The following is a 111,654-nucleotide window of genomic DNA, read 5'->3' on the forward strand; positions in this document are numbered from 1 at the left end:
ACGGCTGGGACGGACCGTCGCGGTCAAGCTGCTCCGTCCCGACCTCGCCGAGGACCCCGTCTCCAAGGCCCGCTTCACGCGTGAGGCGCAGTCGGTGGCCGGGCTCAACCACCACGCGGTGGTCGCCGTGTACGACTCCGGCGAGGACGTCGTCGGCCACGGCGTCGTCCCGTACATCGTGATGGAGATCGTCGAGGGCCGCACGATCCGCGACCTGCTGCTCAACGCCGAGGCCCCCGGCCCGGAGCAGGCCCTGATCATCGTCTCCGGTGTGCTGGAGGCGCTCGCCTACTCCCACCAGCACGGCATCGTGCACCGTGACATCAAGCCGGCCAACGTGATCATCACGGACACGGGCGCGGTCAAGGTCATGGACTTCGGCATCGCGCGCGCCCTGCACGGCGCGCAGTCGACGATGACCCAGACCGGCATGGTCATGGGAACCCCGCAGTACCTCTCCCCGGAGCAGGCGCTCGGCAAGGCCGTCGACCACCGCAGCGACCTGTACGCCACCGGCTGCCTGCTCTACGAACTGCTCGCGCTGCGGCCCCCGTTCACCGGTGAGACGCCGCTGTCGGTGGTCTACCAGCACGTGCAGGACATCCCGGTGCCCCCGTCCGAGGTGGCGCAGGCGGTTCCGCCGGAGCTCGACGGGCTCGTCATGCGCTCGCTCGCGAAGGATCCGGACGACCGGTTCCAGACCGCCGAGGAGATGCGCGGCCTCGTCCAGTACGCACTGCAGATGCTGTACGACCAGGGCGGCCACACCGGCACCTGGAACACCGGTCCCGTGGCCGTGCACGAGGGCCGGAACACCCCGGCCGCCGGTTTCGCCGGGACGGCCGCGCTGCCGCACCCGGGCGACATGGGCACCACCCAGATCCCGGCGCCGCTCCTTCCCCAGTCCGGCGGCGGGGACGACGGCGGCTTCGAGGGACACGGCAACCAGGGCAGCGGCCGCGGCAAGCTGTGGATCCTCGCGGTGCTCGCCGTGATCGCCGTCGCGGCGGGTGTCGCGCTCGCCCTGAACAACACCGGTGGCCAGGGCGGCGGGGGAACGGGCACGACGCACTCGCCGACCAGCACGCACTCCAGCAAGGACAAGCAGTCCGAGGAGACTCCCAGCGACGAGGCGACGGACGAACAGACGGACGACACGGGCACCGGCGCGGGCACCGGCCCGGACTACACCCAGTCCTTCACGCCGTCCGCGACCGGCACGGGCGAGCCGTCGAGCGAGGCGTCCGAGCCGGACGACGGGCCCGCCACGACACCGACCTCGAAGGCGCCGGCCTCGCCGGAGGATCCGTCGGACCCGGGTGCCGAGTCCCCTCCGGTGAGTAACCCGGAGACCGGGGGCGCGGACCCCGGGAACGGTCCCTGACGAAAGACGCCCTCCACGCGCGCGTGCGGCCCCGACCGGCCCACGCGCGCGTCGTCGTTTCACGGCAGCCGGCGACCCGCCGACCCCGACCCGTCGTAGCCGTCGGACCCGTCGGACCCGTCCGAGTCGCCGGGCCGTCGCGGGCCGCCGTCACCCCGCGAACGCCTCGCACACCACGTCGTACTCGCGGGTCCACCACACCACCAGCGCCGAGGCCGCCGGGAACTGGGGATCGGCCCGGGTGTCGCCGCGCTCGTAGTGCCAGCGCAGCATCCAGAAGTCGTTGAGGCGCTCCCACCACACCCGGTGCACGGCGGCCGCCAGTTCCGACGGGGTGGCGCCCGCCGCACGCCGGTACGCGCGCGCGTAGGCCCGCACCTTCGCCAGGTCCAGGGTGCCGACGGGCCGTACGAAGAAGATCACGGCGGCGCGGACCGCCTCCTCGGCGCGGGGCTGGACGCCGAGGCGGTCCCAGTCGACGATCGCGGCCGGTTCGCTGTCGCGGTACAGCAGGTTGAAGGGGTGGAAGTCGCCGTGCACCCACCCCACCGAGGCACCGCGAGGCGGTCGCCGGCCCGTGTGCCGCTCCAGCAGGGCGCGCCGCTCCAGCAGCCGGTGCCGGGCCAGCTCGTCGAAGCTGTCCGGCGGCCGGTGGCGGCGGACCCGGACCAGCAGGTCGTCGATGAGCGCGAAGGTGTCGGCGGGATCGGCACTCTCGGGCCGGTGCGCGGTGGCGCGGCTCGCGGCGGGCCCGCCGCCACGCGCGCGTGCCGGGGGCGCGCCGACCGCGCGCACAGGTGGGCGCGGCACCCGCATGATCTGTTCCAGGCTCGCGTGGACGACCCCGAGCAGCGCGCCCAGCCGTCCGCACTGTGCGGGCGTGAGCTGCCCGCCGTGCCGGTGCCGGCCGTCGATCCAGGGGTGCAGCGCGTAGGCGTGGCCCCCGATCACGGCCACGGTGCGCCCGTCGCGGCAGGGCAGCGGCGGGGCGACGGGGACACCGAGGTCGGCCAGCCGCCGGGTGGCCCGGTGCTGGCGGGCGATGGCGGCCGGGTCGGCTGTCTCGGGGTCGAAGTGGTGCTTCAGGAAGTACTCGCCCCGGGTGGTGGAGAGCCGGTAGCCGCGGTTGAGCAACCCCTGGTCGACCGGCTCGCAGGCAAGGGCGGATCCGGCGGTGTACTGGCGGAGCAGGGCGCCCAGAGGGGGCGCGTGATGCGGAGGGGTTGGTACAGATGAGCGCGGCACGCGCCAGATGTTAGGGCACGCGTCGAGCCCCGAACGGCCCGCTTCGTACCGGCCTCACACCCTTCCGAACCCGCGCCCACCCCCACCCCTGTCGCACTCGGTCACCTTTCGGTCGTCCGGCGTGCCGGAACCGACGTTCCGTGGCACGGGCCGTCGTGTGCCGGGGCCGCCGGGGCCACAGGCGCACTCGGCGCTGTGTCCGACGCGATCCTGTTCGACGGGGGCCCGGGGCGGGCCCCCTTTGACGGGATTCCGGGACGCGGCCCGTGAGGACACGCCCCGGTACGTCCCTGCACGCCGGGGAGCACCCCGGCACGCCCCGGCTCCCCGGCACGCCCGGCGTCCGCTTTCGCCGGAAACGCGTACGTCCGGGACGGCGACGCCCGGGCGGGTGGCCGGAACAGGCGCACACAGCCCGCCCCGGGCAGCTCTTCCCGTGTCCGGGGTGGCCGGGATAACGTGCCGGTGTTCCGGCCCCCTGCAAGGCTGTGACCAGCAACTGTTCCCGACTTTGCCGATTTACTTGGATATCCAAGCAAAATCGCAGGTCAGGAGGGGTTTCACAGAAATGTGGTGCTCTGGGTAACGTGCTTACTGCAGGGCGCTCACCGGGACACCTGTCACGCCTGTTCCCGGCCGAGTCGCACCCACCCCGTGCACGGGTATCGGAGCAGGCGAGCCGCTCCCCCGAGCTCTCCACGAGCGAGGGGGAACCCAGCCACCCGGCAACCCCGGGGGCCGGACCGACGGAGGAGCACACGTGACCGTGGAGAGCACTGCCGCGCGCAAGCCGCGACGCAGCGCCGGTACGAAGAGCGCGGCGAGCAAGCGGGCGGGCACGGCGGCCAAGAAGGCCCCGAGCACCGAACCCGAGCTCGTCCAGTTGCTGACGCCGGAAGGTGAGCGGGTCGAGAACGCGGAGTACGACGCGTACGTCGCCGACATCACCCCCGAGGACCTGCGCGGGCTGTACCGCGACATGGTGCTGACGCGCCGCTTCGACGCCGAGGCGACGTCCCTGCAGCGTCAGGGCGAGCTGGGCCTGTGGGCCTCCCTGCTCGGCCAGGAGGCCGCCCAGATCGGCTCCGGCCGGGCGACCCGTGAGGACGACTACGTCTTCCCGACCTACCGCGAGCACGGTGTGGCCTGGTGCCGCGGGGTCGACCCGACCAACCTGCTCGGCATGTTCCGCGGCGTGAACAACGGCGGCTGGGACCCGAACAGCAACAACTTCCACCTGTACACGATCGTCATCGGCTCGCAGACGCTGCACGCCACCGGCTACGCCATGGGCGTCGCCAAGGACGGTGCCGACTCGGCCGTGATCGCGTACTTCGGGGACGGCGCCTCCAGCCAGGGCGACGTCGCCGAGTCGTTCACCTTCTCCGCCGTCTACAACGCCCCCGTCGTGTTCTTCTGCCAGAACAACCAGTGGGCGATCTCCGAGCCGACCGAGAAGCAGACCCGCGTCCCGCTCTACCAGCGCGCGCAGGGCTACGGCTTCCCCGGCGTCCGCGTCGACGGCAACGACGTCCTCGCCTGCCTGGCCGTGACGAAGTGGGCGCTGGAGCGGGCCCGCCGCGGCGAGGGCCCGACGCTGGTCGAGGCCTTCACCTACCGGATGGGCGCGCACACCACCTCCGACGACCCGACCAAGTACCGGGCCGACGAGGAGCGCGAGGCGTGGGAGGCGAAGGACCCGATCCTGCGCCTGCGCGCCTATCTCGAGAGCTCAAACCACGCGGACGAGGGATTCTTCGCGGAACTGGAGACCGAGAGCGAGGCGTTGGGCAAACGAGTACGCGAAGCCGTACGGGCCATGCCGGACCCGGACCACTTCGCCATCTTCGAGAACGTGTACGCGGACGGGCACGCGCTCGTCGACGAGGAGCGGGCCCAGTTCGCCGCCTACCAGGCGTCGTTCGCCACGGAGCCCGGGAGCGGCTTCGCCGCGGCAGGGGAGGGCAAGTAGCGATGGCGGCAGAGAAGATGGCGCTGGCCAAGGCGATCAACGAGTCGCTGCGCACGGCCCTCGACGCCGACCCCAAGGTTCTCGTCATGGGCGAGGACGTCGGCAAGCTCGGTGGTGTCTTCCGGGTCACCGACGGTCTGCAGAAGGACTTCGGCGAGGAGCGGGTCATCGACACCCCGCTCGCCGAGTCGGGCATCGTCGGTACGGCGATCGGTCTCGCCCTGCGCGGCTACCGCCCGGTCGTGGAGATCCAGTTCGACGGCTTCGTGTTCCCGGCGTACGACCAGATCGTCACGCAGCTCGCGAAGATGCACGCGCGGGCGCTCGGCAAGATCAAGATGCCCGTCGTCATCCGCATCCCCTACGGCGGCGGCATCGGCGCGGTGGAGCACCACTCCGAGTCCCCGGAGGCCCTGTTCGCGCACGTGGCGGGCCTGAAGGTGGTCTCCCCCTCGAACGCGTCGGACGCGTACTGGATGATGCAGCAGGCCATCCAGAGCGACGACCCGGTGATCTTCTTCGAGCCGAAGCGCCGGTACTGGGACAAGGGCGAGGTGACCAGGGACGCGATCCCGGCGCCGCTGCACACGGCGCGTGTGGTGCGCGAGGGCGGCGATCTGACGCTGGCCGCGTACGGGCCGATGGTCAAGGTCTGCCAGGAGGCCGCCGCGGCGGCCCAGGAGGAGGGCAGGTCCCTGGAGGTCGTCGATCTGCGCTCCATGTCGCCGATCGACTTCGACACCGTCCAGGCGTCGGTCGAGAAGACCCGCCGGCTGGTCGTGGTGCACGAGGCCCCGGTGTTCCTGGGTACGGGCGCGGAGATCGCGGCCCGCATCACGGAGCGGTGCTTCTACCACCTGGAGGCGCCCGTGCTGAGGGTCGGCGGCTATCACGCCCCGTACCCGCCGGCGCGCCTGGAGGAGGAGTACCTGCCGGGCCTTGACCGGGTGCTCGACGCCGTCGACCGCTCGCTGGCGTACTGAGGAGAGGGTCGTGACGACGATGACTGAGAACGCCTCGGGGCTGAGCGAGTTCAAGATGCCCGACGTGGGCGAGGGGCTCACCGAGGCCGAGATCCTCAAGTGGTACGTCCAGCCCGGTGACCGGGTCACCGACGGTCAGGTGGTCTGCGAGGTCGAGACCGCGAAGGCCGCCGTCGAGCTGCCCATCCCCTTCGACGGTGTGGTCCGCGAGCTGCGCTTCCCCGAGGGGACGACGGTGGACGTGGGCCAGGTGATCATCGCGGTGGACGTGTCCGCAGGCGCCGGAGCCCCGGCGACGCAGGCCGCGACCCCGGACGCGCCGGCCGCCGAGACGCCCGCGGCGGAGCCGTCCGCCGCGGAGGAGCCGAAGCCGGAGGGCCGCACACCGGTCCTCGTCGGGTACGGGGTGGCCACGTCCTCCACCAAGCGACGCCCGCGCAAGGGCGCCGAGGCACCCGCCCCGCAGGCACCCGCCCCGCAGGCGGCCGCCCCGGCACCGCCGGCCGAGGCCCCGGCGGCGACGTACTACGCGGGCACCGCGCTGAACGGACAGGCGACCCCCGCGGGCGCCCGTCCGCTGGCCAAGCCGCCGGTCCGCAAGCTCGCCAAGGACCTCGGTGTGGACCTGGCGACGGTGACGCCGTCGGGCCCCGACGGGATCATCACGCGCGAGGACGTGCACGCGGCGGTCGCCCCCGCCCCGCGGCCCGCGGCCCCGCAGCCCGCGGCCCCGCAGGCTCCGGCCGCCGCGACGGCCCCGGCTCCCGCGCCCGTGGCCGGCTACGACGGCGCGCGCGAGACGCGCACGCCCGTCAAGGGTGTCCGGAAGGCGACGGCGGCCGCGATGGTCGGCTCGGCGTTCACCGCCCCGCACGTCACGGAGTTCGTGACCGTGGACGTGACGCGCACGATGAAGCTGGTCGAGGAGCTGAAGCAGGCCCCCGACAAGTACGGGATGCAGGGCCGGAGGGTCAACCCCCTCCTCCTTGTCGCCAAGGCCCTGCTCGTCGCGATCAAGCGCAACCCTCAGGTCAACGCGTCCTGGGACGAGGCCAACCAGGAGATCGTCCTCAAGCACTACGTGAACCTGGGTATCGCCGCGGCCACCCCGCGCGGCCTCATCGTCCCGAACATCAAGGACGCGCACGCCAAGACCCTCCCGGAGCTGGCCGACTCGCTCGGTGAGCTGGTCTCCACGGCGAGGGAGGGCAAGACGTCCCCGGCGGCGATGCAGGGCGGCACGGTCACCATCACCAACGTCGGCGTCTTCGGCGTCGACACGGGCACACCCATCCTCAACTCCGGGGAGTCCGCGATCCTCGCGGTCGGCGCGATCAAGCTCCAGCCCTGGGTGCACAAGGGCAAGGTGAAGCCCCGTCAGGTCACCACGCTCGCGCTCTCCTTCGACCACCGCCTGGTCGACGGCGAGCTGGGCTCCAAGGTCCTCGCGGACATCGCGGCGATCCTGGAACAGCCCAAGCGGCTGATCACCTGGGCCTGACCGGCTTCCACCCGCTAGCCTGACCCGAGAGGGGTCGGCCGCAACGTCAGCTTGCGACCGGCCCCTCTGCCGTACCCCGGGCACCGGGGCACCGGGTCCCCAGCTCAGGGGTGGTGCAGCACGTACACCGGAGCGCCGTCGCCGGTCCCGCCCCGGGAGCGGATGCAGGCGTGCTTGCGCAGCAGACGCAGGCACTCGTTCACCCGGCGCACCGACAGGCCCGTACGGGCGGCGAGGGACGCGAGGGGCTGGCGCAGCTCGCCCTGCTCGACCAGGACCGGGGCGATGACCACGGCCACCGTCCACACGTCCTCCGTCACCGACAACCGGTGCCGCCAGTCGGCCAGTACGGACTCCGTGGTGGGAACGCCGGCATCGGCACCCTCGGCCGCCGCGGCCTGGTCGGCGGCGACCCGGGCGACGGCGGAGGGGTCGGGGAGCCGGGCGAACAGGGTGTCGAACCGGTTCGCGATGCGTTCCATCGCCTGCGCGGTGGACTGCTGTGCGGTCAGCGTCTCGCGCTGCATCGCCAGCATCTCCTTCTGCACGGTCAGCGATTCGTGCTGTGCGATCGCAAGCTGCTCGTCCGCCTGGAGGTTGCGCTCCTCGAGCCGGACGATGGCCTCGGCGACCTGCTCCGGCATGGCGTACGCGAGGGGCGCCGCCGGGTCCGCGGGCTGCACCTCGGCCTCCTCCAGCGTGTACGAGCCGTCCCGCTGCACGGTCTCGATCACCTCGGCGACCCACTGCTTGAAGGGGGCGCAGGCCGGCTTCGTACAGGCGTTGACGAGCAGGATCAGACCCTGGAGATCGATCAGCTGCAGGTCTCGGCGCCAGCTCCGGCCTGGGGGGATGTCGAGACTGTAACTTCCAGTTACTGTCTCGAGATTGTCTCGCTGCTCCTTCGGCACGTGGTCGTCGAGTGCCTTCCGCGAGTTCGCGTACCCCAGCTTCTTGCAGACGTCCACGGCCGGGAACCAGTGGGCGCCGCCCGGCATGGTCAGCCTGCGGATGCGGTCGCCCGTCGCCGCGTAGACGAAGTCGCTGATGTCGATGGCCTCATGGCGCTTGGACGACTTGCGGGGTTTGCTCGGTTCGTTCATGTGAATGACCTCCGCTGCGGAACGTAAGGCGGAGAAAATCGAATAGGCCACTCGGTCCACGGATGTTCATCAGTGCGGAGGAAGATCGCTCGACTGGGTTGCGACCCGCCCGACCGGTGTGCCGCCGACGAAGGAAGGCGCGACGCGAAGCGGGCCAGTCCGGTGTCGTGGACTGGCCCGCTCAGGTGGTCGTCAAAGAGGGGACTACTTCTTGAAGCCGTAGTCCATCAGTTTCTTGGCGTCCGAGGTGCGGGCCGAGACGGACGTGGAGGCGAGGACCGTGCCGATGACGGTCTTGCCGTCGCGGGTCGCGGCGAAGACCAGGCAGTACTTGGCCTCGGGGCCGGAGCCGGTCTTGACGCCGATGGCGCCGCGGTAGCTGCCGAGCAGGGTGTTGGTGTTCGTCCAGTTCATGTAGCGGTAGCCACCGCTCTTGGTGGTCACCTTCTGCTTGGTCGACTTCGTCTTCACGACCGAACGGAAGGTGGACGACTTCATGGCGCTGCTCGCGAGCTTCGTCAGGTCGCGCGGCGTCGAGTAGTTGGCGCCGTTGCCGATGCCGTCGAACGAGTCGAAGTGCGTGTTCGTCAGGCCGAGGCCGCGCGCGGTGGTGTTCATCTTGCCGATGAACGACTTCACGCGGGCGCCGCGCGTCGAGCCCGAGCCGAACTTGTCGGCGAGCGCGTACGCGGCGTCGCAGCCCGACGGCAGCATCAGCCCGTAGAGCAGCTGGCGCACGGTGACCTTGTCACCGACGATCAGATGCGCCGACGAGGCGTTGTTGCGGACGATGTAGTCGCTGTAGGCCTTCTGGATCGTGACCTTGGAGTCCAGGTTCAGATTCGACTGCGACAGCACCACCTTCGCCGTCATGATCTTGGTCGTGGAGCCGGTCGAACGGCGGGTGTCCGCCGCCTTGGTGTAGAGCGTCTTGCCGGTGCCGTTGTTCATCACGTAGCCGCCCTTGGCGGCGATCGTGGGGGTCGTGAGCGCCTGTGCCGGAGCCGCGCCGAGCGCCCCGGTCGCGATCATGGCGGCGGTGGTCACGACGACGGCCGCGGCTCTGCGAACGCGCGTGCCCTGTATGTCCGTTGTCAACTTGGGTACCCCGAATACGTCAAATGCCCCAGGAGTGCGGCCATATGGGAATGCCGCCCTCATGAGACACGTACCTAGCACAGAAAGTTGTGCCCCCGCTCGGAGGTATCCACTTTCGGGTGACGCTTCCGGGCGTGGCCGGGCTGTGGTCCGGATGGTGGACGGACCCGGCCATGCGTACGTGATGTATCTATGCTGTGCGCATGTCCTCCGCCCCACCCGCGCCCCTGAAGCAGCCACCCGCCGCCGAACGCGTCTACGCCCACGTCAAGCAGGGGGTGCTGGAACGCCGCTACGAGGGCGGCACGCTCCTCACGGAGGGCGAGCTGGCCGAGGCCGTGGGGGTCTCCCGGACGCCTGTCCGCGAGGCGCTGCTCCGGCTGGAGGCCGAAGGGCTGATCAAGCTCTATCCGAAGAAGGGCGCCCTCGTCCTGCCGGTCTCCGCGCAGGAGATCGCCGACGTCGTCGAGACCCGGATGCTCGTCGAGGGCCATGCCGCCCGCAAGGCGGTGCCCGCCGCTCCGCGGCTCATCGCCCGCCTGGAGGAACTGCTCGCCCGGCAGCGGGAGCAGGCCGCCGCCGGTGACCTGGCGGGCGCCGCCGTCACCGACCGCTGCTTCCACGCCGAGATCGTCCGCAGCGGCGGCAACGAGATCCTCTCCCGGCTCTACGACCAGCTCCGGGACCGCCAGCTGCGGATGGGGGTGGCCGTGATGCACGCCCACCCCGACCGGATCAGCAGGACGCTCACCGAGCACGAGGAGATCCTCGAAGCGCTCCGCACCGGTGACGCGGACGCCGCCGTCGCGATCATCCACGGGCACGTCGGCCGGTTCTTCGGCATGGCGCGGGGCGAGGCCCGATGAGCTCCGCCGAGTCCTCCCCCCGCCCCGGTCCCGGCGCCGCTCCGGCGGCGCCGCTCCCGGACCCGCCCGGCGGCCGCCGCGCCGTCACCGTCTGGGTCGTCGGCGTCTCCGTCTACTTCGTCGCCGTCATCTTCCGTACGTCCCTGGGGGTCGCCGGGCTGGACGCCGCCGACCGCTTCCACGTCGGCGCCTCCGCCCTGTCCACCTTCTCCATCCTGCAGCTGCTCGTCTACGCGGGCATGCAGATACCCGTCGGGCTGCTCGTCGACCGGCTCGGCACCAAGAAGGTGCTGACCATCGGCGTAGTGCTGTTCACGGCGGGGCAGCTGGGCTTCGCCTTCTCCCCCTCGTACGGGACGGCGCTGGCCTCCCGTGCCCTGCTGGGCTGCGGAGACGCGATGACCTTCATCAGCGTGCTGCGGCTGGGCACCCGCTGGTTCCCGGCGCGCCGGGGCCCGCTGGTCGCCCAGCTGGCGGGTCTCGCCGGAATGGCGGGCAACCTGGTGTCGACGCTGGTCATCGCCCGGCTGCTGCACGGGCTGGGGTGGACCGCCGCGTTCGCCGGCAGCGCGCTCGCGGGCGCCGTGGTCCTCGTCCTCCTGCTGCTGTTCCTGAAGGACCACCCCGAGGGGCACGAACCGGAGCCGGTCCCGCACCAGGGCGCCGTCTACGTCCGCCGGCAGATCGCCGCGTCCTGGCGGGAGCCCGGTACCCGGCTCGGCATGTGGGTGCACTTCACGACGCAGTTCCCGGCGATGGTGTTCCTGCTGCTGTGGGGGATGCCCTTCCTCGTCGAGGCGCAGGGGCTGTCCAGGGCGACGGCCGGCGAACTGCTGACCCTCGTCGTGCTCTCCAACATGGCCGTGGGCCTGGTGTACGGGCAGATCGTCGCCCGGCGCCACGGGGCGCGGCTTCCGCTGGCGCTCGGCACGGTGTCCGCGACGGCGGTCGCCTGGGCGGCGGCCCTGGCCTACCCCGGGGAGCACGCGCCCATGTGGCTGCTGGTCGTGCTGTGCACGGTGCTGGGGGCGTGCGGGCCGGCGTCGATGATCGGGTTCGACTTCGCGCGTCCCGCCAATCCGCCCGAGCGGCAGGGGACGGCGTCCGGCATCACCAACATGGGCGGGTTCGTCGCCTCGATGACGACGCTGCTGGCGGTGGGGGTGCTGCTGGACGCGACCGGGGACGACTACCGGGTGGCGTTCGCGGCGGTGTTCGTGCTGCAGGGGCTGGGGGTCTGGCAGATCCTGCGGCTCCGGGGCAAGGCGGACCGGCGGGAGCGGGAGCGGCTGGTCGTGAGCCGGGTGGAGACGGTGCACGTGCCGGTGTGAGGGACGACGGCGCCTGCGGTGCCGTCGCCTTCCCGGTCGGCGGTCAGCCGTCGGCCGGTCCTGTCCCCCTGAGCCCCCTTGAGCTCTCCGGGCGGGCGCACCCCGGCGCCCGCCCGCCCTTCCCCTCCCGGGCCCGGCCGCGCCGAGTGGTCACGGCGTGACCGCGAAGGACCTCAGGATGGCTGCGCTGAGGGTCTGGTCGCCCTCCGACTTGATGCGGTCGGCGACGGCGTCCGGGGTGACGCGGCCGCAGGCCAGCAGGAAGTACGTCTCCCAGTCGAGGCTGAGCGTGACGGCCGGGCCCAGCGAGGGCGCGCCGTCGACCGTGCCGCGGCCCTCCGCGTCGACGCGGACCGTGCGCAGGAACTCGACGGGCCCGTGCACGTCGACCACCACGGCGGAGTTCGCCGGCGCGCCCGCGTCCTCGGCGACGACCTTGGGGAGCGCTTCCAGCAGGACGTCGCGGGCGACGAGCGCGCCCGGCGAGTCGAGGTCGCCCGGACGGCCGAGGGCCGTGCGCAGGTCCTGCTCGTGCGCCCACACGTCGAAGGCGTGGTTGCGCATCGCGTGCTCCAGCGTCACCTCGGTGCCGAGCGGACCGCGCACCTTGGTCTCCGGGTCCCGCGCATCGTTCCGCAGCTGGCGGTTGCGGCGGATGATCGTGTACTCCAGCTCGGAGGTCATCTCCGGCGCGGTGTGGTGACGGCGGACGTCGACCTGCATCTCCATGTACCGCTGGTGCTCGGTCGTCACGTGGTACAGGTCCCGGGGGAGCGTGTGGATCGGCCGCGGGTCGCCGAGCATCTCGCAGTCGAGCCCGATGACGTGGGAGACGATGTCGCGCACCGACCAGCCCGGGCACGGCGTCCGGCGGTTCCACTCGCCCTCCACCAGCGGCGACACCAGCTCGGATATGGCTTCGATCGAATGGGTCCAGGCGTCGGCGTAGGACTGAAGACTGGGATGCGGACTCACGGAAACGGGACCCCTCGGGCGGTCGGGCGCGGGCAGTGCACAGTCAGCGGGTGTCTTGGGACGCTAAGTTACGCTGCTGTGAGGCACCCCGGCAGTGCTTTCGTGTGACGATCGTAGGCCCGTATCGACGGCTCGAATGCCAGGACGGTGGTAGTGTGCGCGCCTCCCTCATCCAGATCGGTGTGAAGCAGGGCGAGTCGGTTGATTCGCGCAGGCAGCGGGCGGCCGCGCTCGTACGGGAGGAGGCCGGAGCCGACCTCGTCGTACTGCCCGAACTGTGGACCACGGGGGCGTTCGCGTACGAGGAGTTCGACGCGGAGGCCGAGCCGTTGCAGGGGCCGACGTACGAGGTGATGGCCGGGGCCGCGCGCGACGCGGGCGTCTGGCTGCACGCGGGGTCCGTCCCCGAGCGGGCGCCGGCACCGGGATCGCCGTCCGGGAGCGACGGTGACGGCGTCCTCTACAACACCTCGCTCGTGTTCTCGCCCGAGGGCGAACTGGCCGCCGCCTACCGGAAGATCCACCGCTTCGGGTTCGACAAGGGTGAGGCCGTGCTGATGGGGGCGGGGACGGAGCTGGTCACCGTGGAGCTGCCGGAGACCAGGATCGGGCTCGCCACCTGCTACGACCTCCGCTTTCCCGAGCTGTTCCGCGGGCTCGTCGACGCGGGTGCCGAGACCTTCGTCGTACCCGCCGGGTGGCCCGAGCGCCGGCGCGACCACTGGACCCTGCTGGCGCGGGCGCGCGCGGTGGAGAACCAGGCGTACGTGCTCGCCTGCGGGTCGGCGGGGACGCACGCGGGGGTGCCGCAGGCCGGGCGCTCGGTCGTGGTGGATCCGTGGGGCGAGGTGCTCGGGGAGGCGGCGGGGGCCGGGGAAGAGGTGCTCCGGGTCGAGTTCGACGCGGGTCGGGTCGCGGGGACGCGGGAGAGGTTCCCGGCGCTCAAGGACCGGGTGCTGGGGATGGAGGCGGGGCGGTCGGCGTCCTGAGGGGGCGACGCGGGGGCGGGGTGGCGAACCGTCGCCTGAACGGGTCCCCCCAGCCCTTCGAGCAGGGGGTGCCCCCGGAAGCCCGATGGCCCCCATGCCGAGTGGCCTGAGCGGCCTGCCGGTCAGTCCCCCTCCCGTTCGCGTTCCGCCAGGTGGATGACGCACACCGCCACCGCGATCATCAGAGCGGGATCCGCGTCGTCGCGGGTGATGTCCACGCCGTAGGTGTCGCGGACGCGGAGCCAGCGGCGGGAGATCTGGGCGAGCAGTTCGCCGTCGTAGTCGATGCCGAACTCGCGGTCCATGATCTTGCCGCTGACGTCGAGTTCGGTGCCGTCCACCAGCGAGACGCGGTAGTGGTTGCGCATCAGGGACAGCCGCTTGCGCTTGATCGTGGCCAGCGGGTCGCCGTCCCGCTCGATCACCATGGTGTCGCGCAGGGACAGCATCTTCTTGTGGATGTCGATCAGGACCCGCCCCTGCGTGTCCTTCAGCTCGAAGGTGTCCCGCAGCCGCATCGCCTTGCCGTCGACGAGGAACGCCTTGGTGCCGTGCTCGTCCTCGATCCAGAAGTCGTCACCGATGCCGAGGAGCCGGTCGCGTACGAGGAATCTCATACGGGGAGGGCTTCCCCGGCGGCCGGTCCGAAACGCCGTCTGTAGGCCGACGGGCTGAGTCCCGTCTCGCGCCGCAGCCGCGCCCGCAGATTGGCGGCGGTGCCCAGGCCGCTGCGCCGGGCGACCACGTCGAGCGACTCCGTACCGCGCTCGATGAGCCGGCAGGCCAGGGTCACCCGCTCGCCGCCGAGCCAGGCCAGCGGGGTGGTGCCGAGCTGGGCGCGGAAACGCCGGTGCAGTGTGGCCGGGCTGACCCCCGCCCGCGCGGCGAGGTCCGCGACGGTCAGCGGATCGCCGAGCCGTTCCCGCGCCCACGCCAGCAGGGGCGCGAGGGACTCGTCCGGCAGGTCGGGCAGGGGCCGCTCCACGAACTGGCGCTGTCCGCCGTCGCGGTGGGCGGCGAAGACGAGCCGCCGGGACACGGCGTTGGCGATCTCGGCGCCGTGGTCGCGCCGCACGATGTGCAGGCCCAGGTCGAGCGCGGCCGCGCTTCCGGCGGCGGTCAGCACGTCGCCCCCGTCCACGAAGAGCACGTCAGGCTCCAGCAGGACCCTCGGGTGGAGGGCGCGGAAGGAGTCGGCCCAGCGCCAGTGGGTGGTGGCCCGGCGCCCGTCGAGGAGCCCCGCCTCGGCGAGCGCGAAGGTGCCGGTGCAGAAGCTCACGACCCGGGCACCGCGCGCGTGGGTGCGCCGGACGGCCTCGCGCACGGCGGCGGCGCGGGGTACGACGTTGTCGGGGCGGCCGGGGACGACGAGGGTGTCGGCGTCGTCGACGGCGTCGAGGCCGGGCAGCCCGGTCATGGTGAAGAACCCGTGGTTCATCCGGGTGCCGGGCGCCGGTGTGCAGAGCGTCAGGTCGTAGAGCGGTGCCGGCAGCCCCAGTTCGGGACGGGGCAGGCCGAACAGCTCGGTCGCGACGCCGACCTCGAACGGGTTGGTGCCCTCGTCGACCAGCACGACGACCCGGTGCGGACGCCGCGGACGCCGTGGCCGCGGCGGGCCGGTGGGGCGGACGGTGCGCCCGGCTCCGGTGCCCGGGGCCCCGCCGTCCCCTCGTCCCGGTTCCGGTCCGTGCCGAGCGGCTGAGAGGATTCTTGCGGCATGTGCGATTCCTAGCACTCGCGGAGGGACGGCACCACCCCCGACGATCGATCCATGACCCACGCACCCGCACACCCCGAGCCCGCACACCCCGAACCCGCAGCCCCCGCCCCTGGCTCCCCTTCCCCCGTCTCCCTCGCCGCCGCCCTGGCCTCCTTCGACGACCTGTGGAGTCCGCGCATCGTCGCCGCCGTGAACGACTACGACGTACGCGTGGCGAAGGTCGAGGGCGAGCACGTCTGGCACGTGCACGAGCACACGGACGAGTTCTTCCTGGTCCTGGACGGCGAGCTGGACATCGCCCTGCGCGAACCGGCAGGCGAGCGCACCGTGACCCTCCCCAGGGGCTCCGTCCTCACGGTCCCCAGGGGCACCGAGCACAAGCCGTCCTCAGCGGCCGGTGCCGCGATCCTGATGTTCGAACCCACCGGAACCGTCACCGTCGGCGACCGCCACGACGAGGTCCCCGACCACGTCGACGCCACCACCGGCCACGTCCTCCCCACCCCCTGACCAGCCATGGCCGGAGCACCCCGGCCGGAGCACCCCTTGCACCGCGGAGGGCCGGCGACCCGGTGGTCGTCGGCCCTCGTCGGTCGGTCCGCGCACGCCCTGTCGTCGGCATGCGGTCTGTCGTACGGAGGATGAGCGGCGGGGCTGGGAGCGGCGGGTCGTCCCCGGCGGGATCCGCCGGACAGGCCCATGGGTCCCTAGCCGCCGTAACCGTCCGTGTAACCGCCACGGTGATGGTGGTGCGGTTCCTCCTCGACCACCGGTGCCGAGGGCGGCATGACCACACGCCGCCGCCTGGCGATACTGCTGAACGTCGCGACTCCGATCAGGCCGACGATCATCAGGATGACGCCGACCAGGTCGAGGTTGACGCCCTGCATGTCCCAGTTCGTAGCGAACGTCAGGATCGCTCCGACACCGATCAGAATGATGCATCCGCCCAAGCCCATGAGTTTCGCCTCCGTGTCCCGTCAGGTGTTCCGGGTCTGCCCCGGGTACCCGGCACACGGCGACTCATGCGGAGGCGCCCGCTCTGCCCGGGGGACGCAGATCCCAACAGGCTTCGGGGAGCGCCCCGCTGGGCCCGTGTCAGCATCCGTGCGGGCGTGGGTTTCCCAGCTGTTCCCAGCTGTTCCCAGCCCTTCCCAGCGCTTCCTAGCCCTCCAGGAACGCGACCAGCGCGTTGGCCAGCAGGAACGGGTCGTCGGCGGCGCAGAGTTCGCGGGCGCTGTGCATGGACAGGATGGCGACGCCGATGTCGACCGTCTTGATGCCGTGGCGGGCGGCGGTGATGGGCCCGATGGTGGTGCCGCAGGGCATGGAGTTGTTGGAGACGAAGGACTGGAACGGCACGCCGGCCTTCTCGCAGGCCGCCGCGAACACCGCGCGGCCCGAACCGTCCGTGGCGTAGCGGTTGTTGACGTTCACCTTGAGGATGGGGCCGCCGCCCGCGCGCGGGTGGTGCGTCGGGTCGTGCCGCTCCGCGTAGTTGGGGTGGACGGCGTGGCCCGTGTCGGAGGAGAGGCACACCGTTCCCGCGAAGGCGCGCGCCCGGTCCTCGTACGAGCCGCCGCGGGCGAAGACCGAACGCTCCAGCACGCCGCCGAGGAGCGGGCCGTCCGCGCCCGTGTCGGACTGCGAGCCGTTCTCCTCGTGGTCGAAGGCGGCGAGGACCGGGATGTACGGGAGGTCGCCGCCCGCACCGGTGACCGCGGCCAGCGCCGCCGTACAGGCGTGCACGGACAGCAGGTTGTCCATCCGGGGGCCGGCCAGCAGTTCCCGGTCGCGGCCCAGGTAGGCGGGCGGCTCGATGGAGTGGGTCATCAGGTCCCAGCCGGTGATCTCACCGCGGGGGACGTCGCTCTCGTCCTCCAGGAACGCCATCAGGTCGCCCTCGCGGGCGTCGCCGAGGCCCCAGACGGGCTGCATGTGGCGCTGCTTGTCGAGTTTGAGGCCCTCGGAGGTGGCGGAACGGTCCAGGTGGATGGCGAGTTGGGGCACCCGCAGCAGGGGGCGGTCGACGTTCACCAGGCGGGTCGAGCCGTCCCGCAGGGTGACCCGGCCGGCGAGACCGAGGTCGCGGTCGAGCCAGGAGTTGAGCAGCGGGCCGCCGTAGACCTCGACGGCGACCTGGCGCCAGCCGTGCGCGCCGGTGTCCGGCAGCGGCTTCACCCGGAGGTTCGGGGAGTCGGTGTGCGCGCCCACGATGCGGAACGGGGTGTGCGGCCGGGCGCCCTCGGGGACGTACCAGGCGATGATCGCGCCGCCCCGCAGCACGTACTTGCCGCCGGTCGTCCCGTCCCACGCGTCGGTCTCGGCGACCTGACGGAATCCGGCCTTCTCCAGCCGCTCGGCGGAGGTCGCCACGGCGTGGTACGGCGAGGGGCTCGCCGACAGGAAGGTCATGAGGTCGTCGGAGTGGCCGCGATCGAAGCGTGAGGGTGTGCTCATGGGTTCACCTTAACGACGCCGAGGGGCCCGCTCCCGGCGATGGGAGCGGGCCCTCGTAAGGGGTGTGTGGAGACGACCGGAAGTGGTCCTCCGGGGGACCGGCACCGTCGCGGGCACCGGCCCTCCGGAGGGACCGGTACCGCCGCGGGTACCGGTCCTCCGGGCGAAGCCCTAGAACACCGACTCGTCGAGCTCCATCAGGTCGAGGTCCACGCCCTCGGCCAGCTTGCGGGCGCCGGTGACGCCCGGCAGGACGTTGGCGGCGAAGAACTTCGCGGCCGCGATCTTGCCGGTGTAGAAGGCGGTGTCCTTGGCGGAGACCGTCTTGGTGGAGGCCGCGTCCAGCTTCTCGGCGGCGATCGCCGCACCGCGCAGCAGCAGGTAGCCGACGACGACGTCACCGGAGGCCATGAGCAGGCGGGTGGTGTTGAGGCCGACCTTGTAGATGTTCTTGACGTCCTGCTCGGTCGCCGCGAGGTCGGTGAGCATCAGGCCGACGATGGCCTCCAGCTCGACGGCGGCCTTGGCGAGCTGCTCGCGGGCGGTGGAGAGCTCCTCGCCGCCGGTGCCGAGCGCCAGGAACTTCTTGATGTCCTCGGCGAGGGAGTTGAGGGCGGCGCCCTGGTTGCGGACGATCTTCCGGAAGAAGTAGTCCTGGCCCTGGATCGCGGTGGTGCCCTCGTACAGGGTGTCGATCTTGGCGTCGCGGATGTACTGCTCGATCGGGTACTCCTGCAGGAAGCCGGAGCCGCCGAAGGTCTGCAGCGACTGGGCGAGCTGCTCGTAGCCCTTCTCGGAGCCGTAGCCCTTGACGATGGGCAGGAGCAGGTCGTTCAGGGCCTCCAGCGCGGTGGCGTCCTCGCCGGCGGCCTCCTTGACCTGGATCTCGTCCTGGATCGCGGCGGTGTGCAGCACGAGCGCGCGCATGCCCTCCGCGTACGCCTTCTGCGTCATGAGCGAGCGGCGCACGTCGGGGTGGTGCGTGATGGTGACCTTGGGGGCGGTCTTGTCCATGAAGTTCGCCAGGTCGGGACCCTGGACGCGCTCCTTGGCGTACTCCAGCGCGTTCAGGTAGCCCGTCGAGAGCGTGGAGATGGCCTTCGTGCCGACCATCATGCGGGCGAACTCGATGATGCGGAACATCTGGCGGATGCCGTCGTGCTTGTCGCCGATCAGCCAGCCCTTGGCGGGGTGGCGGTCGCCGAAGGTCATCTCGCAGGTGTTGGACGCCTTGAGGCCCATCTTGTGCTCGACGTTGGTGGCGTAGACGCCGTTGCGCTCGCCCAGCTCGCCGGTCTCGAAGTCGAACTCGTACTTCGGGACGAGGAAGAGGGACAGGCCCTTGGTGCCGGGGCCGGCGCCCTCGGGGCGGGCGAGGACGTAGTGGAGGATGTTCTCCGACATGTCGTGCTCGCCGGACGTGATGAAGCGCTTCACGCCCTCGATGTGCCAGGAGCCGTCCTCCTGCCGGACCGCCTTGGTACGGCCGGCGCCGACGTCCGAGCCGGCGTCCGGCTCGGTGAGCACCATGGTGGAGCCCCACTGCTTGTCGACGGCGATCTTCGCGATGTGCTTCTGGACCTCGTTGCCCTCTTCGAAGAGGATGCCGGCGAAGGCGGGGCCGGAGGAGTACATCCAGACGGCCGGGTTGGCGCCGAGCACGAGCTCCGCGTAGGCCCAGATCAGGGAGCGGGGCGTGGTGGTGCCGCCGATCTCCTCGGGCAGGCCGAGCCGCCAGTACTCGGAGTCCATGAAGGCCTGGTAGCTCTTCTTGAAGGACGCGGGGACCGGCGCCGTGTTCGTCTCGGGGTCGAAGACGGGCGGGTTGCGGTCGGCGTCGGCGAAGGACTCGGCCAGCTCGTTCTCCGAGAGGCGGGTCAGTTCCTCGAGGATGCTCTTGGCGGTGTCGACGTCCATCTCCGCGAACGGACCCGTGCCGTACAGCTTGTCGCGCCCGAGAACCTCGAAGAGGTTGAACTCGATGTCGCGGAGATTCGACTTGTAGTGCCCCATGGCGACGGCTCCGTAAGGGATCGGGGAGGAGATGGTGATTCCTCGGACGTGGTTCGCGACTGATTCACGTACCAACAAGTAGCAACAGCCTACGATGATGCTACCCGTCGGTAATAAGGCGCAACCCCGTTCGCCGAAGTGTGAGCAGGCTCTACAAACCGCCGTCCGCGAAACCGCCGGGGCCCCGCTCGGTAGGCTTGCGCGCATGTACGGATACGGGCAGCAGTCGAGCGGTGCCGACGGGCAGCAGCAGTACATCCCGCCGCAGCAGCAGATGTCCGGCGGTTACGGACAGCAGCAGCCGCTCTACCCGGAGCCGTCCCCGCCGTCCCTGGCGGACGCGGTCCGTGCGTTCACCACCGGGTCGATGTCCGCCGAGGACTTCCAGCAGGTCTTCGCGACCTCCAAGGTCTACTGTCCGCGCGGCGACAACCCCGGCTTCCTCGCGCTGCACAACACGCAGCAGCCCGTCATCCCGATGTTCACCTCGCTCAAGGAACTGCGCCGCTACGCCGGCAAGGAGTCCAAGTACTTCGTGATCACCGGCGCCGAGGTGATCGACCTGCTGCCGACCGGCTACGGCTTCGTCCTCGACATGGAGGGCGAGCACCGCATGGTCTTCGACGCCAAGGCCGTCGAGCAGATGGTCGACTTCGCGATGCGCCGGATGTACGGCTAGGGCCTCTCATCAGGATCAGGCCGTGTGACGCCCGGAGGGAATGCCCTCCGGGCGTCCGTCGTTGTGGGCTGGTGCTGGTAGAAAGTTCAACAATCAACTAATCTTGAAGCTCGATGCACAAGGAGGTACCGACATGCCCGCAGTGACCGTCGAGAACCCGCTGACCCTGCCCCGTGTGGTCGCGCCGGCCGATGCCGTGGCCCGTCCCGTGCTCACGGTGACGACCGCGCCCACCGGCTTCGAGGGCGAGGGCTTCCCGGTCCGGCGCGCGTTCGCCGGGATCAACTACCGCCACCTCGACCCGTTCATCATGATGGACCAGATGGGCGAGGTGGAGTACGCGCCCGGCGAGCCCAAGGGCACCCCCTGGCACCCGCACCGCGGCTTCGAGACCGTCACCTACATCATCGACGGCGTCTTCGACCACCAGGACTCCAACGGCGGTGGCGGCACCATCACCAACGGCGACACGCAGTGGATGACCGCAGGAAGCGGTCTCCTGCACATAGAGGCGCCGCCGGAGTCCCTCGTCACGTCCGGCGGCCTCTTCCACGGGCTCCAGCTCTGGGTGAACCTCCCGGCCAGGGACAAGATGATGGCCCCCCGCTACCAGGACATCCGCGGCGGCCAGGTCCAGCTGCTCACCACCCCCGACGGCGGCGCCCTGCTGCGCGTCATCGCCGGTGACCTCGACGGTCACCAGGGCCCCGGCATCACGCACACGCCGATCACCATGGTCCACGCGACCGTCGCGCCCGGCGCGGAGGTCACCCTCCCCTGGCGCGAGGACTTCAACGGCCTCGTGTACGTCCTCGCCGGCCGCGGGGGCGTGGGCGCGGAACGCCGCCCGGTGCGCACGGGACAGACCGCCGTCTTCGGCGCGGGCTCCTCGCTGACCGTCCACGCGGACGAGCGGCAGGACGCGAACACGCCCGACCTGGAGATCGTCGTTCTCGGCGGCCGGCCGATCCGTGAGCCCATGGCCCACTACGGCCCCTTCGTGATGAACACCCGCGAGGAACTGCAGCAGGCCTTCGAGGACTTCCAGAAGGGCCGGCTCGGCAGCGTCCCCGCGGTCCACGGGATGACCGAGGGCGCGCTGTAGTCCTCACGCACCCCGGGCGCTCCACGCCTCCCGCGCCCCCTGACGTCGTGTCACCCGGGCGGGCCGTCCGCACAGGACAGCCCGCCCGGCGCGTGGTCGGCTGGGACCGTGCACCTACTCCCCGAAGGCGTCCGCCGGCTGGCCGCCTGGTGTGCCGTGATCCTTCTCGTCACCGGCGTCGCCTGGGTCGTGCTGCGGGTGTGCGAGGCGATCCGCACGGCGGTCGTGCCGGTGCTGCTCGCGCTCCTCGGGGCGGCGCTCCTCGGACCGCTGTTCCGGTGGCTGGTGAAGGCGAAGGTCAACCGGTCCGTGGCGGCCCTGCTGACCTGCGTGGCGGTCGTCGCCGTGGTGGGCGGCGCCGCCTACATCGTCGTCTCCGCGCTCATCGACACCGGCGACCAGATCATCGACTCCCTCCGCAGGGCGGCGGACTTCCTCACCGAACACTTCGGCACGCCGGGGACCTCCCTGGACGATCTGCAGGCCCAGGCGCGCAAGCTGCTCGGCAGATTCGGCGGGACGGCCGCGTCCAGCCTGGTCACCGGGGCCGGCGTCCTCGGCGAGACGGTGGCCATGGCCCTGCTCGCGCTGCTCCTCGTCTTCTTCTTCCTGCGCGACTCCGGCCGGGTGCCCGGTGCGCTGCGCTCCCTCGCCCCGCACGGCACGGCCGACACCCTGGACGCCGTGGCCCGCCGCGCCTTCCAGTCCGTCGAGGGCTTCATGCGCGGTACGACGGTCATCGCCCTCATCGACGCGTTCTTCATCACCGTCGGGCTGCTGATCCTGCGGGTACCGGGCGCGCTGGGGCTCGGCGCGCTGGTCTTCGTGGGCGCCTACATCCCGTACCTGGGAGCCTTCATCTCCGGCACGGTGGCCGTCCTGGTCGCGCTCGCCGACCGGGGGTTCGTCATCGCGCTGTGGGTGCTCGGGGTGGTGGTCGCCGTCCAAGTGCTGGAGGGACACGTCCTCCAGCCGGTCATCCAGAGCCGCACGGTGCAGATGCACCCCGCGGTGGTCCTGGTGGCCCTCGCCGCGGGCGCGGCGATCGCCGGGGTCCTCGGCATGCTCCTCGCAGTCCCCATGACGGCGGCCGCCATCGGCGTCATCGCGGAACTCCGCTCCCGGTTCGAGAACCCGGCGGACTGAGTGAGCCGGGGGTGGCGGGCGACCCCGCGGCCATCCCGCCCCGGACCCCGCGCCCCGGACCCCGCGCCCCGAACGCCGGAGGGGCTGACGCGCGCGGCCCGGCCGTCAGACGTCCGACGCCCCCGCCAGATCCGCCACGTCGATCACCGCGTCCACGCCGGCCCCCGGCCCCGCCCCGCGCGCGGAGCCGTCCGCCCCCGCCCCCACCGCCTCGTACAGCTCGAACCAGATGCACTTGCCCTCACCGCGCGGGTCGACGCCCCAGGCGTCGGCGAGCAGTTCCGTGAGGACCAGCCCCCGGCCCGAGGAGGCCAGCTCGCCCGGGTGGCGGCGGTGCGGCAGGTCGTCGCTGGCGTCGGTGACCTCGACGCGCACCCGGCGGCCGTCCGGCCCGGCGGCCACCTCGGCGACGAGCAGCGCGTCGGTGTCGGTGTGCACGAGGACGTTCGTCAGCATCTCGGAGACCAGGAGGACCGCCGAGTCGACCTGGTCCGCGGACGCCCAGTCGTGCAGCAGCTCCCGCAGGTGCTGCCGCGCCCCGGCGATCCGCTCCGGCTCGGCCTGCGCCACGGTCAGCATCGTGCGGCGCACCGCCGGCCGCGGTGCGCCGGCCCGGTCGCCGCAGCAGCCCACGTCGTACTGCCGGGACAGCAGAAGCACCGCTATGTCGTCCTCGCGCCGGTCCGCCAGCGGCCCCGTCGTGTGGTGCGAGGACGGCCCGTGGACGGCCTGCACCAGCGCGTCCGCGAGCCCCTCCAGGTCGCCGTCGTGCTCCTCCAGCGTCCGGCGGATCCGGCGCCACCCGGTCTCCAGGTCGTGGCCGCCGGTCTCGATCAGCCCGTCCGTGCAGAAGAGCATGGTCTCGCCGGGCTCCAGGACCAGCCGGGTCGTCGGGTAGTCGCCGTCCGGGTCGACGCCCAGCGGCAGCCCGCCCGCGCTCGGCCGCATCAGCACGGTCCCGTCGGTCATCCGTATCGCCGGGTCGGGGTGGCCGGCGCGGGCGATGTCCAGCGTCCCGGTCACCGGGTCCACCTCGGCGTACAGGCAGGTCGCGAAGCGGCTGTCACCGATCCCGGCGCCGCCGCTCTCCGCGGACTCGTCGGCGCCGCCGCTGGACCCGTAGGTCACCGAGTCCGTGATCCCGTACAGGAACCGTGAGGCCCGGGAGAGCACCGCGTCCGGCCGGTGGCCCTCGGCGGCGTACGCCCGCAGCGCGATGCGGAGCTGGCCCATCAGCCCGGCGGCCCGCACGTCGTGCCCCTGGACGTCGCCGATGACCAGCGCGAAGCGGTCCTTGCCGGGCAGCGGGATCATGTCGTACCAGTCACCGCCGACCTGGAGGCCGCCCCCGGTGGGGACGTAGCGGGCCGCGACCGTCATGCCGGGGATGCGCGGCCCCAGCGTCGGCAGCATGGAGCGCTGCAGGCCGTCCGTCAGCTCCCGCTCGGACTCCGCGGTGCCGGCCCGGGAGAGCGCCTGCGCCAGCATCCGCGCCACGGTCGTCAGCACGGACCGCTCGTCGGGCGTGAACGACACCGGGTACGAGAACGCCGCCATCCACGCGCCCATGGTGCGCCCGGAGACGGTCAGCGGCAGGAAGGCCCAGGACTGCCGCCGGAACTGCCGGGCCAGCTGCCAGGAGGCCGGATAGCGGGCCTTGTAGTCCTCCGGCGAGGAGAGGTAGACGGACCGGCCGGTGCGGACGACCTCGGCGGCCGGGTAGTCCGTGTCCAGGGACATGTGGGAGAACGGCTCCTCCGCCCCCGGCTTCTGCCCGTGGTGCCCGATGATCGTCAGCCGGTCGGCCTCCGCGCCGAACACGGCGAGTCCGTCCGGGGAGAACCCCGGCATGGACAGCCCGGCGGCGACCCGCAGCACCTCCTCCGTGGACCGCGCCTCGGCGAGCGCGCGGCCCGCGTCCAGCAGGAACGCCTCGCGCGAGCGCCGCCAGTCACCGGTCACCGGGGTGCGCGCGGCGGCGCCCGGCGGGGGCTCGGTGACCTCCTGGAGGGAGCCGACCAGATGGAAGGTGCCGGTGTCCGCGTCGACCCACGGCTTGGAGCGGCTGCGGACGGTACGGACCACCCGGCCGTGCTCGTCCATGACCCGCATCCGGGCCTCGGCGAGGGTGCCCTCGGCGAGGGCGAGCTGCACGGTCCCGTCGATCTCGTTCCAGTCGACCGGGTGGAGGCGGGAGCGCGCGCCCGCCTCGGTGAGCACGACGGGCTCCGCGGGCAGCCCGAAGAGCCGAGCCGCCTCCGCGTCGAGCGTGACCAGCCCCGCGGCGTCGTCCCAGCGCCACAGGCCGGTCGCGAGGACGGCGAGGACGTCCCCCACGGCGGGCAGGGGCTCACCAGTGCGCATTCACCCACTGTATGGAGAGGTGATCGGGGGCTGCCACCGAGGAAGGACCGGGAAGGGCGGTCGCGGGGGTGGGGCGGAGCGATGCCGCACGCGGGTCACGCGGCCTCCGTACGCCGGTGACGCGGCTCCCCCGTGCCCCAGGCGTCCCGGGGGTGATGCGGGAAGCGATCCTGCCGTGGCCGGTACCCTGGGGTGATCCGGGCCCCGGCCCGGAGGTCCCCGGGGAGCGCACCTCCCGGACGCTCCCGGCAGGATCCAGACCCCGATCCGCGAAGACTGGATGAACGACGATGCATCGGTACAGGTCCCACACCTGCGGCGAGCTCCGCGCCTCTGACGTCGAGAGCGACGTCCGGCTGAGTGGCTGGCTGCACAATCGCCGAGACCTGGGCGGCATCCTCTTCATCGATCTGCGCGACCACTACGGCATCACGCAGCTCGTCGCCCGCCCCGGCACCCCCGCCTACGAGGCCCTCGACAAGCTGTCCAAGGAATCGACCGTCCGGGTCGACGGCAAGGTCGTCTCCCGCGGCACCGAGAACGTGAACGCGGACCTCCCGACCGGTGAGGTCGAGGTCGAGGTCGGCGAGGTGGAGCTCCTGGGCGCCGCCCAGCCGCTCCCCTTCACGATCAACGCCGAGGACGGGGTCAACGAGGAGCGGCGCCTGGAGTACCGCTTCCTCGACCTGCGCCGCGAGCGGATGCACCGCAACATCATGCTGCGCACGGCGGTCATCTCGGCGATCCGCCACAAGATGGTGGCCCTCGGCTTCAACGAGATGGCGACGCCGATCCTCACCGCGACCTCCCCCGAGGGCGCGCGTGACTTCGTGGTCCCCTCCCGCCTGCACCCGGGCCGTTTCTACGCGCTCCCCCAGGCCCCGCAGCAGTTCAAGCAGCTGCTGATGATCTCCGGCTTCGACCGCTACTTCCAGATCGCGCCCTGCTTCCGCGACGAGGACGCCCGCGCGGACCGCTCGCCGGGCGAGTTCTACCAGCTCGACGTCGAGATGAGCTTCGTCGAGCAGGAGGACGTCTTCCAGCCGATCGAGAAGCTGATGACGGAGCTGTTCACGGAGTTCGGCGGCGGCCGTGAGGTGACGTCCCCCTTCCCGCGCATCCCGTTCCGCGAGTCGATGCTGAAGTACGGCTCGGACAAGCCGGACCTGCGGGCCAAACTGGAGCTCGTCGACATCACCGACGTTTTCGAGGGCTCGGAGTTCAAGGCGTTCGCCGGCAAGCACGTGCGCGCGCTGCCGGTGCCGGACGTCTCCGGCCAGCCCCGCAAGTTCTTCGACCAGCTCGGTGACTACGCGGTCGAGCAGGGCGCGAAGGGCCTGGCCTGGGTGCGGGTGGCCGAGGACGGTTCGCTGACGGGCCCGATCGCGAAGTTCCTCACCGAGGAGAACGTGGCGGAGCTGACGAAGCGGCTCTCGCTGGCCGCCGGTCACGCGGTGTTCTTCGGCGCGGGCGAGTTCGACGAGGTCTCGAAGATCATGGGCGCGGTGCGGGTCGAGGCCGCGAAGCGGGCCGGGCACTTCGAGGAGGACGTGTTCCGCTTCTGCTGGATCGTGGACTTCCCGATGTTCGAGAAGGACGAGGAGACGGGTCGTATCGACTTCTCGCACAACCCGTTCTCGATGCCCCAGGGCGGCATGGACGCCCTGGAGAACCAGGACCCGCTGGACATCCTCGCCTGGCAGTACGACATCGTCTGCAACGGCGTCGAGCTGTCCTCCGGCGCGATCCGGAACCACGAGCCGGACATCATGCTCAAGGCGTTCGAGATCGCGGGCTACGACCGCGAGACCACGGAGCGCGAGTTCGCCGGCATGCTGCGCGCGCTGCGCTTCGGCGCCCCGCCGCACGGTGGCATCGCCCCGGGCGTCGACCGCATCGTCATGCTCCTCGCGGACGAGCCCAACATCCGCGAGACGATCGCGTTCCCGCTCAACGGCAACGCGCAGGACCTGATGATGGGCGCGCCCACGGAGCTGGAGGAGACGCGCCTGCGCGAACTGCACCTCTCCGTCCGCAAGCCGCAGCCGAAGTAACCGGCCCCCAGGCCCCCGTGGCCCGGACCCGACGCCCGCCGTCGGTTCCGGGCCACTTCGCGTCCGCGGCGAGAACCGCAGCGGACACCCACGCCATCGACAGCCCCGGGGAAGCCGCGTTCGCTTCCGGTTCCGGGCGTCGTCCGGGTCAGCTCGGCGGCTCGGACTCCTCGAACAGCTCTTCCGCCCGCGCGACCGTCCCGGCCCGCTCCAGCCAGTCGCCGAGGCGGTCGAGATCGGTGCAGCCGGTGATGCGTTCACGTGCGACGTCGGAGACGGGGATGCCGCGTACCTCCAGCACGCGCAGAACCCCCTTGGCCTCGCCCCGGGCCTCGCCCCGGGCCTCACCCCGGGACTCGCCCTGGGCTTCTCCCTTGGCCACGCCTTCGAGGTAAGCCGTCTCGCGGACTGTGCCTCGGCCGGGGAAGTAGCTGACGAAACTCACGATGTCTCTCCATTTGTCTCCGGCTGGGGTGTTCCCCAGGTTCACTTCCAGGAACTCGTAGACGTAGTCGGCAGTCTCCTTCGGCATCTGCGGAAGGGCGTCGCCCAGCGCCTCCAGTATGGCGTCGATGTGGGTGCTACGGGCGTGCGCGAGAGCGGCGAGCGCCGCCAGCGCGGGCTTCCTCTCGACGGTCCTCCGGTCGGTGATCACCGGAAGGTTGTCCGGCCCGACGGCCAGGGGGTACGTCCGCTGGGCCGTCCAGCCGCGGGCACCGCAGGCGAAGGGGCCGGACGCCCACTTGGCCGTGGCCGCGTCCTCGCAGACCACGAGCAGCAGGAGCGGCAGACCGTACTTCGACTGGAGGTAGGCGACGTAGTAGGCCCAGCTTGCCTCCTTGCGCTCGTCCCGCGCCCTCTGTGCCTCGATGGCCAGCAGGAAGTCCTGTCCGTCCGACGGGCCGACGCGCAGAAGCGTGTCGATACGGCGCTCCAGCGGCTTGTTCTCCGTCACGTCGGGCGTGATGGCGTCCAGGGTCGCCTTCTCGGGCAGGGCGATGCCGAGCACCTCGAAGACGGGGGTGAGGATCTCGGGCCGCTCTTGGAAGATGCGGTGCAAGCCCTCATGCGCTGATGTGACCATGTGCGCACCCTGATGGATCAACGACCGGGGCTTGCGGCGGATCGGGGTGCGTTCACCCTTTCGGGAGCAGCAAAAACGTTCCCGTTGGTCGATGGCCCGCCCGCCCAGCCGGCGAGGGCGTGGCCCACATCTGCCAATCGTTCACCCGGAGGACTCCGCGCAGGCCTCGTTTCCGCGCGTCGACGTTCGACGGGCGGGGTGATGGGCGGATCTGGGCCGGCCGGCCCCTCCCCGATCAGGTGTCGTAGCGGCCGTTCCAAGGCGGTCCGAACCCCAGCCGGTCCGGGTAGAGCTCGGCCCAGGGGCCGTCCTCGTCGGTCTCGTCGTCCTCCGTCACCAGGCCGAAGCGGACGCCGTCCACGGCGAGCTGAAAGGGGCGGATCGCGATGTCCGTGTACGTGGGGTGCGCGAGGCCGGTCAGGAGCTTCGCCAGGTGGGCCTCCGCGCGGGCCAGGACCGAGTGCTCGCCCTCCGGGTCACGCTGCTGTTCGGCCCACGTGCCCGCGCACCAGATCTCCGAGTCGCGGTGACGGCCTTCGGCGTCGAAGGTGTGGAGCACGGCGTAGAGGCGCTTGCGCTCCTCCCAGCCGTCGTCGGGACGGAAGCCTTCGGGGAAGGCGTACGTGATCGAGGCCAGGAACTGACCGTCCGCGTAGCGGCCGATGGTCGCGGTGCGGTGGTCGGGTTCGTGGGCGATCGGGATGACGTCGGGAACTGCCATGGCGGAACCTTACGGGTATGTCGTGGCCATGCCGCTCACGGGTGCGCGTAGGCGGACGCACCGCTTCCGGGGGCCCGGCGGCAGGCCCGGCCGGCGTTGTGCGACGGTGGACCGTGAGTGTCGGCCCGCTCACCGCGCGTCCAGCCGACGCGGCTGAGTGGACCGACAGTGGGTCAGGGGGGCACGGGATGGGCAGGTTTCGGGGCGTATGGGGCCGGTTCCGCGACTGGCGGACCGGCACCGCGTACCCCGAGGGAGGCGTCACGCCGTCGTCGGACGCGGACGTGCGCGCCGCACTGCGCGCGGTCAACCATCCCGAGAGGCCGTACCGGGTGCGCAACGCCCTCCCCGGCGAGAAGGCCGACCTCGTGGCCGAGTGGCACTCCGTGGAACCCGCCTGGGGCTCCGGGCGCTCCCGCACCCAGGTCGAGCGGAGACTCAGGACCCGGATGCGTCTGGACCCGGCACGCGCAGAGGTACGGGTCTGCGAGGAACTGCACGAGGTGAAGCGGGCCGGGGGACCTCGGGGGCGGGTCGTGGAACGCAAGTGGGGACGCGGGCCCAAGGTGCGGATCGTCTCCTGGCGGGCGCACTACGAGCGCGGACCCGACGGCCGGCGGCAACGGGTCGAGGACTTCCGCTTCGACGCGCGCGACATGCGCAACCCCTTGCAGGCCGCGGTCCTCGACGCGGGATGGACGTGGCGAGGCACGCACAAGCCGTGACGGCCCCGGGCGGCTGGGCGGCTGTTCGACGGTCACGGCGCCACCGGTCGGCCGCGATCAACGCGGCGCGGAGGACGCCCGAGGAGCCGACGCGGTGCCGGACGTGCACACGGTCGGGAAGCTTCTTCGTCTTTCGAAGGCCGGACCGCGTACCGGACCGGCCTCCCACCAGCGGTGTGTCCCGCAGAACGGTCGTCATCGAGTTCAGTACCCCAGGTAGGTGATCTGGACGATGTAGACACGTTCGCTGCGTACGACGACCTGGTATCTGAACATGCCGCCGGGGACGATGACGTCGCCTCCCTTCGGGTCGATGCCCTCGTGGGCCCGGCCGTGAATGTGGACGGCTTCGGCGGCTCTGACCAGCTCGTCCGCCTTCCTCTTCACACCGGCGAGGAAGGCGGCGGGTGCGGTGCGGTGCGGGCGGTTTCCTCCGCACCGAAGGCGTACTCCCACTTCCAGCTCAACCGCGCACTGCTTTCATGGCTTCGTCCAGGACAGCGCTCAGCTCTCGCAGAGCCTCCTCGGCGATGACGGGATTCTCGTGCTCCAGCCTGCTCTGTGCCTGCGCGAAGCGGGAGGACAGAGCAGGTCGTCGGGCGATCTCGATGTCTCGGGCCCAAGTGAGGACCCAGCTCCGCACGGGGCTCAGGGACTGCCACTCCACGGCTTTGGCGAAGGCGTCGTCCTTCGTGGCCTGCATCTCGTCCAGGCGCCCCGGATCGACCACGGCGAGAGCCGTGCGCAGCGCGTCAGGAGTCTGCTCGGGACGCGGGATCAGCTCGTGTCCGTGATCGGCCTGAGTGCTCATGGTGTCCTCCACAGGGTGCCCTGGCCAGGGATCCGGACGGGGCCACGGAGGAGCCGGACCGGGAACCGGGCAGGCCGCGAGCGGCCTGTCACGGTCGGCCCTGTTCAACGAGGGACGGCTCGTCGGTTCCAGCGTCGGGGACACCGGAACCGACACCCCCCGAGGCGCAGCCCTGGCAGCGGTGCGGGCCGGGGACGCGGGTGCCTCGCCCGCTGCGGCCGTGGGCTGGCGTCGGCCCGGCTGGTTGCAGGAGACGGTGCGGGTCACGATCCGGCCGGCCGGAGTGCGTTCGCGGGTGCGGCGCAGGTAGCCGTGGGTCTCCAGCTCGCGCAGCGCGGCGGCGATCCGGGTCGGGCCCTCGGGGAAGCGGGCGGCGAGGGTCTTGATGCCGATGGGGGCGCCGGTCGGGAGCGACTGGATGTGGCAGGCCAGTCCGATCGCCAGCAGGGAGAGGTCCGGGTGCTGGGCGAGGTGGTTGCCGATCACCGTGAAGCGGGTGGTGTGACGGGCGTTGTCGTGGGTGACGCCACCGGGGTGCCCCTTCGCGCGGGCGCGGTGGGAGGGGTGGTTTTTCCCGCTGTTACGGGACTGGGCGTGCGGGCGCACGCTAGGGTTTTGGGTGTCCATCGGGAAGGTGCTTGCTTCCTTGGTGGTCAGGCCCTCGCAGTGGGATGCCAGTCCCGGCGAGGGCCGTTTGCGTGTCTGGGGTTGTTCGTGCCGTGTCGTGCTGCGCTGAGCGTAGGGCAGGCAACCCGTCGCATATGCAGCCCACTTGGTGATGTTCACTCGCGCGAGTGAGTGTGCGCCGTGGGCGGGAGGGGTGGGGCTTGGTGGGGGTTCTTTCTCCCCGGTGGGTCCTTGGGAAAGACGTCCGACGGCACCGGAACACACGCGGTCGGGTTCCGGTGCCGGTGTCGTTTCCGCTGATCAGGCTCTCGGTAGATCGAGTTCCGCCCATACGGTCTTGCGGGGGACCGGTCCGAGGTCCACGCCCCAGCGGTCGGCGAGGGCCTCGACGAGGAGCAGGCCGCGTCCGGACTCGGCGTTGGTGGCGGGTACGCGACGGCGCGGGAGGTCGTCACCGCGGGTGTCCGTGACCTCGACGCGGAGGGTCGCGCCGTCGGTCAGGAGAGCGAGACGGAAGTCGCGTCCGGTGAGCCGGCCGTGCGTGGCCGCGTTGGTGGCGAGTTCGGCGACGAGGTGTTCGGCGGCCTCGGTGACGCGGTGGGGCAGGTCCCGGTCGCGCGTCCAGTCCACGGCGAGCAGCCGGGCGAGGCGGGCGCCGCGGGGCGTGGGTGACAGGAGCACGCTGAAGTGGTCGGCGGGCCGCAGAAGTTGGGTGGACTTTTCGCTGTTCACGTGACCGAGAGTGGCCGCGCGTGCTGACCGTGAACAGTGACAGCGCTGATACGTAGGGTGACTGTCCGGAGCTTGTCGGCCGCTGTCCGGACCGTCGGAAACAGGCCTACGGGTAAGGGCGTCACGGCACGGCGGTACGACAGAGGGGTGCGGTATGTCGGTGGACGGCGAGGCGGTACGACTCCGGACCGAGACGGACGAGCCGGGGTGGGAAGTGGACCCGGACGACGAGTGGGGCGTGGCCGTCATCGCCACGGTGGGACGGCAGTTGCGGCTGCGCAGAGAGGCGGTCGGGATGCGGGCCGCCGACTTCGCGGTGGCGGTCGGGTACGGGGAGGACCTGGTCTACAAGGTCGAGGGCGGTAAGCGGATTCCCCGTCAGGAGTACCTGGACAAGGCCGACGAGGTGCTGGGCGCGGGCGGGCTCGTCGCGGCGGCCTGGGAGGACGTGAAGAAGGTCCGGTATCCGAAGAAGGTTCGGGAACTGGCTCAGGTTGAGGCAAGGGCTGTGGAGATCAGTTTGTACGTGTGCCACAGCATCAGTGGACTCTTGCAGACTCCGGAGCACGCCAGGGCGGCCTTCGAGTCGCGTCAGCCTCCCTACTCCGAGGGCGAGGTAGAGCGAATGGTGGCCGCTCGTGTGGCCCGACAGTCGATCGTCAGCAGGAAATCGGCTCCCGTGCTCAGCTTCGTCTTGGAGGAAGCGCCGCTGAGTCGTCCTCTCGGGGGCACAATGGTGTGGCGACAGCAGCTCGAACACTTGCTGGAGGTGAGCGAGTTGCGGAACGTCACGCTTCAGGTGATGCCGACACGCTGTGAGGTCCATCCGGGCCTGGACGGCAGGATCGAGCTGCTGAAGTTCGAGGACGGCACGGCGGTGGGGCGCGCCGATGGTGCCTTCTGCGGACGACCGACCTCTGACCCGAGGCAGCTGCGCATCCTGGAACTGCGCTATGGCGCCATCCGGGCGCAGGCTCTCCCACCCCGGGAGTCGCTGGCCTTCATCGAGCAACTGCTGGGAGACACATGATCCGCAATGCCTCCGCCGGGGACGCCTCCGAACTGGCGTGGTTCAAGAGCAGCTACAGCGACGGCAATGAAGGAGACTCCTGCGTCGAGCTTGCTCTCGCACCCGGCACAGTGCACGTCCGGGACTCCAAGAACACAGAAGGTCCCCGCATCACCTTCGCCCCGGGCGTATGGGCGGCCTTCGTTCCGTACGCCTCGGAGTCATGAGCATGCGGCCCCCCGTCGGGGATGCTTCTGCTCTGGCGTGGTTCAAGAGCAGCTACAGCAGCGGCAACGACGGCAACTCCTGCGTCGAGCTTGCTCTCACCCCCGGCACCGTGCACGTCCGCGACTCCAAGAACGTCGACGGTCCCCGACTCGCGCTGACGCCCGGCGCGTGGGCGGACTTCGTGACGTACACCGCCGGGAGCTGACACCGGTACGGCGCCCCGCCCCCCTCGGTCGTCACGGGGGGCGGCAGGTCACAGCCCTGACTGTTCCCGCTCTGCGAGGACGTCGAAGTCCAGGAAGGCGTCCGCGTTCTCCTGGAGTCGGCGCAAGGCGCGCGCCCGGCCCTCGGTGCTGATCGCGGACGCGATGGTCAACGCCCGGTCGATGGTCTCCCGCGTCGTCCGAGTGCCGAGCCGGCGCTGTGCCAAGGCGAGTTTGTCGTCGTCGATGTCGACCAGGGTCTTGGACATGGGACCTCCCACGAGCGACGATCCATAGATCGTCATCGACGATATATCGAATCGCGCCCCTCGCCTGCCGAGCCGGACGGACCTGCCCGGCCGGTCGGGCACGCAGCACAGAGGTCCGGAAACGGATGTTTCCGGACCTCTGGTCGTGTGTGACGCGTCCTACGCGGTCGGCTTCTCCTCAAGGCGGGGGAAGAGGACCGCGCCCTTCGTGACCGTGGAGCCGGTGGGCAGCAGGCCCCAGGTACCGGCCTCCTGCACGTTCTGGCCCGCGAGGGCGCCGAGGCCGGCCTCCGCGCCGAGGGAGTCCCAGAGCTTGGCGGAGGTCTCCGGCATGATCGGGTTGAGAAGAACCGCCACCGCGCGCAGGGACTCCGCGGCCGTGTAGAGGATGGTCGCCAGGCGGGCCTTGCCCTCGTCCGAGGCGTCCTTGGCCACCTTCCACGGTTCCTGCTCCGTGATGTAGCCGTTGACCTGCTTCACGAAGTCGAAGACCGCCAGGATGCCGCCCTGGAAGTCGAGCTCCTCGCCGATACGGCGGTCCGCCTCCGTGACAGCCTTCGCCAGGCCGTCGTGGATCGCCTGCTCCGCGTCACCGTGGGCCGCCGACGCCGGCAGCTCGCCGCCGAAGTACTTGCCGACCATCGCGGCCACGCGGGACGCCAGGTTGCCGTAGTCGTTCGCCAGCTCGCTGGTGTAGCGGGCCGAGAAGTCCTCCCAGGAGAAGGAGCCGTCCTGGCCGAAGGCGATGGCCCGCAGGAAGTACCAGCGGTACGCGTCCACACCGAAGTGCGAGGTCAGGTCCTGCGGCTTGATGCCGGTCAGGTTGGACTTGCTCATCTTCTCGCCGCCGACCATCAGCCAGCCGTTCGCGGCGATCTTCCCGGGCAGGGGCAGGCCCTGTGCCATCAGCATCGCCGGCCAGATGATCGCGTGGAAGCGGAGGATGTCCTTGCCGACCAGGTGGACGTCGGCGGGGAACGTCGACTCGAACTTCTCGGGATTCTCGTTGTAGCCGACCGCCGTCGCGTAGTTCAGCAGCGCGTCGACCCACACGTAGATGACGTGCTTGTCGTCCCAGGGAACCGGCACGCCCCAGTCGAACGTCGAGCGGGAGATGGAGAGGTCCTGCAGACCCTGGCGGACGAAGTTCAGGACCTCGTTGCGCGCGGACTCGGGCTGGATGAAGCCCGGGTTGGCCTCGTAGTGGGCGAGGAGCTTCTCGCCGTACTCACTCAGCTTGAAGAAGTAGTTCTCCTCGCTGAGGATCTCCACCGGCTTCTTGTGGATCGGGCACAGCTTCTGGTCCGCGTACTGGCCCTCGCCGTCGAGCAGCTCGCCGGGGAGCTTGTACTCCTCGCAGCCCACGCAGTACGGGCCCTCGTAGCCGCCCTTGTAGATCTCTCCCTTGTCGTACAGGTCCTGCACGAACTCCTGGACGCGGTCGGTGTGCCGCTTCTGCGTGGTGCGGATGAAGTCGTCGTTCGCGATGTCGAGGTGCTCCCACAGGGGCTTCCAGGCCTCGGTGACGAGCTTGTCGGCCCAGGCCTGCGGGGTGACCCCGTTCGCCTCGGCCGTACGCATGATCTTCTGACCGTGCTCGTCCGTGCCGGTGAGGTACCACACCTTCTCGCCGCGCTGGCGGTGCCAGCGGGTGAGCACGTCGCCTGCGACGGTCGTATAGGCGTGGCCCAGGTGAGGAGCGTCGTTGACGTAGTAGATGGGGGTCGAGACGTAGTACGCCTTCGCCCCCTGCTTCTCTGATCCAGTGGCCGCCATGGTCGAAATCCTACTGGTCCCGGACAGGTCGGCTCACACGCGTTTCGGGGGGCGGACGGGTTTCCCGTCCGCCCCCCGAGGGAGGAGTGAGGCGATGGCTACGGGCGCCAGGACGCCAGTACGCCCTCGTAGACCTCCGTGTCCGTGAGCTCGCGCGGGGTCTCGCCGGCCAGGAAGTGCGCCGTGTTGCCCGTCTTCAGCTTGCGGATGTAGTCGAACGCCTTCGCCTCCGGGTCGCCGAAAGCGACGAACGAGAAGAAGACGGACGGGTGACTCTCGGCCGCCGCCGTGAGCGCCTGGGTCGCCGGGGTCTTGGCGTCCGGGGCGCCGTCCGTCTGGAAGAGCACCAGCGCCGGGTCGGTGGCGCCGGACTTCCCGTAGTGGGCCAGGACCTCCTCGACGGCCGCGTGATAGCTGGTACGGCCCATCCGGCCGAGGCCGGTGTGCAGCTCGTCGATCCTGTTCTCGTGCTCGGCGAGGGTCAGCTCACCGGTGCCGTCCAGCTCCGTGGAGAAGAAGACGACGTGCACGCTCGCCTCGGGGTCCAGGTGAGCGGCCAGCGCGAGGGCCTGCTCGCCGAGCGCCTGGGCGGAGCCGTCCTTGTAGTACGGGCGCATGGACGCGGAGCGGTCCAGGACCAGGTACACCTTCGCGCGGGTACCGGTCAGCTCCTTCTTCTTGAGGACCGCGCCCGCCGCCTTGTAGGCGGTGACCAGTCCGGGCGCGCCGGACTTCACCCGGGCGAGGGAGAGGGCGGAGGCGGAGGCGGAGGTGGAGGAGGCCTCAGCCTCAGGGGTCGCCTCGGGCTCCGGGGCGGCGGCGGGGGCCTCGGCCTTGGGGGCCGCTTCCGGCTCCGGGGCCGCTTCGGGCTCGGGGGCGGGGGCCTCAGCCTCGGGGGCCGCCTCCGCCTCGGCGGCGGGGGCCTCGGCTTCCGGCTTCGCCTCCGGCTCGCTGGGGGCCTTCGCCTCCGGCTCGGCGACGGCTGCCTCGGCCTCGGCCTCCGCCACCGGCTCCGCCGCGCTCTCGGTCACCGGCTCCGCCACCGGGTCCTCCGCCGCGACGGGGTCCACCGGGTCCGGCTCCGCCGACGCGGCCTCCGGAGCCACCGTCTCCGGAGTCGCCGAGGCCGGAGTCGCCGTCTCCGGAGCCACCGTCTCCGGAGTCGCCGAGGCCGGGGTCGAAACCGAAGCCTCCGTCGGCTCGGCCTTCTCCGTCTCCGGCTGCTCCGTCCGCTTCGTCTCCGGAGTCGCCGTCGTCAGTGGCTCGGAGTGTTCCGGGCGTGGCTTCGGGACCGTCACGTTGTCGAACGCCGCCGAGACCAGGTCGTCCACGACGGACGGCTCGGGCTCGCGGGCCGGGCCGGGTACCTGTGCGGTCGGCCGGGCGGCCGGTTCCGGTTCCGGAGCCGATGCCGCCGGTGACTCTGCGGGCGTGTCCTTCGCTGTCGGCGGCTCGGCCGGCTCGGGTGCCGGTGCCGGAACCGCCGCTTCCGGCGCCTCCCGCGAGGGCTCGACGTCGGCGTCACGTCCCTTGCGTGAGCGGCCGAACGCATTCCGCAGGAGAGTGAGAATGCCCATGTGCGCAACCCTTCGCGTGCGTTGATGCCCGTTCGATCCCTGGCCAGGACGGACACGTAAGGTTATCGGCCTCGGTGGGCGGTCCCGGTCAGCGGCGGTGGCCGTGGGCGGTGGGCGTCCAGGTCGGCAGACCCGGACACCCCGGCGGCATCGCGAGGCAAAAATAGGTACTGCGGTACGAGCGGGGCAAGCCGTCTCAGTGCGCGGGCGCCAGGTCTCCCGTCGCGCCCAGTTCCAGCCACTCCCGGTACGCCGGTGACTGGCGGGCCGCTTCCCAGTAGGCGGCGGCGAGTTCGGGGTGGACCGCGTCGAGGGCCGGCTCCGTGCGGGCGGCGAGAAGCAGCCGTACGCCGAGTGGGTCACCCTCTATACGCCGTACCACCGCTTCGGAGCGGGACGGGGAGCTCGGCTGGCAGACGGTGACGACCTCGCCGGTCGCGACGAGGGAGGCCGCGGTGTGATAGTCACCGTGCAGTACTCGGGGGTTGATTCCGGCCAGCCGCAGGACCCGGTGGACCGCGTCCCACTCGCCGTCCACCGTAGGGTCCACCATCCAGCGGTCCTCGGCCAGATCGGACAGCCGCACCACGCTCCGGTCGGCGGCCGGATGGTCGGCGGGCAGGGAGACGAACTGCGGCTCGCGTTCGAGCAGGACCCGGACGCGCAGGCCCTCCGGGACGCGCAGCGGACAGCCCTCCACCTCGTGCACGAAGGCGACGTCGAGCTGACCGTCGGCGACCATCCGCAGCAGGGCGTTCGCGGAGACGTCCATCTGGAGGATCGGTTCCTGCTGACGGGCGCGCAGCCGGCGCAGCCAGCCGGCGAGGGCACCACTCGCGGTGGAGCCGATCCGGAGCTGGGGGCCGTCGGCGACGGCGGCCCGCGCCTCGGCGACCAGGGCGTGCATATCGGCCACCAGCGGCCGGGCGCGTCCGAGGACGACCCGCCCCAGCGGGGTCGGCCGGCAGCCGGTGCGCTCACGCAGGAAGAGCGCGCCGCCGAGCTCCTGCTCGATGCGGCGCAGCTGGGTGCTCAACGAGGGCTGGGCCATGCCGAGCTGGCGGGCGGCCCGGTGCAGGCTGCCGGTTTCGGCTATGGCGCACAGTGCGCGGAGGTGCCTCACCTCGAGCTCCATGTCTGCGGAGCCTAAGGCGGAAGTTCATCTTTCACCAGACGCACAAACCCCCTCCGAAACGGGCGAGTTGGCCACCGGGTGAACGGCGGGAGGACGGGGGATAGCCCCGCGCTATCGCCGGTTGCCATCATCACAGGCGCCGCACAGGGCATCGACACTCACCGGTGACGACTTCCACCCCCCACCCGAGGAGTCATCGTGAGACTTTCCCTGCCCGTGTCCAAGGCCGTCCTGGCGACCGCTGTCGGCATCGGCCTGACGGCCACCGCGTTCGGCGCGGCCCCGGCCACGGCGGCCCCGGCGCACGACCGCACGGCCGCGACCGCAGGTGCGGCGTACGCGAACTACCAGGGCTCCGCCGAGGAGGCCAGAGCCAACGAGGCGTTCTTCGAGGCGGTCGTGAAGTCCGTCGCGGAGAAGCGCGCGGCGAACCCGGACGCCGCGTCCGTCACCGTCGTCTACAACGCGTCCAGCGCCCCGTCGTTCGCCTCGGTGATAGCCCGCAGCGCCCAGATATGGAACAGCTCGGTGTCGAACGTGAAGCTCGCCTCGGGCTCCAACGCCGACTTCAGGTACTACGAGGGCAACGACTCGCGGGGTTCGTACGCCTCCACCGACGGCCACGGCCGCGGCTACGTCTTCCTCGACTACGCGCAGAACCGGCAGTACAACTCCACCCGTGTCACGGCCCACGAGACCGGTCACGTGCTCGGGCTGCCCGACCACTACTCGGGCCCCTGCAGTGAGCTGATGTCGGGCGGCGGTCCCGGCACGTCCTGCACCAACGCGTACCCGAACTCGACCGAGCGCTCCAAGGTGAACCGGCTCTGGGCGAACGGCTTCGCCAAGGCCCTCGACAAGGCCCTGGCCAAGACGGCCCGCTAGGCCCCCCGGAAACGGCCCGCCAGAGGGCCTACGGCAAAGACGGCCCGCCGGCGGGGCGAGACCTCCCCCGCCGGCGGCGCACTCCCCGGCTCCGTCGCCGGTTCCGCCCCCACCCCCCACAGGTTCCCCGGGCGGAACCGCCGGCCTGCCCCACCCCCCACACGCGGCGCGGGCCGTCCTCCTGCACGGGACGGCCCGCACCGTTGTCCCCGGGCCCGGACGGGCGCGGGTCTCAGCCGCGCCGGTGCAGGGTGACGTCGACGATCAGCGCGCGGTGGCCGCTGCCCGCGATGCGGACGAAGGAGGCCCGGTTCGCGGAGAAGTCCCGCGAGACGAGCACGTGGTCGATCTGGGCGCCGAGCGCGGGCGCGGTCCTGGCGGGCCAGCTCGGGGCGCGGGCCTGGCCGGCCAGACGGGCGCCGTCGTTCAGTCCGGCGTCGAGGACGCGGCGGAACGCGGCGTGGTCCTGCGAGGCGTTGAAGTCCCCGGCGAGGACGGTCGGCTCGTCGCTCGCGGCGGCGTAGTCGCGCAGCGCGCCGAGTTCCCCGCGCCACGCGCCGAGCCGTCCGGGCAGCGGCGGCACGGGATGCGCGAGCTGCAGCCGTACGGCGTGACCGTTCACGTCGGCGACGGCGCCCGGCATGCCCAGCGTCCCGGGGACGCCGGCGGCGGCCCTCAGCGGGTAGCGGCTGAGGATGACGGAGCCCTTCGGCCCGCCCGCCTCGGCGGCCCGCCGGTACGGGAGGTCCCGCTCGCCGAAGGCGTCCTCCAGGGCGGACAGGCATCCGTCGTCGCACTCCTGCACGAACACGATGTCGGGCCGCTCCCGGCGGATCACGTGCACCAGGGCATCGGCGCCCCGGCCCAGCCGCACGTCGGACGTCATCACCCGCAGCTCGGCGAGCGGTGCCCCGGTGGGGGCGCTGATCCTGCCGTACGGCTCGATGAACCAGGCGATCGCCCCGAGTGCCAGGACCCCCCACACCAGGCCGACCCGCCAGCGGGCGAGGAAGGCGAACAGCAGGGCGAGTCCGGTGGGCGCGAGCAGCCAGGGCAGGAAGGCCAGCAGTTGCGGGACGGGGGTGACGCCGTCGCTGTCGGCGGCCCGGAAGCCGACGACCGCGCTCACCCCTGCCAGCAGCAGTCCCGCGCACCAGGCGGCCCCGGGGGAGCGCAGAGTGCGCCCTCCCGCGCCCTCCCGCGCCGCCGTCCGCTCAGCCGTGGCAGTTCCCAAGGCCCCGCCCCCCGTTCGTGTCCGTCCGTTCCGTGGCGTGCTCCCGGGGTCCTACCCGAAGGACGCACGCCGAGTCCGGACGGACCCCGGACCGGGCTTCAGACGACCGGGTGCCTGCCCGGGCCGTGGGCCAGGGCCCAGATGACGAAGGCGCCGAGGGCGATGGCGACGATCGACCAGACCGGGGCGTACGGCAGGAACATGAAGTACTCGATGACGAAGAGCACGGTCAGGCCGATGCCGACGCCCCGGGCCCAGTCGGCGCCCTTGAGGACGAAGTAACCGGTGACGGCGAGCAGGACGCCGATGACCAGGTGGATCCAGCCCCAGGCGGTGAGGCTGAACTCGTACACGTAGCTGCCGATGCGCGCGTACACGTCGTTCGTGGCGATCGCCGCGATGCCGTTGAGGATGCCGAGGATGCCGCCGACCAGCATCATCACACCGGCGAAGACGGTGCCGCTCGTCGCCCACGGGGACTCCTCGGTGCCGGGGCGGGGACGGGATGTCGACGAGGTCTGGCTGGCGGGCCGTTCCGGAGTGTGCCGGTTCATGGGGCCTCCTCGTGTCGGGCAGGTCACCCACAGGGTCACCCGGGGCCCCGCGGGCTGCGCGCGGACAGGGCCGAACGGGTGACGTCCGCCGAGCCCCGGCCCGCCCGCCGGTCGGACGGAGGGGTCCGTCCGCCCGCCGGTCAGGCGGAGGCGTCCACACGGGAGAGGAATTCCGCGAGCGCTCCGTCGAACTCGGCGGGACGCTCCAGGTTCGGCAGATGCGCGGCCGAGTCGATCACCCGGAGGGTGGAGTCGGGGAGCGCGGCGTGCATCGCCTCGGCGTCGGCGACCGGTGTGTACGTGTCGTCGGCACCCACGACGACCAGCGCGGGGACGGTGACGCGGGTGAGCAGTTCCCGGTAGTCGGGGCGCTCCGCCCGGCCGCGCAGGGCGGCGGCCGCGCCCTCGGGGGGTGCGCCGGTCATCATCCGGCGCACGTGCGCGGCGACGTCCGCGTCGGCGTACGGCGCGACCATGTCGAACAGCACCTCGTCGGCGTATCCGCGCATGCCCTCGCGCAGGAGGCGGTCGGCCATGTCGTTGCGGGACTTCCTGCCGGCCGGGGTCTCGGCGGCGGGGAAGGTGTCGGCGAGGACCAGGCCCCGGACGCGCTCCGGGAACTGCCGGTAGCACTCCATGGCGATCTGGCCGCCCATGGAGAGCCCGGCGAGGACGAAGCGGTCCACACCGAGGGCGTCGAGGAGCGCCGCGATGTCCTCGGCGAACGTCGCCAGCGGGGTGACGCCGGGCACGACCGGTGAGGCGCCGTAGCCGCGCAGGTCGGGGGCGACGACCCGGCGGGTGGGCGAGAAGGCGGCGATCTGGGGGTCCCACATCGTGCGGTCGAAGGGGTGGCCGTGGATCAGGACGAGGGGCGGCACGCTCGCGCCGGTGTCCCCTTTGTCCTCGTACGAGAGGAAGGGTGCCATGGCCACGACCCTAGGCGCGGCCAACTCCTCGGTGCAATAAGATCTTTGCCCTCGGTGCAATGCCGGGCAGGTGGACGGACGGGCCGACGGAACAGGCGGGTGGGGGACGGGTGTGAGCGACTACCGGCGGATCGCCGACCGGATCGGCGCCGACATCGCGGCGGGACGGCTCCGCCCCGGCGAACGGCTGCCCACGCAACGGGCGTTCGCGCGCAGGACCGGCGTCGCCGCGTCGACCGCCGGACGCGTCTACGCCGAACTGGTGCGGCGCGGGCTGGTGGTCGGCGAGGTCGGCCGCGGCACGTTCGTCCGGGCGTCCCCGGTGCCCACGGGCCGCGCGCTCGCCGAACCCGCGACCACCGCACCGGTCAACCTGGAACTCAACTACCCCACAGCGCCGGGCCAGTCCGAGCTGCTGGCCGCCTCGCTCGCCCCGCTGCTGCGCCCCGACGTACTCGGCCGGGCGCTGCGCCCCGCCCCGGCCACGGGCACCGCCGAGGCCCGCGAGACGACCGCGGACCTGCTCGCCACCCCCGGCTGGCGGCCCGCTCCGGACCGGGTGCTCTTCGCCGGGAACGGCCGCCAGGCCATCGCGGGCGCCCTCGCCTCACTGGTCCGTCCGGGCGGCCGCATCGGCGTCGAATCGCTGACGTATCCGCTGGTCAAGGAGGTCGTGGCGCGGCTGGGCGGCACGCTGGTGCCGCTCGCGACGGACGGCGAGGGCCTGCGCCCCGACGCGGTCGCGGCCGCCCACCGCACCGCGCCCCTCTCGGCCCTCTACGTCCAGCCGACCCTGCACAACCCGACGTCCGTGACGGCCGGCGAGGGGCGGCGGCGTGAACTGGCCGACGTCGTGAGGCGGCTGGACCTGCCCGTGGTCGAAGACCGCATCTGGTCCTTCCTGCACGAGGGCCTCGACCCCCTCGCCGCGTACGCCCCCGGGCACGTCCACGTCGTCGACGGCCTCTCCAAGCGGGTGGCGCCCGGACTGACGGCCGGTTTCCTCGTCGTGCCCGAGGGGCGGACGGAGGCGGTCGCCGCCGCGCTGCGCTCCGGCGGCTGGAGTGCGAGCGGCTTCGCCCTCCAGGCGGCGGTGCGCTGGACGCAGGACGGCACGGTCGCCCGGCTGGTCGCCGCGAAGCGGGAGGACGCCGGGCTGCGGCAGGGGCTGGTCGCCGAGCACCTCGGCGGCTTCGCCGTCCGGTCCGACCCGCGCGCCTACTACGCCTGGTGGGAGCTGCCCGCGCCGTGGCGGGCCGACACGTTCGCGGCGGCGGCCGCCGAGCGCGGGATCGCGCTGACCCCGGGCCCGGCGTTCGCGAGCGCGCCCGCCGCGGGGGTGACGCCCCCGCGTCCGGTGGAGACCGGCGGGGCCGCCGACTCCGTCAGGCTCGGACTCGCGTCGGCTCCGCCGCGGGCGCTGTCGGCGGCTCTGCGGACGCTCGCCGACGTCGCGCGATCCGGCCCGTGAGCCAGGCGCCGAGAGCGACCGTCAGGCCGAGGGCCGTCAGCAGCCAGGAGACGGTGCGCAGGGTCGCCGTCAGCGTGTCGTAGACGGCGCCCGCGGCCGTCCGGGACACGTCGGGCGGCAGATCGGCCAGGACCAGCCGCCGGCACACGGCGACGGCGAGGGCGAGCAGCGCCGCGCCCAGCGCCGTGCCCAGTCCGGTCGACAGCACCGCGCGGCGGCGGCACACCGCGACGAGGATGCCCGCCACCGCCAGCACGACGGCCGCGACGGGCAGCCAGAAACGGGCGATCTCCAGCACGTGGAACCCCTTCCGGAGCCGGGTCAGGTCCCGCGGCCCGAGGACCGTGACCTCGGTGTGCTCGACGGGGATGCGGTGGGCGAACGGCACGTGGTCGCGGGTCAGCCGGACCTTCACCTGCTCGGTGACCGGCGCCAGGTCGACGGTCACCGCCGAGTCGTCGTCGCTGCGCAGCGCCCGCATCACCGCGTCGTGCGCCGCCGTGTTCGCCGTCTCCCAGGCGGCCCGGAACGCCGGGGTGCCGGTGAAGGAGCGCACCGCGTCGCGTACGAAGGTGTGGACCGCGTCGCGCATCCGGGGACGGACGTCGACCTCGCGCATGATGCCGTCGGTGACGGCCGCCGCGATGGCGTCCCGCACGTCCCGGTCGGAGGCGAGCGGCGCCACCGTCGCCTCGTAGCGGTCGGCGTCCCCGAGCCCGTAGGTCGCCCAGACCGAGAACACGCCGAGCGGCGCGAGCAGGCAGGCGAGGGTGATCAGCGTGGCGGACAGGACACCCCGGACTCGATGGGACACCCTTCCAGGCAAGGGCCCGCCGGTGCGGTCCGCGAGCGCTGGGCCCCGATAAGACTGCACATGGGTGTATATGACAAGCCGTACGGGGGCCGGTCCGCCTGGATCCGGCCCCCGTACGGGCTGAGCGCCCCGTACGGTCCGAGAGCCCGTACGGGGCGGGGCCGCGCGGGGTCAGCCCTCGCGGTGCGGCGAGTAGTGACCCTGGGCGTCCTCGTGCGTGTAGAACCGGTAGAACGCCGTGACGTAGACACACGCCGCGATGATCAGCGACAGGATGACGACGCTCAGCATGGTCGGGCCCGCCTGGTACCAGAGGAACCCGAAGGCCACGCCCGAGAAGAGGGCCCAGACGAGCGCGTGCGTCTCGCGCCGCAGCCGGGGGGCCACCGCCCGCACGGCCGCGTACGCGGCCATGAAGACGAGCGCGGTCACGAAACCGAAGAGCACGTTCCAGCCGGTGACGACGCCGCTGCCGCCCCGGGCGTTGGCCGCCGCCCAGCAGCCGTACGCCAGTCCGAGCGCCACCGGAGCCGCCCACTTCGCGGCGGTGTGGGCGCGGCCCTCCAGGATGTCCGGCGGGCGCCGGTCACCGGCCGGGCCGGGCCCGCGGGTGGTTCGCGGAGTCCGTGGAGCTCCTGAAGCGGGTGCCGCGTGAGCCATGGGAGCACTCCTCTCTCCTCGCCCCTGCCTACCAGCGCACACCGCGCGCCGACGCCTGGCAAGTCGGGATGCGGGCCCCGCGGCACCGTGTTTCGCTGAATCCCATGAGGCTCGTACGGGCCGAGGCCGCGCACTGACACGGCCGTCGGCGGCCGACGGCACGAGGGACGCGCGAGGGGCGGCGGTACGTGGCCAGGCGAGGCGCGAGGAGCGGTACGCCGTGAACGGCGGCCGCCGGTCCGGCCGGTGGTCCGTGCCGGACCGGATTCCGGGCGCCCGCAGGAGGCCGCCCGGCACCGGGCAGCAAGTGCTGCGGGTGCGCGGCCGCAGCATCGCCTGGATCCCGCCGCTGCTCCTGCTCGTCGGCATCGCGGCGCTCGACATGAACACCTCCGGCGAGTTCCGGATCATCTCGTGGATCGTGCTCGTGCCCGGCATCGCTGCGGCGCTGTGCGGGGTGTGGGGCACGGTGGCGTTCGCCGTCCTCGGCCTCCTCACGTACGTCGAGGTGGACACGGCCTGGGAGCACCAGTACCAGACCGGTCTGCCCGACTTCATCCTGGTCCTCGTCGGCGGTCTCCTCGCCGTACTGGCCTGCGTCGTCCGGATCAGGGGCGAGCGGCACGCCCTGCACATGCGGGACATCGTCGAGACCACCCGGCGCACGGTGCTGCGCACGCTGCCGCCGGGCTGGGGCGGCCTCGACCACGCGGCCGTCTATCTGACCGCCGACGTCCAGGCCCGCGTCGGCGGCGACTTCTACGACATCCAGCCGGGCCCGTACGGCACGCGCGTCCTCCTCGGGGACATCCAGGGCAAGGGGCTCGGCGCGGTGGAGGCGGCGTCCGCCCTGCTCGGATCGTTCCGCGAGGCGGCCTACCGCGAGGAGGACCTGTCCGTGGTCGCCGACCGGCTGGAGGTCAGGATGCTCCGGCACGTCCGGTACTGCGCGGCGATGGGCATCACCGACGCGCCGCGGTTCGCCACCGGCGTGCTGGTGGGGTTCCGGGACGCCGACCCGGACTCCGTCGAGATGATCAACTTCGGTCACGAACCGCCGCTCGTGGTCGGCGCCGACGGAGTGCGTCCCGTCCCGCCGGGCCACGGGCTGCCGCTGGGCCTCGGCGACCTGGAGGCCGATCCGCCGCCCGTGCTGCGCGCGCCGCTCGCCCGGGGAGAGACGCTGCTGCTGGTCACCGACGGGGTGACCGAGGCGCGGGACGCCGACGGCGTCTTCTTCCCGCTGCGGGAGTGGGTCGCCGTGTCCGTCGCCGCGGACCCGCGCACCGCCGAGCCGCAGCGGCTGGTCCGGTTCGTGCGGGACGGCACCCTGCGGCACTGCGGAGGACGGCTCGGCGACGACACGGCGATCTTCGCGGTGCGCCGGTCGGCCGCCGGTGGCGCCGTCACCAACCTGTGAACAGCAGATGGTTGAGGAGCAGCGCGAGCGCCGCCTGGGCGGCCAGCCAGGCCCGGGGCGCCGACAGGAACGCCCCGGCGGGCAGCAGCCAGAGGGCGAACGGCAGCCAGATCCGCTCCGTCTCCGCCTTGCTCATCCCGGACAGGTCGGCCGCGAGCACGGTGCACAGCGCGGCGGCCACGAGCAGCGCGAGCCGGGCGTCGGGAACCTCCGGGCGGCCCCGGAGGCCCCCGCGGAGCCGGGAAAGCCGGACCGGCCACGGCCCAGAAGCCCGCACCGGCCCGCCGGCGCCCCCGGACCGGCCGCCGGTGCCCCCGGCCGGGGCTCGGCCCGCAGACGGGGCGCCGGCCGCACCCGGGACGGTGCCCAGGCCCGGGACCGGGGCCGTGCTCGTCGCCGCCCCGCCGCCGCCCGGGGGCGCCGTCATCGTGGCCGCCGCCACGGGGACGCTTCGGGCGGGGGCACCGTCGGGCGCGGCACCGGAGCCGGGGCCGGGACCGGAGCCGGGGCCGGAGCCGGGGCCGGTGCGGGCCGCTCGTACCAGCGTCTCCCCCGCCCGCCGCAGGCCCGCCGCGGTGGCCACGCCCACCACGAGGACCGTGCACGCGGGGTTCGCCCACACCCAGTAGCCGTACGGGCGGATGCCCCCCGCGCCCTGGTAGTAGCGCTCGACCAGCAGGTGGTAGGCCTCCCACCAGTCGAAGCCGAGCAGGGTGAAGACGGCCGGGACGACGGCGAACCCCGCCGCCACGTACGGCAGGGGCCGCAGACGGGCGCGGCCCAGCAGCAGCACCGCCCCGGCGACGAGCGCGATCAGCGTCAGCCCGTACGACAGGTAGAGGGCCAGCCCGAACAGCAGACCGGAGGCGAGTCCGGCCGTACGGGGCGAGCGTCCGGTGACCGCCAGCGCCAGCAGGGCGAGCGCCCAGGCGGCGACCGCCGCGAAGTACCCGTCCGCCGAGGTGCCCGCCCACACCGCCGCCGGGGCCAGGACCAGGAAGGGCGCCGCCCGCCGGGCCACGGCCTCCCCGGCCAGCGCCCGCAGCGCGACGAGCACGGCCGCGCCCGCCGACGCCCCGACGGTGACGCACCAGGCCCCGGCCCACGCCCCGCCGCCCAGCCCGGCCCGGTCGAGCAGGACGAAGGTGACGGTCGCCCCCGGCGGATGCCCGGCGACGTGCGCGGGCCAGTGGCCGGGGGAGCCGATCAGGATGTGGTGGGTGAAGTCCCGCAGCGTGCCGGGGATGTCCTGGAAGCGGTCGATGACCTGGAGGTACTCGTACTTGGTGGTGAGCCGGTCCGCGACCCCGCGCCGCCAGCCGTCCACGAGCGCGAGCGACCAGGTCCAGGCCGCCGCCGTGCCCCACGCGGCGGTGAGCAGCGCGCGCCAGGGCAGCCGGGCGGCGAGGACGGGACCGTAGGCGACGACGGCGACGGCCACGGCGAGCGCGGCCGGGGTGCCGGGGCCGAGGTGCGGATCCCAGCGGGCGTACAGCGGCGGCCAGTTGACGTGCAGGGTGCCGTCGTCGCGCTCGATGGCACGGCCGGCCACGACGGCCGTGCCGACGAGCAGGGCCGCGGCGGCGACGGCGGCCAGGTCACGGAGGAGAGGGCGGGTCACATCCGCACGCTAGGTCCGGTTCGCCCAGGCGGCCGACATCCCGGGCCCGACGTCAGCGTTTCGTCATGGGTCGCCACCCCTTTCGCGGGGGTCGCCCGGCCTACGGTCGGCTCATGCGCGACCAACGGCTCCCCACCTCCCCCGGCTTCTGGCGCAGTCCGCTGCGCGGCGCCTGGTTCACCTCCGTGCTCGGCCTGGTGCTGCTCGCCGGGATCACGGTGCTGTTCGTGACCGGGCTCCTGTCGTACGCGGCCTACAACCCGGACCTGTCCCCGGTGAACGACAAGACCCCGGACAAGGGCCTCCTCGGCTTCTACCTCTTCTCCTGGCCCACCGACCCGCCGTGGCTGTACCGCCTCACCCAGGGCGTCCACGTCACCCTCGGCCTCGTCCTGATCCCCGTCCTCCTCGCGAAGCTCTGGTCGGTGGTGCCGAAGCTGTTCACGCTGCCCCCGGCCCGCTCGCTCGCGCACGCGCTGGAACGCGTCTCGCTGCTCCTGCTGGTCGGCGGCGCGCTGTTCGAGTTCACGACGGGCGTCCTGAACGTGCAGCTCGACTACGTCTTCCCGGGCTCCTTCTACCCGCTGCACTTCTACGGTGCCTGGGTGTTCTTCGCCGCGTTCGTGGCCCACGCGGTGCTGCGGGTGCCGACGGCGCTGCGCACCGTGCGGCGGATGCGGGAGGACCGGGCGGCGGAGGACCGGGCGCCCGAGGGACGGCGGGGTGCGGAGGGGTTGGGCGAGGAGCCGGGGGCGGGGGACCGGCCGCGCGGGGCGCGGGCGCGGGAGGCGGCCGAGCTGGCGTCCCCGGACCCCGACGCGCCCACCGTCTCCCGGCGCGGGGCGCTCGGCCTGGTCGGCGGCGCCTCGCTGCTGCTGCTCGTCACCACGGCGGGGCGGAACTTCGACGGGCCGCTGCGGCAGACGGCCGTGCTCGCCCCGCACGGCGGCCCCGAGCCGGGCACCGGGCCCGCCGGGTTCCAGATCAACAAGACGGCGGCCTCGCGCGGCGTCCGCCCGGCGGACACGACCGAGGAGGCGTGGCGGCTGGTCGTCGAGGGCCCCGCCGGGACCGTACGGCTCAGCCGTGCCGAGCTGCTGGCGATGGAGCTGCACAGCTCGTCGCTGCCCATCGCCTGCGTGGAGGGCTGGTCGACGGCCGACCAGTGGTGGCGGGGGGTGCGGCTGCGGGACCTGGCCGCGCTGGCCGGCCACGGCGAGGCGCCCGACGTGCTGGTGGAGTCCCTGCAGCCGCACGGCGCCTTCCGCCGGGGCGCGCTGCGCGCCAACCAGGTGCGCGACCCGCGTTCCCTGCTCGTCCTGTTCGCCAACGGCGAGCCCCTGTCCCTCGACCACGGCTACCCGGCCCGCGTGATCGTCCCGGCGGCGCCCGGCGTGCTCAACACCAAGTGGGTGGCCCGGATGACGTTCGGAGACCTGTGATGCGACCTCGCCCCCTCGCCGGCCCCCGCCCCGGCGCCCGCGCCCCGCGCGACCTGCGCCGGTACGTGGGAAGCCCGCCGCAGATCCTCCTGCTGGCCTGCTCCTTCGCGCTCGCGGCGTACGCCGGGGTGCGGCTGCTCGCGGGGGACTGGTTCGGCGTGGCGGTGTGGTTCGTGGGAGCCGCGCTCCTGCACGACCTGGTGCTGCTCCCGCTGTACGCGGCGCTGGACCGGGCGGTGACGGGGGCGCTGGGCAGGGCGGGACGCCGGGAGCGGGTGCTGTACGTCCGGGTCCCGGCGGCGCTGTCCGGCCTCCTGCTGCTGGTGTGGTTCCCGCTGATCAGCGGGCAGGTGGCGGACCACTACGCGGCGGCCACGGGCCTGACGGGCGTGGATTTCCTGGCCCGGTGGCTGCTGATCACGGCGGTGCTGTTCGGAGGGTCGGCGGCACTGCTGATGCTGCGGTCGGTACGGGCGCGGCGGGCGGCGGGGGCGGCCCGGCGGTAGGAGCGAACGCGGCGGCTGCCGCGGCGGGTTCAGCCGCGGCCGCCACCCCTGCTGCCGCCGCCACCCCTGCCGCCGACGCCACGGCCCTCGCTTCGGGTGCGCAGGGCGGCGAAGGAGCGGTTGCCGGCGGTCCACTGGTCCGTGGTGTGCCAGCCCGCGCGGCGGGCGTCCCTCAGCAGCGCCGGGGTCCCGAGCCGGGCCCAGGGGAACGGGGCGCCGGTGCTGCCGCGCGCGTCCTGGACCCGGACGTGGACGCGCTCGTCGACGTCGGCCGGGACGGTCTCGGCGATCAGCAGCCCGCCCGGGGCGAGCAGCCGGGAGACCCGTCGCAGCAGGGCGCGCGGGTCCCCGCCGATGCCGAGGTTGCCGTCGATGAGCAGGGCGGTGCCCCAGCGGCCCTCGCCGGGGACCGGTTCGAAGACGGAGCGCCGCAACGCCTGCCCGCCGAGCCGTACGGTGCGTTCGACGGCGGCCTCGCTGACGTCGATGCCCAGCGCACGCCGTCCCTGCGCGGCCAGCGCGGCGACCAGCCGCCCGGGGCCGCAGCCCACGTCCAGCACGGCCCCCTCGCAGCGGCGCAGCACGTCGAGGTCCACGGCGTCGGCCTCCGCGCACCAGCGTTCGATGTCCAGCGGGAGCAGCCGGCCGTCGGGGCGGCGCAGATGGAGCGGACCGCGTCCGGCGCGCAGGGCGTCGGCGTACGGGTCGGCGCACCACGGGAGCGCGGAGCCCTCCGGAGAAGGCGCGGCGTCCTCGGCGGGCGCGGTGGCCCCGTGGGCGGGACCGGTGGCGGTGGTGGAGGGGGCTGCGGCGGGGAGGCCGTCGGTGGCGGTGGTCATCGGCCGGCGGCCACCGTCAGCCGGGCCAGTTCCGCCGCGAACCGCCCGTGCGGGGCGGCCTCGGCGGCCCGTTCCGCGTCGGGCGCCGTGTCGACGTCCCGCAGCCGCGGCAGATCGCGGACGCGCAGTCCGGCGGCGGTGAGCCGTCCGCGCTGGACCGCGCCGGTGGCGGCCGTGGACATCGGGACCCCGCGCAGCAGTTCCGGGTCGGGGTCCGCGAGGCCGAGGGCCCAGAAGCCGCCGTCGTCGGCGGGCCCGAAGTACGCGTCGCAGTCCCGCCAGTCGACGGTGAGGTGGCCGGGGGTCACCTGGGGGGTGTCCATCCCGATGAGCAGGGCGGGGCCGTCGCAGCCGGCGAACGCGGCGGCGAGCCGCTCGTCGAGGCCGCCTCCGCACTGCGGTACGACGTCGAAGCCGGGCGGCAGCCAGGGCCCCGGCGCCCCGTCCAGCACCAGCACCCGCCGCCGCGCGGGGGCGGCGAGCACGGCGTCCAGGGTGTCCGCGAGCGCGGCCTCGGCCAGCGCGGCCGCCTCCTCGGGGCGGAACGGCGGCGTCAGCCGGGTCTTCACCCGCCCCGGGCGCGGCTCCTTGGCGATGACGAGGAGCGTCGTGGTCACCGTCGTCGTCGCGGTTGTCGTGGGCGTCGAGGTCGTCGTGGTCGTCGTGTCGCGGACGGCGGTCACTGCGGGGTGCCTCCTTGGACGCCGGTGCCCATGCGGGTGTTGACGTCGACGCCGGGACCGGTTCGCGTACGCGGGCGGGCCGGCGCCGGCTCGGCGAGGACGCGGCTCATGTCCCGTACCGCCTGCCAGGTGCCGCGCCAGGTGCCGGTGACCTTGGAGGCGCCGGTGCGCGGGAGGTAGGGGACGTCGTGCTCCGTGATCCGCCAGCCCGCGTCGGCGGCGCGGACGACCATCTGCAGGGGGTAGCCGCTGCGGCGGTCGGTCAGCCCGAGGGCGAGCAGCGGCTCGCGGCGGGCGGTCCGCAGCGGGCCGAGGTCGCGCAGGCGCAGGCCGGTACGGCGGCGGAGCATCCGGGCCAGCGCGAGATTGCCCGCGCGGGCGTGCGCGGGCCAGGCGCCCCGGGCCTGCGGGCGGCGCCGTCCGAGGACCAGATCGGCGCGGCCGTCCCGCACCTCGCGCACGAAGGGCCGGAGCAGGGAGGGGTCGAGCGAGGCGTCGCAGTCGCAGAAGCACACGATGCCGGCGGTCGCGGCGGTCAGCCCCGCGTGGCAGGCGGCGCCGAAGCCGCGGCGCTCCTCGTGCACGACGGTCGCGCCGAGGGCGCGGGCCCGCCGGGCCGAGCCGTCCGTCGAGCCGTTGTCCACGACGATCGCGCGCCAGCCCTCCGGGATCCGGGCCAGCACCCAGGGCAGGGCCTCGGCCTCGTTCAGGCAGGGCAGGATCACGTCGACACCCGAGGCTCGGGGGTCTTCCGTTCGGGGAGAGGTCGTCACGGCTCTCACCCTACGGAGACAAAAGCCGTAACTCGGACTTCCTCTCCTTACGAAACACGGACGTCGGGTGGCGGGACCCCTCCGGGGGCAGCCCTCGCGCGCACCCGGTGCGACGCTGGACCGCATGGAGCAACAGCCGCCTGCCGCACGGTCCGCGTCCCAGCCCCCGCCGGACCGGGTGCTGGTCGTGGACGACGACCCGACCGTCGCCGAGGTCGTCTCCGGATACCTGGCCCGCGCGGGCCACACGGTGGACCGGGCGGGCGACGGCCCCGAGGCGCTGGCGCGGGCGGCGGACCACTGGCCCGACCTGGTGGTCCTCGATCTGATGCTGCCGGGGATGGACGGCCTCGAGGTGTGCCGGCGGCTGCGCGAGCGCGGGCCGGTGCCGGTCGTCATGCTCACCGCGCGCGGCGACGAGGACGACCGGATCCTCGGCCTCGAAGTCGGCGCCGACGACTACGTCACCAAGCCGTTCAGCCCCCGCGAACTGGTGCTGCGCGTCGAGTCCGTACTGCGCCGCAGCCGCCCCGCGTCCGGCCCGCGCCCGGCGGGGCCGTTCGGCGCGGCGGGCCTCACCGTGGACCCCGCCGCCCGCCGCGCCGCCAAGGACGGGGCGGAACTGGCCCTCACCATCCGGGAGTTCGACCTGCTCGCGTTCTTCCTGCGCCATCCGGGCCGCGCCTTCGGCCGGGAGGAACTGATGCGCGACGTCTGGGGCTGGGACTTCGGCGACCTCTCCACGGTCACCGTCCACGTCCGCCGCCTGCGCGGCAAGGTCGAGGACGACCCGGCCAGGCCCCGCCTGATCCAGACGGTCTGGGGAGTCGGCTACCGCTTCGACACCCCCGGCCCCGGCCCGCTCGCCCAGGAGTCCTGACCATGCGTGACCTCCTCCTCATGGCACTGTTCGCCTTCCTCGGGGCCGGGGCGGCCGGGCTCGCCGGGGCCGGGGTGCTGGTGCTGATCCGGCGGCGTTCGCTGACCGCCTCGCTCACCGTCGTGGCGGCCGTCGCGGTCACCGCGATGCTCGCGGGGACGCTGGCCGTGGCATGGGCGATGTTCCTGTCGCCGCACGACCTGACGGTGGTGACCACGGTCGTGGCGATGGCCGCCGTCGTCTCCCTCGCCACCGCGCTGCTGCTCGGCCGCTGGGTCGTCGCCCGCAGCCGGGCGCTGACCCTGGCCGCCCGCTCGTTCGGCGACGGCGACTTCGCCGCGCCCGACGGGCCCGCGACCGCCGAACTCGCCGCGCTCAGCCGTGAGCTGCAGGCCACCAGCGCCAGGCTCGCCGAGTCCCGCGACCGCGAACGCGCCCTGGAGGCCTCCCGGCGCGAACTCGTCGCCTGGATCTCGCACGACCTGCGTACCCCGCTGGCCGGACTGCGCGCCATGTCGGAGGCGCTGGAGGACGGCGTCGCCGACGAGCCCGAGCGCTACCTCCGCCAGATCCGCGCCGAGGTCGAACGCCTGAACGTGATGGTCGGCGACCTCTTCGAGCTCTCCCGCATCCACGCCGGTGCCCTCGCCCTGTCCCCCTCCCGGATCTCCCTGTACGACCTGGTCGGCGACGCCCTGGCCGGCGCGGACCCGCTGGCCCGCGAGCACGGCGTACGGCTCGTCGGCGACCGCGTCGAGCCGGTCCCGGTGGAGGTCGACGGCAAGGAGATGAGCCGGGTGCTCGGCAACCTCCTCGTCAACGCGATCCGCCGCACCCCCGCCGACGGCACCGTCGCGGTCGCCGCCGAACGGTCCGGCGACGGCGTCGTCCTGTCCGTCACCGACGGCTGCGGAGGCATCCCCGAGGAGGACCTGCCCCGCGTCTTCGACACCGGCTGGCGCGGCACCCACGCCCGGACGCCGCCCGCCGGTGCGGGCCTCGGCCTCGCCATCGTGCGCGGCATCGTCGAGGCCCACCGGGGCCACGCGGCCGTCCGCAACGTCACCGGCGGCTGCCGCTTCGAGGTGACGCTCCCCGCCCGAGGCGTGCGGCAGCCGGTACAAGCCGAGGCATAGGAGGGCGTTCGCCCTCCGTACGTGTCCCCCGCGCGGGCGCAGCGGTTACGGTGCTGACGTACGTGATCGATGGGGAGGGAAACCATGCCCGGAACCGTGCTGCTCCTCGCGGCCTCGCCCATGGGCAAGGGGTGCCTAATGGACGCGGCCTCCGTGCTCCCCGTGCTCGCCGCCGTCTCACCGGCGGTGCTGTCCGGCGCGGAGACGGCCAACGTCGTCGAACTCGCCGACCCGCTGGAGCCGCAGGCCGTGCTGACCCGGCTGCGCGCGGCGGCCACCGCGCCCGGGCCGCTGACCGTCTTCGTCGCCGGCCAGCTCCAGCTGGACCGCCGTCAGCACCTGCCGCATCTGGCGCTGGCCCGCACGACCCCGGCGACGGTCCGCTACACGGCGTTCCCCTGGCAGTGGATCGCCGAGGAACTGCGGCTGCGCCCGCCGGGATCCACCACGCTCTTCGCCGATCTGCACGCCGACGCGGAGACCTGGGACCATCTCGCGGCGCACCCGCTGACGGCGGGCCGGTCCGCCGCCCTGTACGGCAGGGTGGCGCCGCCCCCGCCCCGCCGCAAGGTCGCGGCCCCCGCGTACATGAAGGCCCTCGCGACGATCCTGCGCAGCGGCCACCGGCCCGCCCCGGAGCTGCTTCACCAGCAGACGCTCACGCGGGTGTGCGCCGAGGACCCGGCCGCCGCCCGGACCGACCTCGTCCTGGCCCCGGCAACGGTCCCGGCGGCGGGGCCGGCGGCCGTGCCCGGCGCGGGGCCCTTCGCGCGGCCGGTGCCGCCCTTCGCGCCCGCCTTCCCGGCGGCCCCGCGGACTCCGCCCGCCGTCGTCCCCGCGCCCGCACCGGCCGCCCCCGCACAGGCCCCCGCACCCGGACGGGAAAGCGGCGCGGAACCGGACACCCACGCCCGGATCGCCTCCGCCGTCCGGGCCGGCCGGCACGCCGAGGCCGCCGCGCTCGTACGGGAGCGGGAGCGTGAGGCGTCGCGCGCGTACGGGCCCGGTTCGGAACAGGTGCTGCACTGGATGGAGGTGGCGGCGGACCTCGCGATGTTCGCCGGGGACGCGGCGCGCAGCTGCCAGGGCTGGCTGGGCGTCGCGCGGGCCCGGCTCGCCGCGGGTCAGCGCGCCGACTCCGCCGCCGTCGAGACGGCGGTCGACCGGGCGCACCACCAGTGGGGCCGCGTCCGCGACGCCGCCCGCGCCCGTGAGCTGGGTGGCGCGCTGGCCGAGGTGCGCCGCCGGGTGCCCGGCCGCCGCGAGGGCGCCCTCCACCACGTACGGCAGCACCTGCGGGAGCTGGAGTCCTTCTGACGGATCTCCGTGGCGTCGCCCACGGAGATCCACCAGAAGGACCCTGGAGGGACGCGACGGCCGGGGACGCGGGCCGTTGAGCGGCGCGTTCAGGAGCCGAGCGGGGCCTTCGCGAACTCCGTCATGCCCTCCGTGAAGGAGGCCTCGGCCTTCCAGCCCAGCTCCGCCCGCAGCCGGGCCGGGTCCGCCGTGATGTGCCGGACGTCGCCGAGCCGGTACTCGCCGGTGACCAGGGGGTCCGGGCCGCCGTACGCGGACGCCAGCGCCCGGGCCATCTCCAGGACGGTGTGCGGGTCGCCGCTGCCCGTGTTGTACGCGGTGAACGAGGCGTCGGGCGCGACCGCCTCCAGGGCCAGGACGTTGGCCGCCGCCACGTCGCGCACGTGCACGAAGTCGCGCCGCTGGCCGCCGTCCTCGAAGACGCGGGGCGCCTCGCCGCGGGCGAGGGAGGAACGGAAGAAGGAGGCGACGCCCGCGTACGGGGTGTCGCGGGGCATCCCGGGCCCGTAGACGTTGTGGTAGCGCAGCGACACCGCCCCGGCGCCCGTCGTCCGCGCCCACGCCGCCGCGAGGTGCTCCTGGGCGAGCTTGGTGGTGGCGTACACGTTGCGCGGGTCGGCCGGGGCGTCCTCGGCGACCAGACCGGGCGTCAGCTCCCGTCCGCACTCCGGGCACCGGGGCTCGAAGCGCCCGGCGTCGAGGTCGCTCACCGCGCGGGGTCCGGGCCGCACCACCCCGTGCGCCCCGCACGCGTACCGCCCCTCCCCGTACACGACCATCGACCCGGCGAGCACCAGCCGCCGCACCCCCGCCTCGGCCATGGCGGTCAGGAGGACGGCCGTGCCGAGGTCGTTGCGGGAGACGTACTCCGCCGCGTCGCGGAAGCCGGTGCCGAGCCCGACCATCGCCGCCTGGTGGCAGACGGCGTCGACGCCGTCGGCGAGGGCGGCGGTGACGGCCGCCCGGTCCCGGACGTCCGCGCCCTCGCGCAGGTCGTAGCCGACCGGCTCGTGCCCGCTCGCGGTCAGCGCCGCGACGATCTGTGTCCCGATGAACCCGGCCGAGCCGGTGACCAGTACGCGCATGGACCGAACGCTAGGCCCGCGAGGGGGCCGCGGCGTGGAGGGCGGCGCCGATGTCACGGCTCCGTAAGACACCCAAGGCCACGTCCGCCCGGCTCGTCACGGCTCGGGAACAACGCGTCACGTTCGGTGTCGAGATCCAACTGCCGTGACATCATGAGGAGTTATGGCTGAGGGGGAGGAAGACCGGCGCAGGACGATCCATGTGCGCCTCGCGGAGCCCGCGCGGGAGGGCGACGTCGCGGCGCTGAAGAAGTGGCTGGAGCGGGAGCACCGTCTGGAGGAGCTGGCCCGGGACCGCACGGTGCTGATCCACGAGCGGGCCGCGCCGGACGGGCACGGCAACCCGATGGGCGCCGGCACGGAGATCGTGCTGCTGCTGGCCGGCTGGGCGAGCAACAGGATGTTCGACGAGGTGATCGCCCAGACCAGACGCGCGGTGGAGGCGTGGCGGGTCAACCGCCGCTCGGTGGAGAGCGGCGAGCCCCCCGAGGCCGAGATCCGTCCGGGCGTCGACGAGCGGTAGTCCCGTGGTGTCCTTCGACCCACGGGGAAAGGTGAACCGGGCACTCCTCGTCGGGGTGTCCCGGTACGACGTGAAGGCGCCGGCGGATCCGCACGGGGTCCCCGGCGACCTCCGGGCCGTCGAGCACAACGTCGCACGGCTGGGCGAGGCGCTGGTGCGCGGCGGGGTGTTCGCCGAGGACGAGGTCACCCGCTGCGCGCCGAGCGGCGTCGACGAGTTCAACCAGGCGCTGAACGAGGCGGTGGCCGGGGCCGAGGGGCTGCTGCTGTTCTACTTCGCCGGGCACGGCGCGGTGCCCAGCGCCGGCGACGAGCTCTGGCTCCAGATGCGCAACGCGATGACCGTGCCGGGCGACAAGGCCGTCTTCCAGGGGGCCTGGCCGTTCAGCAGCGTGCTCACGGTCCTCGCCACCGCGCGTGCCCGGCAGGTCGTGGTCATCCTCGACTGCTGCAACGCGGGCAACGCGGCGCAGATCTGGGACACCTTCCGGGACGCGGACCGGCAGGCCGTGTCGCTGCTGATGAGCGTGCAGGCCAACAGCCGTATCGACGCGGGCGACGACGCGACACCGACCCCCTTCACGGCGGAGCTGGTGCGGCTGCTGACGGAGGATCCGGACGGGGACGGCACGGGAACCGGGGAGGGCGCGGACGGCACCGGAACCGGGGACGGCCCGGACGACGGCCTCGTGACCTTCGCCGGGCTGGCCGAGGCGCTGCGCGAGCGCCTGCCCGCCCTGGGCCTGCTCACCCTGCGCGCGGAATCGTGGCAGCCGCAGAGCAGGCCCGCGCCGTCGGGCGAGGACGTGATCCTCGCCGACCGCACCACCCCCGCACCCGACCGCACCACCCCCGCGCCCGGCCACCCCGAGCCCGCGCCCGGGCCCCCCGCACCCGCCCCCCGGCCGCCCGCCGCTCCCGTACGGCCGCGTCCGCGCGCCGCGCTCGCGGCCCTGCTCCGCGCCGCCCGTGCCCCGCGTCCGCCGTGGCCCCGGTCCCGGCGGGCCGTCCCCGGGGTCTCCGTCCGCCCGTCGCCGCGCAAGGCCCTGGGCCTGCTGCCCCGGGGCGCGCTCGGCCGGGCGGGCGCCGCCGCCGTCGCCGTGGCCCTGCTGGCGGGGCTCGGCGTGGCGGTCCGCGAGCTCGTCGCCGACTCCGGCGCGCCCTGCCGCCCGCCGCTCGAACTGCGCCTGCTCACCGACCCGGACCTCGAACCCACCGTCCGCAAGGCGGCGGACACCTACCTCACCTCCGACGCGAACCGGACCGCCGACGGCTGCCGGCGCAGCGGCATCACCGTCTACGGTGCCGGCGCCGCCGACGCGGTGAACGGCTTCCACGAGCAGGCCGACCCCTGGCAGGAGCCCCGCGGCGACGACGTCAACCCGCAGCGTGACGTCGGACCGCAGCCGGACATCTGGATACCGGCGACGTCGGCGAGCGTCACCCGGGCCGCCCAGGCGCCCGACAAGTGGAAGTGGGTCACCCTGGACGCCGACTCGCCGCCGTTCGCGTACTCGCCGATGGTGCTCGCCGTGCCGCAGAACATCGCCGCGGAGCGGGTGGGCGAGCGGACCGGGCGGAGCCTGGCGGGGCTGGTGGCGGATCTGCGGGAGCGTGACGCCGACGCGGACGTACGGCGTACGGACCCGGAGTTCACCGACTCCGCGCTGCTGGCGACGGCCGGGCTGTACGGGGCGGACGGGGGCGGCGCCGTGGAGCCCGGCGCGGTGGGCGCGGGCGAACAGCGGGTCGCCCAGCCGGGCCCGCCCGCCCCCACCGGCGCCGACCTGCTGTGCGCGCTGCCCGACGACGACACCGTGGACCGGCGGACCGCCGCCCTCGTCCCGGAGTTCCTGCTGCGCAGCGGCGTCTCCTGCGACAGGAGCACCCGCACCCCGCGGATGGCGGCGTACCCGGACGACGTGCCGGCCCTCGACCCGGTGTTCGTCCACGTCAGCTGGTACGAGGCGGACCGTGACACGGAGGCGCGCGGCGAGGCGGTGCGGCGGTTCGAGGAGTGGCTGACCGGCGGGGAGGGGCTGGCGGTGTTCGGGCAGGACGGTTTCCGCAGCCCGCGCGGCGATCACGCGCCGCTCGACCCCGGCGGCCCGGGCGCGGGCGTCCTGCGTGCCCCGGGCGGGCTGCCCGCACCGGCCTCGGCGGGTGCCCTGGACAGCGCGCTGACCGCGTACCGGAAGGCGGGCGGGCCGGGCAGGGTGCTGTTCCTGCTGGACAGTTCGGGCTCGATGGGCGACCTGTGGGACGGGCCGGGCGGCGGCCCGGGGATCGTGCGGCAGGCGTTCGCGGGCCTCGGCGACGAGGACGAGTACGGCGTCTGGGCGGTGGCCGCGCAGCCCGGCGGCCGGGGCACCCACAGCGTCCTGCTGCCCTTCGGCCGGCACGCGCGCGGCGAGGCCGAGCAGACCCTCGAACGCGGCGCGGCCGTGCGGGAGGTGGAGGCCGATCCGTACGCGGCGCTGACGGCGGCCCTGGAGGAGATGGACCGGCGCGGCGGCCACGACGACCGGCCGCAGCTGATCGTCTACGTCACGGACGACGAGGACAACGACCACCTCGGGGGAGAGCGGATGAAGGACCTGCTCGCGGCGGCGGGGAAGCGGCGGATCCCGGTGGTCGTGGCCGCCCTGGACAGCGGCGGCTGCGACCGCGGGAAACCGGACGCCCGGATCTCGGCGGCGTCCGGCGGCCGCTGTCTGGACACGAAGACCGATGTGGTGGCGGGGCTGCGCGACGAGGTGGCCCGGACCGGGACGGGGGACAAGTGAGGCCGCCCCACCGGCCCTCAGGCCGGCCGCCCGGCCGCCCGCGCCGGCTCGCCGCCGTCCTCGCCTCCCTGCTGCTCGCCGCCTGCGCGTGCACGGCGGACGGCGGCGCGGACGGGGACCCGGGCGGCGGGACCCACGCGGTCACCGGGGAGATCGTCGTGGCCAGCGGCCGGGACGTGACCGGGGAGGGCGGGGTGCGGGAGCAGCTCATCGACGCCTGGAACGAGCGGCAGGAGAAGCGGGACTCCGGGGTGCGGGCGCGGCTGGTGGAGCTGCCCGGCTCCGCCGACCTGCAGCGCAGCCAGCTGCTCGGGGCGCTGCAGTCCGGCAGCGCGCGCTACGACGTGGTCAATCTGGACGTGACCTGGGTGCCGGAGTTCGCCGACGCCGGGCTGATCCGGAAGCTGCCCGACGACATGGTCGACGACGACGTCGTCGCGTCGGTCGCGGAGACGGCCCGCTGGGACGGCCAGGTGTACGCCGTCCCCTTCAACAGCGACGTCGGTCTCCTCTACTACCGGCGCGACTATCTGGCCGCCGCGGGCGTGAACGACACCGACCTGCCCGCCGGGACGAGCTGGCGGAAGGTGCAGCAGCTCAGCAGCACCCTCGACGACGCGGGCGAGGACCGCCCGAAGGCGTACGAGAAGGGCTGGACCACCCAGCTCGACGCGTACGAGGGCCGCACGGTCAACGCGGTCGAGTCGTTCGCGTCCGCCACCGGCGGGGCCCGGCTCACCGACGGCCGCGGCCGCTACACCGGTTCGGTGGAGACGCTGGAGCGGGGCATCGGCGAACTCCGGGACCGTACGCAGACCCCGTACACCCTGCCCGCGGCCTTCCACTCCGGGGAGGACCGGTCGCTCACGGACTTCGCGGACGGGAGGACGGCGTTCCTGCGGCACTGGCCGTACGCGTACCGGACCCTGCACCAGTCGCTGGACGACCGGCGGCTGGGCGTGGCGCCGCTGCCGGGCAGGGCCGTGCTCGGCGGGCAGAACCTGGCGGTCACCCGGGCGTCCGGGCAGCGCGAGGCCGCCGAGGACCTCATCAGGTTCCTCACGGGCGCCGGGAGTGAACGGTGCCTGCTGGACGCGGGGTTCGCGGCGACCCGTACGTCCGCGTACACCGACGACGGTCTCCGCTGCGAGGCGGCGGGGACCCGCGGGGCCTCCCCGGCGTCGCCCTCCGCCTCGGCCTCCGGGGAGTCGGCCGACCGGATGCCGCGCGACGCGCAGGGCCGCCCGGAGTACGCGCGGGGCGTCCTGCTGCCCGCGCTGCGGCGGGCCGTGCAGCGCCCGAGGACCCCGCTGTACGGAGCCTTCACGCAGACCTTCTCGACCACGCTCGGCGCGCTGTTCACCGACGACCCGCCCTCGGACGCGCGGCTGGCCAGGCGACTCGACGAGGCCCTGCACGACGTCCTGGAGGACTGACGCCTCAGCGGGCGAGGCAGGCCAGCGCCCCCGACACCATCGCCCGGATCCCCGGCACCAGCGTCACCGTGTCCGGGGCGAAGTGGGGGCTGTGGTTGCTGGGGACGGCCGCGAACTTCTCCATCAGGTCGTTGCCCGGCGCCGCCGCCCACTGCTCGGGGGAGGTGCTGGTGACGAACCAGTACGAGTACGGCAGCCCGCCCTCGGCGAGCCGGGGGAAGTCCTCGCTGCCCATCGCCGGGCCCGGGTCGAGGATGGTGGCCGCGCCGAAGACCTGGGCGTGGACGGCGGAGATCATGCGGTCGGTCTCGGAGTCGTTGACGGTCACGGGGAAGCTGTTGCCGACCGTCACCTCCGGTTCGCGGGGGCAGCCGGCGGCCGCGCACTCACCGGCGGCGATGCGGCGGATCGCGGCGATCATCCGCTCCCGGACGTCGTGGGACTGCGTCCGCAGGTTCAGGGAGATGCGCGCCTCGGACGGGATGATGTTGTGCCGGGTGCCCCCCTCTATCCGCCCGACGGTGAGCACGGCGGGGTCGCGCGGAGCGACCTCGCGGGAGACGACGGTCTGCAGCCGGGTCACGAGGTAGGCGGCCGTCACCACCGGGTCGACCGTGGACTCCGGACGCGAGCCGTGACCGCCGCGCCCGTGCACGACGATGTCGACGTCCGTGGCGGCCGAGAGGATCAGTCCGGGCGTGTGCGCGTACATCCCCGTCGGGCCGGGGGCGGCGTGCTGGGCGAGCAGCACGTGCGGGCGCGGGAAACGCCGGTACAGACCGTCCGCGACCATCAGGGCGGCGCCCTCGCCGGTCTCCTCGGCGGGCTGGCCGACGACGACGAGCGTCCCGGACCAGGCCTCGCGTCCCGCGGCGAGCGCCTCGGCGGCGCCGGTCAGCCAGGTGACGTGCAGGTCGTGCCCGCAGGCGTGCATGACACCGGGGGTCTCGGAGGCGTACGGCAGTCCCGTCTCCTCGGTGACGGGCAGCGCGTCCATGTCCCCGCGCAGCAGGACGACCGGCCCGTCGCCGTTGCGCAGCACCCCGACGACGCCGGTGCCGCCGACGCCCTCCGCCGTCTCGTACCCGGCGGCCCGCAGCCGCCCGGCCAGCTTCGCCGCCGTGCGGTGCTCGCGCAGCGACAGCTCGGGATGCCGGTGCAGGTCCCGGTAGAAGTCCTCCAGCGACCCCACCGGGAGATCGGCGGTGAGGTCCAGCGCGACACGTGCGGCGGAAGAGGTCACACGCCCAGCGTAGGTGTCCGGGGCGCGCGGGCGTGGTCCGGAGCGAGGACGGCCGCGGAGCGGGTGGCCGCGGAGTCGTCGGCCACGTGGCTGCCCGGCTGGACGGGGGGCCGGCCCGAGGGGCCCGCGTTGGCGGCCGTGACCAGGGCGGCCACGGCGATCAGGGCCGCGCCGAGGCCCCTGGAGTAGCGCGCGGGTATACGTCGGAGCACGGCGACCTCGCAACGGCGGCGTATAGCGGTGTATTAATCAGGTTTAATGGTGCGCTTAACGTAAAGGCTTCCGCCCGTAAACGGCAAGAGGGCACCGGCAGTTGGGCGGCGGCCGGGAAGCACGCGAGGGCAAGCCGACTTAATGGCATGCTTAATTCATGGTGGATCGCGACGACCCGGGGATCATCGGGCGCAGGGTGCAGCAGCTGCGCACGGAGCGCGGTCTGACCCAGCGGCAGCTGGCGGAACCGGCCTACACACCCGCCTACATCTCCACCCTGGAGGCCGGCCGGGTGCGGGCCTCGGAGCCCGCGCTGCGGCACATCGCCGACCGGCTCGGCGTCGCCTACGACGAGCTGACGACGGGCCGCCCCGCCCACCTCGCCACCGACCTGCGGCTGCGGCTGACCGACGCCCAGCGGACCCTGGCCACGGGCGCGGCCGAGGTGGCGCGGGAGCAGTACGCGGCCCTGCTGACGGAGGCCGACGCGCACGGGCTCACCGACGAGCAGGCGGCCGCGCTGCTGGGGCTCGGCGAGTGCGCCCTGGAGACCGGCGACCTGGAGACGGCACGGCTGCGCTTCGAGGAGTCGGAACAGCGCCTCGGCGACGCCTCGCTGCCGGTCCGGGTGCCCGCCCTGCGGGGCCGCGCCGTCGCCCACTACCTCGCCGGTGAACTCCGTTACTCCTGCTACCTGTTCGAGACCACGCTCGACGAGCTGAACCGGACCGGGATGCACGACCCCGGAGCGCTGCTCCTGCTGTACACGGGCGTGATCGCGCCGTACATGGACATGGGCGCGCACGCGCGCGCCGCGCAGGCGGCCGAGTTCGCGCTGGCGCTGGCACCGCAGGTCGCCGATCCCGCGCTGCTGGCCCGGATGCACCGCTCCGTCGCCCGCACGATGATCGCGGAGGGCCGGTTCACGGAGGCCGACGCGTCGCTGGGCAAGGCCGCCGAGCTCTACAGCCAGCTCCGCATCCGTACGGAGCTCGCCAACTGCCACTGGATGCGCGGCTACCTCTACGCGCAGCACGGGCGGCTGGAGCGTGCCGAGGAGGAGCTGCGGGAGGCGCGGGCCATGCACACCGCCACCCGCGGCGCCACTCTCTACACCAGCCAGGTCGCCGTCGAGCTCGCGGACGTGCTGCACCGGCGCGGCAAGTCGCAGGAGGCAGCGGAGCTGCTGCGCGAGGTGCTCGGCGACCTGCACTTCGAGCGCGGCGCGGTGCACTCGGCGGGCGCGCACCGGCTGCTGGGCATCATCGCGGAGGACGCCCGGGACACGGACGCCGCCGAGGAGCACTACGTGCGCGCGCTGAGCCTGCTGGAGCGCGCGGGCGCCGCAGGCGACCTTGCCGACCTGTGCCGGCTGCTGGGCGACCTGCTGCGCCGCACGGGCCGCACGGAAGCGGCGCTGGACGCCTACCGCACCGGCCTCGGCCACCGCACGGCGCCGGGCACCACGACGCTCGGTCCGGCACCCGCCCAGCCGCCCCTGTGAGGGGCGCGGGCGCGCGCGGGCCGCGCCTCAGGTGGCGGTCAGAGCACGTCCATGCGGCTGTACGGACTGGGGATGCGGGCCGTGTGGGAACCGAAGTCGACGAGCATCGCGATGCCCTCCTCGACTCCGATGACCGTGCCCAGGCCGAATTGGTCGTGGGAGACCCTGTCGCCGAGGCTGAAGTGCTTGGGCGAGGGCACGGCCGGAGCTTTGAAGGGACTGGTGGGGAGCTGGCGCCGGGGCGCTGAGGGCTTCGTCATCGTGCTTCCAGTATGCGCCTAGGAGGCCGTGAATGGTGGGGCCGGACGGACTCGGAGCCATACCGTTCCGGCTACGACGGCCCCCCGCAGCGCCGTCCGGAGGCGGGATCACGGGCGCCGCGGGGCGGGGGACGCCGGTGCCGTGGACGGGCCGCCGTGGTCGACGGGGCGCCCGCGCGGTGTGTTTCGATGTGCGGCGTACGGGACCTGTACGCACATCTGTGCACTCGGGGGAGCACGGGGCCCGGGAACTGTCCGCAAACTCCGGCGGGGGGCATGACCGAGGAAGAGTTCGACGCGTTCTACGCGACCGCGTTCCCGCGGCTGACCGGCCAGATCTACGCCTTCACCGGGGACCACGGCGAGGCGCAGGACGTCGTCCAGGAGGCGTTCGTCCGCGCCTGGGACCGGCGGCGCGCGTTCCTCGCCGACGGGGCGCCCGAGGCGTGGGTGCGGACGGTGGCGATGCGGCTCGCGGTGAGCCGCTGGCGCCGGGCGCGTCGCTGGCTGGAGCTCGTCCGGCGCCTCCCGCAGCAGGAGCACACGCCGGGCCCCGGCCCGGAGCGCGCCGCGCTGGTCGCCGCGCTGCGCGGACTGCCCGAGTCGCAGCGCATGGCCGTGGTCCTTCACCATCTGTGCGACCTCAGTGTCGAGCAGGTAGCCTCCGAAACCGGTGCTCCCGTGGGAACGGTCAAGGCCCGACTGTCCCGCGGCCGGGCGGCCCTGGCGCGTGAGCTGTCGGCGGGCGAGGGGGTGTCTGCCACATGAGCGTGCGTGCCGGACACCGCGACGCCGCGGGCATGTGTCAGACACCTCCTAGGGGGGAGAGGGAGGGCGACCGTGTCCGATGAACCCGCCGCCCGTGGCCCCGGCACCGACGAACCCGGCATCAGCGGCCCCGGCACCCCGCTCTCCTCCCGGCTGGCCGAGCTGGCCGTGAGCGGCGAGTCGCCCCCGCCGGTGTCCGGTGCCGAGATCCGCGGCCGGGCGGTACGCCGCAGGCGCCGCCGCCGTACCGCCGCCGCCTCCGCGGGTGCCTGCGCCGCGGCCTGTCTGGCCGCCGTCGTGCTGGCGAACCTCGCGAACGGCTCGGAGCGGGGCTCCTCCCCGGCCGCGAGCGCCGCCGACCCGGCCCGGGTGCCCGGCCCGTCCGTGACGTCCGCCGCCCCCCGGGCCCGGCCCGACGCGACGATCGACCTGACGCGGCGGGTACTGACCGTCGACGGGCGCAGGCTGCCCGTCACGTCGGGCGCCGCGAGGACGCCGACGGTCACCGGCCGGATGACGGTCACCGGCAGACAGGAGACGAGGCTGCTGCCCTCCGAGGAGGCCGGCCCGGAGGGCGCCTACGTCAAGGTGCCCTGGGTGATCCGGTTCAGCGGCCGGGCCGGCGAACCGAACTTCATCGGCGCGCTGACGTACGACAGGAAGGTCGTCGGCGTCCACGACGTGACCAGCGGCTGGATCGGCCTGCGCGACGCCGACGCGAAGTGGCTGTACGAGCGGCTGGGCCCGGGATCGGTCATCGACGTCGAGCGCGACGCCCGCGCGACGTCCGGCATGTCCCCGTGAAACACGAATATCTGTCGTCGCCAAAACAGAAATCGCTGTGCGTCACCGCCGGGCGTTTATTCCCCCGGTCGCCGTGACAAAGTCTGCCACCACTTCCCGCGGGTCCCGTGCTAGGGTCGAAATCAGTTGCAGTTGTGGTTCCCGAAGTCTTGGGGCGAACCCTCCGGTCCGTATCGGTTGGTCCGTCTCTGAATTCCCGGTGTTTTTCCGACCCGGGCCGGGGCACATCGCGGCGATTGCGGGCCCGCACAGTGCGGGTCCACGAGCACTGCCCCGAAGGAGAAAAAGATGGCTACCGGTACCGTGAAGTGGTTCAACTCGGAAAAGGGCTTCGGCTTCATCGAGCAGGACGGCGGCGGCGCCGACGTCTTCGCCCACTACTCGAACATCGCCACCTCGGGCTTCCGTGAGCTCCAGGAAGGCCAGAAGGTGACCTTCGACGTCACGCAGGGCCAGAAGGGCCCGCAGGCCGAGAACATCGTTCCCGCCTGATCCTGCCTGACCCGACGCTGACACAGGTCGTCACGGGCTGAGCCGGCCGGGTACCGCACTTCGTGTGCGGTACCCGGCCGGCCGCTTTTTGTCATCTGCTTTTCCCGGGGTTTATGCCTCGCTCTTCCGGGTATTGGGTGTCAATTCACCCGACGCGCCGCTCTCCTCACCCGGTCGGTCCCGTTCACCCGGTGTTTTTCCGGACGGCCTCCGCAATTCACTGCGCCAGTACCGCCCGGACGGTCTTGCCGCCGACGCCCGTACTGACGACTTCCAGACGGTGGGCGAGCTTCTCCACCATCGCCAGGCCGCGGCCGCTCTCCGACTCGGTGTCCGGCGTGCGCACCCGGGGCCTGCCGGGGCTGTCGTCGTGGACCTCGACGGTCACCCGGCCGCGCCCCACCTTCAGCCGCAGCCGGCAGCCGGACCGGCCGTGCCGCACGGCGTTGGCGACGAGCTCGGACGCGATGAGCCGGGCGTCGTCCACCTGGTCGACGGTCGGCGCCGTCACCCGCGGACCGGGCCGCGTGAGGAACGCGGTGGTCAGCTCGCGTGCCCTCCCGGCCGAAACGGCCTCCCGCGGCAGTGCGTACTCGACGCGCGCGGTACGCCGGACAGCGTGCCAGTACGCACGCATGACACCTCACTCCCCCTCCAGGGCCACCTGTGCCCGGCGGTCCCACCGCCGACGGGCCCCGCGCGACCCGGCGCGCGGACGGTCCTGCCTCACCGGTGATGCCCACGCCGACACGTCGGCAACCGGCCCGGGACGGCGGAATCCGCGTCCCTCGCGGCCCCGTCCACCCGGCGTTCCGCCGGAGCCCGGTGTAATTTGTCCGTGATCTTCATATATGTACGCATGCTGGCGGGTGCGGCGGACAGGCACTGCCACAAGGCGTCGTGGGACACGGGTCTGAGCAGACGTCAGGGGTGAGAGCCGCCGATGGACAAGACGGTGAGGGGCGTCAGCGCCCCGGACACCCCTCCCGCCGGTACCGTTCCCCGGCCCGGACCACCCCTTCGGCCGCGTGCCGCGCGCCTTCTCGCGAGGGCGGGCGGACGCGGCGGGCTCCCGCCCGCGCTGACCGCGGGCGCCTTCACACTGGCCCAGCTGCTCGTCGTACCGCCGGGCATGGGTCTCGGCTGGGACGAGACCGTGTACGTCAGCCAGGTGTCCGGCCACAGTCCGGCGGCGTTCTTCAGCGCGCCGCGCGCACGGGGCGTCCCGCTGCTGGTCGCCCCCGTCGCCGCGTGGTCGTCGTCCACGGTGCTGCTGCGGGTCTGGCTGGCGGTGCTGGCCGGCCTCGGACTGTTCCTCGCGTTCCACGCGTGGCGCGGCCTGTTCCCGCCGCACGTGCGGGCCGTCGCCTCGGGGCTGTTCGCGACGCTCTGGATCACCCTGTTCTACGGCCCGCAGGCGATGCCCAACTACTGGGTCGCCATCGGCGCCCTGGCCTGCGTCGGCCACGTCCTGCGCGCCCGTGCGGACCCGGACGACCGGGTCGCCGTGTGGGGCGTGGCCGCGAGCGCGATGCTGCTGGCGTGGATGCGGCCCACCGACGCGGTCTGGGTCGCCCTGCCGCTCCTCGCCCTGCTGCTGTGCGTCCGGACCCCGGGGCGGGTCCGGCTGTGCGCGGCCCTGGCCGCCGGGCTGCTGCCCGGCGCCGTCGAGTGGGCCGTCGAGGCGTACGTCGACTACGGCGGCCTCGGCGCCCGGCTCGACCAGGCCGCCCGGATCCAGGGCGGCCTCGGCTGGAACGTGGCGATCGGCGACCAGATGCGCAGCCTGGGCGGGGACGTCCTGTGCCGTCCGTGCGACACCCCGATGCCCGCCCCGGCGGTGCTGGCGTGGTGGTGCGCCCTGCCGGTCGCGGCCGCGCTGGGACTGGCCCTCGCCGTCAGGCACCGGCGCCTCACGCCGACCCTGCTGCCGCTCGTCTGCGCCGCCACGGCGGCCCTCCCCTACCTCTTCATGATCGGATACGCGGCGCCGCGCTTCCTGCTCCCCGTCTACGCGCTGCTGGCCCTCCCGGTCGCCGACGTCCTCGTCCACGCGGTCACCGCGCGGGGCAGACCCTGGCGTCCGGCGGCCGTGACCCTGGTCGTGCTCGCCCTCGCCGGGCATCTGGCGGTGCAGTACACGGTGCTGCGCGGCGCCGTCCACCGCACCACCGACTCCCACCGCGACTGGGCGCGCGGGGCGGCGGCCCTGCACCGGCTCGGCGTCCGGCCGCCGTGCGCGCTGAGCGGGTACGAGGCCATTCCGATCGCCTTCTACGCAGGCTGCTCCTCGCTCCAGACGACCGGGCACAACACCAACGCCACCGAGGCGGAGATCGGCCGCACCGCCCAGCTGCTGCCCGTCGCCGTGCTCACCGAGCCGGGCGAGGCGCCGCCCGCGTACGCCCGGACCTGGCGGGAGCGCCGTGTCGACGGCCTCAGCGGGCGCGCGTACGTGGCTCCGACGGCGGCCATGGCGGCCTCTGCCGCCCGGTAGCGCCTACTTGGGCCCGGCGGCCGTCGGCTCGGTCGTCGGCGGCGTGCCCGGGTCGTCGGCCGGGGCGAACCAGGCCATGCCGATCAGCACGGACGCCGTGAAGAGCGCGGCGGCCGCGAGGACGCCCGCGACCCTCGGCCGCCGGCGGGCCAGCGCCGTCAGACCGCGCCGCCGGTCCGCCGGGGCGGGACGCCGGGCGGGAGCGGAGCGCCTGCGCCCGGTGGGCGCGGCGCGGCGGCCGGCCGGCAGCTGGTACGTGGTCGCGGCCCCCGCCTCCCGGCCGTGCGCGGAGCGGGAGTGCGCGGCGCGCGCCGGTGCCTGGGCCGGGCGGGGCGCGGATCCGCCCGGGGCGGCCGCGGTGATCGCGGCGGGCACCGGGGCGGCGCTGGGCAGCGGTTCGGGGCGGCCGCGCCAGGCGTCGCCGCCGAACCAGTCGGCGACCTGCCGGGCGGTCGGCCGGTCCGCCGGGTCCTTGGCGAGCAGCCCGAGGAGGTAGTTCTCGAATGCGGGCGGCAGCGCGGCGCCGAGCTCCCGGGGCGGCACGGGCGGGGTGTCGACGTGCTGGTAGAGCAGCGCGGTCGCGGTGTCGGCGCGGAACGGCGGCTGGCCGGTGAGGAGTTGGTAGAGGACGCAGCCGAGCGAGTACACGTCGGACGGCGGGCCCGCGGTCTGGCCCAGGGCGCGCTCCGGGGCGAGGTAGAGGCCGGTGCCGACGATCTGGCCGGTGGTGGTGAGCCCGGCGGCGGGGTCGTCGAGGAAGCGGGCGATGCCGAAGTCGCCCAGTTTCAGGGTGCCGTCGGCGCCGAGCAGCAGGTTGCCGGGCTTGATGTCGCGGTGCACCACGCCCTGACGGTGGGCGGCGGCGAGCCCGGCGGCGGCCTGGGCGGCGATCGAGGCGACCCGGTCGGGCGCGTGCCGGCCGCTGCCCGGGGTCCGGTTCTCCAGGCTGCCGCCCTCGACCAGCTCCATGACCAGGTAGAAGCGGCCTTCCCAGGAGCCGAAGTCGAAGACGCCGACGACGTGCGGGTGGCTCAGTGAGGCGGAGGTCTGCGCCTCCATCCGGAACCGGGCGGCCGCCGACGGATCGGCGTCCTGCGCCAGCAGCAGCTTCACGGCGACCGTACGGCCGAGGAGTTCGTCGGTGGCCCGCCACACCTCGCCCATGCCGCCCCGCCCGACGGTCGTGTGCAGCCGATACCGATCCGCCACCAGCACCTGCGTACCCACCCCGATCCAGACGGCCCCCGGCAACTCCACAGGCACGAAACGCACTTCACCCGCGCGCGGGAGAGGGATGGCTTCGTGTCGGCTTCAGAGTAAACCGTCGCCGGGCCTCGCTCCGCCGTGACCTCGGCGGGAGCGGGAGGCGGGACCTGCCGGCGGCCGGTGCGCCTTTCCCTGCCGCGTCACCTTGCCGTCATCACTCCCGGGCACCGTCCGGCGCCCGGCCGCCGGGCAGGTCCACCGGCCGATCATTGCACAGTGCAAAATGTGATCGCCAGTATCGGCGGGCGCCGGTGGCGGTGGGGCCCGAGGTAGAAAGGGGGCATGGCGCAGAGCGAGGCCCCCTCGGGGGGCGTGGACGATGTCGAAGCGGTGACCAGGGCGGTTCTGACCGCGTCACGGCTGCTCGTCGCCGTCTCCGCCCGGTCGCTGGCCGCCGTCGAGGAGCGGGTGACCCTGCCGCAGATCCGGATGCTGATGGTGCTGCACACCCGGGGGACCACCAAGCTGGTCACGCTCGCCGATCTGCTCCAGGTCGCCCCGTCCACCGCGATGCGCATGGTGGACCGGCTCATCGCCGCCGGGCTCGCGGACCGCAGGATCAACCCGGACAACCGCCGGGAGACCCTTCTCCAGCTCACCGACGAGGGCCGGCGCACCGTCGGGGACGTCAGCGCCCGGCGCCGCCACGAGATCGCCGTCATCGTCGAACGCCTCGCCCCGGCGCAGCGCGCGGCCCTCGTCGAGGCGCTCGGCGCCTTCAACGAGGCGGGCGGTGAACCCCCGGCCGCCGGCCCCGACGACACCGGCGCGCACCCCCTCGGCTGGGGGAACGGCGCGGCCGGGGAGGCCTGAGCCGCGGCGCGGACCCGCCGCCCCGGCTTCGCGCCCGCGGCGGCGGCCGGGCCCGCCGTACGGCCCGCGCTCACCCGACCGTCGGCGACGGCGTCACCTCCGGCGCCACCCCGCCGCCCGAGGTGCCGGAGTCCTCCGAGGTGCCGGACCCGTCCGAGGTGCCGGATCCGTCCGACGTGCTGGAGGCGTTCGGCGGCGGGCTGAGGACGAGGACCGGCGCTCCGGGCTGGGGCGCCGGCGGGGTCAGCTGCTCCTGCGGCAGCTTCGGCGGGGTGCTCTGCTGGAAGTTGACCGAGTCGAAGTTCACCAGGCCGGTCTTCTCCAGCACGGTGATGTGGTCGAGGACGGTGTCGTTGGCCTGGTCGGCCAGCTGACGGACCAGCGTGTTCCGGGTGGTGGCCCGGATCTTCGCGATGGCGGGGAAGATCTGGCCGTGCGTCACCCGCAGGATGTTGGCCATGTCGCTGTCGAACTGCTTGCCGGTGTCCGAGGACAGCGTGGCCACGAACCCCTGCTGCTGCGGGGAGGCCTGGTTGGGCAGCGTGATGTTCAGCTCCGGGGCGATCTTCCGGCACGTGGCGTCGAGTCCGGCGTGCCCGCTGACCAGGTGCTCGCCCGCGGTCCTGGCCGCCTTGGTCGTCCCCTTCTTCAGCGCCATCTGCCCGACGGGGTACTCCCACAGACCGGCCGCGCGCACCTTGACGACGAAGTCCCGGTCGGCCTCGGTCAGCGGCCCGTACCGGGTGTTGGCGATGACGCGGCTCGGCGAGCCGGAGGTGTTCTGCACACCGAGCATGGCGGGGTAGGCGAGCGCGATGATGGTCATCGACAGCGCGCCGCCCACGAAGACGGTTCCCGCCACGTTCCGTGTAATGCGCACTGAGCCTCCTGGCGTGGGACGACGGTCCGGCGGAGCGCTCCGCCGGACCGTGTCGTGAATCCGCGGTGAGCGGTCCGGACGCCTCCCTATACGGACGCGGGCCCGGGAAAAACCATCGCGCCGGGTAAAATCTTCGTGCGGATTGAACCGATACGGCCGGCCGTACGTCGAGCCGGCCGTACGTCGAGCCGGCCGTACGGAGGCGCGTACGGGCGGGGGCCCCGGGTCAGGCCGGATAGGCGTGCGTCTGGACCGCCTTGACCGTCGCCCAGACCGACGAGCCCGCGTGCAGGCCGAGTTCGGCGGCGGCGACGGCCGTCAGGTCGGCGGCGAGAGCCAGTTCGCCGGTGAGGTCCACGCGGATCTGGTCGCCGTGGGTCTCCAGGCCGCCGACCTCGCACCGCCACAGGTTGCGCGCGCTGGAGCCGGTGGGCCGGTCCCGGTGCAGGGTGACCGCGCCCGGCGGGAACGCGACGAACACGGGCCCGTCCAGGTCCTCGGTGGTCGTGATCTCCGGCCCGGCGTCCAGCCGTACGCGATGGCCCGCGGCGGTCCCCCGGTAGAGGTTGAGGCCGATGAGCTGGGCGATGTAGTCGGTGCGCGGACGGCGGGCGATGCCGGACGGGGTTCCCTCCTGCACGACCTCGCCGTTCTCGATGACGACGAGCCGGTCGGCGAGGACCATCGCGTCCAGCGGATCGTGGGTGACGAGGACCGCCACGGCCTCGAACCGGGCGAGATGGCGCCGGAGCTGGGCGCGCACGTCGAGCCGGGTGCGGGCGTCGAGCGCGGCGAGCGGTTCGTCGAGGAGCAGCAGCCGGGGGCGGGTGGCCAGGGCGCGGGCCAGCGCCACCCGCTGTGCCTGTCCGCCGGAGAGCCGCCGGGGCCTGTCACCCGCGTGCCCGGCCAGTCCCATGCGCTCCAGCCACTCGGCCGCCTGCGCGCGCGCCGCCGCCTTCGGCACGCCCTGGCAGCGCGGCCCGAAGGCGACGTTGTCCAGCGCGGACAGGTGCGGGAAGAGCAGGTAGTCCTGGAAGACGACGCCGACCGGCCGGGACTCCGGCGGCGTGCCGTCCAGGTCCGTGCCGTCCAGGAGGAGCCGGCCGCCGCCCGCGAGCGGGGTGAGCCCGGCCAGGGCGCGCAGCGCGGTGCTCTTCCCGGCGCCGTTCGGCCCGAGCAGCGCGACGACCTCACCGGGGACGGCGGCCAGCGCCACGTCGAGGTGGAAGGAGCCGCGGTCGACCACCAGGCGGGCGTCGAGGCCGGCCGGGGGCGGGCTCGCGGGGACGCGTCCGGCGTCGTCGGGGCCGGTCATGAGGCCGCCGTCATCCAGCGGTCACGCAGACCGGCGAGGACCGCGATGGACACGGCGAGCAGCACCAGGCTGAGGGCGATCGCCGCGGCCGGGTCGTTCTGCAGGGCGAGGTAGACGGCCAGGGGCATGGTCTGGGTGCGGCCGGGGAAGTTCCCGGCGAAGGTGATGGTCGCCCCGAACTCGCCGAGCGCGCGGGCCCAGGCCAGCACGGCGCCCGCGGCGACCCCCGGCGCGATCAGCGGCAGCGTCACCCGGCGGAACGCGGTGAACCGGGAGGCGCCCAGGGTGGCGGCGGCCTCCTCGTAGCGCGGGTCGGCGGCCCGCAGGGTGCCCTCGACGCTGATGACGAGGAACGGCATGGCCACGAAGGACTCGGCCACGACCACTCCGGCGGTGGTGAACGGCAGCGTGATCCCGAACCACGCGTCCAGCCACTGCCCGACGACGCCGCCCCGGCCCAGCGCCAGCAGCAGCGCGACACCGCCCACCACCGGGGGCAGCACCAGCGGCAGCGTGACCAGCGCCCGTACGAGACCGCGTCCGGGGAACTCCGTGCGCGCGAGCAGCCAGGCCAGCGGCACCCCGAGGACGAGACTGACGGCGGTGGCCGCGGTCGCGGAGAGCAGCGACAGCCGCAGCGCCTGCCAGACCTCCGTGCTGGTCAGCTGGTCCGGCAGGCTGTGCCACGGGGCCCGTACGAGCAGGGCGGCCGGCGGCAGCAGCAGGAACGCGAGACCGGCCAGCGCGGGCAGCAGCAGGGGAAGCGGAGGGGCGCCCCGGACACCGGCGGGACGGCCCCGGCGCCCGCGCGCCGAAGGCCTCCCGCCGCCCGGGGCGTCCTTGTCGAGCGGGGTCACGGCGTCAGGAACCCGGCTTCGCTCAGGACCTTCCGGCCCTCGGCGGACTTCACCAGCTGGATGAACGCCTTGGCCGCGGCGGCGTTCGGTGCGTCCTTGAGCAGCGTGATCGGGTAGTCGTTGACCGCGTCGGCGGACTCGGGGAACTCCACGCCCTCCACCTTGTCACCCGCGGCCCGCACATCGGTCCGGTACACCACGGCGGCGTCGGCCTCCTTCAGCTCCACCTTCGTCAGGGCGCTCTTGACGTCCTGCTCGTACGAGACGGGGGTGAGCTTCAGTCCGGCCGAGTCCAGCGCCTTCAGCGCGGCGGCACCGCACGGCACGTTCTTGTCGCACAGCACCACCTTCAGGCCGGACCTGGTGAGGTCCTTCAGGGAGGACACATGGTCGGGGTTGCCGGGCAGGGTCGCGATCTCCAGGCGGTTGCGCACGAAGGTGGAGGGGGTGCCGGCGGCGTCCTTCGCGTCGGTGACGACGGCCATGGTCCTGGGGCTGGCGGCGGCGAACACGTCGGCGGGGGCGCCGCTGGTGATGCCCGCGGCGAGGCTGTCGCTGCCGTTGAAGTTGAAGGTGACCTCCGTGCCGGGGTGGGCCTTCTCGAACGTCTCGCCCAGCGTCGTGAAGCTCTCCTCGAGCGAGGCGGCGGCGAAGACGGTCACCGTGCCGGACAGCTTCCCGGACGGGCCGGACCCGGACGAGGAGCCGTCCGGTCCGGAGCCGGAGGAGGACGACGAGCACGCGCTCAGCGCCAGCAGCGCGGCGGCACCGGCCCCGGCCGCCCGGAGCGTGCGGCGGGTGGGGCGTGCGGAACGAGTGATCATGATGCTCCCTTGTCCTCCGTACCGTGCCCACGCGGTCCGCGCACCCGCATGCGGAACGGCAGGCGGAGACGCGACGCGCGAGGGCCGCAACGAGAAGACCATCATGCCGCAGATGCCAGGCGAGATCACTGGTGGGTTCGCATGAGCGAGCACCGGGCGCTTCGAAGCACGCATGTGCGTTCGTACGGAGTGGGTCGTCAGGCGCGGTCGATGTGCACGTTGGTCGACTTCACGCGGGCCGTGGCCTCCATGCCGACCTCCAGGCCGAGCTCCTCGACGGCCTCGCGGGTCAGCAGCGAGACGAGCCGGTGCGGACCCGCCTGGATCTCGACCTGCGCCGCGACGTCGCCGAGCTTCACGGCGGTGACGATGCCGGGGAACGCGTTGCGGGCCGAGGTGTACGGGACGTCCTCCTCGCCGCCGGTGCCCGCGGCGACCTCGACCGAGAAGGCGGCCAGGTCCCGCCCGTCGATGAGCCGCCGTCCGCTCTTGTCGCGGTGGGTGGCCACCCGGCCCGCGTCCGCCCAGCGGCGGGCGGTGTCGGGGCTGACGCCGAGCAGCCGCGCCGCCTGGCCGATCGTGTAGGACTGCATACGCGTCACAGTAGACGGCGCCCCGTGCGTCGGCTCAGGGCGCGCTGCGGATCCGCAGGCCGGGACGGCGCCGGTGGACGGTCAGGTAGAACAGCCCGTCGTCGCCCGCGGCGAGGCTGCGGCGCGAGCCGTGCGGGAGCCACATCAGGGTGCCCTCGGCGAGCGTGCGCGGGCCCTCGGTGCCGTCGTCGGCGGCGGACATCGTGCCGCTTCCGCCGGTGACGAGGAAGAGGACGTCGAGGTCCGGTTCGGCGTGGGTGTCGACGTGCCCGCGGGGCGGCAGGTGCACGAGGTTCGCGTCGAGCTGGCGTCCCGGTTCGGCCAGCTTCCACAGGGCTCCGGAGGGCGCCTCCGTGAGTGCGGTGAGGGCCCGGACGTCGGCGAGGACGCGGGGGACGGGCTCGCCGGGGTCCGGGCGGGCGGGACCGCCCGCGTGACCGTCGCCGGACGGGTTCGTGCCGGGGGATGTCATGGCGTCTGGTTCCCTTCTCGGACCCGGGACCGGGTGTGCCGACGGACGATAACCTTGCCGGATGGACAGCAGGGACGAGGGGGCCCCGGCCGGCACGAGCCATCAGGTCCTGCATCCGGACCAGGTCAAGCATCTCGAACTGATCCAGGGGGTCGTCGCGCGGCTGGCCAACAACTCCTTCCTCGTCAAGGGCTGGTCACTGACGCTCACCGGAGGTCTGCTCGCCTTCGCCGCCGGCAGCGCGGGCTGGCCCGTGGCCGCGACGGCCCTGGTGGCGCTCGTGGCCTTCTGGTTCCTCGACGGCTACTTCCTCCAGCAGGAGCGGCTGTTCCGCAGGCTGTACGACGCCGTCAGACAGCCGGGCGGCACGGTCGAGCCCTTCACCATGGACCCGCACCCGTACGCCGCCGAGGTCGACTGGGCCCGCGCCGCCTTCTCCCCGACCCTCTCGCTCTTCTACGGCGGCCTCGGCGCCGCCCATGTGGCGTTCCTGGTCGCGCTGCTGACCGCCTGACACCCCGTCACCCGTGCGCGTCGCGCACACCGCCGGGTGCCGCGCGCCGGATCCGCTCGGCGGTCCGGTCCAGCACGCCGGGCTCCCACTCCCGCGGCGACGGCGCGGCCTCCGGCCGCCCCGGAGACCCGGAGCGCGGCCAGAAGGAGCCCACCCGGTCGCCCTCGAAGCGGGGCACGACATGGACGTGCAGATGCATCACCGTCTGGGTGGCGGCCGCGCCCGCAGAGTTGACGAGGTTCAGCCCGTCCGGCCGGAAGGCGGCCCGTACGGCGCGCGCGACGGTGAGCACGCTCCGCGAGAGCGCCGCGGCCGTCGTGTCGTCCAGGTCCCACAGGTCCCGCAGGTGGCGGCGGGGCACGACGAGCACGTGCCCGTCGGTGGCGGGCCGCAGCGGCAGGAAGGCCACCGAGTCCGCGTCCTCGTGGACGATCCGGCCGAACGCCGCGCCGCGCACGATGTCGCAGAACGGGCAGCGGGGGCCGTCGCCCCGGCGCCGCCCCTCTCCGGGGCGGTCCGTCACCGGTCTCGCGGCCATCGCGCCGCCGCGGCCGTCACGAGACGGAGCGCCTCCTCGGCGCCCTCCTCGCCCGTCTGGTCCGCCAGCGCCTCCCCGACGGCCAGGACGAGAGCGGGGGTGTGGTGCCGCAGCGCCGCGTTGACGAGGGCGACGACCCGGGTCCTGAGCTGCCCGCCGTCGCTGAGCAGACCGAGCGGCCGGGGGCCGGTCAGCTCGCGGACGCTGTCCACGTACACGTCCCAGGCGTCACGGCCGCGGCACACGTCGGAGGCGAGGATCAGCTCGATGAGCCGGCGCCGCTCCGCCCCGCTCATCGCCGGATCGCCGGCCCCGGGGGCGGACGCCGGGCCCGCGGCGGCGGACGGTACGGCCGCCCCAGCGGGCCCGGCCACCTCCGTACGCGCCTCGGCCCCGGTGCCCCCGTCCGGCAAGGCGTCCGCCCTCGTGCCCGTCCCGGCCCCCGGCGCGGCCTCCGTCCTCGCCGGCAGCCCGAAGGCAGGGGCGAAACGCCCCGCCGTCTCCCCGTCCATCACCGGGAGGGGCGTGGCGGAGGCCTGTACCATGTAGTCGGCCAGCTCGATGACGAACTTCTCGTACGCGCGCGGGTCGCCGCGCATCACGTTGACCAGGCAGTCGTCCGTGTAGGCGGCGCCGAGCCGCGGCATCCGGTACTGCACGGCCGCTACCTCGTCCGGTAACGCGCGGGTGACCGGGACCCAGAACAGCGGGAGCAGGGCGACCGGTTCGGCGGGGGCGGCGCGGCGCACGCGCTCCGCCATGACGGCCCACTCCCGCCCGCACCACTCGCGTTCGAAGTAGTCGTCGGAGAGCAGGGCCACCAGGAACCGGGTGGAGCCGAGCGCCCGGCTGAGCCGGGGCCGCCAGTTCTCGCCGAGCTTCAGGGACCCCACGTCGAGGAACCCTTCGCGGGAGGCGGTTCTGGCCCGCTTCATCTCCACCTCGTCCTGGAGGCGGTCGTGGAACCGCTGGACGAGCGCGCTGTCGGCGCGCCGCACGGCGTAGCTGGTGAAGAAGAACGGCGGCTGGGTCATGGGCCCTCCCGGTGTCCGGTGCCGCGGCGCGAACGGTCCGGCGGCCTTCCCATGGTCGCCGATCCGCGGGGCGCATGCGGCGTCTTCCCGCCGGGCGGCCCTCAGCGCTGCTGCTTGCCGTCCCACGCCTTGACGGCCTTGTCGACGAGCTGACGCACCGCCACGGTGTCCCGCTCCTCGCCACCGAGGTCTCCCAGCGCACCCGCGAGAGCTGCCAGGACGTCCGAGGTGTCCTGGTGGAGCGCGAAGTTGACGAGCGAGACGATGCGGTTCCTGAGGACGCCGCTGTCGTTCACCGGGATCTGAGTGCCGGTCATGAGCGCGACGGTCTCCAGCCAGACGTCGTACGTCTCCCGGCTCCGGCCGACCGGTGAGCGGACCAGCGCCTCGATCAGCGTCCGGCGCTCCGACCAGGTACCGGTGCCGGCGCTGCCGTGGGTCAGTACCGGGATGCCGCCGGGCGGCGTGGCCGGATCCGTGTCGGAGTTCCCGTCCAGGGCCCTGGCGCAGGTGGCGAAGTCCGTGCGGATCACCTCCTCCGCCCAGGTGAGCAGCAGACCGGGGTGTCCTCGCAGCTGGGCCGCCAGGAACTCGGCCTGCGTCGGGTCCAGTTCCGACGCGTGCTGCATCAGCAGCGCCTCGGACTGGGTGGTGGTCATGCCGCCCAGCTGCAGACGGTTCTCCCCCCACGTCCGGCCCGGGGAGCGGGAGGTGATGAGCCGGTGGCCCCGGCCGGGGAAGAAGTGTTCGTGGATGCGGTCGGGGTCCTGGACGTTGTCGTAGACGAACAGGCAGCGCTTGTCGGGCCGGCCCTCGGGGGGCGCGCCGTACTCCTGGTCCCACCTCTTCCACAGCTGCCGGTACTGCTCGTCCATCAGCCCGCACAGCTGTGCGTCGTCGGTCTCGCCCTCGCAGGAGAACAGCCACGCCACGTCGTAGCGATGGGTGAAGCGGTAGGCGTACTCGATGGCCGTCTGCGTCTTGCCGAAGCCCTGGGGCGGTGCGGGGTCGTCATGCAGAAGCACCTGCCCGTAGGTGTTGAGCAGCTTCAGCAGGGCGGCGATCTCCTCGTCGCGGGCCTCGAAGAACAGACTGCGGTCGGGGAGGTTCGATATGGGCGGGAGAGCGGTGACGGAGCGGGGGGTGCCGGGGGAGCGGGGAGGCGGAAGGGTCACCGGCGGTCCCTCTCGCGGGGGTCCGGCAGGACCAGGCCGACCTCGCGCACCAGTCTGCGCAGCAGTTCGGCCCGGGACTCGTCCGATCCGTCGAGCTGTTTGACCGGGACACCGCGGCGCACCAGGAGCGGCCGGGGCTCCGCGTCGATCTGCAGGGCGATCAGCCATCCCTTGTCCGGGCCGACGAACGCCTCCTGCCAGTCCAGGGGCTCGGTGGAGCCGGCCGCGAAGTAGCTGCGGGAGAAGATGACGACCACCCGGTCACCGGCCTCGTGCGCCCGGCCGACCGTGTCGGTCAGCGACTCGCGCTCGGTCTGCCAGCGCACCTGCCGCACCTCGGCGAGGCCGTCCTGCCCGAGGACCTCCTCCATCCAGTCGGCCCAGGGCTGGTCGGCCCCGACGTAGCTGATCGCGACGCTGAGCGGGGCTGAGCGGGGCGCGGGCAAGGACAGGCCGACGGGGCGGACGACGGGGCCCGTGGAGACGGTCCGGTGGGCGGCGATCCCGGTGCTGCCCGTGCCGCCGGTGAGGGTGATGCCGCGGGGCTGGCTGCGGATACCGAACTCGGGTTCGAGGTCACGCAGTTCGTCGGCGTCCTCCACGGAGGTGAAGCCGACGCGGCGCAGGTCGGCGATGCGCTGGGCCAGTTGCCCTATGAGCGAGAAGTACGCCTCGTTCGCCTCGGCGGTGTCCTCGCGCATCAGTCCGGCGAGTCCCCGGGCGGCGTACTGCTCGCGTCCGTAGCTGCCGTCCCACTCGGGGCCGGTCGGCCAGTCCGTCAGGGGCGGGGTGTCCGGCGGGAAGTCGCCGGGGGGCACCGGTTCCCAGAGCAGGGGGATCAGGCACTCGGGCGCGTCCTGCCCGGTCCGGGCCTTGTGCAGGCGTCTGCGCCGCTGGAAGACCGCCCACTCCAGACCGCAGTCACGGTCGGTGAAGTACGCGGGGGAGAACAGGGCGATCATCGCTCCCACTCCCGCGATGCCGCTCTCCAGGACGGGCCCCGAGCCGAGCTGCGGTCCGAGTACGCCGCTGACCCACAGGCCCTCCTGGACCCTCAGCCGGTACTCCAGGTCCGCGTGGAACCGGCTGATGGCGGGCCAGCCGTCGCTGCGGGTGCAACTGGTGTAGAAGTAGGCGTACTTGACGGTTTGATCCACGCGCCCCTCGCAGACTGCCGCCGGTAGTCCGGCAGGGCGGAACACTCACTGGCATGGACATGGGCTTCGCGACGTCGTAGCTCCAGTCGGTCCGGTGACCCCCGATTACCGAGGATAGGTTTCCTTGACCGCGCTGGGTACAGTGAAGGGACCTGACGGGCGCACTCGTCGGGCACACGGGCACATGTCAGGCGTGCGGGGTGGATATTCGCCGACGGCTCACGAGACCCGGACTTTAGCAGGGCCGGAAATGCCGTCGAGACAGCTCGGAAGCCTTGTGACCGGTGCCCTTCCCACGCGTGTCGGGGGTCGGATCCGGGGGGACGCGGGGGGAATGGGGGCCTGGGCGCCATGCGGAGCGAGGCGGGGAGTACTACTCCTCAATCAGTGGGCGACTTACGGAAGTTGGCGGGCGAGCTGCCCGTCGGATGGCTGGAGCGGATACCACGTTCGGCGGTGGTCGAGGCCCTGCTGAGGCAGGAGCGGCGCGCAGGTGCTCCGTCGGGGGAGGCCGTCCCCCCGAGGTGGCACAGTGCCGTGTGAGCCGACACCGCGAGGATTCACCCAATTCGTCGTCAAATTGCACAGTCGGTGCAACCTCGCGTGCCCGGACTGCTATGTGTACGAGCTCCGGGACAGCGGCTGGTCGGCCCAGCCCCGGGTGATGCCGCCCGCCGTCATGGAGCGCACGGTGCAGCGGATCGCCGAGCACGTGCGCCGGCACCGCCCGCCGGTGGCCCGGGTGATGCTGCACGGCGGGGAGCCGCTGCTGGCCGGGCCGCGCAGGATCGGCCGGTTCGCCGAGGCGCTGCGGGCCGCGTTCGGCGGCCTGGACACGGCGCTCGACGTGGTGGTGCAGACGAACGGCGCGCTGCTGAACCGCACCTACCTGGACGTCTTCCGGACCTGGGGCGTCCGGGTCGGGGTCAGCCTGGAGGGCACCCGCGAGGCCCACGACCGGCGCCGCCGCCACCACTCGGGCCGGGGCAGCCACGCCGACGTCGTACGGTCCCTCGCACTGCTGCGCGACCCCGAGTACCGCCCGCTCTACGGGGGCCTGCTGTGCACGGTGTCCCTCGACGCGGACCCGGTGGCCACGTACGAGGCGCTGGTGGCGGAGGAGCCGCCCGTGCTGGATCTGCTGATGCCGCACGGCACCTGGCAGTTCCCGCCGCCGGGGCTGCCCGCCGAGCCGGGCGCGCTGCCGTACGCGCGCTGGCTGGCCGCGGCCTTCGACCGCTGGTACGACGCTCCCGAGCGTGAGGTGCCCGTGCGGCTGTTCGACTCGCTGGTCGATCTGCATCTGGGCGGGGCGGCGACCAGTGAGGTGTGGGGGGCGCTGGGATCCGACGTGGTGGTCGTGCAGCCCGACGGGAGCATCGAGCAGAACGACATCCTGAAGGCGGTCCACGAGGGCGCCGCCCACACCGGCTACCACATCGACGCGCACGGCTTCGACGAAGCGGGCACGCATCCCGGTTTCGCGGCGGAGCGTGCGGGCATCACCGGGCTGTGCGCACAGTGCCGTGCGTGCCCGGTCGTGGACATCTGCGGCGGCGGGCTGCGGACGCACCGCTACCGGCGGGAGAACGGGTTCGACAACCCCTCGTGCTACTGCGCGGATCTACGCGCCCTGATCGAGCACGTGCGCGACCGTGTCAGCGGCAGTCTGCGCGCTCTCGCGAAGGACTGTCACAAGGCGGTTACAGGAGGGGCGATTCTCCCTATCATGGGGAGGTCCGCCGATGTAGAACCGTTGCACTGATCAGGGGATGGATCCAGGGGGCCCAGGTGGGAACGGGGGGGGAAGCATGGTCCCGTACTTCTTCATCAGCCATGCGGTGGGCGGCAGCGGCCGGCGTGACGTGGAGTTCTTCCACGCCGACCTGCAGACGGAGATCAAGGGGCGGCTGGGCGCGGAGAGCAGATTCGACGGCGTGCTGGCCGACTACCGGGGATGCGACCGGCGCGCCGGACCACCGCCGGACACACCGGCCATGAACTGCCGCTGCCTGGTCGTCCTCTATTCGCAGGAGTACTTCCGCAGCCCGTCGTGCACCTACGACCTGTCGGTCTTCGACGAGCGGGTGAACTGGCGGCTGCACCGCACCGGGGACGCCTCGGTAGTCCCGGTCGGGGTCGTGTGGAACGCCGCGGGGTTACCGGCCCGGTTCGCGGAGGAGACCGCCCGCCGCTCGGGCACGACGGCGGGGGACTATCCGCGGCGCGGAGTGGGCCAGTTGATCCGCGACCCCGGCGCCCGCGGGGGGTACGTGAGGGTGCTGCGCAGCGTCGCCGACCAGGTCCTCGCGGTCGCGGACCGCTCACCGCCCACGATGACCGCACGTGATGTCGGCTACCTCACCCCATTCAGGACTATGTCCCGTACTTCCGTCGTCTCGTGGGATATGCACCTTGCCCCCGTGCCGGTACCGTGGCACGGCAGGCGCACCGGTTCGCCACAGGACGACACCCCGAGGGGGCCCGTCGCTGAACGGCCGGACTCGCCTCCCCGCACCAGATCGTGGTTCTCATCCCCGGGGGAAGGCGAGCGTCCCATCCTCCGCGGACCACATGGCTGACGCGAACACGTGGAGCAGCATCAATGAGCAGCGTGGAGCCGGAGTCCCCCGGCGCCGGGGCCGCCCATGAACCGGCGACCATCGTCACCTTCTACTCGTACAAGGGCGGTGTGGGGCGCACGATGGCGCTCGCCAACGTCGCCTGGATCCTCGCCACCGAGGGCTGCAGAGTGCTCGTGGTGGACTGGGACCTGGAGTCCCCGGGCCTGCACCGCTTCCTGCGCCCCTTCCTCAACGATCCCGAACTGGCGTCCAGCGCCGGCGTGGTGGACATGGTCAGGGGATACGGGAGGGACGTCGAGGCGCTGGCCCGGGAAGAGCTGGAGGGACCGGAGCACGAGCGGCGCGTCGAGGCCCTGCTGGAGTTGCACACCGACGTCCGTCAGCACCGCGACACCCTGCGCTGGACCCACTTCAGGGCGCCCGGGTCGATCGACTTCCTCGGCCCCGGCGTGCAGAACGACCGGTACAGCAGCGACGTGGCCCTCTTCGACTGGGCCTCGTTCTACCAGCAGCGCCAGGGCAAGCGGTACGTGCAGGCGCTGCGGGAGCGGTTACGGCACGGGGACTACGACTACGTCCTCATCGACAGCCGCACCGGTCACTCGGACAACGCGAGCATCTGCACGCTCTGGCTGCCCGACGTCCTCGTCGCCGGCTTCAACCTGAGCAACCAGTCGATCGAGGGCACCGCCGGTGTCATCCGGCAGGTCCACGAGCAGGCCCGGGAGGCCCGGCGGGACATCCGCCTCCTTCCGGTCCCCATGCGCGTCGAGCACTTCGACCCCGGCAAGGCGAGGCGGCGGCGCGGCTACGTGCAGGGCCGGTTCGACGGACTGGTCGGCCCGCTGGCCCGGGGCACGCTGGAGGAGTACTGGGGCCAGGTGGAGGTCACGCACCAGCCCGCCTTCGCGTACGAGGAGGTCCTGGTCCCCTTCACCCTGCTGCCCGGCAGCCGCTCGCCCCAGCTCGACGCGTACGTGCGGATCGCCGAGGAGGTCAGCCAGGGCAAGGTGTCCCAGGTCCGGCCGGTCAAGGAGGCGGTCCGGCTCCGGTACGCGGAGCGGTTCGCGGAGGTCAGGCCGACCGGCCCGCGCACCGCCCGGATCGTGCACGCCTCGCGGGACCGCCGCTGGGCCGAGTGGATCCGGACGGTGCTCGCCCGCGTCGGCATCAGCTGCGAGACGACGGGCGGGGTGCCGCAGCACTCCGGGACCCCCGCCCTGGCGGGACCCGGCCCGTCGTACGGCGGCGCGGACGTCAAGCCGACGTACACGATCATCGTGGTCTCGCCCGCCCTGCAGTCCGCGCCCGAGGTGGACGCCGTCATCGAGCAGCATCTGCGGGCCGGCGGCCGGCTCGGTTCGGTCGACGGCGCGATCGTGCCGGTGCGCGTGGAGGAGGCGCTCGTCGGACCGCCCATCAACGACCTGCGGGGGCCGCTGCTGCAGGGCATGGACGAGGAGGGCGCCCGGCAGCTGCTGCTGAACCACTTCTCGGGGAACGGGCAGCAGGGTGAGTACCGGGAGGAGCCCGGTGACCGCGGCTCCGGCGGGGCGCGCTTCCCCGGCCGTACGCCCGGCCTGTGGTTCGCCCCGCAGCAGAACGTCAACTTCCAGGGCAGGGAGGCGTACGTCGGGCGGCTGCGGGACGAGTTCCCGCCGGGCCGGCCGGCCGCGCCCGTGATCCTCACCGGCCCGCTGGGCGTCGGGAAGTCGCAGATCGCCCTGGAGTTCGCCTACCGGTTCGCCGCCGACTACGACGCCATCTGGTGGATCGAGGCGGACAGCGCCGAGCGGATCGGCGAACAGCTCGCCGAGCTCGGCGCCCGGCTCGGTGTCACCACCGCCACCGCGCCGAACGCCGTCCGCGAGACGCTGTCCGCCCTGGCCGGCGGGCACGGCGACCACCAGCGGTTCCTGCTCGTCTACGACAACGCGCGGCGCCCCGCGGACCTGGCGGGCCTGCTGCCCGGCGGCGGGAGCAGCCATGTGCTGATCACCTCGGACACCCAGGACTGGGGCGCCGTCGGCCGGCAGCACGAGGTCGACGTGCCGACCGGGGACGAGGCCCGCGAACAGCTGCGCCGGCACTTCCCGGGGCTCGCCACCGAACGGGCCGACGAGATCCTCGCCGTGTCCGGCCGGCTGCCCCGGGTCGTCGACCAGGCGGCCGCTGTGATCAAGCTCCACCAGGAGAGCGGCGTGCCCCGCCAGGAGGCGATCGCCGCGTACCGGACGGCGATGGGCGGGCGCGCCACGGGCCAGGAGCCCGGGACCGCCGAAGCGGCGTCCGGCACCGCCGGCGGCCGGCCCGCCCCCGCGGCCCGCTACCCGGACGAGGCCCGCGACTCCTGGTCGGTGTCGATGGAGTCGCTGCGCTCGGTGCACCCCGGCGCCGAGCGGCTCCTGCGGCTGCTGGCGCACCTCTCGCGTACGGGCGTGTCCATCGACCCGGCGAGCGACGTGCTGCGCTGCCGGGCCGCACTGGACTGGCTGAGCCCGCCCGGCGGCGAGCCGCTCACCCCGGCGACCGCCGGGGCGGCGTTCCACGCGCTCACCCAGCACGCGCTGATCCGCGTCGACTACGGCATCGACCGGGTCGTCGGCGACCCGATGGGCCTGGCGTTCCTGTGCGAGAGCATGTCGCCCGAGGACTTCGCCGAGTCCCGCGCGGCGGCCCTGCACGTCCTCGCGTCGATGGCCCCGCGCGACCGGAAGGCCGACGACCCGGCGCACGCCGCCGTCTTCGCCGAACTCGACCTGCACGTCGAGTCGTCGGACGCCGTGCACAGCGACGAGGCGGAGGTGCGGCGCTGGCTGGTCAACCAGGTGCGGTACCGGCGCCGGGCGCGCCGTCTCACCGCCGCCCTCGGGCTCGCCGAGCGGCTGCGCCACGAATGGAGCGAGCGGTACGGTCCGGTGGAGCGCACCGGGGACGTGTTCCTGCTCCGGCTCGACGTGGAGCTGGCCAACATCCACCGGGACGCGGGCCGGTTCACCGAGTCCGAGGAGATCAACCGCACGGCGCTGGAGCGGCTGCGCGCCCGGCTCGGGCTCGACCACCCGTACACCCTGCGCAGCGCCACCGGGCGGGGCGCCGACCTGCGCGCGCTCGGCCGGGTCCAGGAGGCGTTCGCCGAGGACCAGTCGACCGCGGACATCCTCGCCGACCGCTTCACCCTCGACAATCCGTACACCCTGATGGCCTCGTCGAACCTGGCGCTGTCGCTGGCCATGGTCGGCATGACGGCGGAGGCCCTCGACCTGACCCGGGAGACGTACGAGCGCTGCCGCCGGGTGCTCGGCGTGGACCACGAGATGACCTGGAGCGTCGCCGCCCAGCTCGGCAACCGCTACCGGGAGTCCGGGGACTACGCGACGTCGCTGAGCACCCTGCGCACGGCGTTCAACGAGGCGGAGGAGCGCTTCAAGGAGACCGACCCGGCGACGCTCCAGGCGGCGCGCGGGCTCGCGGCGACCCTGCGGCGCGTCGGGAGCGCCGACTCGGACGAGGCGATCCGGGCGGCCCGCAAGTACGACTCGGACGCGGCGGCGGGCTGGCTCGCCTACGGCGGCCCGGACCACCACGAGCGGCTGGCCACCCTGCTGGCGCTCGCCGCCGACCTGCGGCTGCTGGGCGGCCACGCGGACGCCTGCCGGCTGGCCCAGGAGGTCGTCGCCGGGTACGAGCGGTGGGGGGACGGGCACCCGTTCCTGCACATCGCGCAGGCGAACCTGGCCCTGTGCCTCCGCTCGGCCGGCCGGCTCGACGGGATGGCCGAGCTCAGCGAGGAGGGCTGGCGGGGCCTGTCCGCGTCGCTCGGCTCGGCCCATCCGCTGACCCTTCTGGCGGCCCTGGGCCGCGCCAACGCCCTGGTGTTCACCGGGGAGTCGGCCGAGGCCCTGGAGACGGACCGCCGCACCTACGGCCAGCTGCGGGCCCGGCTGGGGGCGGAGCATCCGCTGACGGGGTTCGCGGCGACGAACCTGCAGGACAGCGAGGCGCGCGGACAGGGCACCGGGACGGTGCCCGGTGTGGAGCGCGTCGAGCTCGACATCGACATGCCGTACATCTGACCGGCCCGCGCGGGACGACGGGCAGCGGACGGACACGGCGGTCGGGCGAGGAGGCGGGGCGGTGGCGGTGAGGGAGAAGAGAGAGCTGGGCAGACCGTGGTCGGTCGCGGTCGTCTCCGCCCGCCCCGGCGAGGGCGCGACCCTGGTCACCGCCACCGCCGGGGTGATGATCGACCACCGGACCGGCCCCGGCGGGCAGAACGTGATCCTCATGGACGCGGACCTGCTGACCGGGGGCCTGACCTCCCTGCTCCGGGCCTGGCAGGTCCCGGGCACCGACGACGCGTACGGGGTGGGCGCGCGCGCCGGGGACGGCGGCGGCGGCCTCGTCGGCTACGCCCTGGACCGGGAGAGGCGTCTGCGCGACCGCGGCATCCAGCACCGGCTGCAGGAGCTGCGCTCCTCCGACGGGCGCGACGGCGACATGAACCTGCTCGCGATGCGCGCCCCGGGCAGCGCGGCCCTGACGACGCTCGGCGATCTGCCGGACGTCATGGGCCGGGCGGTGGAGCGGCTCGGCGAGATCGCGGGATGCCTGCTGGTGGACTGCGGCCACGGCTGGAACGCCAGGACGCGGCGGATCTGCGAGACCGTCGAGCACATCTTCGTGGTGGGCCGCGCCGACGCCCGCGCCCACCCGGACACGCTGCGGCTGTTCGGCCACCTGGAGCGGGCGGGACTGCTGCCGAAGACGGTCGGCCACCTCGCGAACAGTCCCGAACCGGCCCACTTCGCGCACGGCTTCGGTCGGCGCCACACCACGAACGGGCACGGCCCGGGCCCTCTCGCGGGCCTGCCCGGGCAGGGCGCGAACAGCGCTCCCCGGCAGGGCCGTCGCGGGGACACACTGCCGGTGCGGACCCTTTTCGGCCTGCCGTACGACCCGCGCGCGGCGGACGAGATCGCGAAGGGGGCGCTGCCCGGCGCGCACAGCCCCTTCTGGACGGCGCTCTGCCAGGGCATGGAGGCCCTGGAACCCGACCTGTTCCGTACGGGCTTCGACATCTACTGAGGGGGGCGTGGTGGACACCGCGGACCAGAACCGATCCGACACCCGGGCCGGACGGGCCCAGGACCCGGCCGAGACACGGCTGCGCGCCGCGCACGTCACCTCCGACAGCGACGACTTCATCGCGATGTGCGCCGAGGCGCTGCACCCGGACGGCCTGCACCACGTGGCCGCCTACCACCGAGGCGTCTACAACTACTCGGTGGACATCCTGGACGGTCTCGGCCCGTCGGCCGTCCTCCCGCAGGGTGAGGACGCCGCCTCCAGCCGGGAGACGTACATCCGGATCGGCCGCCAGCTCAACTTCCTGCTGGGACGCATGGACCGGGCGCTGCGCCCGGTGGAGAGCGGACGCCTGATCCGCACCGTGCTGCGGCTCGGCTCCGCGTCCGTCTACCACTACTTCGTCCGGCCGGGCGAGTATCTGACCGGTGTCTCGCTGGGCGAGGAGAACGACGAGGCGGGCGACCGCGCGATGGCCCGGCTCGCGACCCGCTTCGGCGAGGTGCTGCGCCGGCGGGGGCTGAACTACGGCGGGTTCGAGGAGGAGAACCCCACCCAGCCCGGACCGCCGCCCCGCCGGGTGGTGCCGGGGCCGGTCTCGAAGGAGGACGCCCTGCACACCGACCGGCTCGGCGTGCTCGGGCAGGACGTGAGCGGGATCCGGGCCCTGTGCGCCGCGGCCCTGTCCGCCGACGACCTCCACTACGCGGCCTACGTCGATCCGGCCGCCGGATCCGTCGCCGTGGACGTCCTGGAACTCGCCGAGCTCGGACCGTTCTTCAGCAACATCAGCAGACAGGGGCGGCGCGAGCGCTACCAGGACATCGCGCGCCGGCTGCCGTTCGTCGTCGCGCGCCTCGACCACTCGCTGAAGGCGGTGCTGCCGGGCAGGCTGACCCGGACGGTGCTGGACGTCGACGAGGGGGCTCTCTACTACTTCGCCCTCGGGAACGGTGCCTTCCTGCTGGGCGTCACGCTGCACCAGGACCGGGTCTTCCAGACCGACCGCCGCATGAACGCGCTGAGTGAGGCCGTCGAGCGGACCGTGCGGGAGAACGACACCGGCACCCCATGACGAGGCGGCCATCGGCCGAGCGTGTGGTGCAAGGCGGTTTTCGCCCAGCATTCACTCCCCGAGTGGCACAAATCCCTGTTTCTCGGCGCCCGTCGACAGGGGACCGTTAACGTCGGGCGGCGACAGGGCGGCGGACGGGGGTGATGTCCATGGACTCGGACTCGGGCTCGGACTCGGGCTCGGACGCGGGCTCGGACTCGGGCTCGGACGCGGGCTCGGACGCGGGGACGGCAGGGAGTACGGGCGCCGACGCGAGCCTTGGCCGGGGAGCGCGTGGTCGCGGGCTTCTCCGCGCCGGCGGGCACCTGTGGGTCCTGTTCGGGGTCATCGGTCTCGGCTGGGCGACCGGGGCCGGCACCGGAACCGGCGACCTCAGCGATTCCCCGGTCTATCTCTTCCTCACCCTGCTGCTCCTCGCCGTCGGGCTGTACGGCAGCACGTCCGGCATCTCCCTGCGCGAGGCCCGCGAGGACCTGCGGCTGCTGCTGCTCGCCGTCACCGTGGGCGTCGTCGCCAAGGCGGCGCTGATCGCCGCGGTGCTCTGGTTCGCGCTGGACGATCCGGCCTACCTGATCCTCGCGGTCGCCGTCGCGCAGATCGACCCGCTGTCCGTCGCCGCGCTGCAGGGATCCTCCCGGATGTCGCCGCGCGGCCGGACCGTCCTGTCCGTCTGGGCGTCCTTCGACGACCCCGTCACCGTGCTGCTCACCGCCTACACCGCGCCCCTCGCCCTGAGCGCCCTGGACGGCTCCACCGGCGCGGACGGCGCGGACTCGGCGGTCATCGGACCCGCCGACGCCCTCGACTACGCGGCCCAACTGGGGTGGAACGCCCTGCTGGTGGCCGGGGCGGCGGCCCTGTGGCTGCTGCTGCGGCGGACCTGCGGCACCGACCCGGCCCGGTGGCCGCGGACCGTGCAGGCCCTCGCCGCCCTCGCGCTGCTCGCCCTGGTCCTGGTGGCCGCCGGGTTCGCGCTGATGCTGGGCGTCGCCGCCGCGGGCCTCTTCTTCCGCCCCCCGGCCCTGACCCGCCACCTCGCCCATGTCACCCGGGCCGCCTACGCGGTCGCCGCGTTCACCCTGGGGCTGCTGCTGGTCGACGGCATCGACGTGCCGTACGGCCTGGTGCTCGGCGCGGCGGCGTACGCGGCCCAGGTCGCCGTGGGCTCCGTCCTGACGCGCGGGCTCGACCGGGTGGACCGCGTCGCGCTGGCGCTCGGCCAGCAGAACGGGGTGACCGCCATCATCCTGGCCCTGTCGCTCCAGCCCGCCTTCCCGCGCGCCGTCGCGATCGTCGCCCCGGCCGTCATGACCGTCAACTGCCTGCACTTCGCCGCCAACACCCTGTGGACGGGCTCCCGCTGGAGCCGCCGCGACGAGCCCAGCCCCCCGGCGCCCCCGCCGCCCCCGGGCGCCGGACCGCTCGCGCCGGGGCCTCCGCCCGCCCCGGCCGTACGGAGCGGGGCGGGACGCCGCGTCACGGCGCGCGGCCGGGCCAGTCGAGCAGCCGGGCGCCGATGACGGCGGTCTGCAGCATGTAGCGGTGCGCAGGATCGGCCGGGTCGGCGCCGGTGAGCTGGTGGATGCGCTCCAGCCGGTACGTCAGCGCGCGCACGCTCAGCGACAGCCGCCGGGCCGCCTCCGCCGCGACGCACCCCGCGTCGAAGTACACGGTCAGCGTGTCGAGCAGCGGACGCACCCCGCTCCGCGCGGTGGTCAGCGGTCCCAGAGCGCTCTCGACGAGGTCGGCCAGCGCCTGCCGGTCGCGGCTGAGGACCGGGTAGACCAGCAGATCGGCGGCGCGCAGCACGGGACCCTCCAGCTCCAGGCGCTCGGCCAGCTCCAGGGTGTTCAAAGCCTCCTCGTACGAGTGGACGACCCCGCCGGCGCCTGGCTGGACCCGGCCGATCGCCACCCGGCCCCCGCCGGTCGCGGCGAACGCCTGCTTGGCGAAGTGGACCAGCACCTCCTCCTGGTCACCGGCGGCGACGCAGAGCATCCGGCCGTCCTTCGTGGTCAGCAGGATGTCGCGGTTCCCGAACCGGGCGAGGAGCGCGCGCTCCACCTGGCGCGGCGTCGGGTCGCCCTCGTCGTAGGCGGCCGGTCCCTGGGCGACGGCGACGGCGTGCGCGTGGGACAGGCGCAGCCCGAAGCGCTCGGCGCGCTCGGCGAGGCGGCCCAGGTCGCTGCGCCCGTAGAGCAGGTCGTCGATGAACTCCCGCCGCGCCGCCTCCTCCTGGCGCACGGCCTGGCGCTGCGCCCGCTCGAACCCCTCGGCGAAGGCGTCGACGGCCTGCTGGACGGCGGCCAGGGTGCTGTCGGCCGTACCGGGGACACCGGGCCAGGCGGCCCGGGTGGCGGTCAGGTGGGCGCTCACCAGGGCGCGCAGCCCGTGGCCGTCCTCGGCGGCCTGCTCGCCGAGGGCGCGCCGTTCCTCGATCTCGTCGCGGGTGAGCCGGCGGCCGGTCCGCGACACGTCGGCCAGCAGTTGCGCGTAGCCCTTCAGATACGGCTCCGGTATCTCCCGCCCCGCCATGCGCGCCCGTCCTCCCCGGTCCCGGTTCCGCGGCCGGGCGCGGTGGTCGCCGCGCCGACTGCCTGGCGGACGGGCCCGGTTGGCGCCCGTCCGGCATACAGACCCTACGGAACCTTGCCGGGATCCGGCAATGCGCCCGGGTGCCGGACGCGGGCAGGATGGCTGCGAGGGGAGCACGACGGAGGTTCTGCCGTCCGCTCCTGCCGGTATCCGGCAGGAGCGGACGGTAGAACCCGGAGGGGAGCCGTGCGCCCCGGGACGGAACGTGCGGGGGGCGGACGGGGAACACGGGGGCCGGCGGCGGGGAGAGTTTCTCCCCGCCGCCGGGCTCCTCGCCGTCCTCTTCACGGCCCGCCCGGGTCCTGGTCCGCCCGGGTCCTGGTCCGCCGGCACGCGGGCCGCGGACGACCCGGCGGCAGGTCCGGTCCGAAGCCCCCTGGCCGGCCGGCAGTCCGCCTGCGAGGACAGCCCGCGTTCGAACACCGATTCAGTGCGGAATGATGACTGCAGAATCATCTCCCTTATGTTTTTCCTGAGATGGCACTTCTGCGGCTGAAGTCCAGATGAAACTCATCTGCATATCCTTCACCCGTTTGCCGCGCACCCGCAGGAAAGGGGCGCCGTTATTGGGGATATGACGAAGGAAATCAGGGAGCGGAGCCTGGACCCGTGCGTCACGCGCGAGGGTCGGGAGGGGACCGCGGGGGACCCTGCGATGATGGTGGGTTCTTACGTCAATACACCCGTCCTGGTGTACGCGGCGGCACCCGCCGCCGCTCGCTGCGGCGGGAAGTGACCGCCGCCGTATGTATGACGAACGAATGGAACGTCACCCGGAGTATTCCACCGGATATCTCGACCCGGCCTACATGACGGGAAAAGGACGGCACCGCGCTCCGGACGACGTCTTCTCGCATCCGCTGGTGCCGCCGGACGCGGCCTGGGACCCGGCCGAGGAACTGGCCTACATGCTCCAGGACGCCATGGAGCAGCCGCCCGCCTTCCGCGTCCCCCAGCCGCGTGACGTCCTGGGACAGCGGCAGTCCCCGCCCCGAGAAGCCGTCGGCCCGTACGACGACGTACCGGAGGAGCAGGCCGACCCCTGGGACGGTGCCGACGAGCCCCGTGGTGTCCCGGAGCGGCGGTCCGTCCCGCGCGCCGCCTCCCCGGACCGGGACGAGGACCCGGCCGAGGACCCGGAGCCCGGTACTCCGCTGAGGAACCTCCACGCGATCACCGAGGAACTGCCGCCGCTGCGCGAGGCCGCCCGGCGGCACCGGAAGATCCGTCCGCGCAGGCGGATCAACGTCGCCCGGACCCTCAGCTGGGTGATCGCCGCCGGGGCGGCCGCGATCGCGTCGGCGGTGAGCGTCTTCGGCGGCATGGTGACCTACGAGCCGCTGCGCCTGGCCGCCGTCGCCCGCGCCGAGAGCGGCGTCATCGCGTGCTGGCCGCTGCTGGTGTACGGGCCCTGGCTGGTCGCCGCGCTCTCCGTGCTGCGGGCCGCGCTGCACCAGCGCCGCGCCGTGCACTCCTGGGCGCTCGTGCTGTTCTTCTCCTCCGTCACGGTGCTTCTCTGCGTCATCCAGGCGCCGTTGACGGTCATCGACATCGCCGCGGCGGCCCTGCCGGGCCTCGCCTCGCTGGCCTGCTTCCACCAGGTGGTCCGCCAGATCACCCTCACCCGCCCGCCGCGCCGCACCAACCCCCGCCACCGCTCCGTGGTCCCCGCCACGGCCGCCGCGGCCGTGAAGGGCGGGCTGTAGCAGCCGTAGCAGGCAGTGGTGGAGGCCCGGGTCGCCGACCCGGGCCTCCTGGTGCGACGGGGGCGCCTACGGTGTCACCCGAAGGTGACGACGAGGCGGCCGTCCGAGGCGTAGGACCAGTGCAGCGCCCCGGAGTACGAGGGGCACCTGGACCCGTTCGTGCCGGTCCAGAACTGGTTCGAGCTGTCGGCGTCGCCGACGACCTTGTCGTTCGATCCGTCGTCGCTCCGGCACGAGACGTTGTTCCGGAACACCGAACTCCCCGCGTCCCACGAGAAGTTGCGCTGCCCGTTGTCGATGCTGACGTTGTCGGAGACCGTCATCGACCCGGGGTTGCTGTTGTAGGTGAACCCGTGCTTGCCGTTCTCGTAGGCGATGTTGCGCCGGACGATGTGATTGACGCCGATGTCCTCGCCGCCGAGCTTGTAGCCGTTGCGGTCACCGCTCGTATTCTGGGTGCCGTCGCCGAGGGTCCCGTTGCCGTAGGAGACGGAGTCCTCGATGGTGACCGGGCCTATGGGGCCCGTGTCGTCCTTGGTGTAGAGGTCCCAGCCGTCGTCGATGTTGTTGTGGGACACGTCGTAGCGGAAGACGTTCCCGGTGCCGACGGTCAGCTTCGCGGCGAAGCCGTCCGCGTCCTCGCCGTCCGAGTCGGCGTTGTCGTGCGACTCCGCGCTCAGGACGAGGTTGTCGGAGGGCCACTCGCTCTTCGGGGTGGTGGAGGAGATCCGTGAGAGCTGGAGTCCGGTGTCGTGGTTGAAGCGCGTCACCGTGCGCTCGATGACGTTGTGGCTGCCGCCGACGAAGATGCCGTTGTCCCCGGCGTGCTGGACGACGACGCCGGTGACGTGCCAGTACGAGCCGTTCACGGCGAGTCCGCGGTTGGCGGAGTTCTCGCTCATCGCCGAGAAGTCGAGCACCGGGGTCTCGCCCGGATAGGCGGACAGGTTCGTACGGGCGCTCGCGGTGCCGTCGTTGCCCGGCGCGATGGTGATCGTCTGCGCGGAGTCGTACGTGCCGCCGCGCAGGTAGATCGTGCCGCCGGAGGTGACGCGGCTGATCGCCGAGGCGAGCGTCGTGGGGTCGGACTGGGTTCCGGACGCGCCCGCGCTGCCGCCCGGCGCCACGTAGAGCGCCGAGCCCGGCGGCGGCGTGGTGTCCCCGCCGGTCACCTCCACGTCGAGGTAGTCGATGTTGGGCAGTCCGGCCGAGGTGGTGGGGGTGAACCGGACGGTGTTGCCGCCCGCCGTGACCGGCACCGTGAGCGTCTTCGTCGTCCACCCCGACCAGGCGCCGGTGGCCTCGAACGACGCCGAGGCGGCCGACGAGCCGTTCACGGTGATGTTCGCGGGCCGCGCGGTACCGGTCCCGTTGGCGAAGCGGACCTTCAGCGTCGCCGTGCCCGCGGCGGAGGCGTTCACGGTGAACTGGGCGTACCCGCTCGTCGCGTTGGTGCCGTTGCAGAATCCGCTGCCGGAGTACCCGGACCAGTCGGAGTCGATGGTGCCGGAGCAGACCGCCGGGGAGTTCTCGGCCTCCAGCCGGGTGGAGGCGGCCTGCGCCGTGGTGCCGGACAGCGCGACGAGCGTGCCGGCCAGCAGGCCGACGGACGCGATGACTGGTCTCAGTTGCATCGTTCGTCTCCAGAAGTCGGTTGATCGATCGAGTGCGTGAACGGGCAGGGCGGCCGGCCGTGTCCATGGGGGAATGGAAAGCGCTTTCTCGGACGCTAGGGGCGTGCTGTGGACACGTCAATAGCCTTGTACGTGGCTGTGGTTCATGGACATGAATAACCCGAGGGTGTCGGCGCCGGACCTTCCGGGGCTTTGCCGTCTCTTTACAACCCTCCCGGCCGCCGGCTCGTCTCTCCCCTCGATCCGTCCGTCGTCCGGTCCGCGAGTACCGGTGGCCGGCGGCGCCTTTGCCCACCGGGCGGCCCGGCGAGCTCAGCGAGCCCGGCGCGTCCGTCCACCCGGTCCGGCCCACCCGAACCGTGTCCGGCCCACTCACCCGACCTGTCCGATCCACCCGACCGTCCGGTCCATCCAGTCGGCGAAAGAGAGCGAATCAATGCGCCGAACTGTCCTCAGTGCCCTGGCACTCGCATGCATCGCGGTGGCGGCGGCCACCGTGTCCGCGTCTGCCGACGGCGGGACCCCGAGCCCGGCTGCCACGAGCCCAAGGACCACCGCCGCGCCCGCGCCGGGCACCGACACCCAGGACCCCAGCGCCGCACCGACCCGGGCGCCGGGCGGCGACGACCAGGTCTCCGTCGTACCGTCGGGCGCCCCCGACACCGGGGTGACGGCGAAGTCCTCGCCGTCCGGAGCCGAGGGCGGGCTGGTCGGCGGCGGTGCCGCGGTGCTCGTCGCGGGCGGTGCGACGGTCCTCGTCGTACGCCGCCGGCGGGCGACCGGGGCATGACCTCGTTCTCCAGGCGCGCGTTCGCCGCCGCCGCGCTGGGCTCGCTGCTCACGGGCTGCGGCGGGGGAAACGCCCCGAGCGCGGGCGGGGGGACGCGCACGAGCGGTACCGGACGCCCCGGGAGCACACCGCCGTCCTCGTCACCCTCCGCGAAGGCGGCGCGGCCGTTGGGGCGTTCGGTCCCGGTCGGGCTGCGGATTCCGGCCATCGGCGTCGACACCCCGGTCATCAGGCTGGGGCTGGCGCCGGACGGCAGCGTGCGGGTGCCTCCGGTCACGGCGCACGACCGGGCGGGCTGGTACCGGCACTCGCCGACCCCGGGGCAGACCGGTCCGTCGGTGATCCTCGGCCATGTCACGGTCGGCTCGTACGGGGACGGGGTCTTCCGCCGTCTCGCACGGCTGCACCGGGGTGACGAGATCGTGGCGCGCCTGGAGAACGGCACGGCGGCGGTGTTCACCGTCGGTGCCGTGCGGACGGTCCCGAAGGCGGACTTCCCGGTGGAGGACGTCTACGGGGACGTGGACCGTCCGGAGCTGCGGCTGATCACGTGCGGCGGGCCCCGCAGCGGCGACGGATACCTCGACAACGTGATCGTCTTCGCCACGCTGAGCGGCTCCTCGCCCCCCTGACCCACCCCGCCGCCGTCCGTCCGCACCCACCCCTCCGTACCGCCGCCGTCCGGACCCACTCCGCCGCCCCGCCGTCCGGACGGACTCTCCCCGGCGTCTCCGCCCGCACAGGTGCCGCCCGAGTGCCATCACCACCATGGAGAACGTTGAAACGGTCCCGTGACAGGGCAGCGTCCGAGCTGTTCGCCGCCCTCTACCCGCGCCTCGCCGGCTGGTGCCGCCGGCTCGTCGACGACGACGGGACGGCCCACGAGATCGCCTCCGAGGCGTTCACCCGGCTCTGGGCCCGCTGGACGTCCGTGGAGGAGCCCCGCGGCTTCCTCTACGTCACCGCGGCCAACCTCGTCCGGGACCACTGGCGCAAGCTGGAGCGCGAGCGCAGAGCCATGCGGCGCGTCACCTCGGAAGCCGCTCTCCGCCCCCACGCCGAACAGGCCGACCCGTCCGTACGCCTGCTCGTACAGTCGCTGCCGGAGCGACTGCGCGTCCCGATCCTGCTGCACTACTACGCCGACATGCCGGTCCGGGAGGTGTCCGTGCTGACCGGACGCAAGGAGGGAACCGTCAAGGCCGACCTCCACGCGGCCCGGGAACTGCTCCGCGCCCACCTGAGGAGAAGCCTTGACCACACGCTTTGACGACGGGCACGGACCGGAGTTCGACCCCGACGACCCCCTCGCGGTGATCCTGCGCCCCCTCTCCGACCACCTCGGCCCGCCGCCCGGCCGTTACCAGGCGATCCGCCGCGCCGCGGCCCGGCGCCGGCTGCTGCGCGCGGCGGCCGGGGTCGGCGCGTCGTGCGCCGTGGTCCTCCTCGTCGCGCTGCCGTTCCAGCTGGCACGGCCCGACGCCCCCGCGTCCCCGGTGGCGCCGCTGGCGCCCCCGCCCGCGACCAGCCCTCCGCCGACGACCGCGCCCGCGCCCGTACCCACGCCTTCGTCGGCCCGAGACTCCACGCCTCCTCGTCCCACCGCGGGGACGCGTACCGGGGGCGCCGACGTTCCGTCCCCTGCGACTGCCTCCACCCGGGCGCCCTCGACGGCACCGACGTCGGCGGCCCGCACCGCCCCCCCCGGCGGCCCGGGACGAGGACCGCGCCACCCCCGAAAGCGGCACCCGGCGGTAGGCCCGGCCCCGGACGGCGGAAGGCCCGGGTCGGTGACCCGGGCCTTGCGCTACGTCGGTACCGTCAGCGGCGCGGCGCTGTCAGCGCCGCCCGCCTGCCGCAATCAGGCGATGTCGAACCGGTCGAGGTTCATCACCTTGTCCCACGCCGCGACGAAGTCGTGCACGAACTTCTCCTTGGCGTCGTCGCCCGCGTAGACCTCCGCGACCGCGCGCAGCTCGGAGTTGGACCCGAAGACCAGGTCGGCGCGGGTGCCCGTCCACCTGACCTCGCCGGTGGCCGCGTCACGGCCCTCGAAGGTGGTCGCGTCCTCGGACGTCGAGCTCCACGCCGTACCCAGGTCGAGCAGGTTGACGAAGAAGTCGTTGGTCAGCACCCCGGGGGTCGAGGTGAGGACGCCGTGCTTCGAGTGCTGGGAGTTGGCGCCCAGGACACGCAGACCGCCGACGAGGACGGTCATCTCGGGCGCGCTCAGGGTCAGCAGGTTGGCGCGGTCGAGCAGCAGGTACTCGGCCGGCAGCCGGTTGCCCTTGCCGTAGTAGTTGCGGAAGCCGTCGGCGGTCGGCTCCAGCGCGGCGAAGGACTCCGCGTCCGTGTGCTCGTCCGTCGCGTCGACGCGACCGGGCGTGAAGGGCACCTCGATGTCGTGACCGGCGTCCTTGGCGGCCTTCTCGACGGCCGCGGTGCCGCCGAGCACGATCAGGTCGGCGATCGAGACCTTCTTGGCGCCGGAGTTGAACTCCCGCTGGACGCCTTCCAGCGTGCGCAGCACCGTCGCCAGCTCGTCGGGGTCGTTCGCCTCCCAGCCGCGCTGCGGCTCCAGGCGGATACGGGCGCCGTTCGCGCCGCCGCGCTTGTCGCTGCCGCGGTAGGTCGAGGCCGACGCCCACGCGGTGGAGACCAGCTGTGTGACGCTCAGACCCGAGTCGAGGATCTTCGCCTTGAGGGCGGTGATGTCCTCGGCGCCGATGACCTCGTGGTCCGCGGCGGGCAGCGGGTCCTGCCAGAGCAGCGTCTCCTCGGGCACCTCCGGGCCGAGGAAGAGCGCCTTGGGGCCCATGTCGCGGTGGGTCAGCTTGTACCAGGCGCGGGCGAAGGCGTCGGCGAACTGGTCGGGGTTCTCGTGGAAGCGGCGGGAGATCTGCTCGTAGACCGGGTCGAAGCGCAGCGCCAGGTCGGCGGTGAGCATGGCCGGGGCGATCTTCTTCGAGGAGTCGTGGGCGTGCGGGACGGTGCCCTCGCCCGCGCCGTCCTTCGGCTTCCACTGCTTGGCGCCCGCGGGGCTCTCGGTCAGCTCCCACTCGTAGCCGAAGAGGTTGTCGAAGAAGCCGTTGTCCCAGCGGGTGGGGTTGTCGGTCCAGGTCACCTCCAGGCCGGAGGTGATGGTGTCGCCGCCCTTGCCGCTGCCGTACGTGCTGCGCCAGCCCAGGCCCTGCTCCTCCATCGGGGCGGCCTCGGGGTCGGCGCCGACGGCGTCCGCCGGACCGGCACCGTGGGTCTTGCCGAAGGTGTGGCCACCGGCGATGAGGGCGACCGTCTCCTCGTCGTTCATCGCCATGCGGCGGAACGTCTCCCGGATGTCGCGGGCCGAGGCGAGCGGGTCCGGGTTGCCGTTCGGGCCCTCCGGGTTGACGTAGATGAGGCCCATCTGGACCGCGCCGAGGGGGTTCTCCAGCTCGCGGTCACCGGTGTAGCGCTCGTCGCCGAGCCAGGTGGTCTCGGGGCCCCAGTAGACGTCCTCCTCCGGCTCCCAGACGTCCACGCGGCCGCCGCCGAAGCCGAAGGTCTCGAAGCCCATCGACTCCAGGGCCACGTTGCCCGCGAGGACCAGGAGGTCGGCCCACGAGATGCTCTGGCCGTACTTCTTCTTCACCGGCCACAGCAGACGGCGGGCCTTGTCGAGGTTGGCGTTGTCCGGCCAGCTGTTGAGCGGGGCGAACCGCTGCTGCCCGGCTCCGGCGCCGCCGCGGCCGTCGCTGATGCGGTAGGTGCCGGCGCTGTGCCAGGCCATCCGGACGATGAGGGGGCCGTAGTTGCCGAAGTCGGCGGGCCACCAGTCCTGCGAGGTGGTCAGGACCTCCTCGATGTCACGTTTCACCGCGGGGAGGTCCAGGCTCTTGAACGCCTCGGCGTAGTCGAAGTCCTCACCGAGCGGGTTGGACGCCGCCGGGTTCTTGGCGAGGATCTTCACATTGAGCCGGTCCGCCCACCACTGGCGGTTTCCGCCGCCCTGGGTCGGGTGCGGGGCGCGCGCCCCGTGTGCGACCGGGCAACCGCCCGTCTCACCCTCGGTCTTTGCGTCTGTGACGATTGCATCATGGTTCTCAGACATGGGAATCCTTCCGGACCGGACGAAGCGCGGTACTCGGGAACTGCGGTCACTGACTGTGCTGTTGACAACCCCGCGGATGACGCTGCTGCTGGTGACACTGGCGAGAAGCTGTCGGGAAAATTGTCGGGAAAGTATCGGGAAGGCTGTGGGGAAAACTGCCGGGAAAGCTGTCGGGAGGTCAGGGTGGAGACACCGGCTGACCGCCGGCCGGGGGGCGCGGGGCCGGGACACGGACGCGGCCGTCCGCCACCGGACGACCCGCGGGTGACGGCGGCGGCCGTCATCCGGAGACCGGCAGCGGGCGTCTCCCTCGCGGTGGTCCGGTCACGTCTTCGTCTCCTGCCGCAACGGGGCGTCTCCTGTCCCTTGGCTTGTGCCGGAACCGATCCTACGATCGACAGAGTCCAAGTCAAGAAGTGAGCCAAGACCGGGGCGGGTCGTAAGTGGGCTCCCCGTCTCTGGGCTTCGTACGTCCGTTTCACATGTCCTGTCGAAGCTGAAGGGGCGAGCCGATATGAGTGACCTGCTGGGGCGGCTGCGGGGGCGCGGATGGCGGATGACCGCGCAGCGGCGGGTCGTCGCGGAAGTGCTCGACGGCGAGCATGTGCACCTCACGGCGGACGAGGTGCACGCCCGCGCCGCGCACCTGCTGCCCGAGATCTCCCGCGCGACCGTCTACAACACCCTGGGCGAGCTCGTCGTTCTCGGGGAGGTCCTGGAGGTCTCCACCGAGGGCCGCGCCAAGCGCTACGACCCCAACGCGCACCGTCCGCACCAGCACCTGGTCTGCTCCGGCTGCGGCACGATCCGCGACGTCCACCCCGTCGGCGACCCCCTGGCCGACCTCCCCGCCGACCAGCGCTTCGGCTTCACGCTCGCAGAGGCCGAGATCACCTACCGCGGCCTCTGCCCGTCCTGCCGCTAGGGCGGTCCCGGGACAGGTGCGGGGCGAGGGGCGGCGGGGGCGCGGGTCCGGGGCGGCCGGGGTGCGCCGGCCGGGTCACTCGTGGTGCGCGACCGTGATCAGACGGCCGGGGACCGGGGCCTCCAGGTGGTCCACCGCGGCGACCGCCAGGTCCTCGGCGCTGATCCACGACCGGCCGTCGGCGCCGGTGAGCAGGGTGTCGGTGCCGCGCCGGTAGCGGCCGGTCCGTACGCCGGGCCGGAGCAGGGCGGGCGGGCTCAGGTAGGTCCAGTCGGTGTCCGCGTGGGCCTCGCAGGCCCGCAGCTGGGCCACTGAGGCGGCGGCGACGGCTCTGAACTCGTCCGGCACGTAGACGGGGTCGTCCGCCACCAGCAGCTCAGGGTTCCGGGGACTGCGCAGCGCCCCGGCACCGCCGACCACGAGGACACGTGACCCGAGCCGGGCGGCGGCGTCCAGAACCGTACGGGTGGCGCCGACCAGGAAGCCCCGGTCGGCCGGTTCGGTCCGTACGGCCAGGACGACGGCGTCCGCCGCACCGCGTGAGGCGGAGCCGGCGAGCGCCTCCCGTACGGCCCGCGCGTCGTTCACGTCGACCGCGACCGGGGTCACGCCCGGACCCTCCGGCCCCGGCTTCCGTGAGAGGGCGAGCACGCGGTGTCCGCGCGCACCTGCCTCGCCGGCCACCAGCCGCCCCACCATCCCGGTGGCACCGAACACGGCGACGGTCATACCGGCCCGCGCCTCCCGGCCCGCCTTCGCCGAACTCGCCTGCTTGGGGCCCTCGTTCACTGAATCCGCCGTCACTGTCCCCGCCGTTACTGAATGTGCCGTCACTGTCCCCGCCGTCACCGAATCCGCCTTCATCAGAGCCGTTCCCCTTCGAGCCGTCCGACCCGCGCTGGTTCCTCCCGCGCTGGTCCCTCCCGCGTCGGTTCGTCCCGCGTCGGTTCGTCCCGCGCTCGCGCCTTCCGTCGCGGGCGACGCCGGAGTGCCGGGGCGCTGAGCTGGGCGGCGAGGAGCGCGGCGAGGGCGAGGACGAAGCCGAGGGTCTGCGGCAGGCTCAGCGACTCGCCCAGGGCGATGCCGATGCCGGTAGCGACCAGCGGGGACAGCACCACCAGCGGGGCGGACGCGCCGACGGGCAGTTTCCCGATCCCGTGGAACCACAGCGTGTACGCGATGAGACCGCCCATGCTGCCGAGCCACAGGTATCCGCCGACCGCGCCCGCGTCGATGTGCGGCGGCGCCCCCTCGGTCGCGAGGGTGAGCGGGAGCAACAGCAGTCCGCCCGCGGCCAGTTGCCAGCCCGCCAGGGTCAGCGGACCGACCCCGGCAGGGCGGCCCCAGCGCTTGGTCAGAACGATCCCGCAGGCCATCAGAGTCGTGTGGCCGAGGCCGGCGAGAACGCCGACGGTGTCCAGCCGGGCCTGCGGACCGAGCACGACGAGCCCGACGCCGATCACGCCGAGTACGGCCCAGGCCAGCCGCCAGGCCGTCGGCCGGTCGTGGAGCACGGCGACGGCCAGGGCCGCGACCAGCATCGGCTGGGCGGCACCGAGGGTGGCGGCGACTCCGCCGGGAAGCCGTTCGGCCGCCAGGAACAGCAGCGGAAGCCCGCCGATGTTGAGCACACCGAGGACGGCGGCCTTCCACCACCAGTCCCCGCGTGGGAGCACCCGGGTGATCGCCAGCGCGAGCAGCCCCGCGGGCAGGGCGCGCACCAGCCCGGCGAACATCGGGTACCCGGGCGGCAGCAGCTCCGTCGTCACGATGTACGTGGTGCCCCAGGACGCGGGGGCGAGGGCGGTCAGCGCGACGGTGGCCGCCCGCTGTCCGTACGAGATCCGTGGCGCGTCCGCTGATGTCCCGGTCGAGGAATGCATGACACGAAGTCTTCGGCCGGCGGCCATCATGCGTCCAACACATACATGTCATGGCACCCATGCACACGATCGATCGTACGCCGCGACGGTGGAACGATGGCGGCCGTGGACCTCCAGCAGATGCGTTACGCCGTCGCCCTCGCCGACACCCGCAACTTCACGCGTGCCGCGGAGTGTTGCTTCGTGGTGCAGTCGTCCCTCAGCCACCGGATCGCCGGACTCGAGAGGGAGCTGGGGGTCCAGCTCTTCGCCCGCTCCAGCCGCCGGGTCGAACTGACCAGCGCCGGGGCGGCGTTCGTGGCCGGTGCGCGCGAGTGCCTGGCCGCCGCGGACCGCGCGGTCAGCGACGCCGCCGCCGCGACCGGGGTGGTACGCGGCAGGCTCGCCGTCGGCGTGATCGTGACCACGGCCGCCGTCGACGTGCCCGAGCTGCTGGGGCGGTACCGCGCCCGGTACCCGGACGTCCGCGTCGCCCTCCGCTCCGGGCGCAGCGACGAACTGGCGGCGGCGATCCGGGCCGGTGACCTGGACATCGCCTTCCTCGGCCTGCCCGAGGGCGAACCGCCGTCCGGCGTGGAGACCGTCGTCCTCGATCACGACGAGCACGTACTGCTGGTGTCCGCCGGGCACCGGCTGGCGGACGTCTCCCGGGTGACCCTGGAGGACATCGCCGGGGAGACGTTCGTGGACTTCGTGGCGGGCACGCCCGGCCGGGCCCAGTCGGACCAAGCGTTCGCGGCCGTGGGTCTGGCCCGCGACGTCGCGTACGAGGCCGGTCTCGTCGAGCTGATCGTCCGGCTGGTCGCCGGCGGCCTCGGCGTCGCGCTGCTGCCGTCGGCGTTCATCCGGCCGCTGGCCGCGGACAGGTCCGACCTGGCCCTGGTCCAGGTGGCCGACGGGCCGCGTCGTGTCGAGTATCTGGCGTGGAGCCGCTTCAACCCCAGCCCGGCCACCCGGGCGATGCTCGACGTACTGGGGGCGCTCCCCCGGACGTGACAGGGCCCGGCCCCGAGCCTGAGGTCGGCCCCGTAGCCGGTCAGGCGCGGGTGGTTCCGGTAGTCCGTTCGAAGCGGCCCCGGAGCGTGGCGGCGAACTCCTCGGCGCGCGCCAGCTGCACGCGCAGGTCCTCGATCTTCTGGGCGGCCGCCTGCTCGTACCCCCGTACCCGGTCCAGCAGGGCCTCGCGGTCGCCGGTGTCGAGCGGGGCGCCGGAGTCGAGACGGTCGGTGGCGTCGAGGAGGTCGCGCATCTGGTCGAGGGTGAAGCCGAGAGGCTTCATGCGGCGGATGAGCATCAGGCGGGCGACGTCGGTCGCGGTGTAGAGGCGGAAGCCGCCCCGCGAGCGGGCGGAGGGGATGACCAGGTCCGTCTCCTCGTAGTGACGGATGGTGCGCAGTGACAGCCCGGTCCGCGCGGCGACCTCGCCGATCTGCATGTGCTCGCTGCTCACCTGGTGCACCTCTCGCGGCTCCGCGGCCGGCCGATACCCGTGCGGCTGCCTTCAATCCCTACCCTAACGTTAGGGTAGGGTGCGGGAAGGGAAGGGCGGAGGGTTCTCCGTCCTTCTTCCGGTGGGGGCCCGCGTCCGCACCGGCCAGGTGCCCGGGCCGACGACGCTCCCGGCGACGAACCCCGAGCCCGTAGGAGCGCGTGCGTGTCCAGGATGCCTGCCGCCGCCTGTCCGCCGTGACCCATCACCCCTGACCTTCGCGCCGCGAGCCCGCCGCCGCGCCTCCGCTCCGGGACGCGCCCCAGCCGCGCGGGCCCGCACGCCCGGACCGCGCCCAGGTCCTCGGCGCGTTCGACCTCCGCGTCCCGCACCGCTCGCGGCGGGCGCGAGAAGTCTCCCCCGTGAGGCCGCCCTCCCGATCTTCTTCTCCGCCCTCTTCTCCGCACGCCCGGCCGGGGTGTGCCCGAACACGACAGGTACCTCTCCTTGTCCTCCCCCGCACCGTCCGCGGCCGCGCGGCTGCTCGCAGGCCGCCGTCCGTCCTGGCTGTCCCCGAAGATCTTCCGCACCGAGGCACTGGCCGGACTGGTCGTCGGCCTGGCGCTGATCCCCGAGGCGATCTCCTTCTCGGTGATCGCCGGAGTCGATCCCAAGGTGGGTCTGTTCGCCGCCTGCACCATGGCGATGACGATCGCCTTCGTGGGTGGCCGGCCCGCGATGATCTCCGCGTCGACCGGAGCGGTCGCCCTCGTCGTGGCCCCCGTCGCCCGCCAGCACGGACTGGGCTACCTGATCGCCACCGTCATCCTGGCCGGTGTCTTCCAGATCGCCCTCGGCCTGCTCGGCGTGGCCCGGCTGATGCGGTTCGTGCCGCGCCCGGTGATGGTCGGATTCGTCAACGCGCTCGGCATCCTGCTGTTCACCGCGCAGATCCCGAACCTCCACGACGTGCCCTGGGCCGTGTATCCGCTGGTCGTCGCCGGACTGGCGCTGATGGTGTTCTTCCCCAGGATCACCAGGTCGGTACCCGCGCCGCTGGTGGCGATCGTGATCCTCACGGTGATCACCGTGGCGGCCGGGATCGCCGTGCCCACGGTGGGAGACAAGGGCAAGCTGCCCTCGTCCCTGCCCGTCCCGGGCCTGCCCGACGTGCCGTTCACGCCGCACACGCTGACGGTCATCGCGCCCTACGCGCTGGCGATGGCCCTGGTGGGGCTGATGGAGTCGCTGATGACGGCCAAGCTCGTCGACGAGATCACCGACACGCGCTCGCACAAGACCCGCGAGTGCGTCGGTCAGGGCATCGCGAACATCGTCACCGGCTTCTTCGGCGGCATGGGCGGGTGCGGGATGATCGGCCAGACGATGATCAACGTCAAGAGCGGCGCCCGGACCCGGCTCTCCACCTTCCTCGCCGGGTTCTTCCTGCTGATCCTCTGCATCGTGCTCGGGCCGGTGGTCTCCACGATCCCGATGGCCGCGCTGGTCGCCGTCATGGTGCTCGTCTCCGTCGGCACGTTCGACTGGCATTCCGTCAAGCCCGCCACGCTCAGGCGGATGCCGGTCGGCGAGACCGTCGTCATGGTGATCACCGTGGCCGTGGTCGTCGCCACCGGCAACCTGTCCATCGGCGTCGTCGTCGGCTCCGTCACCGCGATGGTCGTCTTCGCCCGCCGCGTCGCCCACCTGGCCGACGTCACCGCCGTCACCGACCCCGACGGCGGCGAGGTCGTGTACTCCGTGACCGGGGCGCTGTTCTTCGCCTCCTCCAACGACCTGGTCACCCGCTTCGACTACGGCGGCGACCCCGACAAGGTGGTCATCGACCTGTCGGCCGCCCACATCTGGGACGCCTCGTCCGTCGCGGCCCTGGACGCGATCGAGACCAAGTACGCCCAGCGCGGCAAGACGGTCGAGATCACCGGCCTCAACACCCCCAGCGCGACCCTCCACACCACCCTCAGCGGCGAACTCACCCCCAACCACTGACCCTCCGGGCCGCCCCCACCGCCCCCACCGCCCCCACCGGCGAACTCACCCCCAACCACTGACCCTCCGGGCCGCCCCCACCGCCCCCACCGCCCCCACCGGCGGCGCCGGACCGCGGGCGGCGCCGGACCACCGCCGCAGCCCCCCCAGCGTGCCGCGAGAGCTAGGATCCGGGCATGGCCCTGACCATGCGTGACGTCGACCGGTTCCAGGAGTCCCGGCCCCGTCTGGAAGCCATCGCCTACCGCCTCCTCGGTTCCGCGAGCGAGGCCGAGGACGCGGTGCAGGAGACGTTCCTGCGCTGGCAGGCCGCCGACATCGGCAGCATCCAGGTCCCCGAGGCGTGGCTGACGAAGGTCCTCACCCGGCTGTGCCTCAACCAGCTCACCTCGGCCCGCGCGCGCCGTGAGACCTACGTGGGCCAGTGGCTCCCCGAGCCGCTGCTCGCCGGGGACCCGATGCTCGGCCCCGCCGACACCGCCGAACAGCGCGAGTCGGTCTCGTACGCGGTGCTCACGCTGCTGGAGCGCCTCTCCCCGGGCGAGCGGGCGGTGTACGTACTGCGGGCCGCCTTCGACTACCCGCACCGGGAGATCGCCGAGATCCTGGAGATCACCGAGGCCGCGAGCCAGCAGATCTTCCACCGGGCCAAGGCCCACATCGCGGAGGGCAGGGCCCGCACCGAGATCGACCGGGCCGCGGCCCGCCGGATCGTCGACGAGTTCCTCGCGGCCGCCACCAGCGGCCGGACCGAGCCGCTGGTGCGGCTGCTCACCCAGGACGCCGTCGCCGTCGGTGACGGCGGCGGGAAGATCCCGGCCCGCACCAAGGCGTTCGAGGGCGCTCTCGCGGTCGCGAAGTTCCTGCGCGGGCTGTTCAAGCCGAGCAAGGCCAAGCGCCTGCTGGCCGGCGGTTCACCCGAGGTCCACGCCACGACGGCCAACGGCGACCCCGCCGTCGTGGCGGTCCTCGACGGCCGGGTCATCGGCGTCATGTGCCTGGAGGTCACCGCCGAGGGCATCGCCGGGTTCCGCAGCCAGGTCAATCCCGACAAGCTCGGGCGCGCGACCCGGCGCTGGGCGGCCGCCCAGCACGGCGAAGCCCTGTTCCACGCCTTCTGACCGTGATGTGAGGTGCTTCACAGCACGGCGCTGTCAGGAAAGGGCGGGCCGTCCGGTCAAAGGGACGAGACCCGCTGAAGACAGCAGAGGCAGCAGAGACAACAGAGACAGCTGACGACAGCGAAGGCAGCTCAAGGCAGCTGAACGCAGCTGAACGCAGCTGAACGCAGTTGAAGACAGGAGCATGGAGATGCAGCACCGCATCGTCGTCCTCGGAGCCGGATACACCGGAGCCGTCGCGGCCGGACGCCTCGCCAGGCGGCTGCGCCCCGAAGATGTCACCATCACCCTCGTCAACGCCGAACCCGACTTCGTCGAGCGTGTCCGGATGCACCAGCTCGCGACCGGTCAGGACCTCAGGCCCCGGCCGTTCGGCGAGATGTTCGCGGGCACCGGTGTCGTACTGCGGCTCGCCCAGGTCACCGGCGTCGACGTCGATCGCAAGACCGTCGCCCTCCTCGACGCGGACGGCGCCGCGGAGCTGGAGTACGACACCCTCGTGTACGCCCTCGGCAGCCGCTGGAACGACCACGGCGTCCCCGGCACCGCCGAGCACGCCGACGAGATCGCCTCCCGCGCCGGAGCGCTCCGGCTGCGCGAACGGCTGTCCGGCCTGGAGGCCGGAGCGCCGGTGGTCGTCGTCGGCGGCGGCCTCACCGGTGTCGAGGCCGCGACCGAGATCGCCGAGGCGCGCCCCGACCTCGACGTCGCCCTCGCCACCCGCGGCGGCCTCGGCGACTGGCTGTCGCCCAGGGGCCGCCGGCACCTCCGGAAGGTCTTCGGCGGCCTCGGCATCACCGCGCACGAGCACACGGCCGTCACCGCGGTCGAGGCCGGGCACGTCGTGACCGCCGACGGCACCCGCGTCCCGGCGGCGGTCACCGTCTGGACCACCGGCTTCGCCGTCCACCCCATCGCGAAGGCCACCGCTCTGGAGGTCGACGGCCAGGGCCGGATCGCCGTCGACGGGACCATGCGCTCGGTCTCGCACCCGGACGTGTACGCCGTCGGCGACGCCGCCCTGGCGGAGGGGCCCGGCGACAAGCCGCTGCGGATGTCGTGCGCCTCGGGCATCCCCACGGCGTGGCAGGCCGCCGACGCCATCGCGGCACGCCTGACCGGCGGCAAGGCACCGAACGTCCCCCTGCGGTACTTCAACCAGTGCATCTCGCTGGGCCGCAGGGAAGGCCTGATCCAGTACGTCACCGCCGACGACCGAGCCGTCCGGGCGGCCCTGACGGGACGGCTCGCCGCCCTCTACAAGGAACTGGTCTGCAAGGGCGCGGCCTGGGGCGTCGCCAACCCGACGATCGTCCCGGCCCGGCGCCGCCGGATGGTACGCCAGGCGGGCTCGGCGGTCGAGGCGGTCGAGACGGCGGCCTGACGCGCGCCGGCACGCTCCGCTGTGCGCCGGCCTTGCCCCGACCGTCACTCCGTTAGCATGTTCGAACTCGCGACGCCCGCGCACGCCTTCCTCACTCGTCCGGCAGGCGCCCGAACCCAGCGAACATCTAACAAACGGCCAGAGCATTGATACCTAGAGCAACGCGGGATCCGTCGCGCACACGGCGCGGAACAGCGCTCCCCGAGTGGCGCCGGCCACGGGTGATCCTGTGGGCCGCGGCGGGTGTGGCGGCGCTCGGATTCCTCGTCGCGCTGGAGATCGCCGCGCGTCACTACGGAGTGCAGGGCCCGATCGCCGGCCAGGTGCGGGAGCTGATACTCCCGCCCAAGTCGGGCTTCGTCCTGTACGGCGCCATGGCGCTGATGCTGGTGGTGCTCGACCGGCGGCAGCGGTTCGTCGCGGTCGGTGCCGCGCTCGGCATCGACGCCGTCTTCCAGCTGGTGCGATGGGCGATAGGCGCCCAGCTGACCGAGGGCCACCCCTTCGGCAACGGCGCCCTGTGGGTGATCCTGGGCTGCGCCGTCGTCGCCGTCACCCGCCGCACCGGCCAGGAACGCGTCCTGATGCTCAAGGGCGTCGGGCTGGCCCTGCTGCTGGTGGCCGGCCGCAAGACCGGCGACACCTGGCTGCTGATCACGTCGAAGACCCGCCCGACGGTGCTCGACCAGTACGTGGCGACCGCCGACCACGCGCTGGGCAACCCGTCCTGGCTGGTGGGCCGGGTGCTCACGGCCACCGGAACGGTCGGCGCCCACGCCCTCAACTACGTCTACGCCCAGCTCGCGCTGGCGGCGGTCGTCGTCTCGTTCTACCAGCTGCGGAACGTGGCCGCCGAGGGCCGCTTCCCGGGCCACCACCTGGTGCGTACGTTCCTGGTGATAGGCCTCCTCGGCCCGGCGATCTACATGATCTTCCCGGTGGTCGGGCCGGTCTACGCCTTCGGCACCGGCAACGACTACTGGGCCTCCGCCCACCTCTGGGCGGAGACCCCGTCCACCGCGCAGTGGGCCGCCGCCCACCTGTGGCCGGACACGCCGCTGCCCGTCCACGCCCCGCGGCACATGACGTTCGACGGGATCACCCCGCGCAACTGCATGCCCAGCCTGCACACGGCGTGGGCCACCGCGATCTTCATCCACTCCCGCAAGGGCCCCCGCGTGCTGCGCCACGCGGGCACGTTCTGGCTGATCGCCACGCTCTGCGCCACGCTCGGATTCGGCTACCACTACGGTGCCGACCTCGTCGCCGGTGTCGTCTTCACCGTCACGATCGAGGCGGCCCTGCGCGCCCTCGACCGGGGCTGGGACCGGTCGGCGGTCCAGCTGGTCGCCCACGGCACCGCGGTCTTCGCCGCCCTGCTGCTCTCCTACCGCTACCTGCCGGTGCAGATGGCCAGGCACCCCTGGGTGTTCGGCCCTCTCCTCGTCCTGGCCATGGGCTCGGTGATCTACGGCTACGTCCGGACCACCGCTGCCCCGCAGCCGAAGCCCGCCCCGGCCCTGCAACCGGAACCCCAGCCCGAAGCGGCGTGAGCCCCCGCACGGAAGTCGGGCCCCCCGCCGCCGCCGTGGCCGCCGTGGCGGGAGCCGGTACCGGCGTCGGTGCCACGGCGGCGGCCTGAGCGGCTACTTGATACCGACGCCCTTCTCCCCGATGTGGAAGATCCGGTGGCTGTCGCGGGTCATGTCGACGACCAGCTTGGTGGAGGTGTCACCCCAGGTGAGGGTCACGACGGCCTCCGTGTGGTCGCCGATCGTGCCCTTGTCGGTGACCTTCCAGGCGAGCGGGACGTTCTGGGCGCGCAGGACACCGTCGGCGTGCTCCTGCTCCTCCCAGGCCGCCAGCTCCTCCTGGAAGGCGGGGGTGAGGTAGTGGCCGCGCAGGGCGTCGCGCAGGTCACCGCTGTCCTCTTCGTACACCGCGTCGATGTAGGTGCCGTAGAAGTCGGCGATGCGGGTGACGTTGTCGGTCGGCTTGCCGCTGACACTGCGCAGCGTGCCGGCGGAGGCCTGGGCGGTCGCGCCGAGGCCGAGGGCGACGGCGAGGACGCCGGCGGCCAGGACGGTGCGGGTCTTGCTGATCATGTGTGTTCTCCGTATTCCGAGTGGTGCTGGATCGCGCCGTACGGCGCTGTCGGTGGTACGGGCGCCCTCCCCACCCCCGTGGCGGAGGGCGGCGCCGGTCCTGCGTCGTGCGGTCAGTGGCGCTTGGTCACGGCAGGCGCACATGGGCACAGGTGTCCCCTGTGAACGGGTGCGGGGTGTCGTGGGGCGCCGGCTGCCGGCTGGTCGGTCCGTCCCTGGCGGTGCGCCTCGGCCGGTGCGACACCAAGAGCATCGGCCGTCACGGCGACCCGGCGCAACGGCCAACGCCCGTCCGGCGAGGGTGGAACCATCCCAGCCCGTTTGACGTGCAGGTACATGGGCCGCCTGGGATACGGGGACGGGCGGGGAGGACGGGGGAACGGTGGCGATCGGGGACGACGTCGAGCAGTTCGCGGCACTGCTGCGCCGGCTGAAGGACCGCACGGACCGGAGCTACGGCTCCCTGGCCCGTCGCCTCCACATGAACACCTCCACGCTGCACCGCTACTGCGTGGGCGAGGCGGTCCCGCAGGAGTACGCCTCGGTGGAGCGCCTGGCCGCCTTCTGCGGGGCGACACCGGAGGAACGCCTCGAACTGCACCGCCTGTGGCTGCTCGCGGTGACGGCACGACAGCAGCCGAGAACAGGCGAGGGAGCACTGCGGCCGACGGAAGCCGACCGGACACCGGACCCGGACGCGCCCGCTTCGGACGCCCTCGCTCCGGACGCGCCTGATCCGGACGCCTCCGCCCCGGACGCGCCTGATCCGGACGCCTCCGCCCCGGACAGGGCGCCCCATCCGGGCACGGCGCCCCACCCGGCCGTACGTCCCTGGTACCGCCGTCGCCGCACCACCGTCGGTGCCGCCGCGGCGACGGTGCTGCTGGTGACGCTGGGCAGTCTGTCAGCGCTGTCGGGGCTGCCGGGGCTGTCGGCCGATCGCTCCCACGACGACTCCGCCAGAACCTCGGGCCGGACCGGTACCACGGCGGACGGTACGTCACGCCACCCCTCCGCTTCTGCCACCGGCACCTCCTCCGGCCGCCCGTCGGCCTCGCCCTCCACGGGAGCACGCGCTTCGGCAGGCCCTGAGGCGAAGGGTGGACCGGTGACGGGGACGAAGGGCGGCGCTCACGT

103 protein-coding genes and 1 pseudogene (2 of these 104 cut by a window edge) are annotated in these 111,654 nt (G+C 73.2%); 51 read left to right on the forward strand and 53 right to left on the reverse strand.

All coding sequences use genetic code 11. From position 1 onward, the window contains the following. On the forward strand, positions 1–1,384 hold the 3' portion of the coding sequence (locus ACFY93_RS14420; RefSeq protein ID WP_391357762.1) for a protein kinase. 173 nt of this gene lie to the left of the window's left edge; the window shows 1,384 of its 1,557 coding nt (coding positions 174–1,557); its start codon lies off the left edge, out of view; the stop codon is at positions 1,382–1,384. A gap of 150 nt (positions 1,385–1,534) precedes the next feature. Here the strand turns inward: ACFY93_RS14420 and ACFY93_RS14425 are convergent, their stop codons facing one another. Next, positions 1,535–2,629 carry a phosphotransferase gene (locus ACFY93_RS14425; RefSeq protein WP_391357764.1) on the reverse strand — a complete coding sequence of 365 codons (1,095 nt, stop codon included), beginning with the start codon at positions 2,627–2,629 and terminating at the stop codon, positions 1,535–1,537. Between the two features lie 760 nt (positions 2,630–3,389). Between ACFY93_RS14425 and pdhA the strand changes: the two genes are divergently transcribed. Genes pdhA through ACFY93_RS14440 form a run of 3 tightly spaced genes read left to right on the forward strand, consistent with a single transcriptional unit; the run spans position 3,390 to position 7,085 of the window. Further along, positions 3,390–4,601, forward strand: a complete 1,212-nt coding sequence (gene pdhA / locus ACFY93_RS14430; RefSeq protein ID WP_391357766.1) for a pyruvate dehydrogenase (acetyl-transferring) E1 component subunit alpha — start codon at positions 3,390–3,392, stop codon at positions 4,599–4,601. A gap of 2 nt (positions 4,602–4,603) precedes the next feature. After that, positions 4,604–5,584 (forward strand): transketolase C-terminal domain-containing protein, encoded by a 981-nt coding sequence (locus tag ACFY93_RS14435; protein ID WP_391357768.1) that lies wholly within the window; start codon positions 4,604–4,606, stop codon positions 5,582–5,584. Between the two features lie 10 nt (positions 5,585–5,594). Next, positions 5,595–7,085 (forward strand): 2-oxo acid dehydrogenase subunit E2, encoded by a 1,491-nt coding sequence (locus ACFY93_RS14440; RefSeq protein WP_391357771.1) that lies wholly within the window; start codon positions 5,595–5,597, stop codon positions 7,083–7,085. A 104-nt stretch (positions 7,086–7,189) separates the two neighbouring features. Here ACFY93_RS14440 and ACFY93_RS14445 read toward each other — a convergent pair whose 3' ends face one another. Together ACFY93_RS14445 and ACFY93_RS14450 are read right to left on the reverse strand one after the other, a co-directional pair. Beyond that, positions 7,190–8,188: a BRO family protein gene (locus ACFY93_RS14445; RefSeq protein ID WP_391357774.1), complete on the reverse strand. Its 999-nt coding sequence runs from the start codon at positions 8,186–8,188 to the stop codon at positions 7,190–7,192. 204 nt (positions 8,189–8,392) lie between these two features. Beyond that, positions 8,393–9,286 (reverse strand): serine hydrolase, encoded by an 894-nt coding sequence (locus ACFY93_RS14450; RefSeq protein WP_391357777.1) that lies wholly within the window; start codon positions 9,284–9,286, stop codon positions 8,393–8,395. Between the two features lie 203 nt (positions 9,287–9,489). Between ACFY93_RS14450 and ACFY93_RS14455 the strand changes: the two genes are divergently transcribed. Together ACFY93_RS14455 and ACFY93_RS14460 are read left to right on the forward strand one after the other, a co-directional pair. After that, a complete protein-coding gene (locus ACFY93_RS14455; RefSeq protein WP_391357779.1) occupies positions 9,490–10,152 on the forward strand; it encodes an FCD domain-containing protein in 663 nt (220 codons plus the stop codon). Further along, a complete protein-coding gene (locus ACFY93_RS14460; protein WP_391357781.1) occupies positions 10,149–11,483 on the forward strand; it encodes an MFS transporter in 1,335 nt (444 codons plus the stop codon). The genes ACFY93_RS14455 and ACFY93_RS14460 overlap by 4 nt, the downstream gene beginning before the upstream one ends. 150 nt (positions 11,484–11,633) lie before the next feature. On the opposite strand, the gene ACFY93_RS14465 is transcribed toward ACFY93_RS14460, so the two are convergent. Further along, a complete protein-coding gene (locus ACFY93_RS14465) occupies positions 11,634–12,458 on the reverse strand; it encodes a maleylpyruvate isomerase family mycothiol-dependent enzyme (RefSeq protein WP_391357783.1) in 825 nt (274 codons plus the stop codon). 155 nt (positions 12,459–12,613) lie between these two features. Here ACFY93_RS14465 and ACFY93_RS14470 point away from each other — a divergent pair, with 155 nt between their 5' ends. Next, complete coding sequence (locus tag ACFY93_RS14470; RefSeq protein WP_391357785.1) at positions 12,614–13,447, forward strand: nitrilase-related carbon-nitrogen hydrolase; 834 nt, start codon at positions 12,614–12,616, stop codon at positions 13,445–13,447. Between the two features lie 122 nt (positions 13,448–13,569). Here ACFY93_RS14470 and ACFY93_RS14475 read toward each other — a convergent pair whose 3' ends face one another. Together ACFY93_RS14475 and ACFY93_RS14480 are read right to left on the reverse strand one after the other, a co-directional pair. Continuing rightward, on the reverse strand, positions 13,570–14,064 hold the full coding sequence (locus ACFY93_RS14475) for an LURP-one-related family protein (protein WP_391357787.1): 495 nt from the start codon (positions 14,062–14,064) through the stop codon (positions 13,570–13,572). Beyond that, entirely contained in the window at positions 14,061–15,020 is a 960-nt protein-coding gene (locus ACFY93_RS14480; RefSeq protein ID WP_391357789.1) for a helix-turn-helix domain-containing protein, read from the reverse strand. Before ACFY93_RS14480 ends, ACFY93_RS14475 begins: the two co-directional genes overlap by 4 nt. A gap of 198 nt (positions 15,021–15,218) precedes the next feature. Between ACFY93_RS14480 and ACFY93_RS14485 the strand changes: the two genes are divergently transcribed. Further along, on the forward strand, positions 15,219–15,677 hold the full coding sequence (locus ACFY93_RS14485) for a cupin domain-containing protein (protein WP_391357792.1): 459 nt from the start codon (positions 15,219–15,221) through the stop codon (positions 15,675–15,677). Between the two features lie 197 nt (positions 15,678–15,874). On the opposite strand, the gene ACFY93_RS14490 is transcribed toward ACFY93_RS14485, so the two are convergent. The 3 genes from ACFY93_RS14490 to ACFY93_RS14500 all read right to left on the reverse strand — a co-directional run bounded on the left by ACFY93_RS14490 (position 15,875) and on the right by ACFY93_RS14500 (position 19,640). Continuing rightward, entirely contained in the window at positions 15,875–16,126 is a 252-nt protein-coding gene (locus ACFY93_RS14490; protein WP_391357795.1) for a hypothetical protein, read from the reverse strand. A 205-nt stretch (positions 16,127–16,331) separates the two neighbouring features. Continuing rightward, positions 16,332–17,627: a M18 family aminopeptidase gene (locus tag ACFY93_RS14495; RefSeq protein ID WP_391357797.1), complete on the reverse strand. Its 1,296-nt coding sequence runs from the start codon at positions 17,625–17,627 to the stop codon at positions 16,332–16,334. Between the two features lie 171 nt (positions 17,628–17,798). After that, positions 17,799–19,640, reverse strand: a complete 1,842-nt coding sequence (locus ACFY93_RS14500) for an acyl-CoA dehydrogenase C-terminal domain-containing protein (RefSeq protein ID WP_391357799.1) — start codon at positions 19,638–19,640, stop codon at positions 17,799–17,801. Positions 19,641–19,845: 205 nt separating this feature from the next. On the opposite strand from ACFY93_RS14500, the gene ACFY93_RS14505 reads away from it, so the two are divergent. The 3 genes from ACFY93_RS14505 (at position 19,846) to ACFY93_RS14515 (ending at position 22,570) form a co-directional block, all read left to right on the forward strand. Beyond that, positions 19,846–20,319: an SseB family protein gene (locus tag ACFY93_RS14505; protein WP_391357801.1), complete on the forward strand. Its 474-nt coding sequence runs from the start codon at positions 19,846–19,848 to the stop codon at positions 20,317–20,319. Positions 20,320–20,452: 133 nt separating this feature from the next. Further along, on the forward strand, positions 20,453–21,424 hold the full coding sequence (locus tag ACFY93_RS14510; RefSeq protein ID WP_391357803.1) for a pirin family protein: 972 nt from the start codon (positions 20,453–20,455) through the stop codon (positions 21,422–21,424). 108 nt (positions 21,425–21,532) lie between these two features. Beyond that, complete coding sequence (locus ACFY93_RS14515) at positions 21,533–22,570, forward strand: AI-2E family transporter (RefSeq protein ID WP_391357805.1); 1,038 nt, start codon at positions 21,533–21,535, stop codon at positions 22,568–22,570. Positions 22,571–22,675: 105 nt separating this feature from the next. Here ACFY93_RS14515 and ACFY93_RS14520 read toward each other — a convergent pair whose 3' ends face one another. Further along, the gene (locus ACFY93_RS14520) at positions 22,676–24,934 is read right to left on the reverse strand and encodes a SpoIIE family protein phosphatase (protein WP_391357808.1); all 2,259 of its coding nucleotides are present in this window, start codon (positions 24,932–24,934) and stop codon (positions 22,676–22,678) included. A 290-nt stretch (positions 24,935–25,224) separates the two neighbouring features. Between ACFY93_RS14520 and aspS the strand changes: the two genes are divergently transcribed. Next, on the forward strand, positions 25,225–26,988 hold the full coding sequence (aspS, locus tag ACFY93_RS14525) for an aspartate--tRNA ligase (RefSeq protein WP_391357810.1): 1,764 nt from the start codon (positions 25,225–25,227) through the stop codon (positions 26,986–26,988). A gap of 148 nt (positions 26,989–27,136) precedes the next feature. On the opposite strand, the gene ACFY93_RS14530 is transcribed toward aspS, so the two are convergent. Together ACFY93_RS14530 and ACFY93_RS14535 are read right to left on the reverse strand one after the other, a co-directional pair. Further along, positions 27,137–28,072 carry a hypothetical protein gene (locus ACFY93_RS14530; protein WP_391357812.1) on the reverse strand — a complete coding sequence of 312 codons (936 nt, stop codon included), beginning with the start codon at positions 28,070–28,072 and terminating at the stop codon, positions 27,137–27,139. A gap of 235 nt (positions 28,073–28,307) precedes the next feature. Beyond that, positions 28,308–28,793: a hypothetical protein gene (locus ACFY93_RS14535; protein WP_391357814.1), complete on the reverse strand. Its 486-nt coding sequence runs from the start codon at positions 28,791–28,793 to the stop codon at positions 28,308–28,310. A gap of 188 nt (positions 28,794–28,981) precedes the next feature. Here ACFY93_RS14535 and ACFY93_RS14540 point away from each other — a divergent pair, with 188 nt between their 5' ends. Next, on the forward strand, positions 28,982–29,518 hold the full coding sequence (locus tag ACFY93_RS14540; RefSeq protein WP_391357817.1) for a hypothetical protein: 537 nt from the start codon (positions 28,982–28,984) through the stop codon (positions 29,516–29,518). A 204-nt stretch (positions 29,519–29,722) separates the two neighbouring features. Here the strand turns inward: ACFY93_RS14540 and ACFY93_RS14545 are convergent, their stop codons facing one another. The 4 genes and pseudogenes from ACFY93_RS14545 to ACFY93_RS14560 form a co-directional block, all read right to left on the reverse strand. After that, positions 29,723–29,905, reverse strand: a complete 183-nt coding sequence (locus ACFY93_RS14545) for a hypothetical protein (RefSeq protein ID WP_391357820.1) — start codon at positions 29,903–29,905, stop codon at positions 29,723–29,725. A gap of 76 nt (positions 29,906–29,981) precedes the next feature. Beyond that, complete coding sequence (locus ACFY93_RS14550; protein ID WP_391358029.1) at positions 29,982–30,329, reverse strand: hypothetical protein; 348 nt, start codon at positions 30,327–30,329, stop codon at positions 29,982–29,984. A 45-nt stretch (positions 30,330–30,374) separates the two neighbouring features. Next, positions 30,375–30,956 (reverse strand): annotated as a pseudogene (locus ACFY93_RS14555) (helix-turn-helix domain-containing protein); the annotation flags it as partial. 300 nt (positions 30,957–31,256) lie between these two features. Then, on the reverse strand, positions 31,257–31,688 hold the full coding sequence (locus tag ACFY93_RS14560; RefSeq protein ID WP_391357822.1) for an ATP-binding protein: 432 nt from the start codon (positions 31,686–31,688) through the stop codon (positions 31,257–31,259). Positions 31,689–31,842: 154 nt separating this feature from the next. Here ACFY93_RS14560 and ACFY93_RS14565 point away from each other — a divergent pair, with 154 nt between their 5' ends. From ACFY93_RS14565 to ACFY93_RS14575, 3 genes are read left to right on the forward strand one after another with little or no spacing between them, the layout of a single operon-like run. Next, positions 31,843–32,718 (forward strand): Scr1 family TA system antitoxin-like transcriptional regulator, encoded by an 876-nt coding sequence (locus ACFY93_RS14565; protein ID WP_391357824.1) that lies wholly within the window; start codon positions 31,843–31,845, stop codon positions 32,716–32,718. After that, complete coding sequence (locus ACFY93_RS14570) at positions 32,715–32,924, forward strand: DUF397 domain-containing protein (RefSeq protein ID WP_391357826.1); 210 nt, start codon at positions 32,715–32,717, stop codon at positions 32,922–32,924. Before ACFY93_RS14565 ends, ACFY93_RS14570 begins: the two co-directional genes overlap by 4 nt. Continuing rightward, on the forward strand, positions 32,921–33,130 hold the full coding sequence (locus tag ACFY93_RS14575) for a DUF397 domain-containing protein (protein ID WP_391357829.1): 210 nt from the start codon (positions 32,921–32,923) through the stop codon (positions 33,128–33,130). Before ACFY93_RS14570 ends, ACFY93_RS14575 begins: the two co-directional genes overlap by 4 nt. Before the next feature lie 48 nt (positions 33,131–33,178). On the opposite strand, the gene ACFY93_RS14580 is transcribed toward ACFY93_RS14575, so the two are convergent. The 4 genes from ACFY93_RS14580 to ACFY93_RS14595 form a co-directional block, all read right to left on the reverse strand. After that, a complete protein-coding gene (locus ACFY93_RS14580) occupies positions 33,179–33,397 on the reverse strand; it encodes a type II toxin-antitoxin system VapB family antitoxin (protein ID WP_391357832.1) in 219 nt (72 codons plus the stop codon). Positions 33,398–33,556: 159 nt separating this feature from the next. Further along, positions 33,557–35,173 (reverse strand): methionine--tRNA ligase, encoded by a 1,617-nt coding sequence (gene metG, locus ACFY93_RS14585; protein WP_391357835.1) that lies wholly within the window; start codon positions 35,171–35,173, stop codon positions 33,557–33,559. A 98-nt stretch (positions 35,174–35,271) separates the two neighbouring features. Next, positions 35,272–36,750: a VWA domain-containing protein gene (locus tag ACFY93_RS14590; RefSeq protein WP_391357838.1), complete on the reverse strand. Its 1,479-nt coding sequence runs from the start codon at positions 36,748–36,750 to the stop codon at positions 35,272–35,274. 196 nt (positions 36,751–36,946) lie between these two features. Beyond that, positions 36,947–37,885 (reverse strand): LysR substrate-binding domain-containing protein, encoded by a 939-nt coding sequence (locus ACFY93_RS14595; protein ID WP_391357841.1) that lies wholly within the window; start codon positions 37,883–37,885, stop codon positions 36,947–36,949. A gap of 198 nt (positions 37,886–38,083) precedes the next feature. Between ACFY93_RS14595 and snpA the strand changes: the two genes are divergently transcribed. Continuing rightward, positions 38,084–38,770, forward strand: a complete 687-nt coding sequence (gene snpA / locus ACFY93_RS14600) for a snapalysin (protein WP_391357843.1) — start codon at positions 38,084–38,086, stop codon at positions 38,768–38,770. Between the two features lie 232 nt (positions 38,771–39,002). Here the strand turns inward: snpA and ACFY93_RS14605 are convergent, their stop codons facing one another. The 3 genes from ACFY93_RS14605 to ACFY93_RS14615 all read right to left on the reverse strand — a co-directional run bounded on the left by ACFY93_RS14605 (position 39,003) and on the right by ACFY93_RS14615 (position 41,487). After that, positions 39,003–40,004 carry an endonuclease/exonuclease/phosphatase family protein gene (locus tag ACFY93_RS14605; RefSeq protein WP_391357846.1) on the reverse strand — a complete coding sequence of 334 codons (1,002 nt, stop codon included), beginning with the start codon at positions 40,002–40,004 and terminating at the stop codon, positions 39,003–39,005. Between the two features lie 98 nt (positions 40,005–40,102). Next, positions 40,103–40,558, reverse strand: a complete 456-nt coding sequence (locus ACFY93_RS14610; protein ID WP_391357847.1) for a hypothetical protein — start codon at positions 40,556–40,558, stop codon at positions 40,103–40,105. 140 nt (positions 40,559–40,698) lie between these two features. Then, positions 40,699–41,487 (reverse strand): alpha/beta fold hydrolase, encoded by a 789-nt coding sequence (locus ACFY93_RS14615; protein WP_391357850.1) that lies wholly within the window; start codon positions 41,485–41,487, stop codon positions 40,699–40,701. A 112-nt stretch (positions 41,488–41,599) separates the two neighbouring features. Between ACFY93_RS14615 and ACFY93_RS14620 the strand changes: the two genes are divergently transcribed. Further along, on the forward strand, positions 41,600–42,958 hold the full coding sequence (locus tag ACFY93_RS14620) for an aminotransferase class I/II-fold pyridoxal phosphate-dependent enzyme (RefSeq protein WP_391357853.1): 1,359 nt from the start codon (positions 41,600–41,602) through the stop codon (positions 42,956–42,958). Here the strand turns inward: ACFY93_RS14620 and ACFY93_RS14625 are convergent. After that, positions 42,873–43,772 carry a hypothetical protein gene (locus ACFY93_RS14625; RefSeq protein ID WP_391357856.1) on the reverse strand — a complete coding sequence of 300 codons (900 nt, stop codon included), beginning with the start codon at positions 43,770–43,772 and terminating at the stop codon, positions 42,873–42,875. The two genes, ACFY93_RS14620 and ACFY93_RS14625, sit on opposite strands and share 86 nt — an antisense overlap. A gap of 171 nt (positions 43,773–43,943) precedes the next feature. After that, the gene (locus ACFY93_RS14630; RefSeq protein WP_391357859.1) at positions 43,944–44,432 is read right to left on the reverse strand and encodes a hypothetical protein; all 489 of its coding nucleotides are present in this window, start codon (positions 44,430–44,432) and stop codon (positions 43,944–43,946) included. A gap of 265 nt (positions 44,433–44,697) precedes the next feature. On the opposite strand from ACFY93_RS14630, the gene ACFY93_RS14635 reads away from it, so the two are divergent. Beyond that, positions 44,698–45,852 (forward strand): SpoIIE family protein phosphatase, encoded by a 1,155-nt coding sequence (locus ACFY93_RS14635; protein ID WP_391358032.1) that lies wholly within the window; start codon positions 44,698–44,700, stop codon positions 45,850–45,852. Here ACFY93_RS14635 and ACFY93_RS14640 read toward each other — a convergent pair. Continuing rightward, positions 45,839–47,473 (reverse strand): hypothetical protein, encoded by a 1,635-nt coding sequence (locus tag ACFY93_RS14640; protein WP_391357861.1) that lies wholly within the window; start codon positions 47,471–47,473, stop codon positions 45,839–45,841. The genes ACFY93_RS14635 and ACFY93_RS14640 overlap by 14 nt on opposite strands. A gap of 113 nt (positions 47,474–47,586) precedes the next feature. Here ACFY93_RS14640 and ACFY93_RS14645 point away from each other — a divergent pair, with 113 nt between their 5' ends. Beyond that, the gene (locus tag ACFY93_RS14645; RefSeq protein WP_391357864.1) at positions 47,587–48,915 is read left to right on the forward strand and encodes a molybdopterin-dependent oxidoreductase; all 1,329 of its coding nucleotides are present in this window, start codon (positions 47,587–47,589) and stop codon (positions 48,913–48,915) included. Further along, positions 48,915–49,421, forward strand: coding sequence for a hypothetical protein (locus ACFY93_RS14650; RefSeq protein WP_391357866.1), 507 nt, complete (start codon positions 48,915–48,917; stop codon positions 49,419–49,421). Before ACFY93_RS14645 ends, ACFY93_RS14650 begins: the two co-directional genes overlap by 1 nt. A gap of 29 nt (positions 49,422–49,450) precedes the next feature. Here ACFY93_RS14650 and ACFY93_RS14655 read toward each other — a convergent pair whose 3' ends face one another. The 3 genes from ACFY93_RS14655 to ACFY93_RS14665 form a co-directional block, all read right to left on the reverse strand. Further along, positions 49,451–50,260: a methyltransferase domain-containing protein gene (locus ACFY93_RS14655; RefSeq protein ID WP_391357869.1), complete on the reverse strand. Its 810-nt coding sequence runs from the start codon at positions 50,258–50,260 to the stop codon at positions 49,451–49,453. Then, entirely contained in the window at positions 50,257–50,877 is a 621-nt protein-coding gene (locus ACFY93_RS14660) for a DUF2064 domain-containing protein (RefSeq protein ID WP_391358035.1), read from the reverse strand. Before ACFY93_RS14660 ends, ACFY93_RS14655 begins: the two co-directional genes overlap by 4 nt. 62 nt (positions 50,878–50,939) lie before the next feature. Continuing rightward, positions 50,940–51,725 carry a glycosyltransferase gene (locus ACFY93_RS14665; protein ID WP_391357871.1) on the reverse strand — a complete coding sequence of 262 codons (786 nt, stop codon included), beginning with the start codon at positions 51,723–51,725 and terminating at the stop codon, positions 50,940–50,942. Positions 51,726–51,840: 115 nt separating this feature from the next. Between ACFY93_RS14665 and ACFY93_RS14670 the strand changes: the two genes are divergently transcribed. From ACFY93_RS14670 to ACFY93_RS14680, 3 genes are all read left to right on the forward strand, one after another. Further along, a complete protein-coding gene (locus tag ACFY93_RS14670) occupies positions 51,841–52,596 on the forward strand; it encodes a response regulator (protein WP_391357874.1) in 756 nt (251 codons plus the stop codon). A gap of 2 nt (positions 52,597–52,598) precedes the next feature. Next, a complete protein-coding gene (locus tag ACFY93_RS14675) occupies positions 52,599–53,732 on the forward strand; it encodes an ATP-binding protein (RefSeq protein WP_391357876.1) in 1,134 nt (377 codons plus the stop codon). Positions 53,733–53,816: 84 nt separating this feature from the next. Then, entirely contained in the window at positions 53,817–55,049 is a 1,233-nt protein-coding gene (locus ACFY93_RS14680) for a hypothetical protein (protein ID WP_391357879.1), read from the forward strand. A gap of 89 nt (positions 55,050–55,138) precedes the next feature. Here ACFY93_RS14680 and ACFY93_RS14685 read toward each other — a convergent pair whose 3' ends face one another. Further along, complete coding sequence (locus ACFY93_RS14685) at positions 55,139–56,134, reverse strand: NAD-dependent epimerase/dehydratase family protein (RefSeq protein ID WP_391357880.1); 996 nt, start codon at positions 56,132–56,134, stop codon at positions 55,139–55,141. Positions 56,135–56,297: 163 nt separating this feature from the next. Here ACFY93_RS14685 and ACFY93_RS14690 point away from each other — a divergent pair, with 163 nt between their 5' ends. The 3 genes from ACFY93_RS14690 to ACFY93_RS14700 are packed head-to-tail and all read left to right on the forward strand — an operon-like array spanning position 56,298 to position 60,878. Next, positions 56,298–56,657, forward strand: coding sequence for a hypothetical protein (locus ACFY93_RS14690; RefSeq protein ID WP_391357882.1), 360 nt, complete (start codon positions 56,298–56,300; stop codon positions 56,655–56,657). A 31-nt stretch (positions 56,658–56,688) separates the two neighbouring features. After that, the gene (locus ACFY93_RS14695; protein ID WP_391357884.1) at positions 56,689–59,442 is read left to right on the forward strand and encodes a caspase family protein; all 2,754 of its coding nucleotides are present in this window, start codon (positions 56,689–56,691) and stop codon (positions 59,440–59,442) included. Continuing rightward, positions 59,439–60,878, forward strand: a complete 1,440-nt coding sequence (locus ACFY93_RS14700; protein ID WP_391357887.1) for an extracellular solute-binding protein — start codon at positions 59,439–59,441, stop codon at positions 60,876–60,878. The genes ACFY93_RS14695 and ACFY93_RS14700 overlap by 4 nt, the downstream gene beginning before the upstream one ends. A gap of 4 nt (positions 60,879–60,882) precedes the next feature. Here the strand turns inward: ACFY93_RS14700 and ACFY93_RS14705 are convergent, their stop codons facing one another. Together ACFY93_RS14705 and ACFY93_RS14710 are read right to left on the reverse strand one after the other, a co-directional pair. Beyond that, positions 60,883–62,121, reverse strand: coding sequence for an amidohydrolase (locus ACFY93_RS14705; RefSeq protein ID WP_391357890.1), 1,239 nt, complete (start codon positions 62,119–62,121; stop codon positions 60,883–60,885). Beyond that, the gene (locus tag ACFY93_RS14710; protein ID WP_391357893.1) at positions 62,118–62,333 is read right to left on the reverse strand and encodes a hypothetical protein; all 216 of its coding nucleotides are present in this window, start codon (positions 62,331–62,333) and stop codon (positions 62,118–62,120) included. The genes ACFY93_RS14705 and ACFY93_RS14710 overlap by 4 nt, the downstream gene beginning before the upstream one ends. Before the next feature lie 158 nt (positions 62,334–62,491). Between ACFY93_RS14710 and ACFY93_RS14715 the strand changes: the two genes are divergently transcribed. Next, the gene (locus ACFY93_RS14715) at positions 62,492–63,838 is read left to right on the forward strand and encodes a helix-turn-helix domain-containing protein (protein WP_391357896.1); all 1,347 of its coding nucleotides are present in this window, start codon (positions 62,492–62,494) and stop codon (positions 63,836–63,838) included. A 38-nt stretch (positions 63,839–63,876) separates the two neighbouring features. Here ACFY93_RS14715 and ACFY93_RS14720 read toward each other — a convergent pair whose 3' ends face one another. Next, positions 63,877–64,098, reverse strand: a complete 222-nt coding sequence (locus tag ACFY93_RS14720; protein ID WP_391357899.1) for a hypothetical protein — start codon at positions 64,096–64,098, stop codon at positions 63,877–63,879. Between the two features lie 276 nt (positions 64,099–64,374). Here ACFY93_RS14720 and ACFY93_RS14725 point away from each other — a divergent pair, with 276 nt between their 5' ends. The 3 genes from ACFY93_RS14725 to ACFY93_RS14735 all read left to right on the forward strand — a co-directional run bounded on the left by ACFY93_RS14725 (position 64,375) and on the right by ACFY93_RS14735 (position 66,162). Then, the gene (locus ACFY93_RS14725; RefSeq protein ID WP_391357902.1) at positions 64,375–64,866 is read left to right on the forward strand and encodes a SigE family RNA polymerase sigma factor; all 492 of its coding nucleotides are present in this window, start codon (positions 64,375–64,377) and stop codon (positions 64,864–64,866) included. Positions 64,867–64,938: 72 nt separating this feature from the next. Then, a complete protein-coding gene (locus tag ACFY93_RS14730; RefSeq protein WP_391357904.1) occupies positions 64,939–65,670 on the forward strand; it encodes a L,D-transpeptidase family protein in 732 nt (243 codons plus the stop codon). 288 nt (positions 65,671–65,958) lie between these two features. Continuing rightward, complete coding sequence (locus tag ACFY93_RS14735) at positions 65,959–66,162, forward strand: cold-shock protein (RefSeq protein WP_004985680.1); 204 nt, start codon at positions 65,959–65,961, stop codon at positions 66,160–66,162. 217 nt (positions 66,163–66,379) lie between these two features. Here ACFY93_RS14735 and ACFY93_RS14740 read toward each other — a convergent pair whose 3' ends face one another. Continuing rightward, positions 66,380–66,799 carry an ATP-binding protein gene (locus ACFY93_RS14740; RefSeq protein WP_391357906.1) on the reverse strand — a complete coding sequence of 140 codons (420 nt, stop codon included), beginning with the start codon at positions 66,797–66,799 and terminating at the stop codon, positions 66,380–66,382. 306 nt (positions 66,800–67,105) lie between these two features. Here ACFY93_RS14740 and ACFY93_RS14745 point away from each other — a divergent pair, with 306 nt between their 5' ends. Next, positions 67,106–68,659: a hypothetical protein gene (locus tag ACFY93_RS14745; RefSeq protein WP_391357909.1), complete on the forward strand. Its 1,554-nt coding sequence runs from the start codon at positions 67,106–67,108 to the stop codon at positions 68,657–68,659. 3 nt (positions 68,660–68,662) lie between these two features. Here ACFY93_RS14745 and ACFY93_RS14750 read toward each other — a convergent pair whose 3' ends face one another. Further along, positions 68,663–69,868: a protein kinase gene (locus ACFY93_RS14750; RefSeq protein WP_391357911.1), complete on the reverse strand. Its 1,206-nt coding sequence runs from the start codon at positions 69,866–69,868 to the stop codon at positions 68,663–68,665. Between the two features lie 339 nt (positions 69,869–70,207). Here ACFY93_RS14750 and ACFY93_RS14755 point away from each other — a divergent pair, with 339 nt between their 5' ends. Continuing rightward, complete coding sequence (locus ACFY93_RS14755) at positions 70,208–70,738, forward strand: MarR family transcriptional regulator (protein WP_391357914.1); 531 nt, start codon at positions 70,208–70,210, stop codon at positions 70,736–70,738. 70 nt (positions 70,739–70,808) lie between these two features. Here the strand turns inward: ACFY93_RS14755 and ACFY93_RS14760 are convergent, their stop codons facing one another. The 6 genes from ACFY93_RS14760 to ACFY93_RS14785 form a co-directional block, all read right to left on the reverse strand. Beyond that, complete coding sequence (locus tag ACFY93_RS14760) at positions 70,809–71,618, reverse strand: DUF4142 domain-containing protein (RefSeq protein WP_391357917.1); 810 nt, start codon at positions 71,616–71,618, stop codon at positions 70,809–70,811. Between the two features lie 226 nt (positions 71,619–71,844). Then, positions 71,845–72,933, reverse strand: a complete 1,089-nt coding sequence (locus tag ACFY93_RS14765) for an ATP-binding cassette domain-containing protein (protein WP_391357919.1) — start codon at positions 72,931–72,933, stop codon at positions 71,845–71,847. Beyond that, positions 72,930–73,790 (reverse strand): ABC transporter permease, encoded by an 861-nt coding sequence (locus ACFY93_RS14770; protein WP_391357922.1) that lies wholly within the window; start codon positions 73,788–73,790, stop codon positions 72,930–72,932. Before ACFY93_RS14770 ends, ACFY93_RS14765 begins: the two co-directional genes overlap by 4 nt. Continuing rightward, positions 73,787–74,614, reverse strand: coding sequence for a molybdate ABC transporter substrate-binding protein (modA, locus tag ACFY93_RS14775; RefSeq protein ID WP_391357925.1), 828 nt, complete (start codon positions 74,612–74,614; stop codon positions 73,787–73,789). Before modA ends, ACFY93_RS14770 begins: the two co-directional genes overlap by 4 nt. A gap of 197 nt (positions 74,615–74,811) precedes the next feature. After that, complete coding sequence (locus ACFY93_RS14780) at positions 74,812–75,207, reverse strand: TOBE domain-containing protein (RefSeq protein ID WP_391357927.1); 396 nt, start codon at positions 75,205–75,207, stop codon at positions 74,812–74,814. Between the two features lie 34 nt (positions 75,208–75,241). Then, positions 75,242–75,679 carry a hypothetical protein gene (locus tag ACFY93_RS14785; protein ID WP_391357930.1) on the reverse strand — a complete coding sequence of 146 codons (438 nt, stop codon included), beginning with the start codon at positions 75,677–75,679 and terminating at the stop codon, positions 75,242–75,244. Between the two features lie 61 nt (positions 75,680–75,740). On the opposite strand from ACFY93_RS14785, the gene ACFY93_RS14790 reads away from it, so the two are divergent. Then, the gene (locus tag ACFY93_RS14790; RefSeq protein WP_391357933.1) at positions 75,741–76,193 is read left to right on the forward strand and encodes a hypothetical protein; all 453 of its coding nucleotides are present in this window, start codon (positions 75,741–75,743) and stop codon (positions 76,191–76,193) included. Between the two features lie 7 nt (positions 76,194–76,200). Here ACFY93_RS14790 and ACFY93_RS14795 read toward each other — a convergent pair whose 3' ends face one another. The 4 genes from ACFY93_RS14795 to ACFY93_RS14810 form a co-directional block, all read right to left on the reverse strand. Beyond that, positions 76,201–76,731, reverse strand: a complete 531-nt coding sequence (locus ACFY93_RS14795; RefSeq protein WP_391357935.1) for an HIT domain-containing protein — start codon at positions 76,729–76,731, stop codon at positions 76,201–76,203. Beyond that, a complete protein-coding gene (locus ACFY93_RS14800) occupies positions 76,713–77,765 on the reverse strand; it encodes a TIR domain-containing protein (protein WP_391357938.1) in 1,053 nt (350 codons plus the stop codon). The genes ACFY93_RS14795 and ACFY93_RS14800 overlap by 19 nt, the downstream gene beginning before the upstream one ends. A 101-nt stretch (positions 77,766–77,866) precedes the next feature. Continuing rightward, complete coding sequence (locus tag ACFY93_RS14805; RefSeq protein WP_391357941.1) at positions 77,867–78,940, reverse strand: hypothetical protein; 1,074 nt, start codon at positions 78,938–78,940, stop codon at positions 77,867–77,869. After that, positions 78,937–80,097 (reverse strand): TIR domain-containing protein, encoded by a 1,161-nt coding sequence (locus ACFY93_RS14810; protein ID WP_391357942.1) that lies wholly within the window; start codon positions 80,095–80,097, stop codon positions 78,937–78,939. The genes ACFY93_RS14805 and ACFY93_RS14810 overlap by 4 nt, the downstream gene beginning before the upstream one ends. A 532-nt stretch (positions 80,098–80,629) precedes the next feature. Here ACFY93_RS14810 and ACFY93_RS14815 point away from each other — a divergent pair. The 6 genes from ACFY93_RS14815 to ACFY93_RS14840 all read left to right on the forward strand — a co-directional run bounded on the left by ACFY93_RS14815 (position 80,630) and on the right by ACFY93_RS14840 (position 90,365). Next, entirely contained in the window at positions 80,630–81,862 is a 1,233-nt protein-coding gene (locus tag ACFY93_RS14815; protein WP_391357943.1) for an FxsB family cyclophane-forming radical SAM/SPASM peptide maturase, read from the forward strand. Between the two features lie 46 nt (positions 81,863–81,908). Continuing rightward, a complete protein-coding gene (locus tag ACFY93_RS14820; protein WP_391357946.1) occupies positions 81,909–82,679 on the forward strand; it encodes a hypothetical protein in 771 nt (256 codons plus the stop codon). Positions 82,680–82,702: 23 nt separating this feature from the next. Then, positions 82,703–86,758, forward strand: a complete 4,056-nt coding sequence (fxsT, locus tag ACFY93_RS14825; protein WP_391357949.1) for an FxSxx-COOH system tetratricopeptide repeat protein — start codon at positions 82,703–82,705, stop codon at positions 86,756–86,758. 67 nt (positions 86,759–86,825) lie between these two features. Next, complete coding sequence (locus tag ACFY93_RS14830) at positions 86,826–87,770, forward strand: hypothetical protein (protein ID WP_391357952.1); 945 nt, start codon at positions 86,826–86,828, stop codon at positions 87,768–87,770. Positions 87,771–87,777: 7 nt separating this feature from the next. Next, on the forward strand, positions 87,778–88,845 hold the full coding sequence (locus ACFY93_RS14835) for a hypothetical protein (RefSeq protein WP_391357955.1): 1,068 nt from the start codon (positions 87,778–87,780) through the stop codon (positions 88,843–88,845). A gap of 149 nt (positions 88,846–88,994) precedes the next feature. Next, positions 88,995–90,365 (forward strand): hypothetical protein, encoded by a 1,371-nt coding sequence (locus ACFY93_RS14840; RefSeq protein WP_391357957.1) that lies wholly within the window; start codon positions 88,995–88,997, stop codon positions 90,363–90,365. On the opposite strand, the gene ACFY93_RS14845 is transcribed toward ACFY93_RS14840, so the two are convergent. Further along, positions 90,322–91,380, reverse strand: a complete 1,059-nt coding sequence (locus ACFY93_RS14845) for a helix-turn-helix domain-containing protein (protein WP_391357960.1) — start codon at positions 91,378–91,380, stop codon at positions 90,322–90,324. The two genes, ACFY93_RS14840 and ACFY93_RS14845, sit on opposite strands and share 44 nt — an antisense overlap. Positions 91,381–92,201: 821 nt before the next feature. On the opposite strand from ACFY93_RS14845, the gene ACFY93_RS14850 reads away from it, so the two are divergent. Further along, positions 92,202–93,146 (forward strand): hypothetical protein, encoded by a 945-nt coding sequence (locus ACFY93_RS14850; protein ID WP_391357964.1) that lies wholly within the window; start codon positions 92,202–92,204, stop codon positions 93,144–93,146. Between the two features lie 74 nt (positions 93,147–93,220). Here ACFY93_RS14850 and ACFY93_RS14855 read toward each other — a convergent pair whose 3' ends face one another. Beyond that, on the reverse strand, positions 93,221–94,780 hold the full coding sequence (locus tag ACFY93_RS14855; RefSeq protein ID WP_391357967.1) for a carbohydrate-binding protein: 1,560 nt from the start codon (positions 94,778–94,780) through the stop codon (positions 93,221–93,223). Positions 94,781–95,216: 436 nt separating this feature from the next. Here ACFY93_RS14855 and ACFY93_RS14860 point away from each other — a divergent pair, with 436 nt between their 5' ends. The 3 genes from ACFY93_RS14860 to ACFY93_RS14870 all read left to right on the forward strand — a co-directional run bounded on the left by ACFY93_RS14860 (position 95,217) and on the right by ACFY93_RS14870 (position 96,840). After that, complete coding sequence (locus ACFY93_RS14860; RefSeq protein ID WP_391357969.1) at positions 95,217–95,570, forward strand: sortase-dependent protein; 354 nt, start codon at positions 95,217–95,219, stop codon at positions 95,568–95,570. Continuing rightward, positions 95,567–96,202 carry a class F sortase gene (locus ACFY93_RS14865; RefSeq protein ID WP_391357972.1) on the forward strand — a complete coding sequence of 212 codons (636 nt, stop codon included), beginning with the start codon at positions 95,567–95,569 and terminating at the stop codon, positions 96,200–96,202. The genes ACFY93_RS14860 and ACFY93_RS14865 overlap by 4 nt, the downstream gene beginning before the upstream one ends. Positions 96,203–96,348: 146 nt before the next feature. Next, the gene (locus ACFY93_RS14870) at positions 96,349–96,840 is read left to right on the forward strand and encodes a sigma-70 family RNA polymerase sigma factor (RefSeq protein ID WP_391357973.1); all 492 of its coding nucleotides are present in this window, start codon (positions 96,349–96,351) and stop codon (positions 96,838–96,840) included. Between the two features lie 90 nt (positions 96,841–96,930). On the opposite strand, the gene ACFY93_RS14875 is transcribed toward ACFY93_RS14870, so the two are convergent. Next, positions 96,931–97,158 carry a hypothetical protein gene (locus ACFY93_RS14875; RefSeq protein WP_391357976.1) on the reverse strand — a complete coding sequence of 76 codons (228 nt, stop codon included), beginning with the start codon at positions 97,156–97,158 and terminating at the stop codon, positions 96,931–96,933. Between the two features lie 273 nt (positions 97,159–97,431). Next, positions 97,432–99,660 carry a catalase/peroxidase HPI gene (gene katG, locus ACFY93_RS14880; RefSeq protein ID WP_391357979.1) on the reverse strand — a complete coding sequence of 743 codons (2,229 nt, stop codon included), beginning with the start codon at positions 99,658–99,660 and terminating at the stop codon, positions 97,432–97,434. A 514-nt stretch (positions 99,661–100,174) separates the two neighbouring features. On the opposite strand from katG, the gene ACFY93_RS14885 reads away from it, so the two are divergent. Further along, entirely contained in the window at positions 100,175–100,585 is a 411-nt protein-coding gene (locus tag ACFY93_RS14885) for a transcriptional repressor (RefSeq protein WP_391357981.1), read from the forward strand. A 75-nt stretch (positions 100,586–100,660) separates the two neighbouring features. Here ACFY93_RS14885 and ACFY93_RS14890 read toward each other — a convergent pair whose 3' ends face one another. Together ACFY93_RS14890 and ACFY93_RS14895 are read right to left on the reverse strand one after the other, a co-directional pair. After that, positions 100,661–101,314: an NAD(P)H-binding protein gene (locus tag ACFY93_RS14890; protein WP_391358039.1), complete on the reverse strand. Its 654-nt coding sequence runs from the start codon at positions 101,312–101,314 to the stop codon at positions 100,661–100,663. Between the two features lie 134 nt (positions 101,315–101,448). Then, positions 101,449–102,468 (reverse strand): EamA family transporter, encoded by a 1,020-nt coding sequence (locus ACFY93_RS14895; protein WP_391357984.1) that lies wholly within the window; start codon positions 102,466–102,468, stop codon positions 101,449–101,451. A 105-nt stretch (positions 102,469–102,573) separates the two neighbouring features. Here ACFY93_RS14895 and ACFY93_RS14900 point away from each other — a divergent pair, with 105 nt between their 5' ends. Next, a complete protein-coding gene (locus tag ACFY93_RS14900) occupies positions 102,574–103,464 on the forward strand; it encodes a LysR substrate-binding domain-containing protein (RefSeq protein ID WP_391358042.1) in 891 nt (296 codons plus the stop codon). A gap of 40 nt (positions 103,465–103,504) precedes the next feature. Here ACFY93_RS14900 and ACFY93_RS14905 read toward each other — a convergent pair whose 3' ends face one another. Beyond that, entirely contained in the window at positions 103,505–103,918 is a 414-nt protein-coding gene (locus ACFY93_RS14905) for a MerR family transcriptional regulator (RefSeq protein ID WP_391357987.1), read from the reverse strand. 486 nt (positions 103,919–104,404) lie between these two features. Here ACFY93_RS14905 and ACFY93_RS14910 point away from each other — a divergent pair, with 486 nt between their 5' ends. The 4 genes from ACFY93_RS14910 to ACFY93_RS14925 all read left to right on the forward strand — a co-directional run bounded on the left by ACFY93_RS14910 (position 104,405) and on the right by ACFY93_RS14925 (position 109,965). Further along, positions 104,405–105,907 (forward strand): SulP family inorganic anion transporter, encoded by a 1,503-nt coding sequence (locus ACFY93_RS14910; protein WP_391357990.1) that lies wholly within the window; start codon positions 104,405–104,407, stop codon positions 105,905–105,907. Between the two features lie 176 nt (positions 105,908–106,083). Next, the gene (gene sigJ, locus ACFY93_RS14915; protein ID WP_391357993.1) at positions 106,084–107,028 is read left to right on the forward strand and encodes an RNA polymerase sigma factor SigJ; all 945 of its coding nucleotides are present in this window, start codon (positions 106,084–106,086) and stop codon (positions 107,026–107,028) included. 190 nt (positions 107,029–107,218) lie between these two features. Beyond that, on the forward strand, positions 107,219–108,412 hold the full coding sequence (locus ACFY93_RS14920; protein ID WP_391357996.1) for an FAD-dependent oxidoreductase: 1,194 nt from the start codon (positions 107,219–107,221) through the stop codon (positions 108,410–108,412). Positions 108,413–108,636: 224 nt separating this feature from the next. Beyond that, entirely contained in the window at positions 108,637–109,965 is a 1,329-nt protein-coding gene (locus ACFY93_RS14925; RefSeq protein WP_391358045.1) for a DUF5933 domain-containing protein, read from the forward strand. A 93-nt stretch (positions 109,966–110,058) separates the two neighbouring features. Here ACFY93_RS14925 and ACFY93_RS14930 read toward each other — a convergent pair whose 3' ends face one another. Continuing rightward, entirely contained in the window at positions 110,059–110,517 is a 459-nt protein-coding gene (locus ACFY93_RS14930) for a hypothetical protein (protein WP_391357999.1), read from the reverse strand. A 382-nt stretch (positions 110,518–110,899) separates the two neighbouring features. Here ACFY93_RS14930 and ACFY93_RS14935 point away from each other — a divergent pair, with 382 nt between their 5' ends. Continuing rightward, positions 110,900–111,654, forward strand: the 5' portion of a protein-coding gene (locus ACFY93_RS14935) for a helix-turn-helix domain-containing protein (protein WP_391358000.1). 634 nt of this gene lie beyond the right edge of the window; only the first 755 of its 1,389 coding nucleotides appear in the window; its start codon is at positions 110,900–110,902; its stop codon lies beyond the right edge, outside the window.

This window comes from Streptomyces sp. NPDC008313, from assembly GCF_042956125.1.
In the GTDB taxonomy this organism is placed as follows: Bacteria; Actinomycetota; Actinomycetes; order Streptomycetales; family Streptomycetaceae; genus Streptomyces.

Excerpts from the sequence above, each read along its gene's own strand:
- ACFY93_RS14460 (WP_391357781.1), top strand. The coding sequence starts at position 10,149 with ATGAGCTCCGCCGAGTCCTCCCCCCGCCCCGGTCCCGGCGCCGCTCCG.
- ACFY93_RS14840 (WP_391357957.1), top strand. The coding sequence starts at position 88,995 with ATGGACTCGGACTCGGGCTCGGACTCGGGCTCGGACGCGGGCTCGGAC.
- ACFY93_RS14570 (WP_391357826.1), top strand. The coding sequence starts at position 32,715 with ATGATCCGCAATGCCTCCGCCGGGGACGCCTCCGAACTGGCGTGGTTC.
- katG (WP_391357979.1), bottom strand. The coding sequence starts at position 99,660 with ATGTCTGAGAACCATGATGCAATCGTCACAGACGCAAAGACCGAGGGT.
- ACFY93_RS14820 (WP_391357946.1), top strand. The coding sequence starts at position 81,909 with ATGGTCCCGTACTTCTTCATCAGCCATGCGGTGGGCGGCAGCGGCCGG.
- ACFY93_RS14520 (WP_391357808.1), bottom strand. The coding sequence starts at position 24,934 with ATGCGCACTGGTGAGCCCCTGCCCGCCGTGGGGGACGTCCTCGCCGTC.
- ACFY93_RS14645 (WP_391357864.1), top strand. The coding sequence starts at position 47,587 with ATGCGCGACCAACGGCTCCCCACCTCCCCCGGCTTCTGGCGCAGTCCG.
- ACFY93_RS14505 (WP_391357801.1), top strand. The coding sequence starts at position 19,846 with ATGTACGGATACGGGCAGCAGTCGAGCGGTGCCGACGGGCAGCAGCAG.
- ACFY93_RS14455 (WP_391357779.1), top strand. The coding sequence starts at position 9,490 with ATGTCCTCCGCCCCACCCGCGCCCCTGAAGCAGCCACCCGCCGCCGAA.
- ACFY93_RS14655 (WP_391357869.1), bottom strand. The coding sequence starts at position 50,260 with ATGACCACCGCCACCGACGGCCTCCCCGCCGCAGCCCCCTCCACCACC.
- ACFY93_RS14780 (WP_391357927.1), bottom strand. The coding sequence starts at position 75,207 with ATGCAGTCCTACACGATCGGCCAGGCGGCGCGGCTGCTCGGCGTCAGC.
- ACFY93_RS14540 (WP_391357817.1), top strand. The coding sequence starts at position 28,982 with ATGGGCAGGTTTCGGGGCGTATGGGGCCGGTTCCGCGACTGGCGGACC.
- ACFY93_RS14535 (WP_391357814.1), bottom strand. The coding sequence starts at position 28,793 with ATGGCAGTTCCCGACGTCATCCCGATCGCCCACGAACCCGACCACCGC.
- ACFY93_RS14650 (WP_391357866.1), top strand. The coding sequence starts at position 48,915 with ATGCGACCTCGCCCCCTCGCCGGCCCCCGCCCCGGCGCCCGCGCCCCG.
- ACFY93_RS14435 (WP_391357768.1), top strand. The coding sequence starts at position 4,604 with ATGGCGGCAGAGAAGATGGCGCTGGCCAAGGCGATCAACGAGTCGCTG.
- ACFY93_RS14670 (WP_391357874.1), top strand. The coding sequence starts at position 51,841 with ATGGAGCAACAGCCGCCTGCCGCACGGTCCGCGTCCCAGCCCCCGCCG.
- ACFY93_RS14795 (WP_391357935.1), bottom strand. The coding sequence starts at position 76,731 with ATGGCCGCGAGACCGGTGACGGACCGCCCCGGAGAGGGGCGGCGCCGG.
- ACFY93_RS14595 (WP_391357841.1), bottom strand. The coding sequence starts at position 37,885 with ATGGAGCTCGAGGTGAGGCACCTCCGCGCACTGTGCGCCATAGCCGAA.
- ACFY93_RS14735 (WP_004985680.1), top strand. The coding sequence starts at position 65,959 with ATGGCTACCGGTACCGTGAAGTGGTTCAACTCGGAAAAGGGCTTCGGC.
- ACFY93_RS14740 (WP_391357906.1), bottom strand. The coding sequence starts at position 66,799 with ATGCGTGCGTACTGGCACGCTGTCCGGCGTACCGCGCGCGTCGAGTAC.
- aspS (WP_391357810.1), top strand. The coding sequence starts at position 25,225 with ATGCATCGGTACAGGTCCCACACCTGCGGCGAGCTCCGCGCCTCTGAC.
- ACFY93_RS14890 (WP_391358039.1), bottom strand. The coding sequence starts at position 101,314 with ATGACCGTCGCCGTGTTCGGTGCCACCGGGATGGTGGGGCGGCTGGTG.
- ACFY93_RS14510 (WP_391357803.1), top strand. The coding sequence starts at position 20,453 with ATGCCCGCAGTGACCGTCGAGAACCCGCTGACCCTGCCCCGTGTGGTC.
- modA (WP_391357925.1), bottom strand. The coding sequence starts at position 74,614 with ATGATCACTCGTTCCGCACGCCCCACCCGCCGCACGCTCCGGGCGGCC.
- ACFY93_RS14885 (WP_391357981.1), top strand. The coding sequence starts at position 100,175 with ATGAGTGACCTGCTGGGGCGGCTGCGGGGGCGCGGATGGCGGATGACC.
- ACFY93_RS14485 (WP_391357792.1), top strand. The coding sequence starts at position 15,219 with ATGACCCACGCACCCGCACACCCCGAGCCCGCACACCCCGAACCCGCA.
- ACFY93_RS14675 (WP_391357876.1), top strand. The coding sequence starts at position 52,599 with ATGCGTGACCTCCTCCTCATGGCACTGTTCGCCTTCCTCGGGGCCGGG.
- ACFY93_RS14865 (WP_391357972.1), top strand. The coding sequence starts at position 95,567 with ATGACCTCGTTCTCCAGGCGCGCGTTCGCCGCCGCCGCGCTGGGCTCG.
- ACFY93_RS14680 (WP_391357879.1), top strand. The coding sequence starts at position 53,817 with ATGCCCGGAACCGTGCTGCTCCTCGCGGCCTCGCCCATGGGCAAGGGG.
- ACFY93_RS14475 (WP_391357787.1), bottom strand. The coding sequence starts at position 14,064 with ATGAGATTCCTCGTACGCGACCGGCTCCTCGGCATCGGTGACGACTTC.
- ACFY93_RS14715 (WP_391357896.1), top strand. The coding sequence starts at position 62,492 with ATGGTGGATCGCGACGACCCGGGGATCATCGGGCGCAGGGTGCAGCAG.
- ACFY93_RS14755 (WP_391357914.1), top strand. The coding sequence starts at position 70,208 with ATGGCGCAGAGCGAGGCCCCCTCGGGGGGCGTGGACGATGTCGAAGCG.
- ACFY93_RS14850 (WP_391357964.1), top strand. The coding sequence starts at position 92,202 with ATGGAACGTCACCCGGAGTATTCCACCGGATATCTCGACCCGGCCTAC.
- ACFY93_RS14745 (WP_391357909.1), top strand. The coding sequence starts at position 67,106 with ATGGACAAGACGGTGAGGGGCGTCAGCGCCCCGGACACCCCTCCCGCC.
- ACFY93_RS14685 (WP_391357880.1), bottom strand. The coding sequence starts at position 56,134 with ATGCGCGTACTGGTCACCGGCTCGGCCGGGTTCATCGGGACACAGATC.
- ACFY93_RS14855 (WP_391357967.1), bottom strand. The coding sequence starts at position 94,780 with ATGCAACTGAGACCAGTCATCGCGTCCGTCGGCCTGCTGGCCGGCACG.
- ACFY93_RS14930 (WP_391357999.1), bottom strand. The coding sequence starts at position 110,517 with ATGATCAGCAAGACCCGCACCGTCCTGGCCGCCGGCGTCCTCGCCGTC.
- ACFY93_RS14580 (WP_391357832.1), bottom strand. The coding sequence starts at position 33,397 with ATGTCCAAGACCCTGGTCGACATCGACGACGACAAACTCGCCTTGGCA.
- ACFY93_RS14575 (WP_391357829.1), top strand. The coding sequence starts at position 32,921 with ATGAGCATGCGGCCCCCCGTCGGGGATGCTTCTGCTCTGGCGTGGTTC.
- ACFY93_RS14785 (WP_391357930.1), bottom strand. The coding sequence starts at position 75,679 with ATGACATCCCCCGGCACGAACCCGTCCGGCGACGGTCACGCGGGCGGT.
- ACFY93_RS14445 (WP_391357774.1), bottom strand. The coding sequence starts at position 8,188 with ATGAACGAACCGAGCAAACCCCGCAAGTCGTCCAAGCGCCATGAGGCC.
- ACFY93_RS14725 (WP_391357902.1), top strand. The coding sequence starts at position 64,375 with ATGACCGAGGAAGAGTTCGACGCGTTCTACGCGACCGCGTTCCCGCGG.
- ACFY93_RS14495 (WP_391357797.1), bottom strand. The coding sequence starts at position 17,627 with ATGAGCACACCCTCACGCTTCGATCGCGGCCACTCCGACGACCTCATG.
- ACFY93_RS14860 (WP_391357969.1), top strand. The coding sequence starts at position 95,217 with ATGCGCCGAACTGTCCTCAGTGCCCTGGCACTCGCATGCATCGCGGTG.
- ACFY93_RS14800 (WP_391357938.1), bottom strand. The coding sequence starts at position 77,765 with ATGACCCAGCCGCCGTTCTTCTTCACCAGCTACGCCGTGCGGCGCGCC.
- ACFY93_RS14590 (WP_391357838.1), bottom strand. The coding sequence starts at position 36,750 with ATGGGCATTCTCACTCTCCTGCGGAATGCGTTCGGCCGCTCACGCAAG.
- ACFY93_RS14490 (WP_391357795.1), bottom strand. The coding sequence starts at position 16,126 with ATGGGCTTGGGCGGATGCATCATTCTGATCGGTGTCGGAGCGATCCTG.
- ACFY93_RS14920 (WP_391357996.1), top strand. The coding sequence starts at position 107,219 with ATGCAGCACCGCATCGTCGTCCTCGGAGCCGGATACACCGGAGCCGTC.
- metG (WP_391357835.1), bottom strand. The coding sequence starts at position 35,173 with ATGGCGGCCACTGGATCAGAGAAGCAGGGGGCGAAGGCGTACTACGTC.
- ACFY93_RS14565 (WP_391357824.1), top strand. The coding sequence starts at position 31,843 with ATGTCGGTGGACGGCGAGGCGGTACGACTCCGGACCGAGACGGACGAG.
- ACFY93_RS14690 (WP_391357882.1), top strand. The coding sequence starts at position 56,298 with ATGGCTGAGGGGGAGGAAGACCGGCGCAGGACGATCCATGTGCGCCTC.
- ACFY93_RS14720 (WP_391357899.1), bottom strand. The coding sequence starts at position 64,098 with ATGACGAAGCCCTCAGCGCCCCGGCGCCAGCTCCCCACCAGTCCCTTC.
- ACFY93_RS14790 (WP_391357933.1), top strand. The coding sequence starts at position 75,741 with ATGGACAGCAGGGACGAGGGGGCCCCGGCCGGCACGAGCCATCAGGTC.
- ACFY93_RS14550 (WP_391358029.1), bottom strand. The coding sequence starts at position 30,329 with ATGAGCACTCAGGCCGATCACGGACACGAGCTGATCCCGCGTCCCGAG.
- ACFY93_RS14765 (WP_391357919.1), bottom strand. The coding sequence starts at position 72,933 with ATGACCGGCCCCGACGACGCCGGACGCGTCCCCGCGAGCCCGCCCCCG.
- ACFY93_RS14630 (WP_391357859.1), bottom strand. The coding sequence starts at position 44,432 with ATGGCTCACGCGGCACCCGCTTCAGGAGCTCCACGGACTCCGCGAACC.
- fxsT (WP_391357949.1), top strand. The coding sequence starts at position 82,703 with ATGAGCAGCGTGGAGCCGGAGTCCCCCGGCGCCGGGGCCGCCCATGAA.
- ACFY93_RS14610 (WP_391357847.1), bottom strand. The coding sequence starts at position 40,558 with ATGAACCGGCACACTCCGGAACGGCCCGCCAGCCAGACCTCGTCGACA.
- sigJ (WP_391357993.1), top strand. The coding sequence starts at position 106,084 with ATGGCCCTGACCATGCGTGACGTCGACCGGTTCCAGGAGTCCCGGCCC.
- ACFY93_RS14845 (WP_391357960.1), bottom strand. The coding sequence starts at position 91,380 with ATGGCGGGGCGGGAGATACCGGAGCCGTATCTGAAGGGCTACGCGCAA.
- ACFY93_RS14615 (WP_391357850.1), bottom strand. The coding sequence starts at position 41,487 with ATGGCACCCTTCCTCTCGTACGAGGACAAAGGGGACACCGGCGCGAGC.
- ACFY93_RS14500 (WP_391357799.1), bottom strand. The coding sequence starts at position 19,640 with ATGGGGCACTACAAGTCGAATCTCCGCGACATCGAGTTCAACCTCTTC.
- ACFY93_RS14530 (WP_391357812.1), bottom strand. The coding sequence starts at position 28,072 with ATGGTCACATCAGCGCATGAGGGCTTGCACCGCATCTTCCAAGAGCGG.
- ACFY93_RS14895 (WP_391357984.1), bottom strand. The coding sequence starts at position 102,468 with ATGCATTCCTCGACCGGGACATCAGCGGACGCGCCACGGATCTCGTAC.